Genomic DNA, 114,288 nt, shown 5'->3' with positions numbered 1-114,288 from the left:
AGTGGGTGTCGACGGTCTGCTGGTCGTAGGAGGAGAACAAGGTGGCCGGCTGGCCGTTGTTGAGGTTGCTGTAGTTGGTCCGGTAGCCCTTGGTGTAGTCGCGCATATCCGGCCAGCTGTGAATGCCCGTGTTGCCCGGCGACGGCGGCTGGGACATGTTGGCGGCCCAGTGCCACCAGCCGTTGATCGGGGCGCCGTCCCCCGCGCAGGCGAACCAGCCCTGATAGCCGACGGTGACCTTGCCGACGACGTCACCGGGCGGGCTGGCCGCGGCGGCGGTGCCCGTCGTCAGCTTGGCGGCGCCCAGGGCACCGAGCGCCGTCGCGCCGAGCGCGGAACCGATGAGATGGCGGCGTGAAATACCCATGAGGGCCTGCCTTTCCGGCAGTGAGCGGCTTGAGTGGGGGTGCTCGCTGCGGCGGATCGTAATCACGCATTCATGATTCCGCAATTTAATGGACGGTTTGCCGAATTCAGACGGAAACGCTTTTCGTCGTTTATGCGTCATTCCCTCATTCCGCGATCAAGGATCGAGGACCAGCGGTCGTCAGTGGCCGCGGGTCCGGACGCCGCCGTACTGCTCGTCCATGACCTTTCCAGCCAGGTGGTCGTCATGGGGCGGCGCATGGACGTCATCGCGTGGAATTCCCTCGCCACCGCACTCATCACCGACTTCGGGCAGGTTCCGGAAAGGCGCCGGAACTATGTCCGCATCCTCTTCACGGACCCCGCCACGCCCTGTCCGCGTCACCGGCCGACTGACCCGGCCGCACCGCCCCGCCGAGATGTGCATAGGCTGAGCTCCTGTCAGGACAACAGCGGCACGGGGGACACGATGCGGAAAGAGGCGGTTCGGTACCTTCGGTGTCCGCACTGCTGCGACGACGCCATGACGATGGCCGACGGCGCGCTGCGGTGTTCCCAGGGGCACAGCTTCGACGTGGCGAAGCAGGGATATGTGAATCTGCTGCGCGGGGCCGCCAAGTTCAGCGCGGACACCGCCGAGATGGTGGCGGCCCGCGCGGACTTCCTGGCCGCCGGTCACTTCGCACCGATCGCCGGGGCACTGGCCGCGCTGGCGCGCGAGACGGCACCGGCACCCACGGGCGGGGACCCCGGCTGCGTCGTGGACATCGGCGGCGGCACGGGCTACCACCTCGCCCGGGTGATGTCGGAGTTCCCGGGCTCCGAGGGTGTCCTGCTCGACATCTCCAAGTTCGCCGCCCGCCGGGCCGCGCGGGCGCATCCCCGTATCAGCGCGGTGGTGGCCGACGCCTGGGACGGGCTGCCGTTCGCCGACGGGGCCGCGTCGGTGGTCCTCAACGTCTTCGCGCCGCGCAATCCGGCCGAGCTGCGCCGGATGCTGCGCCCTGAGGGTGTGCTGCTGGTGGTGACGCCCCGGCCGGATCATCTACGGGAACTGGTGGAGGCCCTGGGACTGCTGCGGGTGGACGAGCAGAAGGACGAGCGGCTGGCGGACCGGTTCTCGGCGCATTTCACCGAGGTGGCCCGGGAGCGTTCGCGGAGCACCATGACGCTGGACCACCAAGCCGTGCCGCGGCTGGTGGGGATGGGGCCCAACGCCTGGCACCAGCACGGCGAGCGGCTGAGGGAGCGCGTCGCGCTGCTGCCCGAGCCCTGCGACGTGACGCTGTCCGTCACGCTCACCGCCTACCGTCCGCTGGTCTGACGCCACCGCGGAGACGCCCCGGCCCGCCGGGCCGCGCCCGGCGCCGGTCAGGTCCAGACGGTGTATCCGCCGTCCACGCGGATCGCCTCGATGCCGCTGATGTAGCGGGCGCCGCAGCGGTCCTGGGGCAGGACGAGCTGCGGGCCCGCGCGGTCGAGCGAGGTGCCGTCGATGGTGACCGCGAGCAGGACGGGGGCACGGCCGAAGTCCGGGTCGATCTCGGCCCAGGACAGCAGCGCGCGGTGGCCGTCCGCGCCGCGTACGGCGATCAGGAAGCGCAGCCGGTCCTTGCGCCGGGCGGCGTCGAAGGCGGGACCGGCGGAGACCAGGACGTCGTGCAGGTACGGTCCGGTGAAGCGGTGCTGCTGGATGCCGCTGGTGGCGCAGTCGAAGCTGACCTGTGCCCGGTGCTGGGGCCAGGAGAGCAGTTCGGACACCGTCAGCCGGGCCGGACGGGTCACATCGCCGGTGAGGGCGAGTTCCGCCACCGGACCGGCAGCCGTGCTGGCAGCTACGAGGGAGTCACTCACGGGCTACCACCTCCTGGAGGACCGTTACCCGACCCCGCGTCCCACGCAAACGCACATGCCATGCCGAGGGATCAAAGATCCGGCTGGTGCGAGGTGGAAGGAGTCTTTCTCCTCGCATCTGCGGCGTTGCGCCCGACTCACCCGAGGTCCGGGTTCCCGGTCCGCAGGCGCCAGTGCCGGCCACCGTGGACAAGCGTCGCGGCGCCCAGGAGGAGGAAGCCACCGCTCGCCACCGCCAGCAGTGTCCGGACGACCATCTCCCGGCCCGGCACGTCCGCCGCGTATATCCACCGCACCAGGAAGTTCGTGGTGGCGGCCACCGGAAAGCTGTAGATCCACAGCCCGGTGTGGAAGGACCGCTCGCGGAGGGTCGGAAGCATGAAGGCGACCAGGGCGAGGGTGAAGAACAGGATGCCGGAGAACCCGTAGCCGACCCCGTCCGGACGGCCCCCGTGGGCGGCGAGCCAGGCGTTGCTGCCGACGGCGGGCGGGATGACCAGGACGGTGAGGGTGGGCCGGGCCGGTGGCGGAAGCGGACTGCCGGCGACCAGGCTGCCGAGGATGACCGTGCCGAAGGCCAGCCAGTACAGAACCCCCACGGCGAAGGACGCTGCCGCGATCTCGGGCAGGTGCAGCGTCGACGCGGTGATGCTCGCGATGAACGGTGCGGACGAGACCGGCAGCAGATAGCCGGGGTGCAGGGTGGTCTCGCTGAGCCCGCCGGTGAACCAGTGGGCGAGCAGACGCGCGGCGACCAGCGCGGCCGCCACGACGAAGACGGCGTAGGCCCAGCGGGCGCCCTCCTCGCCGAAGCGCGAGAAGTGACCGGTGATCAGCATGCCGATGATGGGGACGTACGCGAGGGCGAACCCCTGGCCCGGGTGGCGCAGATCCTCGCGCAGGTTGTGCCACCGGGCTCCGCCGTGCCGCACGTATGCGGCCAGGAGCACGACCCAGACCAGTCCGCTGATCACGAACAGCACATCGCTGATCTGGATCCACGCCGAGGCGACGGAGGTCGCCGCCTGCCAGGCTCCGCCCAGCCCCGCGGAGCCCAGCGAGATCGCCAGCAGGCTGATGCGCGCGCTCCGCGAGCCATGGGAGGCGGGGGCCGCGTACGGCGCGGGTCCGGCCGAAGCGGCGGAACCGGACAGGATCGGCGGGCCCTGGCCCCGCTCCGGCCGGAGGTCCGAGCCGTTCTTGGCAGTCATGAGCTGTGTCCTCGAGGTTGATCCCGGAAGATGACCTTGTAATGGATGTTTAATTTTAGGCGCTTACTTATAGCATGCACGGCCACCGAAATGTAAGCCCCATTCACCAATAGACCATGTGCTAGGGTGGTTGGGTGGCCAGCGAAGAATCGGACTCAGCGCGACGGATTCCCGCGACCGCGGCGGCGATGGTGGACCTGCTCAACTCCCGGCCGCACGGTCCCGGTTTTCCGGACACGCTCCAGACCCCGGAGGCGGCGAGCGCCGTCCTGCGCCCGTTCGGCCAGCCCGCGGCGGAGGCGCCGTCACCGCAGCGCATCGCCAAGATCCGCGGGCTGCGCACGACCCTCATGGACATCGCGTCCGCGCCCGACACCGCCGGGGCGGCACCCGGCTGGGCACAGCTCGCCGAGCGGGCGTCCGCTGTCACGCTGCGGCAGGATTTCTCGGAGCCCGGGGCGGTGCGGCTGCGGCAGATCGGTGGCGACCCCGTGGTGGGTGGCATCACCCTGGCAGTGGCGGAGCTCGTCTCCGACGGCACCTGGCCCCGTCTCCGCATCTGCGCCAACGAGCTCTGCGGCCACGTGTTCTACGACACCACGCGCAGCCGCACCCAGCGCTGGCACTCGTACGAAGTCTGCGGCAACAAGAGCAATGTGGCCGCGTACCGGGCCCGGCAGAAGACCCGGCCCGGAAGCTGACACCGGAACCGGGTCTTGATCTCGCTCGTGTCCTCGTTCTCTCGCGATCCGTGGATGACCGGGCCGGTCAGGTCAGCGGGACGTCGAGGACCGCCTTGCGGTGGCTGAACGTCTCCAGCGAGTAGCGGCCGTGGTAGCTGCCCATGCCGCTCTCCCCGACGCCGCCGAACGGCAGGGTCGGCACGGTCAGATGGAAGATCGGGAAGCCGAAGTTGACGGCGCCCGAGGAGGTTTCGGCGATCAGCCGGGCCCGGGTGGTGTCGTTCTCGGTGAAGGCGTAGAGCGCGAGCGGCTTGTCGCGGTCGTTGATGAAGGCGATGGCCTCGGTGAGGTCGGCGACGGTCAGGATCGGCAGGATGGGGCCGAAGATCTCCTCCCGCATCACCGCCTCGTCGGGCTTCACGTCCACCAGCACGGTCGGGGCGATGTACTTCTCGGCGCGGTCGCTCTGTCCGCCGGTCACGGTGCGGCCGGAGCCGAGCAGCGCGGACAGGCGGTCGAAGTGGCGCTCGTTGACGATGCGTCCGTAGTGGTCGGCGGAGCGCGGGTCGGTGCCGTACAGCTGCTCGATCGCCTGGGTCAGGGCGACCGCCAGCGCCTCGGCGGTGTCCGGGTCGGTGAGGACGTAGTCGGGGGCGACGCAGGTCTGTCCGGCGTTGGAGAACTTGGTGGACGCGATGCGGGCGGCGACCGCGGCGAGGTCGGCGTCGCGGTCGACGAAGACCGGGGACTTGCCACCGAGTTCGAGGGTGACGGGGGTCAGATGCTCGGCGGCCGCGCGCATCACGATCCGGCCCACGGTGCCGTTGCCGGTGTAGAAGACGTGGTCGAAGCGCTGGGCCAGCAGCGATGTCGTCTGGGCGACGCCGCCCTCGACCACGGCGGTGGCCTCGTTGTCGAGGTAGGCCGGAAGGAGCCGGGCCAGCAGGGCGGAGGTCTGCTCGGCGAGCTCGGAGGGCTTGATGACCACCGCGTTGCCGGCCGCCAGCGCGGCGGCGACGGGGGTCAGCAGCAGATAGATCGGATAGTTCCAGGCCGAGAGGATCAGGGCGACACCGAGGGGGTCGAGCTCGGTGCGGGCGGTGGTCCCCTCCGGCAGGTGGGAGACGGTGACCTCCGCGGGCTGCGGGGCGAGCCACTCCTCCAGATGCTCGAGGTAGTCGTCGATCTCGCGGACCGTGATGTCGATCTCCGCGCGGTCGACCTCGGCGGGGTTCTTGCGCAGGTCGACCCAGAGGGCGTCGGCGATGACCGCGCGGTTGTCGGTCAGCAGCGCGCGCAGCCGGGTGAGCTGCTCGCGGCGCCAGGCGAGAGACTTGGTGCGGCCACTGCGGTGGGTCTCGCGCAACCGCGCCACGAGGGCGGCGGCGTCGGTCTCGGTCAAGGCGGGGTAGGTGGTGGTCATGGGGCATCCCGTTCTTCGGCAAGGAGCCCGGCCCGCGGGCAGGGTGTGCTGGACATCGACGTAATCGTCTTTGTGATTTAGACGCTTACGTAGCACACGCGATCCCAGGCGCGTAATTCCCTATTGCCAATAGACCATGTACAGAGCCCGCCCCGGCGAAGCGCACGATGGTCGAGTCGACCGGGATGTCCCAGTCGAGCTAATGACGGGGCGCGGGGAGCGGCCGTTCCGCGGCGGGGGCACCGCCGGCCCGGTCGATGGCGCGCAACTCGTCGAGGCTGTCGGCGAGCGTGCGGCCCGCCAATGCGCCGAGGACGGCCGCCTCGGTCTCATCGGTGAGCCTGACGAAGTACTCAGCGGAGTGGTTGGTGACCAGGCACTCCCGGGGCCCCTCCGTCCGGGGGGCCCACAGCGGCTTGTCGCCGATGGATGAGCGGTAGATCTCTCCCAGCGTGATCTGGTCTGCGGGCCGGCCGAGGCGGACACCCCCGCTGCGGCCCTTGATGGACGCGACGAGAGCGTCCCGCACCAGCGGGACCATCAGCTTGCGCACCAGGCTCGGGTTCGTGTCCAGACTCCTGGCGAGCTGGGTCGAGCTGAGGACGGGACTGCCCTCTTCCTCGGCATGGCCCAGCAGGAGCATGACCTTCAGCGCACTGGAGAACCTCACGTCCAGCATGCTCGCACCCCCTTCTTCCGCCGCTTGGTACGGGCGGCTCCCGACGCCCCCATATTAGCAACTCTTACAGTTGCATTTCCGTCGAAGGATATGCACTTTTCACACATGCAGATTGCGATGACCCAAGGTGACCACCTGCGGCACACAAGCGACCGGTCGCCCGTCTGCCGTACAAGCCCGGACACCGACAGGCACCACAGAGAGATCCGGAGAATGTCATGAGCACCGAGAACGAGATCAGAGAGATCGTTTCCCGATACACCCGGGCTGCGGACCGGCGCGACGGCGAGGCGCTGGCACAGCTCTACGAGGCCGACGCGGTCGTCGAGGTCCACTACCACCGCGGTCCCGATGGGATGGAGTTGCTGGGAACCCTCTCCGGAGGAGCGCAGATCGCAGCGGCCATGTCCACGGCCATGGCGCCGCACCCGCCCCTGGGCTGGAGCCACCACACCACCTACGACCATCTGGTCTCCGTCGACGGCGACGAGGCCGGCATCGATACCCAGTTCATCACCTACGACGTCGTCGGAACCAGGAAGCCCGAGGGCGGGTGGCCCGCCGGCACCTTCGGCGCCCAGGGCGCCATCAAGCCCATCGAGTCCGGGTACTACCGCTTCACCTTCCGCCGAACCGACGGCGTCTGGCGCATCCGTCACCAGGACGTCATACACGACATCCCCTACGTCTTCTGATCACCCTGCGGCCCGTCCCCGACGCCCGCACAGCGGGCTGCGCAGGGGAGCCGCCGAACCGGACACATCGGTAGCACGCTCGCCCGGCTGGCGGTCGACGCCGGCCTGGACGTCGTGCTCAGCAACTCGCGGGGGCCGCAGACGCTTTCCGGCCTCGTGGACGAACTGGGACCGCAGGCCCGTGCGGCCACTCCCACGCAGGCGGCGGCCGGGGACTGGGTCGTCGTGACGATCCCGGTCGGCGCTATTGGGACGGTTCCCCAGGAGCCCCTCGTCGGCGAGACGGTCATCGACACCGGTAACTTCTGCGCGCCCTACGCGGTGACCAAGGACGATCAGTACAGGAACCAGCCGGCCGCTCCCGCCTCTGCCGCCGAGGTCCGCGCGGCGCTGGCGTCGGCACGGCGCTGAGCCGAACGCCTGCCGGCTTCGGCTGCGGCTTCGGCTTCGGCTTCGGCTTCGGCTTCGGTGCACCGTGGCGTCGGCGGCGTCAGGACTCGACATGGCCCGCCCGCCCGCAACAACCGGCCAGCCGATGAGAAGGGGTACGGGCGGCTAGCCCGCTACGCGCTTCAGGCCGCGCACGGCCGGGATCGCCAGCAGCAGGGCGCAGGCGACGAGCGCCATCGACGCGGACACGCACAGCAGCGGCGCCGTCCCCGTGACGACCGCGAGCGGCCCCGCCACGGCCTGCCCGACTGGCTTCATCACCAGCGAGCCGGCCGCGTCGTACGCGTGCACCCTGCCGAGGACCTCCTGCGGGATGTGCGTCTGCACGCTCGTGTGGAACATGACGATCCAGAACGCCATGCCCACGCCGCTCACCCCGTAGCACCCGGCAATGAGCGGCGGGGGAAAGCCGAGAGCGACCCCCAACGGCATGAGCGCCCAAAGGATCATGGAGAGGGCGCCGGCCCGGAGCGGATACCGCGGGCGGAGCCTGATCGCGACGATCCCGCCCAGCACACTTCCCGCCCCGAGGGACGACATGACCAAGCCGAACGTCGATGCTCCGTAGTCGGTGACGAGCGTGCTGTTGCCGAGGGTCATGGTGGGGCCGGCGCCGGCCAGCTGCCAGAGCATGAAGACGACGATGACGCTCCACAGCCAGGTCCTGGCCCGGAACTCCCGCCATCCCTCGACGAGATCGGCCCGGAACGACGATTCGCCGTCCCGCGCGGCCGGGCCCATCGGGACCGAGCGGAGGAGGAGCAGGCAGGCGCCGCTGACCCCGTAGGTCAAGGCGTCGAGGGCGACCACCGTTGCCGGTGAGGAGACCGCCAGCAGCAGGCCGGCCAGCGACGGGCCGATCACGGCGGTGACGGACTCCGAGATGCGGAGGGTGGCGTTGGCCTTCTGTACGTCCTGAGCTATCCGCGGGGTGATGCTGGCGACTCCCGGCTGGAAGATTGCGCTGCCCGCCCCGATCAGGGCCAGCAGCACCAGGATCTGCCACAGCCGCGGCGTGCCCAGCAGGAACAGCAGCGCGAGCACCGCCTGAGAGCACAGCCGAGCTGTGTCCGAGACAACCATCAGCCGCCGGGCGCCGAAGCGGTCGGACAGCACCCCGCCAAAGATGATCAGTGCTGCGAACGGCGCTACGAGCGCGGCGAGCGCGTAGCCGACCCCACTCGCCCCGTATCCCGCCCGGATCACGGCGGCCGTGATCGCGACGGGGAGCATCGCGTCGCCCAGCAGAGAGGTGGTGCGGGCGGTGAAGAACAGCCGGAAGTCCGCTGTCCACAGCGGCCGATCAGACAAAGTCTCCTTGACTTGCAGGTCACGGGCCATGTCCGAGCCAGCCACCGCACACCGTCCCACGTATGCCGTTGATCCCGACCAGGGCGACAGTCTTGTGCCTCGGCCGTTCCTCGGTCAACGGAATATGTTCGACGAGCTCAGCACGTAAGTGCGTTTGAGGACCCCGGGCCCGTCCTAGGACCCGCTCGCCACCGTGGCCGGGCACAGCCGCCGCGGCGTGGTGTCGCCGCGGAGCCCCGCGTCCACACAGCCACCGGGCAGGCCCTTGTGGGGTGTGCTGCCGAAGTTGGCGGTCACGGTGAGGGTGCCGTCGCCGAAGACGGTGCGTTGCACGGTGCGATCGGCGGTCAGCGCCCGGAAATCGGTCAGCGGCTCGGTACCGGCCGCCTTGTGCAGGGGCGCGAAGTACTTCTGGAGGGTGGCGAGTTCGCGACCGTTCTTCTTCAGCGAGTCGCCGGTGAGCACGAAGTTGAGCGGGGTGTTGTACAGCATGCCGAGCAGCGCGCGGTCGGTCTTCTGCCGTGGCAGCTTGTCGTACGACAGCTCCCAGCGCTCGGTGTTCACCACGGAGTCATGGAGCGCGGTCTCGTACAGCGGCACGCGGTACACCGGGTCGTACATCGCCTTCGCCACATCGGCGGGCAGCTCCGCGGGCTTGAAGAAGACGCCCGGTGCGTCGGCGGGGGCGTAGCCGCCCCAGGTCTCCTTGTCGCGCTGCGCCGTCCACAGACCGCCCGCCACCGGCGTGCCCGAGCCATGGTCGAAGGCGAGGTCCCGGTTGGCCCAGGCCCCGGCGGACTCCGAGCCCAGGACCAGCCCACGGTCGGACAGCCGCTGCATCCGGGCCTGCCGGTTGGCGCGGTCCTGCGCCTTGGTCATGGGGTGAGCGGGGCTGTGGTCGCGGAACAGCTCACCGGCCGCGTCCACATCGAGGAAGTAGCTGTCGGCGCCCGCCTTGGTCATCTCGCGGGTGCGGTCGGCGAGGTAGTGGTGGCGCGGCTCGGCCTTCTCGAACGCCTCGGAGGAGAGGTAGCAGCCGCGGTCGTGGAAACCGGGGACGGGCTTGCCGTCGGCGTCCCGGACGCAGAAGTCCGGGTACACCGTGCCGGGCCAGGTGGACGTCGGCGCGTCGGAGGTGGCCGGGTCCTGGCCGTTGGCGAACGAGTCGTACGGGCCGACGAGATAGCCCGCCTTCTTCGCGGCCGCGGTGGCCGCGGCGTCCATCGGCCGGTCGTCGGCGTCGTAGCCGAGCCACATCCGGTCCACGCCGAGGCCGTGCAGCCTGCCCATGAAGTCGGCCTTGCGGGCGTCGCCCCACAGATAGGCGTGGAAGGCGCCGAGCAGCTTCCTGGTGGCCGGTGTCTCCCGGATCTTCTCCCGCAGGCTCTTCAGCTGCCCGTGCTCGCCGAGCCAGGCACGGTAGTCGCGGGCGGCGGCCACCGGGGAGCCGTCGGTGAGGGAGAAGGCCACGGTGTACCGCGTGGTGCCGTCGGCGCGCGAGAACCGGTGGGTGGCGGCAGTGCGCAGCTTGCCCGCGTCGGAGGTGACGCGCAGCGAGGTGCCGATGTCACTGGGCACGAGATAGCTCACACCCTGGCGGTCGCCAAGTGTGTAGCCCCACAGCGGCATCGACAGATCCGACTCCATGGCCATGTCGGTGTCGACCAGATCGCCCCGGGAGGAGTTCCAGAAGCGGTCGGCCACCGGCAGCGACAGCCCCTCGCCGCGCGGCAGCTGTACGGCGGTGGCGCGCCGGTCGGTGCCGGTGACCGGCCACGACAGGGTGCGGGCGGCCGTCCCGGTGGCTGTGCCAGTCGCCTCGCCCGTGGCCGTCACCGACAGCACCAGACGGCCGTTGTCACCGGCGCGGGCCGTGACATCCAGTCCGGTGTCCGGATAGCTCCAGCGGGCGGTGCCCGGGGAGGTGGTCACCGAGCCAGGCTTCCCGGGAGCGGTGGCGGCGGGCGCGGACAGTTCCATGGTCCCCTGCCACGTACGGGCCGTGACCCGCAGTGAGGTGGTGTCGACGGTGGCGGTGCCGCCCGACACCGGGACCTCCACACGGTGGCCACCGACCACGACCGGCCGGGGTGCGTCCTTCCCGGAGCGGGTGGTGCCGGAGTGGGTGGTGGAGGCGAGGGTGGTCGAGGCGAGGGCGAGGCAGGACACCGCGCCCGCGAGCGCCACGGCGGCGGTCACCCGCGGCGAGGTGAAGTGGTTGCGTTTCATGGGACGTTGATAGCGAGCCGATATAAGAGGGCTTCTAAGAGGTGGCGCGGAAAGGGGTGCGGTCATGGTCGGCGGTTCGGGTGTTCGTCCCAGCGGTGAGTCATCCATGCTCGCCGGATCAGGCTGCGCACGGTGATGATCGTGTCGGTGAGGTCGAAGAATGCGTTGACGACGGGGGCGCGCCGCTCGTAGCAGCGGGCGAGCCGGTGGAATGCCGTATCCGTCCATCATGCCCGAGCGTTTCAGGCCCTGTTTGCCGCGGTCGACCGGGGAACGCCCGGCCACCTCACCGCCTCCTGGAGCTTTGGTGATGGAGCCGTCTACGGCGATCTGGTCGAGGACGAGACCGACGATCCGGTCGTAGGCGTCGAGCGCGATCTGCTTGAGTCGGGCGAAGACGCCCAGTCGTATCCATTCGTTGCGGCGGCTGCGGATCGTGGTGGCCGAGCAGGTTGTGTCGGCGATCGCCTCGTAAGAACAGCCGAAGCGCAACAGTTGCAGCATCTTGTCGAAGATGATCCGGTCGCTGATGCGTCGGCGGTGGCAGCCAAGTGGATGGCCCGGGTGGTATTCCGGCCGCTCGGGCAGCAGGACCGCGAATGGGTCCCAGAGCGGCTCGGTCAGCCATGATGGAAGCGCAGGCACAGGTCTCCTCGGTGATCACAGAGCGTCAGCAACTCCATGATCAACGGGACCTGTGCCCGCTCGGCTACCTACCTTCCCAACCGCGCCTGTCCGCGCGGCCGAACAGCGTTGTCAAGCTTACGGCTTTGCGCCATCCACTCCCCTGCCCGCCGTTTCCGGCGCTTCAGCCGGTCGTGTTCCCGACAGGCCCGGCGAACCAGGGTGGTCGACCTGACCACTCGACAACGCGCGTGCCGGCAATGGCCTGAGGAACTCTTCCCACGGAGCCTCTGCGCACGGATGGCGAGAGCTTGGGCACTCAGATGCTGTTGGCGATGCGCTCGTGGTCCCGTTCGCCCTCGCGGGTCTGGATACCAGCGGCGAGCAGCTTGTGGGCGAGCTCGGTGACCTCATCGCCGAACGCCGCGAACAGGCCCTCGTTCTCAACGGCGTACGCCGCACGCGGAATCGGCTGCGCGACCGCGTCGACCGCAGCCTTCGTGATGGAGATCACCTCCGGCCGGAGGCCGGCGATCCGTCGGGCGAGGGTGTCGACGAAGGAATCGAGTTCTGCGGCGGGCAGGGCACGGTTGATCAGGCCATACCGTTCCGCGAGCTCCGCGCCCACGAGTTCGGCGCCGAGGATGAGCTCCAGCGCTCGGGCCCTTCCTGCCAGGCGCGTCATGTTCACCGTGCCTCCGCCTCCGGGGAGGATCCCCATCAAGGACTCCGGCTGCCCCTGCCCCGATTTGCCGATCGCCGCGAATCGCATGTCCAGGTACATGAAGAACTCGTTGCCCGCGCCGCGCGCGAAGCCCGCCAGCTTGCCGATGGTGACCTGCGGCAGCGAGCGGACCTCCTCGCTCATCGCCTGGAGGATGTTCAGGCCTTCCGGGACGGTCGAGCCCGGCGCGGCCGCGATCGCAGCGCGAGTGGCTGCAGGCAGCGCGTCAGGGTCGGTGAGGTAGGCCATGTCACCGTGCGCAACGAAGAACTCCGGGTCAGCGCTCTCGAAGACAATGACGCGGACGTCGGCGTCGTCCCGCACACGCGCGACGAATGCCCGGAGTGACGGCAGGAGGACCGCGTCCATCAGATTGAGCGGCGGGTGATCGATTGTCACCGTCGCGACCCCGTCCGAGACGTCGATCGTCAGGGCGGGAAGGTCTTCGTAGCTCATGAGGTGGCTCCATATCGCGGTAAGGGACGGCCCGTGACCGGGCCGCCGGCTGGGGACAGCGTCGCGAATCTCAGCATCGCGACTGACACTGAGTATCAGGTTAGAAACCTGTATCCGGGGAAGCAAACGAGTGTGTCGGAGTACACTCGTCCCCATGAGCGCAGCGCCAGTCGGTACCCGTGAGATCAGCCGCCACGCGGTGCGAGCAGAGCTGGCCCGCGTCGCGTTCAACCGGTTCTGCCTCACCGGCTTTGACCAGGTCACCTTCGCCGACCTCTCCGAAGCCGCCGGAGTGTCGCGGAGCACCTTCCTGCGCTACTTCGGCACCAAGGAAGACGTGGTCCTGTTCGTCTTCGACCCTGTCGGTGACGTCATCACTGACGCGCTCGATGCCGAGCGGGCCAACCAGGACGACTGGAGCAGGCTGCGCAACGCCCTGGAGTCAGCCATGAGGTTCCTCGTGCGCGACGTCCAGGAACTCGTGACGATCCTCGGCCTCATCGAGCAGACCCCAGCCCTGTGCGCACGCCTCCGCGAGAAGCAGGCTGAATGGCGACCAGAGATCGTCGCCCGACTGCAGAAGACAACCTCCCCGACCGACGGGCCATCGGTCATCGCCAACGTTCGCGTAGCGGCGGCGCTCGAAATCTTGTGGATCGTCCTCGGGCAATGGAGTGCGAGCGACGGCCAAGAGGACCTCGGCAAACTGCTGGACGCTGCGTTCGCCGCCTTCTCGACCCCGGCATGCCAGCAGACGGACGCTCCGTTGTAAAGGGCCGAGGCGGCGGCTTCCTCGGCGGTGCCGAAGCAGCTGAAAGGAGTGGTCGACCCGGCGGCGGTGATCGCGTCGTCGGAGTCCAGCCCCGGCCGCGAGTGCAGGAGTGGGGTGTCGATCCGGCCGAAGCGGACGGTGTCCACGCTCAGCCGTGCGGAGCCGCCGAGACCCCCACAGCGCCTATCTGCGCGACCTCTAAGAAGCGGCCCCGGAGGGCTTCCGGGAACAGCTTCTGGAAGCGCCCGTTCTCACGCCTCCGGAGCCGGACCGCCGGACCGGTGGCGCGGGATGCGCAGCCGGAAGAGCGCACCGCCGCCGTCGGCCGCCGCCGCGGTGAGCGCGGAGCCGTGCGCCCGGGCGATCTGCCGGGCCATGGCCAGCCCCAGCCCGGAACCGGGCAGCGCACGTGCCTGCCGGGAGCGGTAGAAGCGGTCGAAGACGTACGGCAGGTCCTCGGCGGCGATACCGGGCCCGTGGTCACGGACGGTGAGGTCGATGGCGTGTGCGCCAGAGGTCAACCGGACCTCCACCTCGGCGCCGGGCGGGCTGAACTTCGCGGCGTTGTCCAGCAGATTGGTCAGCAGCCGGGCCAGCCGCGCGGGCACCCCGTCCACCGTGACCTCGGCCAGCTCCGTGGTGAAGGCGGTGTGCGCCCAGTGCGAGCGGGCCTCCTCGACACAGCGCGCGGCCAGCAGGTCCAGTCGCACCGGCTCCACCAGCGGCAGCGGCTCCTCGTCCCGCGCCAGCTCGATCAGGTCGTTGACCAGGCCGGTCACCTCGCGCAACTGGCCGCCCAGCGCCGACGCGGCCCGGTCCCGCTGGGCGGGGGACAGCCGGTCGGCACGGGCCAGCAACTCGGCGTTGGTGCGCAGCGCGGTCAGCGGGGTGCGCAGCTCATGGGAGGCGTCGGCCACCAGACGGCGCTGGGCGGCCACCGACTCCTCCAGCTCGCCGAGCATGGTGTTGAAGCTCCCGGCCAGCCGGGAGATCTCGTCCCCGCGCCGCCGCCCCTCCTCCGGCGGCAGTTCGATGCGATGGGCCGGATCGCGGGTGGCGGCGATCCGTTCGGCGGTGGCGGTGAGCCGGGTGACGGGCGCCAACGCGCGACGGGAGGCGAGATAGCCGAGCCCGGCGGCGAGCAGCGCCCCCGCCGCGCCGATGGCGGCGAGCAGCCGCGCGGCCTGGCGTTCGCCCTGCTCGACGGTGTCGGAGCGCACGGCGAGCTGGAGCGCGCGAGGGCCGCGGAGTGGGGTGGTCAGCGTGCGCATCCGGTGTCCGCGCACGGTGACCTCGCTGTAGTACGCGCCGCGAGTGCCCGCGGCCACCTGGCGGGTGGCGTCGGTGACCGGGATCAGCAGATCCTTGCCCGCCGGATGCCCCGGTGTGCCCGTCCGCGGGGTGACGACCTGCGCGCAGGCCGGGGCGGCCAGCCACCGGCATTCGCCGTACAGCGTCCCGGTGCCCTCGTCACGCCGCTCCTGGGCGAGCAGGGTGGCCTGCTGAGTGAGCTGGAGGTCGAGCTGACGCACCAGTTCGTAGCGGATGACCACATACGCGGCGGCGCACACCCCGACCGTGACCAGCGCCACCGCGGCCGAGGTGATCAGCGCCATCCGGGTGCGCAGCGGCAGACGGCCCGTCAGGCGGCTCCCGGCTCGGCGCTCCCCGGATCGACGGTTGCCCGCTGGGCGGTCCCCGGCCCGGCGTTCTCCAGACCCACCTTCTCCAGACCGGCCGGCGGCGCTCATCGCTCGCCCAGTTCGTAACCGATGCCGTGCACCGTGTGGACCAGCCGCGAGGCGCCCTCCGCCTCCAGTTTGCGGCGCAGATAGCCGATGTAGACCGCCAGCGAGTTGGAGTCCGAGGCGAACTCGGTGCCCCACACCAGCTCCTGGATCAGCTCCCGCGGCAGCACCTGGCCCGGATGGCGCAGGAACACCTCCAGCAGCGCGAACTCGGTACGGGTGAACTCCATCCGCCGTCCGCCACGCATTCCGGTGCGGCTCTCCGGATCGACGGTCAGATCGGCGAAGGAGAGCACACCGGACACGTTCTCGTCGGGCGCCTCGACGGGCGCGGCACGTCGCAGCAGCGCCCGCAGCCGGGCCAGCAGCTCGTCCAGCGCGAACGGCTTGACCAGGTAGTCGTCGGCCCCCGCATCCAGCCCCGCCACCCGCTCGCTGATCTCGTCCCGGGCGGTGAGCACCAGGACCGGCGTACGGTCGCCGAGGCCGCGCAGCCGGCGGCACACCGCCAGCCCGTCCATCACCGGCATGGCCAGGTCCAGCACGATGGCGTCCGGCGGTTCGGCGGCGATCGCGCTGAGGGCCGCCAGCCCGTCCCCGGCCACCCGCACCTCGTACCCCTCCACGGCAAGACCGTCCACCAGGGCGGCGCGGACCTCCGGATCGTCGTCCACCACCAGCACGGCCGCCGTCCGGGGGTCGGTGGGCTTTCCCCGGCCGGACGGGGAGGACGCGGCAGCGGACATCACGGGCCTTTCGGATGGGCACAGGTCAGTCCCCACCCTGGCAGAACACGCTCTTAGAACACTCTTAACGGCATCGGCCACAATGGGCACGTGCGGATCCTGTCCTACCCCGAAGCCGAGACACCGGCCCCGCTCCGCGCCCAGGTGTGGGAGTTGCAGCAGGAGGCGTGGCCCGCGACGGCTCCCGGCACCACGGGCGAACCCGGACCCACTCATGACCCGGCGCTGCGCCCGGTGTCGATGCTGCTCGTGGACGACGGCCACGGCCACGGCACCGTGCTGGCCGCCCTGGACATCCTCACCACGACCCTCACCCACGCGGGCCGGTCCTACCGGGCCGGAGGACTGAGCACCGTGGTCACCCGGCGGGCGGTACGCGGCCGGGGGCACGGCGCGCGCCTCGTCGCCGCCGCCCACCGGGCGATGGCCGACTCCGGTCTCGACCTGGGCCTGTTCACCTGCGACCGGCCGCTGCGGGACTTCTACACGGGCGCCGGATGGCAGCCGCTGCCCGGCACGGTGCTCGTCGGAGGCACCCCGGACGCCCCCTTCCCGAGCGACCAGCCCTCCTTCGACAAGGTCACGATGGCGCATTTCTTCTCCGCCACGGCCCGGCGCCACCGCGCCGACTTCCTCGCCGCCCGGATCGGGCTGTACCCCGGCGAGATCGACCGGCTGTGGTGACCGGCACGCACCACGGCCCGTTGGGCGCCGACGGTACGGCCCGTTAGTCCAACACCCCCGCGCACTTGTCCATGGGCGCCCGCCCCGCCGCCGTCCCAAGGTGGAGCACCATTCTCACCAGCGAGGGAGGAGCCGGCGCGTTGACCTACGCAGAGGACGGGCGGCCGAAGGAGGGATGGCCCGGCCGCAGAGCGGTCGTGGTCACCACCACACTGGCCGGAATCGGAACGGCCATCGGCACGGGCGGTGGCACCGCGCACGCCCGTGACACCGCACCCGGCCGTGGAGCCGCACACGCCCGCGCCACCGAGCGCACGCTGCGGTCGAAGCGGCTGGAGGTCCGAGTGGACCCGGAGTTCCCGCGCATCGTCGCGTACATCGACCGCGAGACCGGCGCGGTGCTGCACGGCCAGCGGGAGCCGGTCCGTTCGGTGCTCATCGACGGCGTCGAACGCACCCCGCGCACCACCGCCGTCACCAGCGGCCCCGACCACATCACCTACACCCTCGCCTTCGGCACGACAACGGCCACCTCCGGCGCGGACACCGCCAACGCGTCCACCTCCAGCGCGGACGCCGAGATCGACATCCGGATCCGGGTCAGCGAATGGCAGGTCGACTGGCGGGTCACCCGGATCGCCGACACCGACGCGCTGCGCGTGGGCACCCTGCGCATCCCCCAACTGGCGTTCCTCAGCGTCCGCGCCGACCAGCCGGGCGCCACCCTGCTGGCCGCCCGGATCGACCTCGACCAGGCCAAGAGCGGTGACACCGCCGTCCGGTTCACGGCCGACACCCCCACCGACGGCGCGCCCATCGGCTGCGCCTACGCCGTCGTCAGCACCGACCGGCTCGGGGCCGCCGTCGAGACCAACACGGTCTGGGACAAGCCCTCCTCCGCCGCGGGCACCACCTGGGACAACGGACGGCTGTGGCGGCAGACGGTACGGGAGGACGGCCAGATCACCGCCCGGCTCACCTGCGGTGAGTGGACCCACCGGGCCGCCACCGCGGCCGTCGGCGCCACCGAACCGCTGCCCTGGGCCACCGTGGTCCTCACCCGGGACCGCAACGGCGACGGCATGGTCGACTGGCAGGACGCCGCCATCGCCTTCCGCGACATCATGGTGAACCCGCTCGGCGCCGACGAACAGCATCTGCGGGTCGTCCCGCACATCCCGTTCAACTTCGCCAGCCAGGCCACCAACCCCTTCCTCGACACCCTCGACAACGTCAAGCGGATCGCGCTGGCCACCGACGGACTGCGGCAGTACACCCTGCTCAAGGGCTACCAGTCGGAAGGCCATGACTCCGCCCACCCCGACTACGCGGGCAACTACAACACCCGCGCCGGTGGCCTGGCCGACCTCAACACCCTGCTGCGCTCCGGGCGCCACTGGAACAGCGACTTCGCGGTGCACGTCAACGCCACCGAGTCCTATCCGGTGGCCAACGCCTTCTCCGAGACGCTGGTCGACAAAAACGACAAGCAGTGGGACTGGCTGGACCAGTCCTACCGCATCGACCCCCGCCGCGACCTGGTCTCCGGCGATATCATCCGGCGCTTCCAGAACCTGCGGAACGACACCGACCCGGCCCTCGCCGCGCTCTATATCGACGTCTTCCGCGAGTCCGGCTGGAACTCCGACCGGCTCCAGCGGGCCCTGCGCGACCAGGGCTGGCGACTGACCACCGAATGGGGCCACGGGCTGGAGCGCTCCTCGCTGTGGTCGCACTGGGCCACGGAGACCGACTACGGCCCGGACACCTCGCGCGGTATCAACTCCCGGCTCATCCGCTTCATCCGCAACCACCAGAAGGACGTCTTCGCCGACAAGTGGCCGACCCTGCTGGGCATCCCCCGGATGGGCAACTTCGAGGGCTGGACCGGCAAAACCGACTGGACCGCCTTCTACCGGCTCATCTGGACCCACAGCCTGCCCGCCAAATACCTCCAGGCGTACCCCATCCGCACCTGGGACGACCACGAGATCACCTTCGAGGGGCCCGGCCACACCTCGGTCACCGACACCGGTGGCGTCCGCCGCATCACCACCGACGGACGGCTGGTCTACGACGGCGGCGGGTATCTGCTGCCGTGGGAGCCGCGCGAGGCCACCGACCCGGCCAAGCTCTACCACTACAACCCCGCGGGTGGCACCACCCGTTGGCGGCTGCCGCGCGGCTGGTCGGGGCAGCGGTCCGTGGTGCTGTACCGCCTCACCGACCAGGGGCGTGCCGAGCCGGTCACCCTGCCGGTGCGCGACGGCCACGTCAGCATCACGGCCGACCCTGACGTCCCGTACGTGGTGCTGCGCTCCCGGGCCCGTGCCCAGGCGGCCCCCGGCTGGGGCGAGGGCACCCCGCTGTACGACCCAGGCTTCCACTCCGGATCGCTGCGCGGCCGGCAGACCACCGGCCCGGCCACCGTCGAACGCAGCGCGCTGGGCGACTACGAACTGGTCATCGGTGAGGGCGCGGCCGCCACCGTCGGCCAGCGACTCGACCGGCTGGCCCCCGGCGGCTATATGGCCTCCGTCCAGGTGGAAGTGGGCGCGAAGGCCGGTGAGCGGCGGCGGGCCGCGCTGCGGGTGCACACCGCCGACGGCGTCACCGCGGAGAACTGGACGGAGACCTCGACCGCCGTCAACCACATGGCAGCCGACCGCAAACACGGCACCCGTTTCCAGCGGATGTTCACCTCCTTCACCGTCCCCGACGGCGGCGGCCCGGTCACCCTCACCCTGGCGGTGGCCGAGGGCAGCGCCCGCGTCCGCTTCGACCGGCTGCGAGTGGTGCGGGCCCAGCGCACGACGAAGCCCGGCACCCTGGTGTACGAGGACTTCGAGCGGGTGCCACAGGGCTGGGGCCCGTTCGTCAAGGGCGACGCGGGCGGGGTGACCGACCCCCGCACCCATATCGCCCAGCGGCACGCCCCGTTCACCCAGGCCGGATGGAACGGCAAGGTGATCGACGATGTGCTCGAAGGCGGCCAGTCCCTCAAGTCACGCGGCGAGAACGCGGGCCTCGTCTACCGCACGGTGCCGCACACCGCCCGCTTCCACCCGGGGCGGCGCTACCGCGTGAGCCTGACGTACGCCAACGAGGCGGCCGGTCAGTACGCCTGGATCACGGCCGTGGACGAACCCGAACCACGCGAGCTGGAGCGCACCCCCCTGCCCGCCGCCACAGGGCGGGCCACCCACAGCTACACCGTCACCGCGCCCGCGGGCGGCGAGATGTGGGTGGGGCTGCGCAAGACCGGTGACAGCGGTACCGCGGAGTTCACGCTCGACTCCTTCACGGTGGAGGAACTGGACTGACACGGCGGAGGGAGCGAGCGCGCGGACACACCTCCGCGACCCGGCTCCCTCCGCCAACCCCCACCTCCGGTAAGCCCCTCCCCCTCGCGCCAGGGCCACCCTTCCCTTGGCGGCCGGGCAGTCCGTGGACAAAGATCGGCGTGTGATGGGAGCAGCCGACCGGAGGGGACCGCGGATGTATCACACCTGGATGCGGTACTTCACGCCCAGCCCGGCCCATCACCGGCTCGGCCTGGTGTGTCTGGGTGTCGGCCTCCAGCACGGCGCCCTGCCCGTCGTCGGCCCGCGCATCCTGGACCACCATGTGGCGGTGGTCATCAGCGCGGGCCGCGGATGGTTCCGCGGCGCGGACGGCCGCCGCCGCACCGTCACGGCGCCCGCGCTGCTCTGGCTCACCCCGGGTGTCACCCACCACTACGCCCCGGACCCGGACACCGGATGGGACGAGGCGTTCGTCGACTTCACCGGACCGGCCACCGCCGCCTACGCCGACCTGGGCTATCTCGACGCGGACGGCCCCGTGGTCGCGCTCACCGACACCGCCACCGCCCGTAGCGCCATCGGCCGGATCGCCCGCGCCGCGCGCCAGGGCAATCCGTTCCTGGAGGTCGAGACCGCGGCCGCCGTCCATGAACTCCTCGTCGCCCTCCGCCGCGTCCGCGCCGACACCGGCGCCGACGGACATCCGGTGCTCCAGGCCCTGGCCCGGGACGCCTTCCAGCCGCTCTCGGTGACCGAACACGCCGCCCGGCACGGCATGACACCGGCCGAACTGCGCACCGCGGTACGCCGCGGCGCGGGGTGCAGCCCCAAGGACTACCTCCTCGGCATCCGGCTGGGCCGCGCCAAGGAACTCCTCGTCGGCACCGAACTGCCGGTGGCCGCCATCGCCCGCCGCGTCGGCTACGACGATCCCGCCTACTTCAGCAGACTGTTCGCCCGCCGAGTGGGCACCGCACCGGTCCACTTCCGCGAGCAGCAGTGCCGCTCGGTCCCCGGCGGCTTCACCGACCGCATCCCCGACCCCAGCCGTCCACCGACGATCCCGCTGTCCGCACCGGCGGACGACGGTCGGCGCGGCGGCGGATGACCGGACGCGGCCTTGGGCCGGCCGGACGGCTGCGAGGAGCGGCTTCCGCCATTGGGGGGACGGTAGGCCGCGATTGCCCTGCCAAAGGGGCACCATGCATGCGAAGCCGGTCATATCCGGCGGCAGATTCTCAGCAAGGAGTTCCCATGCGTATCCGGACCGCCCTGTCCACGCTCGCCCTCACCGCCGCGTCCCTCGCCGTCGGCGCGGGCGGCGCCATCGCGGACGACGCGCCCGATGTCACAGTCAACAACTCCAGCAGCACGGCCTTCCCCGGCGTGTGCGCCAGCAACCAGTTCTCCTTCGTCACCGTCCCGGTCAATCTGGCGGGCGGGTCGGACTCCGGCGCGTGCTGACCCCCTGAGCTCGCTGATGGACGGGGTGCGGCCGGTGCACGGCCCGGGCGGCACCGGTCGTACCCTCGGCCATCGCGTGTTCCAATTCACCATCCCGAATACCGGACCGCCCCCTGCACACCGCCGGACGGCCCCGTAGGCTGGCTGGTGCAGCTGGTTCGCCCCGTCCGCCAGGCGGGATGCGTCGTAAGAGGGAACCCGGTGGGAATCCGGGACTGCCCCGCAGCGGTGAGCGGGAACGACCGCCGTCATACGCACTGGGTCCGGTGAGAGGGCCTGGGAAGCGACGGCCACTAGGTGTCCTCCTCCAAGAGGACGCGCCCGTGAGTCCGAAGACCTGCCATCTGCCCGCGTACGGACGATTCGTGCGCGGACATCTCGGTGACCTCGAGGGCGGGTCGGCGTACATACCAGGCAGTTGGCCGCGCTTTTGCCGCGCGAGACCGAAAGCCCGGTGTGTCACCCTTCGCGCTCTCCTCCCGTCGCCGGGATCTCAGGGATTCATCTCGCGAAGGAGATCTCCGTGACACCGAAGTCCGCAGCCGCGGCAGCACGAGCCACCGTGTACGGCTACCCCCGCCAGGGCCCCAACCGGGAACTGAAGAGGGCGATCGAGGGCTACTGGAAGGGCCGCGTCACCGCCGACGCGCTCAGGGCCACCGCCGCCCAACTGCGCAGCACCACCTGGCGGCAGCTGGCCGGGGCGGGTATCGACGAAGTTCCCACGGGTGACTTCTCGTACTACGACCACGTGCTGGACACCACCGTCATGGTCGGGGCGATCCCCGACCGCCACCGGGACGCCGTCGCGGCCGATCCGCTCGACGGCTACTTCGCCATGGCGCGGGGCACGCAGGACGTCGCGCCGCTGGAGATGACCAAGTGGTTCGACACCAACTACCACTATCTGGTTCCGGAGCTGGGTCCGGACACGGTGTTCGCGGCCGACTCCGCCAAGCAGGTCGCGGAGCTGACGGAAGCCCTCGGCCTCGGCCTGGCGGCACGGCCGGTCCTGGTCGGGCCCGTCACCTATCTCCTGCTCGCCAAGCCCGCCCCCGGCGCGCCCGCGGACTTCGAGCCGCTCACCCTCCTGGACCGCCTGCTTCCGGTGTACGCCGAGGTCCTGGCCGATCTGCGGGCGGCGGGTGCCGAGTGGGTGCAGCTCGACGAGCCCGCCCTGGTCCAGGACCGCACGCCGGCCGAACTGAACTCCGCCGGCCGCGCCTACCGCGATCTCGGCGCCCTCACCGACCGCCCGAAGCTGCTGGTCGCGACGTACTTCGACCGCCTCGGCGAGGCCCTGCCCATGCTGGCCAAGGCCCCGGTCGAGGGGCTGGCGCTGGACTTCACGGAGGCCGCCGCCGCGAATCTGGACGCGCTGGCCGCCGTCGGCGGGCTGCCCCGCAAGCGGCTGATCGCCGGTGTCGTCAACGGCCGCAACATCTGGGTCAACGATCTGGAGAAGTCCCTGGCCAGGCTCGGCACCCTGCTGGGTCTTGCCGACCGGGTCGATGTGGCCGCCTCCTGCTCGCTGCTGCACGTCCCCCTCGACGCGGCGGCCGAGCGGGACATCGAACCGCAGATCCAGCGCTGGCTGGCCTTCGCCCGGCAGAAGACCACGGAGATCGTCACCCTCGCCAGGGGCCTGGCCCGCGGCACCGATGCGATCACCGCCGAACTGGCCGCGAACCGGGCCGCCCTCGCCTCCCGCGCCAACTCCCCCATCACCCGCGACCCGGCCGTCCGCGCCCGCACCGGCGCGGTCACCGAGGCCGACGCCCGCCGCTCCCAGCCGTACGCCGAACGCGCCGCGGCCCAGCGCGCCCACCTCCGCCTGCCGCTGCTGCCGACCACCACCATCGGCTCCTTCCCCCAGACCGGCGAACTGCGCACCGCCCGCGCCGACCTGCGCGGGGGCCGGATCGACACGGCCGGGTACGAGGAGCGCGTCAAGGCCGAGATCCAGGAGGTGATCTCCTTCCAGGAGAAGACCGGCCTGGATGTGCTGGTGCACGGCGAGGCCGAGCGCAACGACATGGTCCAGTACTTCGCCGAGCAGCTCACCGGCTATCTCGCCACGCAGCACGGCTGGGTGCAGTCCTACGGCACCCGCTACGTCCGCCCGCCGATCCTGGCCGGTGACATCTCGCGCCCCGAGCCGATGACGGTGCGCTGGACGGCCTATGCCCAGTCCCTCACCGACCGCCCGGTCAAGGGCATGCTCACCGGCCCGGTCACCATGCTCGCCTGGTCCTTCGTCCGCGACGACCAGCCCCTCGGCGACACCGCCCGCCAGGTCGCCCTCGCCCTGCGCGACGAGGTGGGCGACCTGGAGGCGGCCGGGACCTCGGTCATCCAGGTGGACGAACCCGCTCTGCGCGAGACCCTTCCGCTGCGCGCCGAGGACCGGCCCGGCTATCTGTCCTGGGCGACCGAAGCCTTCCGCCTCACCACCGGAGGCGTACGGCCCGGCACCCAGATCCACACCCATATGTGCTACGCCGAGTTCGGCGACATCGTCCAGGCGATCGACGACCTCGACGCCGATGTCATCAGCCTGGAGGCCGCCCGCTCCCATATGCAGGTGGCCCGCGAGCTCGCCGCCCATGGCTATCCGCGCGAGGCCGGGCCCGGTGTGTACGACATCCACTCCCCCCGCGTGCCCAGCGCGCTGGAGGCGGCGGAACTGCTGCGCACCGGCCTCAAGGCCATCCCCGCCGAGCGGCTGTGGGTCAACCCCGACTGCGGCCTGAAGACCCGCGGCTGGCCCGAGACCCGCTCCTCACTGCGGAACCTGGTCACGGCGGCCCGTACGGTCCGCGGTGAGCTGCCCGCGTCCTGACCCGGACGACCGGCCGGGGCCGGAGCGCCGCGCGCTCCGGCCCCGGTGCCGAACGCCGAACGCCGACGCCGGACGTGGTCAGGCGGCTGTCACACCGGACAGGGGACGCCGACGGTGGGCCTCGTCCTTCCGCCAGGCCCCGGGCGTGACGCCTTCCCTGGCCGAAAAGGCACGACTCAACGCGCTCCCGGTGTCGTAGCCGACCCTGACCGCGATCTCCTGGACACTCAGCGGCGTCTCCCGGAGCAGCACCTTCACCCGGTACATGCGCCATGAGGTGAGGTAGCCGAGCGGGGTATCCCCCGTTTTCTCCTTGAACGAGGCGGCGAACGCCGAGCGTGACATCCCCGCCTTGCGGGCGAGTTCGTCGACCGTCCACGGATGGGCCAGATCCGCGTGCAACTCCCGCATGGCGACGGCCAGCCGGGGGTCTCGCAGTGCGGCGATCCAGCCGACGGTGCCGCCCCCGACATCGGCGCAACAGGTCCGTAGTGCCTGGACGAAGAGCACGTCGGACAGCCGGCTCATGATGAAGCCACCGCCGAGCCCGCCTGCCGCGCTCTCCCTCGCGATGAGGTCGAACGTGGTGCGCAGGAGGTGGCTGGAGGCGTGGTCCAGGTTCAGCCGGAACAACGGCGGCAGCAGCGCGAAGAGCGGTTCGGCCGCCACGGCGTCGAAGGCGAACCGGCTGGACACGATCTGCGTCAGCTCACCGTCGCCCCCGACCCGCGCCGCGTTGCCGGGAGCCTGGGAGACCAGTCCGTCGCAGTCGACGACCTCGCTGCCCGTGGTGTCCTGAAGGGTGAATCTCATGCCCGCGCGGACCAGGAAGCAGTCGTTGGCCTCCAGCCATTGCGGCCCGGCGAGCGTGTCCGCGACGAGCCGGCAGGAACCACTGGAGATCAGCACCAGCCGGGCGAGGTCCCGGGGAGGGAACGAGATGCCCCACGGCGCATGGGCGTCCACCCGCACATACCGCGCGTCCTCGATCTTCATGGTGGCGAGAAGGTCGTCGACGGGATCCATCTCCACCCTCCTGGACGATCTGCGCTAAACCGCGGACGCCAGGATACATATCGTCCAGCCGGGCCGCCCTATCGTGGAGATGACCCGAGAACAAAGGAGGGGAAATGCGAACGTTTCAGATTGATACGGGCGGCGACCTGATCGCCCCGGCCACGCGTCCGGTGCCGACTCCGTCGGCGGGTGAAGTTCTGGTCCGCGTGAAAGCCAGCTCCATCAACGCGCGCGACCTGCTCATCGTCTCCGGCAGGTATCCCATCGAGGTTCCGCCGGGGCGTATCCCGCTCTCCGACGGCGCGGGCGTCGTGGAGGCGGTCGGGGACGGGGTTTCGCGGTTCCGGGTGGGGGATCGCGTCGTGAGCACCTTCCATCCGACCTGGCTGTACGGTCGGTTCCCCGAGTGGGGGGAGCTCCACGGGACGCAGCGCGATGGATGGCTCACCGAATACATCGCCCTCGACGAGCAGAGCCTGGTCGCCGTGCCGGACCAGCTCTCCTTCGAGGAAGCGGCCACGCTTCCGTGCGCCGCGCTCACCGCGTGGTCGGCGGTGAGCGGAGTCGGCCCGGGCGATGCGCTCCTGGTCCAGGGCTCGGGCGGGGTGTCGGTCTTCGCGCTGCAGTTCGCCCGTCTGGCCGGCGCGCGTGTGCTCGCCACGACCTCCAGCGATGAGAAGGCCCGACGGCTCGGCACGCTCGGCGCCTCCGATGTCGTCAACTACGTCAGCACACCGGAGTGGGGCGCACAGGTGCGGGCGCTCACCGGCGGCGGTGCCGACCGTGTCGTCGAGATCGGCGGCGCCGGAACGCTCGCTCAGTCCATCGAGGCCGTCGCCCACGGCGGGCAGATCGCCCTCGTCGGCAATCTCGCGTCGGGCAGCGGGATGGATGTGATGCGATTCTTCCGCCGCGCCGCCACGCTCAGGTCGATCAGCGTCGGCAGCCGGAGCGACTTCGAGCGGATGAACAAGGTCATCGGCCAGCACCGGCTGCGGCCCGTCATCGACCGTGTCGTCCCCTTCGACCAGGCGCCGGAGGCGTTCGCCCACTTCGAGAAGGGGCCACGCTTCGGCAAGGTCGTCATCAGCCACTGACCACGTACGGCCACAAAGGCACGGGTCATGGGCGCGGAGCGGCGGTGCGGGCGCCGGTGACGCGCAGGAGGTCGAGCTTGCCCGCATCGCTGCTTCCGGTCGCCGCCGTGTAGGTGACCATGCGCAGGTCCGCGCCGGGGACGACGAGGACATCGCAGTCCAGGTGGATGTCGCCGGCCTCCGGATGCCGGATCGTCTTCCGGTCGCTCGTGTGCTGGGCGGCGGTCGTCCTGGTGGCCCAGTAGTGCGCGAAAGCTTCGGACTCCGCCCGCAGTTCCCCCACCAGGCGCTGGAGCCGGCCGTCGGCGGGGTAGCGGGAGGTGGCGTCCTTGAGGTCGGCGACGATCGAGGCTTCGAAGGTGTCCTGCCCGCGCGCGGGCCGGATGTGAAGTGTCGCGGCGCGGGCGGCGCCGCTGCCGAACAGGGCGCGGGCCAGGTTGCGTTCGGCGGCCGGGAGGACGGCGGGGTCGCCGTGCAGGGCGCTCCACATGGCGTTCCACCACACCAGGGTCCAGTCGGCGGTGAACACCCCGATCGGGACGTCGCCCAGGCGCGCGGCGAGCCGTTGGATGCCCGGGGGCACATGGGCGTTGACCGTCCCGTCGCGCGGCGGCAGGAGCCCGGCGCTCCGGTAGAACTGGTCGCGCTCGGCGCGGGAGAGCTGGAGGGCGCGGGCGAGGGCGCCGACGACCTGGTCCGAGGGGTTCTTCGCGCGCCCCTGTTCCAGGCGCAGGATGTAGTCGACGGAGAGCCCGGCCAGCTGTGCGAGCTCCTCGCGGCGCAGCCCCGGGGCGCGGCGGCCGGCCGTCGGGGCGAAGCCGGCGTCGGCCGGGGAGAGGCGGTCGCGCCAGGCGCGCAGGAGCGCGGCGAAGTCGGAGCCGGAGGAAGCCATGGCTTCATTCTCGCCGCGCGGCGCCGGATGAGCCTGGGTACTGCCAGTCCTAGTGACGCGGACGGCACTGGCCGGCGGGCGCGGAGGCGGCGAGCGTGGAGCCGCCGCGCCCGAGCCGGGCGCCATCGGCCGACCAGTGAAGGACCCTTTCATGAAGCACACCCTGGTGATGACGGGCGCGAGCCGTGGGATCGGCCGTGTCGCCGCGGAGCACATCCTGCGCCAGTCGCCCCATGCGCACCTCGTCGTCGTGGCCCGCGCATCCTCCGGCGCCCGGCTCGCCGAGGAACTCGCCATGGGCGGGCACACGGTCTCGCACGTCTCGGCGGACCTCGCCTCGCTGCGGAGTGTCCGCTCCGCCGCCGTCGAGATCCGTGACCGGCTGGAGCGTGGTGATCTGCCACCGCTGCGCGGGTTCGTGGGCAACGCGGGCATGCAGTACACCAACGCGCTGACCGAGTCCCCCGAGGGGTTCGAGGCCACCTTCGCCATCAACGTACTCGCCAACCACCTCTTCGTCCGCCTGCTCCAGGACCACTTCGCCGCCCCTGCCCGGATCGTGATCACCGTCAGCGACACCCACTTCGGCGACGTCAAGCACAACCTGGGCATGGTGCCGGGCCCGGTCTGGAACTCCCCCGACGTCCTCGCCCGCCCGGGCGCCTTCCCCAAGCCGGGCAGCACGGCCGGTGGCCGCACCGCGTACTCGACGAGCAAGCTGGCCGCGATCTACCTCGTGCACGAGTACGCGCGCCGGCTTCCGGCCGGGATCGACGCCATCGCCTACAACCCGGGCTTCGTCCCCGGCACCGGTCTCGCCCGCAACGCGGGTCCCGTCTCCCGGTTCGCCATGCGGCGCGTCCTGCCGGTGATGACCCTCACGCCGTTCGCCATCGGCCGCGGCACCGCGGGCCGCCACCTCGCCGATGCCGTCCTGGGCACGACCGCCGCACCGACCGGCTCCTACGTCGACCGCGCCCGGGTGGCGCGCTCGTCGCAGGAGTCCTACGACCCGCTGCGCGAGCGCGAACTCTGGGACGCCGTCGAACGGTTCACCGTGGCGCACGCGGCCTGACCTCTGGAGGTATGGCCATTCCGCGGAAACCGGGTCCCGACCGGATCAGCCCAACTCCGCGATGAGATCCGTCACTTGGCCCGGCATGGACAAGAACGGCGAGTGGGAGGAGTGGAGCGCCGCGACCGCGGTCGGGTTGTCCGGGAAGGCCACCGTGGCGTCGCTGATGAACTTCTTCTGGAGGGCCGGGCGCACCGCCATGTCCCGTGCGCAGGTGATGTAGGTACGGGGAACCGAGCCCCAGCCATGGCGGGTGAGGGTGGTGGTGCCGCGCACGATGCCGATCGGAGCGTCGGGCGTCAGCAGTCCGAAGGCGGCCTGGGCCACGGCCCGGTCGACGTCGCCGTAGAGCGCGTCCAGCAACTGCCTGCGGTACGCCGCGTCGCCCGAGGCGAGGTCCAGCCGCAGCGCCCCGATCGCGGCGGGATCGGCGCGGAGGCAGGACTGGACGAGGGCGCCCGCGTTCTCGGGCATCCGGAGGTAGGCGAGGGCGGGAACGTCCGACGCGGGCATGAGCCCGCTCAGATACACCGCGTGGGCCACCGACTCGGGTGCCTGCTCCGCGGCTCGCGTCAGGACGGTGCCGCCCATGCTGTGGGCGATCACCGTGACCGGGCCGCCCCGGCCGACCCGCTTGATCTGCGAAACGAGGAGGTCACCCGCCTGGTCGAGATCCACGTCCGCCACCGGCGAGACCTCGGTGGCCAGTGCCTCGGTATCGAACGGGCGGCTGGTGAGGCAGGCGGGCCGGCGTGCGCGCAGCCCGTGCCCCGCCATGTCCACAGCGACAGCCGAGCGGCCGGACCCCGCCAGAGCGGCGATCACCTCGGTCCAGCACCAGGCCCCATGCCAATTGCCGTGCAGAAGCAGCAACGGGGTGGCTCGAGCGGACAGCTACTGAACGTCCGCTCGACATAGGGGTTCGCGTCGAATCCGGTATACGGCTCGAGGTCGAAGTCTGGAGCGTCGCACACCACATCGAGCATACCGATGGCCGGTGCGGACAGGGCAGGCCGGCGTTCCGTCCCTCAGGCGTCCAGGGAGGGGTAGTCGATGTATCCCTCGTCGGTGCCGCCGTAGTAGGTGGTCGTATCGGGTGCGTTGTACGGTCCGCCCACTCGCAGCCGGGCCGGCAGGTCGGGGTTGGCCAGGAAGAGCGCGCCGAAGGACAGCATGTCGGCCGTGCCGTCCTCGATGAGCGCCAGGTCCGCCGCGCTGGTGAACCCGTCTGTCGCGGGGTTGAGGATGAAGGTTCCGGAGAACTCCTTGCGGAGGAGGTTGGTCAGATCGCGGGAGCTTTCGACGACGTGCAGATAGGCGGGGCCGGTCTCGTTCAGCCGCCGGACGAGGTGGGCGTACGTGGGCTCGAGGTCGGGCTCCTCGATTCCGTTGTAGCGAATGCCGGGCGAGACGCGTATCCCCGTGCGCTGTGCCCCGATGACCGCTGACACGGCCGCGACCACCTCCGCCGCGAACCGGACCCGGCCTTCGGCCGAGCCGCCCCACTCATCGGTGCGCAGATTGGAGCTGGGAGCCAGGAACTGGTGGACCAAGTAGCCGTACGCGGCGTGCACTTCGACCCCGTCGAACCCTGCCTCCATGGCGTTGCGCGCGGCCCGGGCGAAATCGGCGATCGTCTCCCGCACCTCCTGGGAGGTCAGCGCGCGGGGGGTGCTGAAGTCCTTCATTCCGTGGACGGTGAACAACTGGCCGGGTGCGGCGATGGCCGACGGGGCGACGTGGACCAGCCCCTCGGGCAGAAGATCGGGGTCGCCGATCCTGCCGACGTGCGCGAGCTGGGCGAAGACCGTGCCGCCCGCGGCGTGCACCGCGTCGGTGACGCGGCGCCAGGCGGCAATCTGCTCGGCGCTGTGCAGCCCCGGGGTATTGGGGAAGCCCTGGCCAACCAGTGAGGGCTGCGACCCCTCCGTGATGATCAGGCCGGCGGTGGCCCGCTGCGCGTAGTACGTGGCCATCGAGTCGGTGGCCGTACCGCCGGGCCCGAAGGCACGGGCACGCCCCATGGCGGGCATGACCAGGCGATTGCGGAGGCGCAGTCCGGCAAGGTCGATCGGATCGAAGGGTGTGGTCACAACGGCTCCCGCGGGTTGCTGGACATGACGGCGGACAACGAGATCATTGGTCGGCCAACGATCTCGCCGGAGAGCCACCATAACTCATTCATTGGGGCGACCAATGATTGGGCGGCCACGATAGTCTTGCCACCATGACCACAGAGCTCCCGCACACCGACGCGACGGAGGGCGGATACGGCGGCGCCGTCAGCCAGACCCTGGCGCGCGTTTCCCGCCTGCACCGCCTCGCCGGCAGCAGGCTGCTGCGCCCGACCGGTCTCTGTTCCGGCCAGGAATTCCTGATGATGACCCTGTGGGATGCCGGACCGGTCCGGCAGTCGGAGCTGGCGAGGTCGCTCGACCTGGACCCGTCGACCGTGACCCTGATGCTGCGGCGACTGGAGCAGGGCGGGTATGTCACCCGCGCACGCGATCCGCACGACCGGCGCGTCATGCTCGTCCGGGCCTCGGAGGAGAGCTACGCCCTGCGGCCCAAGGTCGCGGAAGTCTGGGGACAGTTGGAGGAGCACATCCTGGACGGGCTGGACGACGCGGAGCGCGAAGCCTTCGCCAGGATCCTCTCCAAGGTCGAGAAGAACCTCGCCCCCGGCGAGGAGGGCTCCGCCGACGCCTAGTACTGCAGCAGCGTTTCGCTATCTGGCCTGGTCAGGGGTGTCGTCCGGAGTGTAGTGGGCTGGTGGTGTGTCAGGGGCGGTCTTGCCGGAGTGCCCCTCCAACGAGTGGAGTCGTCGCCGGTAGTGGCAGTGGCGGGCGACGAGCTGGCGCCTGCGGCGCCAGCGTGACCAGTTCAGCATGTGCGCGCGAAGCGACCGGTCGGGTCGGCGGTTCCCGGTGAGGCGAGGCGCCAGGAGCCGCCGGACTTCTGCCACGGTGAGCGGAGCCAGGGGGCCGGAAGCGTTTCTGCACCCCGCTTTGCTCCCGCGTCGGCCGCCATGACCGCGAGGTAGGCATGGGCAAGCATGGCCAGGGTGATGTGCCGGTACCAGCCGATGTAACGGCGGACCTCGTACTGGTCCAGGCCGCACTCGTTCTTCGCGGCCTGGAAGCACTCCTCGATCTGCCAGCGCATCCCGGCGATCCGCACCAGGTCGGCCACCGCGGCCTCCCGTGGGGCGTAGGCGAGGAAATACGCGATCTCCTCGGGCTTGCTGGGACTGCGGCGGGCCAGTGCCCACCGCCGACGGACGGGAACATCGCCCTGGTAGTCGAACTCGGCCACCGTGGGCAATTCCAGTGCCGCCCAGTGGTAGAGCCGCGGCCCCTTGGCCCCGTCGCCGCACGAGATCGGCTCCCATGCCTCCACGGGAGCCTGAGCGAAGAGGTGGTCGATGCGCGGGCCGAAGACCTGCTGTGACTTGGGCACTGCGAGCACATAGCCGAGACCGGACTGCTCCAGCAGACGGCGGAAGCGTCCCTCTTGCCCGTAGGCGGCGTCCGCGGCCACCCAGGCGAGGGGGAGATCGGAGGCCAGGGCACGCAGTACGAGGCGCTTGGCCAGCTCTCCCTTGGTGGCGAAGCCGCGTTCGTCGGGGACTTTCGCCGCCCGGCAGCGCTCGCGGTCGTCCGTCCACGACCTGGGCAAGTACAGCTCCCGGTCCACCAACGCCCGTCCGGTGCTGGTGGCGTAGGCGGCGAAGACACCGATCTGGCAGTTCTCGGTGCGGCCGGCGGTGCCGGAGTATTGGCGCCGCACTCCGGCCGAGGTGGTGCCCTTCTTGATGAAGCCGGTGTCATCGATGACGAGCACCCCGCCGTCATCGCCGAGGTGCCTGGCGACATATGACTGCAGGTCGTCGCGGACGTCGGCGGCGTTCCAGGTTGCTCCATTCAGCAACCGCTGGAGGCCATCGGGGGTGCGATGCCCGGCGAACTCGGCCAGTTGCCAGCCGTTCTTGCGGCCGACAGGGGCGAGCAGGCCCCGCACATAGTCCCGCATCCGGCGCCGCAGGTCGGCACGGCCAAACCGGTGGCCGATGCAGAGGAAGAGGTCGTCGAGTTCTCGTTCCCAGGCCGCGTCCGCATGTTCGTCGATCACGTTGGGAGGCTGTCCGTATCACAGCCCGGCCATTTCCCCGATCCACTCGTTGGAGGGGCACTCCGGCAAGACCGCCCCTGACACACCACCAGCCCACTACACTCCGGACGACACTCCTGACCAGGCCAGATAGCGAAACGCTGCTGCAGTACTAGTGCCGGATGATGGCCTCACCTCGGCGGCGGGCGGCGCCGTCACGACGCCGCCCGCCCCGGGCCGTGCACTGCCGGGGGGTCAGGAGCCCGCCACCGCCGTCGTCTTCTCCGGCCGCGGCCCGGGCGTGGCGGGGACATCGCGCGTCCACAGCGGCCGCAGCCGGTAGGTCAGCAGATAGAGCACCGCGGCGGCGGCCGCCGCGACGAACATGCTCAGATCGCCCGCATGCGGATACGCCGAGGCGAACGCCCCGGTGTAGAGGTCGGATTGCCAGAACGGCACCGAGGCCACCACACCTCCGGCCCAGGCGACGAAGCCCCAGGAGAGCACCCGTCCGCGGTCGTACAGCTCCGCGATCCGGCCGGGGTCGGAGCGGCCGCCCAGGTGGTAGTCGAGCAGCAGCACGGTGGCGAACGGCGCGATGAAGTACGCGGTGAGGTTGAGGAACACCGAGAACTTGTTCTCGATCCCCGAGTGTCCCCACAGGCTGATCCCGTACGCCAGGGCGCAGATGAGGGTCACGGCCTGGGTCCGGGTGACCGGCACCTTCAGCGTCTGGACGGAGATCGCGCCGCCGTAGACGTTGAGGAAGTTCTGCGCCAGCGCCGAGAGTCCGATGGCGATCAGGGCGGGGATGGCGAACGGCCCGGTCAACTGGTGCAGGGCGGTGATGGAGTCGGTGCTGGTGGCGTTGGAGCCGAGGAGCACGCCGAGGATGCCGAGCCAGCAGATGGTGACGAAGTTGCCGAGCCCGGTGTACCAGGCGGTGCGGCTCACCACGCGTGGCGAGTCGGGCAGATAGCGCGAGTAGTCCGAGGCGAACGGCGCCCAGGCGACCAGGAAGGAGAGGAACCAGCCGCCGAAGGTGATCCAGCCGCCGGTGGAGCCCACGTAGTCCGGTGCCTTCGGATCGGCGCCGAAGGTGCCCGCGCCCCGGACCAGGGCCACCACCGTGATCATGACGAACAGCGGGGTGAGCACATAGGTCAGCACCCGCTGCAGGAAATTGATCATGTTGTAGCCGTAGATGGACACCACCAGCTCGACCAGGGTGAGCGCCAATCCACAGACCCAGAAGGGCAGATGGGTCAGCTCGGCGATGGCCTTGCCGCCGAGGATCACGGTCACGGCGGCCCAGCCGACCCCGGCGAACACATTGATGTACGCCACCGGCAGGAAGTTGCCGAAGAAGCCGAGCGGACCACGCGCCTGGATCTGCTGGGGCACCCCCAGCCGTACGCCCATCCGGGACATCACGGCCATCAGCAGCGAGCCGAGACCCGCGCCGGCCACGATCGCGGCGACGGCCGCGCCGAAGCTGAGACCGAGCCCGACCGCGCTGAACCCGAGCAGGATGATGGGGAAGTTGAGACCGGCGGCGAACCAGACGAAGAACTGCGAACTGGGCTTGCCGTGCCGCTCGTTGTCGGGGATGTGGTCGACCCCGAAGGGCTCCACCTTGGTGACCGCGCTGCCGTACACCGGCGCCGTGTCGTCGTGGGTCATGGGCGTGCTCCTGGGACGGGAGGAGTGGACGTCAGGGGGGACCGGTGGGCGTACGGATCCGGGCGGCGGCCTCTCACCACGGCAGCGGCGCGGTCTGCGAGATGTCGAAGAAACCGCCGCCGCTGTAGACGAGCGGGGCCAGCTCCGCATGGCGGGCGGAGACCACCCGGCCGGTGAAGACGGTGTGGCTGCCGGCCTCCAGCCGCTCGCCGATCTCCACCTCGAGCTGGGCGCAGGACCCGTCGATCAGCGGGGCGCCGAATTCGCCGGGGGTCCAGGCCAGCCCGGCGAACTTGTCGTCCGCCTTGGAGGCGAAGGTCTTGGCCACATCGAGCTGGCCGGCGGCGAGGATATTGATCCCCAGATGGGTGGCCCGGTGCAGCGCGGGGTGGGTGGTGGAGGTGCGCTGCACGCAGACCAGCACCATCGGCGGATCCAGCGAGATGCTGGCGAACGCGTTCACCGCGAGACCCCGCGGCCTGCCGTCGTCCTGGCAGGTCACGACGGTGACACCGGTGATGAACTTACGGTGCACCCCACGGACCAGATCGGCGTCGACGGCCGCTCGCCGGGTGGTGGTGATGATCCCGAGCGCCTCCAGCAACTGGCGGGGATCCCAGGTCACCCACTCCTCGCTGACCACACCGTGGTCGAAGCGGGTGAAGGTGGCGCCGGAGACTTCCACCGGCCTGCCGGTGGCCGGCACGCCGAGGAAGTCGCCGGTGTGACTGCCGGTGCTGCGCCAGCGGATCGCCAGCGATTCGCCCTCCTCGACGATCTCCTCGATCTCGGTATGGAGATCGGGAAAGGCCCGGCGGATGGCGCGGACTGACTCCTTGAACTGCTCTCGGTCCTGGGGGGCCGCGGCGGGACCGCGTCGGCGTACATAGCCGGGGCTGAGCAACTGGTCGAGCGCGTCGACCTGGCCCCGGTCCCAGACGGCCTGCCAGGTGGAGCGGATGCGGGCGGTGCGGTCAAGAGTGTGCGTCATGACGTCTTCCCTCACTCAGCTCTTGTATGGCAGAGGACCGTAGGAAGGGGTATCAGTCGCTGTCAACACCTAGGGATGAATGAAGTGGAAAAGGGCCAGCGAGGCCCGGCCGAACAGCAAAGACACAGGTCAATAGTAGTTACCTCGACCGCAGCCCTTGACGGAGCCAGAATCGGACTCCTAGCCTCCCTGCCATGGCACAGCGTGAGCCGGAAGAACAGGACGGACGCTGCATGCGCTTTTCGATATTCCACAATCTCGGTGCCCCGGGCCGCCTCGGCGAGTACGCCGACGTCATGGCGGAGGCCCGGGAGTTCGCGGTCACCGCGGACCGGGCGGGCTTCTGGTCCACCTGGTACACCGAGCACCACTTCGGGCACGAGGCGATCGAGATCACCCCGAACCCGGTGCTGATGGGGGCGGACATCGCCGCCCGTACGACAGATATCCGGATCGGCCAGGCGGCCTCCATCGCCACGTTCTGGCATCCGCTGCGGCTCGCCGAGGACATCGCGATGCTCGACCAGCTCTCGGGGGCCGGGTCGAGGTCGGTCTCGGCCGGGGGCTGTACGGCCGCGAGGCGCTCAACCTCAACGCCCTGGCCGATCCGCGCGACCAGGAGCAGAACCGCGCGCTGTACGACGAGACCGTGGAGGTCCTGCGCAAGGCGTGGAGCGGCGAGTTCTTCTCCCACCAGGGCCGGTTCTACGAGTTCCCCGCCCCCGGGGTGAGGTGGAACCACCCCCTCTCCCCCGCCACCCCGGAGTACACCGAGGCCGGTGTCATCACGAAGATGCAGGTCACGCCGTTTCCGCTGCAACGGCCACATCCTCCGCTATGGCAGGTCATCGACAGCCCCCGCTCGATCAAGGCCGCGGCGGCGGACGGCGTCCAGGGGCTCTTCTGGCTGCCGCCGGTCTCCGCGCTCAAGGAGCGGTTCGAGCTCTACCGGGACACCGCGAGCCAGGCGGCGGGGCGCGAGTACGCGCTGGGCGAGGGCATCGGTCTGGTGCGCGATGTGTATGTCGCCGACACCATGGAGCAGGCGCGCGCCGAATTCGAAGAGGCGCTGATGACCACCTACCGGTGGATCATGCACTGGCGGGGGCTGGGCAACCTCATGGAGACGGGCGAAGAGCTCACCGACGCCCATGAGCTGTCCTTCGACTTCCTCCAGCGGCGCAATCTGCTGGTCGGCACCCCCGAGTACGTCTCGGAGAAGATCGCCGAGCTGCGCGACGAGGTGGGCCTGGAGCATCTGCTGCTGTGGACCACCCACCCCGGTCTGCCGCACCGCAACGCGATGCGCAGCCTGGAGCTGTTCGCGGAGAAGGTCATGCCGCAGTTCACCACCGGTGGCGGTCATGGCTGAGGCGCGGCTGCGCAAGGTCGTCACCGTCGCCGATGAGCTGCTGCTGGAGCTCGGCCGCCCGGTCGCGGTGCCGGTCCGCCGGGTCGCGGCGGCCGCGGTGATCCACAACCCCTGGGCCGGCGGCGGTGTCGTCGCCGATCTGGGGCCCGAGGTCGAGCGGATCGCACCGGGGCTGGCCCGGCTGCTCACCGGCCGGATCAGCGAGGCGCTGGGCGGGGTCGACCGGATCGAGTCCTTCGGCAAGGCCGCGATCGTGGGGCTCGACGGGGAGATCGAGCACGGCGGCGCGCTGATCCACACCCCCTTCTTCGGCAATGTCTTCCGCGAGCTGACCGAGGGCACCTCGATCATCGTCTTCAGCGACGACCGGCTTCCGGCCGGTGAGCCGCTGACCGTGCCGCTGTGGCACAAGACCGCGGCCGCGACCCGCTCGCACTACCAGACCTGCCAGATCCGCATCCCCGACGCGCCCCGCCCGGACGAGATCGTCGTCATCGCGGCCGGGGCGTCCGGCCCCCGCCCGAACGCCCGGATCGGGGACCGCGCCACCGACCCCCTCATCCGCCTCGCCGATCTGGACGACGACGTCGACCTGGAGACTGTGACGTGAACATCCGCAAGATCATCACCTTCACCGAGGACATCCACAGCGAGGGCGGCCGCCCGGTGGACCCGCCGGCCCGTACGGCGGTGGTGCTCGCCGTCATCGAGAACCCCTGGGCCGGTCAGGGCTTTGTGGCGGATCTGCTGCCCGGGATCGACGAGGCGGCGCCGAAGCTGGGCGAGTTGCTGGCGCCCCGCGTGGTCGAGGCGCTGGACGCGCCGGTGGAGGCGTACGGCAAGGCCGCGATCGTGGGTCTTGACGGGGAGATCGAGCACGGCTCCGCGCTGATCCACACCCTGAAGTTCGGCGACCACTTCCGCCGGGCGGCGAGCGCGACCACCCTGCTGCCGGCCGTGGAGAAGCGGGCCGCCGCGGGGACGGTCTTCGACATTCCGCTCAAGCACATCACCGACGCCACCATCCGCTCGCACCACCAGAGCATCGAGGTCCGGGTGGCGGACGGACCGCGCGCCGACGAGATCGTCATCGGGCTCGCGGCGGCCGCCCAGGGCCGCCCACAGGCCCGGCTGGCCCCGCTGTCGACGGAGCGGTGAGCGGCATGGACGCGGTGCGGGCTCCCGACGGGGCGCCGGGGGCGGGCGCTCCCGGCCGTCCCGACCCGGCGGGGGCCCGGCCGCCGGTGGCGCTCGCCCATGAGTCCCATGGCACGGGAGCGCCCATGGTGCTGCTGCACGGCGTGGGCCTCGACCGCCGCATGTGGGACCGCTGTCTGCCCGCGCTGGCCGCCCGGCACCGTGTGACGCTGGTCGATCTGCGCGGCCACGGCGCCTCCCCGGCCGCGGCGGCCGGGGTGTCCCTCGCCGAACTGGCCGCGGATGTCGGGGCGCTGCTGAGCGGCCCCACGCATGTCGTCGGCTTCTCGCTCGGGGCCCTGGTCGCCCAGCGGCTGGGGCTGGACCGGCCGGACCTCACCGCCTCGCTCGCCCTGGTCAGCTCGGTCGCGGGCCGGTCGGAGGAGGAGCGGGCGGCGGTGGCCCGCCGCCAGGAGCTGGCCGCCGAGGACTTCGGGGCGTCCGCGTGGGCGGCGGTCGACCGCTGGTTCTCGCCCGCCTGGCGGGCCCAGGACCCCGGTCTGGCGCAGCGGGTGCTCGACACGCTGCTGGCCAACGACCGGGCCTCCTACCTCGCGTGTTACCGGGTCTTCGCGACGGCCGACACCGGGCTGTGGCGGTGGCTGCCCCGGATCGCCGCCCCCACCGTGGCGGTGACCGGCGAGCGGGACCCCGGCTCGACCCCGGCCATGTCGCACCGGCTGGCGGGGCGGATCCCCGGCGGCCGGGCGGTGATCGTGCCGGGCGCCCGCCATCTGCTGCCGCTGGAGTGCCCCCAGGAACTCGCCGACGTGATCCTCACCCACACCGGAGCCCACCCCGGAAGCCATACCGGAACCGACACCGGAGCCCACCCCGGAACCGGCACCGGAGCCCACACCGGACAGGAGTCCCACCGCTCATGAACCCTCTGCCGCGCCATGACCACTACATCGCGGGCGAGTGGACCGCCCCCGCCGACGGCGGCTACTTCACCAGCGTCAACCCGGCCACCGCCGAGCCCTGGTACGAGGCGGCGCGCGGCACCGCCGCCGATGTGGACCGTGCGGTGGGCGCCGCCCGTACCGCCTTCGAGGATCCGCGCTGGCGCGATCTGAGCCAGACCCGGCGCGGGCGGCTGCTGCGGAATCTGGGCGATCTGATCGGTGAGCACGCGGAGCGGCTGGCCCGTACCGAGACCCTCGACAACGGCAAGCTGTTGCGGGAGATGCGGGCCCAACTCGCCGGGCTGCCCGAGTACTTCTACTACTACGCGGGACTCGCCGACAAGATCCAGGGCGAGGTGATCCCCGGGGCGAGCCGGGAGCTGCTCAACTACACCCTGCGCGAACCGGTGGGCGTGGTCGGCGCCATCACCCCCTGGAACTCCCCGCTGCTGCTCACCGCCACCAAGCTGGCCCCGGCCCTGGCCGCGGGGAACACGGTGGTGGTCAAGCCCTCGGAACACACCTCGGCCTCGCTGCTGGCGCTCGCACCGCTCTTCGAAGAGGCGGGGTTCCCGCCGGGCGTGGTCAATGTGGTCACAGGGTACGGCGCAGAGGCGGGCGCGCCGCTGACCGAGCACGAGACCGTGGCCAAGGTGACCTTCACCGGCTCCAGCGGGACCGGCCGCCGGATCGCCCGTACCTGTGCCGACCGGCTGATCGGCTGCACGCTGGAGCTGGGCGGGAAGTCGCCCAACATCATCTTCCCGGACGCCGATCTGGGGTCGGCCGCCATGGGGGTGATCGCGGGCATCTTCGCGGCCGCGGGCCAGACCTGTGTGGCGGGGAGCCGGGTGCTGGTGCACCGGGAGGCATACGACGAGGTCCTGGAGCGGGTGACGGCGCGGGCGGCCACGATCCGCGTCGGCGATCCGCTGGAGGAGACCACCGAGCTCGGCCCGCTCGCCCTCGCCGAGCAACTGGCGAAGGTCGAGTCGTATGTCGAGCTGGGGCAGGCCGAGGGCGGAAAGGTGGTCTGCGGCGGCAGGCGGCCGGAAACGGGCCTCGACGGGTACTTCTACTCCCCCACCGTCTTCACCGGCACCGACAACGGGATGCGGATCTGCCAGGAGGAGATCTTCGGGCCGGTCGCGACCGTCATGCCCTTCGGCTCCGAGGAGGAGGCCCTGGCGATCGCCAACGACTCCGCGTACGGCCTGGCGGCGGGTGTGTGGACCCGGGATGTGAACCGGGTGCACCGGATGGCCGCCCGGCTGGAGGCCGGGACGGTGTGGGCCAACACCTATCGCTCGATGTCACCGATGTCGCCACGGGCCGGGTTCAAGACCAGTGGGATGGGGACCGAGCACGGCACGGAGGTGATCCGGGAGTACACCCGGCTGAAGAGCGTCTGGATCAACACCAGTGAGGAGCCCGCCGGGGATCCCTTCATCCTGAGGTCCTGAGCCGGGCTTGGGCCGAGGGAAGGGTTCTTGTATGGCACAACGCCCGAGTGCGCCCCCGGCTGGCCCCTCAGTTGACGGAAGGCGACGGCCACCCCTAGGGTCACGTGCCATGCAACAACCCACCGGTAAGCGGCTTCAGCAGACCAGCATGCAGGCGAGGGTCGCCGAAGAGCTGCGGCAGATGATCATCAGTGGTGAACTGCCGCCCCGCTCCAGCCTCTCCGAGATGGCGCTGTCCGAGACCTTCGGCGTCAGCCGGACACCCATCCGCGAGGCCCTCAAGCAGCTCCAGATCGAGGGGCTGGTCGAGGTGCGGCCACGGGTCGGAACGTTTGTCGCCGTACCGTCCCGGCGGGAGCTGACCGAGCTGTTCCAGATGAAGGAGCTGCTGGAGGGCGCCGCCGCCCGGCTGCTCGCCTTCCGCGGGAACGTACCGGAAGTGGAGCGGCTGGAGGCCAATATGAAGGCGGCCGACGCGGCAGTGCGGGACGGTGACGCCGAGCAATACGCGGCGCTGGTCCACGAGTTCCACGATCTGATCGTGGTGGGCGCGGACAACAGCAAGCTGGAGGCGCACTACCGCACCCTGATGAACCAGCTCGCCTACGCCCGGCTGGTGCGCACCTCGCTGTCCCGGCCCGGCCGGCTGGACGAGTCCGACGATGAGCACCATCGCGTCCTCAACCTGATCCAGGCCAAGGACGGCGACGGCGCGGAGCGGGTGATGCGGGAGCATGTGCGGATGAGCCACCAGGCCCTGATGGCGGGCATGGACGAGCGCCGGGCCTGACGCGGGCCGCGGCGCCCTTGGCCGACACGGTGGCGATGCCCCTCCGGGGACGGGCGGTTCATTCCTGGTCGGCCGCCGCGCGTGCGGAGCACAGCGCGGCGCGGAGCCGGTTCCTGGCGCCGAGGAGGTGTTCGCGCAGGGTGGTGGCGGCGTGCTCGACGTCACCGGCGCGCACGGTCGCCAGCAGGTCGACATGGGCCTCGGCGGAGGGGCGCAGATCGACGTCCCGGGCGTTGGTGACGTCGAGGATGACACCGAAGGTGGGGCTGTACTGCTCCCAGACCGCCAGCAGCCTGCGGTGTCCGGAGAGCATATAGAACTGGGAGTGGAACTCCAGGTCGGCGAGGGCGAAGTCACCGGCGGCGGAGCGGTCCGCGGCGTCGCGCATGTCCCGCACGAAGCGCTCGGCGGGCTCCCAGTCACCGGGCCCCGCCCGGCCGATGGCGAGGGTGAGGGCGAGCGTCTCCAGGGACTCCCGCAGGGTGTAGAGCTCGTCGACGTCGTCCTCGGTGAGCCCGGTGACGAAGACCCCGCGGCGGCGCGCCTCGACCAGCCCCTCGGCCCCCAGCAGACGCAGCGCGTCCCGCACCGGGCCGCGGCTGACGTCGTACTGCTCGGCGAGGGCACCTTCGACAAGATGCGTGCCGGTGCGCAGCCGTCCTGAAATGATGAGGACACGCAGCTCATGCGCGACCAGATCGCCGAGGGACTGCCGCTGCAGCGAGGTGATGGGCACCGGCGGGCTCCTTCTGGCGAGTGGATCGGCACTGGTCAACGGTTAACCGTTGACCTCATTGTCGCCCTCCGGCGCCTCGCCCGGAACAGTCCCGGAGACAGTGCGGACGGCAGGGCGCCCGCGCGCACGGCCCCGGACGCACCGGGAGCCCGGACGCCGATCCTGTCGTACGTTGGCAGAAGACCCACGGCAAAGGTGGCGGCCCGCATCCCGCACAGGGTCGTGACCAGCATGGTCTTGAGGAACTCGGACTCGGGGACAACAGATCGCCGAAGGCCAGGACGAAGACCATGAATGATGTGCGCAGACGTACGGTGCTCGCCGCGGCCGGAGGGACGGCCATCGCGGGCAAGGCCGCGACCGCCCGTGCCCAGGCCCCGCCCGCCCCCTCCTCCGACGCGCCCCGGCCGGGTCCGGAATCCGGCCCGTACGAGACCAGGATCCGGGCCCTGATGGCGCGGATGACCATCGACGAGAAGCTCGGCCAGCTCCAGCAGTTCGCCTGGACCGGCGACACCGGACCCGGCGGCGGGCAGACCGCCGCCGCGGAGAAGGCCGCCCGCAGGGGCAGGCTCGGCTCCGTGCTCAACATCTACGGGGCCCGCACCACCAACACCCTGCAGCGGATGGCCGTCGAGAAGTCCCGGCTGGGCATTCCGCTGATCTTCGGCCTCGATGTCATCCATGGCATGTGGACCACCTTCCCCATCCCCCTCGGCCAGGCCGCCGCCTTCGACCCCGCGGTGGCCGAGTGGGATGCGGAGGTGTCGGCGAGGGAGGCCCGCTCCAACGGTGTGCACTGGGCGTTCTCCCCGATGATGGACGTCACCCATGAACCGCGCTGGGGGCGGATCGCCGAGGGCGACGGCGAGGACCCGTATCTGGCGGCGGCGCTCGCGGCCGCCAAGACCCGCGGCTACCAGGGCGACGACCTCCGCTCCCGGCACCGCCTCGCGGCCTGCGCCAAGCACATGATCGCCTACGGGGGCGTCGAGGGCGGCCGCGACTACAACACGGTGGACGTCTCCGAGGCCCGGCTGCGCAACTTCTACCTGCCCCCGTTCAGGGCGGCCCTGGACGCCGGGGTGGCCACCGTCATGGCGAGTTTCAACACTGTCAGCGGGGTCCCCGCGCATGGCTACCGGCATGCGCTGACCGAGATCCTCAAGGAGGAGTGGGCCTTCCGCGGCTTCGTCGTCAGCGACTACAACGGCGTCCAGGAAATGATCGTCCACGGCTATGCCGCCGACCGCTCCGACGCGGCCCGGCTGGCCTTCAACGCCGGGATCGACATGGAGATGGCCAGCACCACCATCAACGAGTACGGCAAGCGGCTGCTGCGCAGCGGGCAGATCACCACCGACCGGCTGGACGACGCGGTGGCCCGCATCCTGCGCCTGAAGTTCCGGCTCGGGCTCTTCGAGCACCCCTACGCGGACGAGGAGACGGCGATCGCCGGGCCCACGAAGGCATCCCGGGCGGCGGCGCGCGAGGCGGCCGGGCGCACCATGGTGCTGCTCAAGAACGAGAAGTCCACGCTCCCCCTGGACCGATCGGGCTCCATCGCCGTCGTCGGGCCCTTCGCCGACTCCACCGACCTGCGCGGCTCCTGGGCCGGGACGTGGGCCGACGCGTTCCGCCCGGTCACCGTCCTGGACGCGGTCAAGGACGCGGCGCCGAAGGCCAGTGTCAGCCATGTCGAAGGCGTGGACGCGTCCGGCCGGAGCACGCGGGGCATCGCCCGGGCGGCCTCGGCGGCCAGGGCGACCGATGTGACCGTGGTGGTGGTCGGGGAGGCGGCGACGCTCAGCGGGGAGGCGGCGGTACGCAGCGACCTCGGACTGCCCGGCCGGCAGGAGCGGCTGATCACCGCGATCGCGGACACCGGTGCGCCGTTCGTGGTGGTGCTGCTCAGCGGACGTCCGCTGACGATGGGCGGCTGGCTGGACCGCACCCCCGCCGTGCTGCAGGCATGGCATCCGGGGCTCGAGGGCGGCAACGCCATCGCGGACGTGCTCTTCGGCACCGTGAACCCCGGTGGCAAGCTCCCGGTGACCTTCCCGCGCGCGGTCGGGCAGATCCCCATCTACTACAACCACGAGAACACCGGACGGCCCTACGACCGGGCCAACCACTACACCTCCAAGTATCTGGACCTGGCCTACGGGCCCCAGTTCCCCTTCGGCCACGGCCTCAGCTACACCACCTTCGACATCGGCGAACCCCGGCTCAGCGTCAGCCGCGTCCGGGCCGAGGCACTGCGCAAGGGCGACACCGTCGAGGTCGCGGTCGCGGTGCGCAACACCGGGCGCCGCAAGGGCGATGAGGTGGTGCAGTTGTACATCCGCGATCCGGTGGCGAGCATCGTGCAACCGGTGCGCAGGCTCAGCGGTTTCCGCCGGGTCAGCCTCGGCGCCGGGAAGGCCACCACCGTCCGCTTCCGGCTGAGCGCCGAGGAGCTGGGCTTCTGGACCCAGGACCCGCACGGCAGGTTCCTGCTGCAGAAGGGCGAGATCCGGGTCTTCGCGGGCAACAGCTCCCTGGCGAAGCGGGGACGCACGCTCACCATCACCTGACCCCTGACCAGCGGCCTGTAACCGACTTCACCAGCGCCGCGGCCGAATTACTTGTAGGGTGCATGCTGACCGCCACGCACCCGGAAGACGCCCTTGATGACCGCCCCGCCCTGGCCCTCGACCACCACGACGAGCGGACGAGACCCCGCGGCACACCGCGCGGGCCATGGTGGGGTGGAGGCCCAGTGGGCGGTGTGATCACCGGCTTCGGTGTCATCGCGGCCATCATCGTCACCGGCTATGTCATCGGGCTCCGCCGCTCTCTCGGCGACCACGGCCGGGAGGTGCTCACCAAGCTCTCGTTCGATATCGCCTCCCCCGCGCTGCTGTTCACCACGCTCTCCAAGGCCGACCTCTCCGCCATCATCTCCACCCCGCTGCTGGTGACCGCCCTGAGCACCTTCGTCGTGGCGGGCACGTTCGTCGCCGTCGGCGCCGTACGGCGGTGGAGCGTGGGCCGGACGACGATCGGCGCGCTGTGCGCGAGCTATGTGAACGCGGGCAACCTCGGCATCCCCATCGCGATGTACGTCCTCGGCGACGCGAGCCTGATCGCCCCGGTGCTGCTCTTCCAGCAGCTCGTCATGACCCCGATCGCCCTGACGGTCATCGATCTCAGCCGTCCCGACCGGCGGCCCTCGCTGATCCGCAGGCTGACCTCGCCCTTCCGCAACCCCATCGTGATCGGCTCACTGTCCGGCGTCCTCGTGTCCGCGGCGGGCTGGCGGATCCCCGGGCCCGTCACCGAACCGCTCTCGCTGCTGGGCGGCATGGCCGTTCCCGCCGTCCTGCTGGCGTTCGGCATCTCGCTGCCGGGCACTCAACTCCCCGGGCGCGGCGCGGAACGCGGGCCGGTGCTGCTGTCGGTGGCGCTGAAGTCCTTCGCCCAGCCGGTGGTGGCCTGGGCCATCGCGGCGGGCGTGTTCGGGCTGAGCGGCCCGGCGCTCTTCGCCGCCGTCGTCACCTCCGCGCTGCCGGCGGCTCAGAACCTGTTCACCTACGCATCGCGCTACGAGACCGCCACCATCCTGGCCCGTGAGTCGATCCTGCTGTCCACGCTGCTCGCACCACCGGTGCTGATGACGGTCGCCGCGCTGCTGGGCTGAGCCCGGCCCCACGCCGGCCGCTCGGGGCAGGTGTTCGCCTCGCTGTGCCGCCGCGCGGATCCGTCCGGAAGAACTTTGTTTGCCCCTCGGGGCCCAGGGCAGGCGGATACTCGTGCTTCGGACCGTAGGCACGCACCGCGGGAGCAGTCTGCATTGCTCCACACCGCGGCGGCGCGCCGGTCAGCACGTCCCCGTGAACCTCCCGCGATGCACCCCCGGTCCCAGGTGACCCGTCAGCCCATCGCAGGAGGTGTGTTCCGTGACGACCGCGACGCAGGACATGGCACGGCCCCAGACCGGCCCCACGAAGCACCCGCATGACGACGCGCCCGACACCAGCGCCGAGTTCGCGGAAATGGCCCGTCTCCCCGACGGGCCGGAGAAGGAGGCATTGCGCCGTCGGGTGGTGGAGGCGTGGATGCCGATGGCCGAGCGGCTGGCCCGGCAGTACCGCAACCGCGGCGAATCCCTGGAGGACCTGCAGCAGGTGGCCGCGCTCGGTCTGGTGAAGGCCGTCAAGCGGTACGACCCGGAACACGGCACCGCCTTCGCCGGGTTCGCGGTGCCCACCATCGTCGGCGAGATCAAGCGCCACTTCAGGGACCATCTGTGGGTGCTGCACGTCCCCCGCCGGGTCCAGGACCTGCGCAACCGGGTGCGGGCCGCCCACCGGGAGCTGTCCCATTCAGCGGACGACCGGCCGCCGCGGACCCAGGACATCGCCGAGCGCACCGGGCTGACCGAGAAGGAAGTGCGGGCCGGTATGGAGGCCATGGGCAGCTTCACCCCGCTCTCCCTGGACGCCCAGCTGGCCGGCTCCGACGACGGCTACTCCCTGGCCGACACGCTCGGCACCCAGGAGACCGCGTACGACCGGGTGGTGGACCGCGAGGCCGTGCGGCCCGGTCTCAGCCGGCTCCCCGACCGGGAGCGGCAGATCCTCTACATGCGCTTCTTCTGCGATATGACACAGAGCCGGATCGCCGAGCAGCTCGGCATATCGCAGATGCACGTCTCGCGGCTCATCAACCGCACCTGCTCGGCACTGCGCGACCAGGCGCTGGCCGAGGTCCACTGAGCGGGCGCCGGCCGGGCCGGGCGCGCGTTGCGCCGCTGGAACGATGTGCATCGCCTTAGTGGGTGACCGTGGCGCCGTGGGGAGCGGCGGCTCCCCCCACGGACTGCGAGGGTCGGTGCGGCGGGTGACGGACGCCCAAGCGAAGGAGACGAAAGCCAGTGAACACCAATCCCGAGCGTCCTCCTCCGGTGCATGTCCCGGAACTCCTCAAAGGGCAGAAGGCGCTGGTGACCGGGGCGAACTCGGGGATCGGCAAGGCGACCGCGATCGCCCTGGGACGGGCCGGCGCGGATGTGGTGGTCAACTACGCCAGTGACCGGCCGGCCGCCGAGGCCGTCGTCACCGAGATCCAGAGCCACGGTGTGCACTCCTACGCCCATCAGGCGGATGTGTCCCAGGAGGACCAGGTCATCGACCTGGTGTCCACGGTGGTCGACCGCCTGGGCACGATCGACATCCTCGTCGCCAACGCGGGGCTCCAGCGCGACGCCCCCACGGTCGAGATGACACTCGAGCAGTGGGAGAAGGTCATCTCCGTCAACCTCACCGGCCAGTTCCTGTGCGCCAGGGAGGCGATCAAGGAGTTCCTGCGGCGCGGTGTGGTCCCGGAGGTGTCGCGGGCGGCCGGGAAAATCATCTGCATGAGCTCGGTCCACCAGATCATCCCGTGGGCGGGCCATGTGAACTACGCGTCGTCCAAGGGCGGCGTGGCGATGCTGACGCAGACCCTGGCCCAGGAGTTCGCGCCCCAGAAGATCAGGGTGAACGCGATCGCGCCGGGCGCCATCAAGACCCCGATCAACCGCAGTGCCTGGCAGACCCCCGAGGCGCGGGCCGCCCTCCTGGAGCTCATCCCGTACGGCCGGATCGGCGACCCCCTGGACATCGCCAACGCCGCCGTGGTCCTGGCCTCCGACCTGTGCGACTACGTGGTGGGCACCACCATCTACGTCGACGGCGGCATGACCCTCTTCCCGGGTTTCGCCACCGGCGGCTGACCAGGAGCCACGGCGCGGCGGGCGGATTTCGGGAAGACTGGCGCACATGTCCGAGGCCCTTGTTTCCCTCACCCATCCCGTCCCCTACTACGCCCAGTGGGAGTCGGCCGCCCTGGTGCCCGACATCATCGCGGGCACCCTGTCGGCGGCCGACGACCCGCTGTGGCAGAAGTCCGGGGCGGCGAGCCGGGAGGAGTACGCGTTCTGGTCGTGGCGGCTGTGCGGGATGGCGTGTCTGCGCATGGCCCTGGACCACTGGCGTGGCACCGCGCCACCCGCGGTGACGCTCGCCGAGGAGTGTGTCGAGGCGGGGGCCTATGTGCGCCACCCGGACCGGGTGGACGGGCTCGTCTACGCTCCGTTCGCCGCCTACGCGCGACGGCGCTGGGGGCTGTTCGCCGAGTCCCGGCCGCGGCTGCCGGCCGAGGAGCTGCCGGAACATCTCGCGGCCGGGCGGCTCGCGATGCTGTCCGTCCATCCCTCGCTGCGCACCCTTGACCCGCGGCCGCCGCACCAGGGCGGCCATCTGGTGCTGGCCGTCGGCGCCACCCCGGACCATCTCCTCGTACACAACCCGTCGGGCTTCCCGGACGGCTCGCAGCGCTTCGCCGAGGTCCCCTGGGCCGACCTCGGGCGGTTCTACGCGGAGCGGGGTGTCCTGCTCGGCCCGGGTGAGCGCCGGTCGTAGGGCCGAGGGCTCGCGCCGGTCGCAAGGCACTCGCCGTCCCGGGGTCCTGGCCGCGGGCACACCGTGTCACTCGTGCGCACCGTTGTGGTTTCCGCCGGGCCGGGTACCCATGTGGTTCCCGTAGATCATCGACGCACCTTCCCAGGGAGCCGCAGTGAAAATCGGCGTATCCACGTTCGTCACCGACCAGGGCATCCGGCCCGCCCCGCTGGGGCGGGCCCTGGAGGAGCGCGGTTTCGACTCGCTCTTCATCGCGGAGCACAGCCATATCCCGGTGGACCGCCGGACCCCCTATCCGGGTGGCGGAGATCTGCCAGAGGTGTACTACCGCACTCTCGACCCCTTCGTGACGCTGGCCGCGATCGCCGCGGTCACCCAGCGTCTGCTGCTGGGCACCGGGATCCTCCTGGTGGTGCAACGGGACCCGATCACCACCGCCAAGGAAGTGGCCTCTCTCGACCTGGTCTCCGACGGAAGAGCCGTCTTCGGGGTCGGCGCCGGATGGAACCGTGAGGAGATGGAGAACCACGGGACGGATCCGTCCACCCGGGGCCGGCTGATGAACGAGCGGCTGCGGGCCATCCTTGAGCTGTGGACAAAGGAGAAGGCCGAATTCCACGGGGAGTTCGTGAACTTCGACCCCGTCTTCCAGTGGCCCAAGCCCGTCCAGCGGCCGCATCCGCCGATCTATGTGGGTGGTGGCGGCGACGCCGCGTTCCGGCGGATCGCGGACCTCGGCGACGCCTGGCTGGCCAACAGCGGATCCCCGAGGAGCTGCGCCCGCAGATCGAGCGGATGCGCGAGGTGGTCGGCCGCGAGGTGCCGGTGACGGTGTACGCGATGCCGGAGGACGCCGACGCGGTCGAGGGGTATCAGCGCATCGGGGTGGAGCGGGTGCTGTTCTATCTGCCGCCGATGCCGGAGGCGGAGACGCTCACACGGCTGGACGCGATGTCCCAGGTCGCCGCCCGGTTCCGGTGAGCCGCCGGGGGCCGCGATGCCGGAGCTGACGAGCGCGCAGGCGCGCGAGCGTTTCGCGCGGGCCAGGCTGGCCCGGCTGGCGACCGTCGGCGCCGAGGACCGCCCGCATCTGGTGCCGGTGGTCTTCGCGCTGACCGGCGACACGGTGGTGACGGCCGTCGACCACAAGCCGAAGCGGACAATGCGGCTGAGGCGCCTGGACAACATCCGCGCCCACCCCGCCGTATGCCTCCTGGTGGACGACTACGACGAGAACTGGGACCACCTGTGGTGGGCGCGGGGCGACGGCACGGCCCGCGTCCTGCCCCCGGCCGACGAATCGGCGCTGTCCTCGGACTACGTCCGGCTGCTCGTGGACACCTACCCGGTCCAGTACGAGGACCGGCCGCCGCGCGGGCCGGTCGTGGAGATCACCGTCGGGCGGTGGAGCGGCTGGCGGGCCGGATGAGCCGCGGCGCCCGTGGGCGGGTCAGCGCGCGGATTCCGCCATCCTCGCGAACTCGCTGCCCAGCTGGGACATGGCGTGGTCGTACTCCTCGGCGGAGACGGCCTCCCGGAGGGTGGCGAGGACCGCCCGGACGCCTCGGTCGGCCTCCGGCTCGGACAGCCCGGTGCGCTCATGCACCCTGCGGATCGACTCGTCGGGGTCGAAGATCTCCATGTCCCCCTCCCCGCGCTGAAGGGACTCCCGGAGGTGTTCGGGCAGCTCCAGGGCGAGATCACGGGCCTCGCCCGCGCTGAGGCGGGCCGCCACGGTCTCGAGCGTGGCACGGGTGACATCGGCCGCTTCCTGCCGCGAGAGCTGGGTGCGGTCCGCCACTATCCGGAAGAACTCCCTGTCGTCCATGCGGGCCTCCCTATGACGCGCCCAGGACACGGCTCCATCAACCACCTTGCCATGCGTGACCGCCGCCCGCGAGGCACTACCCGGTCTCATCAGGCGCGGGGACGGGTGCGGGGGGACGATGGTTGTGTGGGGCTACGGCCATCCTGTTCCCCCAGGAGGTGGACGATCATGACCTACTCCTCCGACAGTCCGCATGGTGCCGAGCAGCCGAGAGGGGAACCCTCCGGCCGGCCGGGAGAGCGGCCCGGCGAGGGCACCCCGTACACCACGTTGCAGAACATGCTGTCCGACACCGCATGGCAGGTCCTGGTGGCCGCGGGTGTGGTGGCGATCGCGCTGGGCATCATGGTGCTGGTGTGGCCGGGAGCCACGCTGGTGGTGGTCGGCGCCCTGTTCGGCGCCTATCTGCTGATCAGCGGGATCTTCCAGCTTGTCGGGGCCTTCGGCGCGCATATACCGAGGCATCTGCGGGTGCTGAGCTTCGTCACCGGGGCGCTGAGCGTGCTGCTCGGACTGCTCTGCTTCCGGGGTCCGGCCCAGTCGATCCTGCTGCTCGCGCTGTGGATCGGCTTCGCGTGGCTGCTCCGGGGCGTGATGCAGACCGCCACGGCGATCTCCGCCGAGGGCATGCCCGCCCGCGGCTGGCAGCTGTTCCTCGGTGTGCTCACCATCCTGGGCGGGATCATCCTGATCGTGGCGCCCTTCGGCTCGATCACGGCGCTCACCGTGGTGGCCGGCATCTGGCTGCTCGCCCTGGGCATCATCGAGATCATGCACGGCATCCAGATGCGCACCCATCTCGGCGGCGGTGCCCCCGCGCGGAGCACCGGGGTCTGCACTTCCCCCGCTTCCGCTCACAGCCGCATCCTCAGGCGTAGCCGGGCCGTCGCGATGGCCGCTCACGGCCGCCGCGACGGTGCGGGACGGTCAGGGGCTCCGGCTCGGGACGGGGTGGCGGGGCGGGTCAGCGGGTCTGCACCCACCACGCCATCAGGCCGATGGCCGCGGTGCCGCAGGCGTACGACGCGCCGCGGACGAAGTTGGCGGCCGCGAGTCGGCCGTATCGACGCCATCTGCTGGTGGAACGGCTGGGTACCGGTGGGCGAACCTCCATGGTGTGCATATGGAGCCCCTTTCGTGAACGTACGGACAGTGACTGTCCGACACGGGGGAACGACGCGCTGGAGAAAGCATACAAAAGTGTGAACTTGCTCCATGCATCGGACTCGCCGAAAAAATTCCTTTCGACACGATTTCAGGACGGGGCCGATCAGCGGGATTTGGCCGCCGCGGGGACGGTGCGGGTGGCGGTGTTCCAGCCCGAGATCCGGACCGAGGGGGCCGAACCGCCCAGATCCGCCGTGCGATAGGTGGCGGTGAGCGTCACCGACTCCCCCGGCCACAGGCTCACCTCGTTGTCCGACCAGCGCACAGGCAGGACGGGCGTGTCCGAGCCGTTCACCAGATGGGCGTCCACGAGCAGCGCCGGTGTGCCGCGGCTCGCGGTGTTGCGCAGGGTGACGGTCGTGGTGGCGGTGGAGTCCGGCCCGCCGGTCGTGGTGGCGGTGGCGGACACGGGTGCCTCGGCCATGTCGTCGAGCCCGGTCAGATCCGCGTACGAGGTGGTGGGGGTGTAGTACCAGTCGGTGTTGTCCCAGTCGAGCACGTCCCGCTCCGTGGAGAGCCAGTACACATTGCGGCCGATCTCCTTGCCCGCGCCATCGGTGAGCTGGAGCTTGGCCAGATAGGTGCCGGACACTCCGCTCACATTGGCCGGGACGGTGAGCGCGGTGGCCTTGCCGCTGTCGCCCGGCACCCGAAGACCGGTGGCGCTCTTGTCGAACTTCCGGGTGCCGTCGGGGGTGTAGAGGCTGACCCGGGCGGTGAGACCGGTGGCGGCGGTGTGCCGGTTGTTGACCACGACCACCGAACGGGAGTCGTACGAATACTGGATGTGCAGCGGCTCATTGGCCTTCTTGGCGCCGTAGTAGGCCCCGCCCTGGTCCAGATAACGGTCGAAGAGCTGCCAGTGGAGCGAGGTCCAGCCGCTGTTCAGCATCCAGTGGACGACACCGGTGGCGGGCCGGGAGGCGTCGGAGAAGTTGCGCGCGTACGCCTCGAACTGGGCGCGCACCGCCTCGTAGCGTGCGAGCCGCGCCTTGCGCACATAGTCCGTCAGCCCGGTCGGCGGTCCATAGCGGCCGATCAGCGCGTTGTCGAAGAGCTTGAGGTCACCGAAGGTGTCCGACGGGGACCGGTGGTACTGCTTGGCCGACGGATCCCGCCACAGGGTCTCCAGCTCGCTGGGGGACATCATGCGCCGGAGCGTGTCCAGGGTGGGGATGTCGGGTCCGGCGCTGGTCTCGGAGTTGAAGCCGGTGGCCCCGCCCTCGCGTTTGGCGTACCAGTAGTCCGGCGGGACCCAGTCGTAGGGGCCGGTCATCTTCATGCCGGACTTGCCGAGCTTCGGGGAGGACTTGGCGGAGGCGGCGGGGATCACCGGGTTCGGCCAGTCCGCCGCCTCGAGGGCGTCGAGGTAGTTCTTCTCGATGGTGGCGTCGGGGGCGAAGTCGCTGCCGATGAGGAAGGAGATGACGCTGGGGTGGTCGCGCAGCCGCGCGGCCTCGGCGGCCATCGAGTCCTTGGCGACCGGGTAGTCGGCGGCGCTCCACTTCTCCCCCGTCTCATCGCCGTTGACCTGGCCCTCCCACTTGTCGCAGCACTCCCAGCCGGGGAGGGTCAGAATGCCGTAGCGGTCAGTGAGGTCGAAGAACTCGTCCGGCTCGATATGGCCTTCGAGGCGGACGGTGTTCAGCCCCAGGTCGAGGGTGTACTTCAGCCGGTCCTCCACCGAGCGGGCGTCCCAGCGCAGAAACACATCGGGCGACCAGCCACCGGCCTTGATCAGCAGCGGGCGTCCGTTGATGCGGTACTGGCGGGCGCCGTCGGCGTTCAGCGGCGCCTTGACGTCGCGGATGCCGAAGCTGTGGTGAGCGGTGTCGGAGGGAGTGCCCGAGACCGTGGCGGTCAGGTCGAGGTCGTACAGCGGCTGATCGCCCATCCCGGCGGGCCACCAGACCTTGGGCCGGTCCAGTCGCAGCTCCGGAACGTCGTCGGGGGTGAAGGTGACGGCCTTGGTCTCGTGCGGGGCGAGCGAAACCGTGCGGCTGATGGCCGCGGGGCCGGCCGTACCGGAGACCGTGGCGGTGACCGTGGAGCCGGAGTCGTTGCGGACCTGGGCCTTGACGGTGAGTTCGGCGGAGGCGAGCGAGTCGGTGTCCAGCCGGGTCGTCACATGCGCGTCGCGCAGGGCCACCGGGCCGCCGCGGCGGATCAGCACATCGCGGACGATGCCCATGTTCTCGTCCGGTGGGGGCTGCAGCCAGTCGATCCAGCCCATCGTGAGGTTCTTGCGCGGATCGTTGGGCTGGACGCGGAACGCCACGGCGTTGGTGCCCGCCTTGACCAGGTCGGTGACGTCCAGCTCATGGTGGGTGTACGCGCCGGCGATCTGATCCTTGGTGGCGGCCTGGACGCCGTTGACGTACACATCGGCGGCGGACACCACACCGCTGACGTCCAGATAGGTGCGGCGGGAGGGGTCGGCCACGGTGAAGTCGCTTCGGTACCACCACGGGACGGCGAAGTCGGCGGCCGGGATCTTCTTGAGGTTGGTCGAGTAGAACGGATCCGGGTAGGTGCCGGCGTTGAGCAGCCCGGCGAGCACCGTCGACCGAGGCCCCACGGGGTGCCAGCCGGACGTGGGGTAACCGGGCGTGGAGATGGCCGCGGGGCTGTCCGACACCTTGGCCGAGGACTGCGTGGCGAAGCCCGCGAGCGGAGTCGCGGTGCCCGGCGCCCCGCCCACCCGGGTCACCGGGGCCGGGGCGCCCGCCGCCGTCCCGGGGCGCGGGGGCGCGGCGCCCGTGGTCAGGGAGACGGTGAGGAGGAGGCCGCCGACGGCGAGCGAGGCGGTCAGGGCGCGTCGGACGCGGGCTCGCGCCCGCCGCCGGGATGGTGCCGGACGGAGGACCACGGATGTCTCCCTGAAGGCAGGCAGAGCATTGGTTAAGTAGGTTTCCTAACAATCTAGGGACGGTAGAGAGCTGAGGGAGGCATGTCAACCGGCCCCGCCGAGAAATGGCCCTTCCGGCGGATAGCGCGGTGGGGTGCGGAGCCGCGGTGATGCGCGGCGGTCACGCGCGGCACGGTGATGCGCGACGCGGTCAGCGCCCGGCACGGCCAGACCGCCAGACGCGGAGTAGCCGGCGCGGCGCGGTCGTCACGGTCACCACGGCACGGCCATCGGGGTGTGACCCGGCCAGGCGCAGAGCAGCCGACACGGCGTGGCCGAGCGCGGCGCGATCGTCCGTCACGGCCAGCGCGGAGCAGCCAGCCCGGAGCAGCCAGCCCGGAGCGCTGACGCTCCGTGTCTGGCCCCCGCGCCCTCGTTCAGGCGTGCCAGCGCAGCACCGCGCCCAGGCCCCCCGCCGGTCCCTGGAGTCCCTCGGGCACCACCAGCACCTCGGTGTCGGCCACCGCCGCGGACCGCATCAGCGCGTCGTCCGCGCGGGCGGCCTCGGGTGTTCTGACGCCCATGGCACGCGCCTGGGAGCGCTGCACGGCCACCTGATCGGCGTCGGGGCCGATCCACACCTCATGGCGCATATCGCCCCCCGCGGTCCCCAGCAGCAGCGTGGCCGCCTGATGGCTGCGCATGGCGTCCACGACCGCGGGCACCCCCTCCGCGGCCCCGCTGCTCGACGGTCCGTTGCCGTCGTGCCCGCCCGGGCCCGGCCCGCCGGGGCGGCCCCGACCGGCGCGGAAGAGATCGAGGACCGACTCCAGATGGGCGCGGGCGTACTCCGCCCGGGCATGGTCGATCTCCGCGTTCAGCAGCTCGGAGCAACGGGAGGCCCTGCTGCCGTGGCGCATTTCCTCCGTCGTGGCCCGTAGCGGCTCGGGCAGCCGGTCGCGTACGGCCCGGCGCTCGCGCGGATCACCGGCCAGGATCAGCAGCTCGGCGTCGCCGTCCGACCACTGCCGCACCAGCTCGTCGGCCACGCGATCGGCGGTCAGCTCCCAGGTGTTCCCGACCCGGTTGCGGTAGTGCCACTCGTGGCGGTCGGCGGGCACCGAGCGGTGGCCCCGGCCATGCGCTCTCCTCCCCGCGGCGCGGCCCGCCGGGCGGCTCCCGGTGTCGTCCCGCAGCTCCAGATCGGCGCCCGCCTGGTCGACGATGGCCACCAGACAGGCCGGCCACTCGCCACGGAACGCGGCCAGTGGCGCCACCCGCGGCAGCATCGACCAGGACGTCACCACATCGATCGGGGAAGTGGCGAGCGGCAGGTCGAGCACCACCTCGCCATCCGCCGCGAACAGCGCCCGCCCCGCGGACGCCCTGGCCACCTGCTCACCGGCCAGCCGCTCGATCACCGCGTCACAGGTGGCGCGGTCGGCGCCCTGCTCGGCGAGCTGATCCGCCACGAACCGCTCCCGCAGCATGCGCCGTCTGGGCGCGTCCTCCGTACTGCGGGAGGTGTCCATGTACACACCGGCCCATGGACCGGGACGGTCGAACAACGGCTTCAGGAATCCAACGTCCATGACCTCCCCCAAACCCGGGGACACGCAGGGCAGGAACCGGCCGACCCGAATTCCGCGGATCGCCGTTTGCTCCTGACACCAGGATCCCTCGACCTCACCGGGTTCGCCAGAGACGGCTAGAATCGCTGGCATGGCTCGCTCCAATGAGGAGGTCGAAGCCCTCCTGCGCGAGTACGCCGATCTCCTCCTGATCACGGGCGGGGACGCGTACCGGGCGCGTGCGTACGAGAAGGCCGCCCGGGCGATCGGTGGCCATGCGGCCGACATCTCGCAGTTCGACGCGAAGGCGCTGCGGGACATCCCCAATGTGGGCCGGTCGATCGCCGACAAGGTGGTCGAGTATCTGCGCACCGGGACCATGCCCGCCGTCGAGGAGGCGCGCGCCGCGATCCCGGCCGGGGTGCGGGAGCTGACCGCCATCCCGGCGCTCGGGCCGAAGAAGGCCATGATCCTCTACGAGGAGTTGCAGATCTCCTCGGTCGACCAGCTGGCCCAGGCGATCGAGGAGCACCGGCTGCGCGACCTCAAGGGCTTCGGGCCGAAGTCGGAGGAGAACATCCTCCACGGCATCGCGCTGATGCGCGCCGCGGGCGACCGCATCCCGCTCGACGAGGCCATGGACGTGGCCGATGACATCGTCTCCGCCCTGTCCAAGGTGCGCGGCTGCCGGCGGTGTGCCTACGCCGGATCGCTGCGCCGGATGAAGGAGACCGTGGGCGATGTGGACATCCTGGTCGCGGCGGAGGAATCCGGCCCGTTCATGGAGGCGTTCACCGGGCTTCCGCTCACCTCCGAGGTGATCGCACACGGCCAGAAGAAGACATCGATCCGCACCACGAAGGGGCTGCAGGTGGATCTGCGGGTCCTGCCCCTGGACTCATGGGGCGCGGGGCTGCTCTACTTCACCGGCTCGAAGGCGCACAACATCCGCGTCCGCGCGATCGCGGTGCGCCATGGCCTCAAACTCTCCGAGTACGGCCTCTTCGAGACCAAGAGTGGCAAGACCATCGCCTCACGCAGCGAGGAGGACGTCTACGCCCGGCTCGGCATGGATTGGATCCCGCCGACGCTGCGCGAGGACCGGGGCGAGGTCAAGGCCGCCCTCGAAGGCCAACTCCCCAAGCTGGTCACGGAGTCCGACCTACGGGGCGATCTGCACACCCACACCAACCTCACCGATGGGCTGGAACCGCTGGAGGACATGATCACCAAGGCGGAGCGGCGCGGATACGCGTACTACGCCATCACCGATCACGCGCCCAAGCTGTACATGCAGCAGATGACCGAGGAGAAGATGCTGGCCCAGCGGGAGCGGGTGCGCGAGCTCGACCGGGGGCGCGGACGCGGGCACACCCGGCTGCTGCACGGTGTGGAGCTGAACATCGACACCGAGGGAGACGTGGACTGGCCGCCGGAGTTCCTCGAGGGCTTCGACGTGTGCGTGGCCTCGGTGCACACCCAGTTCGGCCTGGACCGCAAGGCCATGACCCGGCGGCTGGTGAGGGCCTGCGAGAATCCGTACGTCCATGTCATCGGCCATCCGACGACCCGGCTGATCGGCAAACGGCCCGGTATCGACGCCGACTTGGACGAGGTGTTCGCCGCCTGCGCCCGCACCGGCACCGCGCTGGAGATCAACGCACATCCGGACCGGCTCGATCTGTCGGACGACAACATCCTGCGGGCGAAGTCGTACGGGGTGGTGTTCGCCCTGGACAGCGACGCCCACTCGACCCGGGATCTGGACAACATGCGATACGGGGTGGGCGTGGCGCAGCGGGGCTGGCTCACCCCGGACGACATCATCAACACCTGGCCGCTGAGCCGATTGCGGCGTTTTCTGCGCAAGGACAAGGGGCAGCAGCCTTCCACATGACCACTTCCGAACCCGCGCCCTCCTACCCCGCCCATCGGGCCCCCGGCGCCGAAACCCTCGCCGAGCTGGACGAACGGCTCATCGACTGCCGTGCCTGCCCACGGCTGGTCGAGTGGCGCGAGGAGACCGCGCGCATCAAGCGCCGGGCCTACGCCGACTGGGACTACTGGGGGCGGCCGGTGCCCGGCTTCGGGCCACCGGACGCCTCGGTGGCGATCGTGGGCCTCGCACCGGCCGCCCACGGTGGAAATCGCACCGGCCGGATGTTCACCGGCGACCGCGCCGGCGACTTCCTGTACTCGGCGCTGTACGACCTGGGGCTGGCCAACCGGCGCACCGCCACCCATCGCGGCGACGGGCTGGAGCTGCGCGGGGTCAGGATCACCTCACCGGTGCACTGCGCCCCGCCCGCCAACCGCCCCACCCCCGGGGAGCGGGACACCTGCCGCCCGTGGCTGGCCCGGGAGCTGCGGCTGCTGCGGCCGACCGTACGGTCCGCCGTGGTGCTCGGCGCGTTCGGCTGGCAGGCCGTGCTGCCCGCGCTGGAGGCGGCCGGATGGTCCGTGCCCCGGCCGCGGCCCGTGTTCGGGCACGGCGCGCGGAGCACACTGCGGGCGGCCGACGGCGGGGCGCCGCTCACGCTCTTCGGCTGCTACCACGTGAGCCAGCAGAACACCTTCACCGGACGGCTCACCCCGGCCATGCTGCGCGAGGTGCTCGGCGCCGCGGCGGCGGCGGCCGGGCTTCCGGTCTCCGGCCCGGATCCGTCCTGACCACCGCGGGATTCCGTCGGGCGGGATTCCATCAGGGGCCATCAGCGGGCGGAGGGAAGGGGAGGCCCCGGGCACTGGGGCAGGAGGGCGCCCGGGGCCTCCGATCATGGGGTGGGCCGGATCAGTTGAGACCCTGGCCCGCATCGCTGCCGGTGTCACCGGCCCCGGCGGCGGCACCGGCACCCGCATTGCCCGCGTCACCCGCGTCACCCGCTCCGGCGTTGCCCGCACCGGCGGCGTCACCGGCGCCACCGGCCGCATCACCGGCACCACCAGCCGCGTCGCCAGCGCCGCCCGCCGCGTCGCCAGCACCACCGGCCGCGTCGCCAGCGCCGCCCGCCGCGTCGCCGCCACCGGCGCCGCCGTCGCCTGCGCCGATGACCGCGCCGGTGGCTTCCAGCGCGCCGGTCACCGGCTGGAAGAACGTCTCGCCGCCCTGGGTGCAGTCGCCGCTGCCGCCGGACGTCAGCCCGACCGCCGCGTCCTCGGCGAACATCGCACCGCCGCTGTCGCCGGGCTCGGCGCACACATCGGTCTGGATGAGGCCGTTGACGATGTCGCCGTTGCCGTAGTTCACCGTGGCGTTGAGGCCGGTGACCGTACCGTCGGTGACCCCGGTCGTGGAGCCGGAGCGCTGCACCTTCAGGCCCACGCTCGCCTCGACGGCACGCCCGATCTCCTGGGTGCTGCCGTCCTGGAGGTCGACCGTGCTGGACGCCTGGGTGGTGGCGTCGTCGTACATCACCAGCGCGAAGTCGCTCGCGGGGAACTGGGAGTCCTGCACGGTGCCCACCTGCTGGGCGCCGGCCTCGTCCGAGGTCCAGGTCTGGGATGCGTTGCCACAGTGGCCGGCGGTCAGGAAACCCGGCGCGCCGTCGACGCTGACGTTGAAGCCCAGCGAACAGCGGGCGCCACCGCCGAAGATGGCATCGCCGCCGTCGAGCCCTCCGGCCGCGGCGTCACCGCCGCCACCGGCGTCACCCGCACCACCGGCGTCACCGGCGCCACCCGCGCCCTGCTCCCCGCCGGCGGCGCCTCCGGCACCGGCATCACCGGCACCGCCCGCGCCCGCGTCGCCCGCACCGCCCGCCGCACCCGCGTCACCCGCGGCATCCCCGGCCCCCGCGTCGCCCGCGGCATCCCCGGCCCCCGCGTCGCCCGCGGCGTCCCCCGCGCCCGCGCCGCCGTTGTCGCCGGGCTGGGCCGCCTCCTCGCCGTCGAACTTCTTGAACTCGCCCTGGCTGCGCTTGACGCTGACCGTGCCCTCCATCTGGTCCGTGGCCTTGGTCAGCGTGGCCCACTTGGCGCCGGTCACCGTCCGGTCGGCGGTCACCTGGACCTTGTTGGTGACCGGGTCGATGGACCAGGCGGTGCCGGGCACCGACGCGTCGCTGCTCAGCGTCTTGGTGGCGGCCTTCAGGTCTTCCATGCTGTTGGTCACGATCTTCGCCACGGCGCCCTTGGCCCGGACGCCCTCGGCGGAGTCCTCGTCCACCACGTTCATGACCAGCTGGCGGTTGGCGTTGTCGTAGTACCAGCCCGCGCCGTTGTCACCGAGGTCCGCGGCGAGGCTCCTCGCGAGCTTCACCGCGACCGGGGACGAGAAGGTCTTGGCGCCCGACGTCTCGTCCGGGTTCGCATTCGCGTTGGGCAGCAGAATGGCCGCTGCTCCGAGCGCGGCGACGGCGGCTCCGGAAATGGCGAGGGTCCGCTTGTTCACACGTCGGTGGCTCAACTCACTGACCTCCAGTCGGGGATGCGCGGCAGGCGCGTACGGAGCGCTTGTCGCGTTCCGCCACGCCCCCGCGCGGGGCCACCACGTCGTACGCGGACGCGTTCGCCCCGTTCTCACCCGTACTCAAGGTCTGATGAATAGCTGCGCCGAACGATCCGGATGGGTAGGCTCCGCCGGTTCGGCCGGTCGTCTCGACGCCTGCGGCGGGCTGTTCCCCTCCCCGCAGCCGGGGACACCCCCTTATCCGCGCTCGGCGGCCTCGGCCTGGGCGCTCAGCTCCCATACCTCGCCGAGCGTCATCCGCTCCGGCTCGGCGGGGGAACCGCCGGTGTCCTCGAAGTGGTCGACATAGGCGCCGATGAACTCCTGCCAGCGCTGGTTGGCCGGATCCTTGTCCAGCGCCGCCATCGCGGCCGCGAAGTCCTCGCAGTCCACGAGGTGGAAGAGGTGGCGGCCGCTGCGCCAGATCCGCCAATTGGTGATCCCGGCCCGTCGCAGTGCCTCCAGCAGGTCCTCCGGGACCGTGGCGTGCGCCTGCTCATAACCGGACTCCTGGCCCTCCTTGAGAACCGAGTGCAACGCCACCCGCATGGACGCTCCTCCTTCTTCCGCTGCCGCTTCCGTTGCCGGGCGGCCACGGTGGCCGCCCGTCAACGTCCCATAATGCAGCGCTCAGCCCTTCTGTTCGACGCGCACCCAGTCCACCTCCGCCTGCACTCCGCCCGCCGCGATCCGGTCGACGCTGGATTGCGGCAGGCCCCAGTAGGGGGTGGTGACCTTGTTCCACCCCGCCGGATACGCCCCGCCCAGGGCGAGGTTGAGGATGACGTACTGGTTGTGGCCGAAGACCCATTGGCCACGGGTGGATTCGAGCTTGTTGCGCGTCGTCTCCTGGACCACCCGGGCGTCGACGTAGAAGCGCATCACGGTGGGTGTCCACTCCACCGCGTAGGTGTGCCACTGGTCGGCGCGGCCGCCGCCCTCGTAGATCTGGCGGGCGCCGATGTTGCCGTCCGCCGAATAGCCGGGGCCGTGCAGGGCGGTGCTGGTCCAGTCCGCGTAGCCGATGTTCTCCATGATGTCGGTCTCGCCGGAGGACGGCCAGGACACCGACGGATCATCCACATCGCTGCCCAGCAGCCAGAACGCGGGCCAGAACCCATCGCCGACCGGCAGCTTCATCCGGGCGCTGACCCGCCCGTAGGTGAAGTCCATTTTGGTGTGAGTGTCGATGCGCCCGGAGGTGAAGTCGTAGGTGCCGCCGCCCGCCTGAGTGCAGCCCTTGCAGTACTTCGCCCTGATGACGAGACTGCCGTTCTCGGTGCGGATGGTGTCGGAGGAGTCGACATACGCCTGCGACTCGCCGTTGACCGACCCCATCTCCTGGCCGGTCCGCACCACACGCCACTTGGAGCGGTCGAGGGTGCCACCGGTGAAGTCATCGAGGAACGTCGTCCGGTACGCACCGGACTGTTCACCCGGGAGGGCGGGGTAGGCGGCGGAGGCGCTCCCGCCGGTGCCCCAGACCTGGAACTCGTAGAGGGAGTAGCCGAACTGGGCCGTGGCCGGGGCCGGGTTGTAGAAGGAGCGGCGCTCCTTGCCGAGCATCCGCACATAGCGGCCGGTGGCGGGCTGCGACAACTTCACGGTGTCACGGCGGCCCACCGCGTCGGCGGGCGACTTGACGTCCGCGCGACGGGCGGCCACCTCGGCGGCGGAGGGCTGGTACACCGTGCGCCAGGTGCGGTTGTCGTCGGACACTTGCAGCTGGTAGTCGACGGCGTAGGCCGCCTCCCAGTAGAGGTCGACGGTGTCGATCGTGGAGGTGGCGCCGAGGTCCACCGAGACCCAGCGGTCGGCGTTCCAGTCGCTGGACCAGCGGGTCTGGTCGTCCTTGAGGTTGGCGGGCCAGCCGCCGTCGGTGAGGAAGGCGGGTGAGTTGCCCGCGTGCTGGTAGTAGTTGGAGTAGGCGGGGTGGTTCAGGGCGAGGTTGGTGCGGGTCGTGGACGCCGGGGCGGGCTCTCCGCCGTAGACCTTGAACGAGTACAGCGAATAGCCGTAGGGCGTGCCACGCTCGATGCCACGCATCCGTACGTAGCGGCCGGTGACGTCCTGCGGATAGGTGTGGGCGGTGAGGGATCCTCCGGTGCCGGCGTTCTCGGTGTAGAAGGGGGTCCAGTCGGTGCCGTTCTTCGACACCTCCAGGACGTACTTCTTGCCGTAGGCGGCCTCCCAGTCCAGGACGACCCGGTCGATCCGGATGGTGGCGCCGAGGTCGACACGTATCCACGCGTCGTCGCTGAACGGGCTGGCCCAGCGGGTCGACCCGTTGCCGTCGAAGGCCAGGCCCGGCGCGGTGCCGTCGTTCTCGCTGCCGGAGGCGGTGACGGCGTCGTGATTGGCGGCGTACGAGGCCGCCGCGCGGTCGGTGTCCCACGTCGCCTCGGCGGCGGCCTTGGCGGAGTGGGACGCGGGCGTGGCGAGGGCCGGGCCCGTGGACAGCAGCGCCACGGTGGCGAGGGTGGCGAGGGCGCTCAGCAGTGTGCGGTGGCGTTGGCGTTGGGTACGGGATGGCATGCGACTCTCCTCGAGGAGGTCGTGGGGGTACACGTGTGGTGCCGAAGTGCGGTGGTGCCTTCGTGCCGTGTGCCGATGTGCCGTGTGCCGTAATACCGATGTGCCGATGTGCCGATGTGCCTGCGTGCCGTGGTGCGTGTGGTGCCGTCTGTGCGGTGTGCGTCGGGTGGCGACGGGCCCTGGGGGTGTCCGGCGGGTCTTTCCCCTCCCCGCCCCTTCCCGATACCAGGGGCTCCGCCCCTGGACCCCGAGGTCGACCACTTGGTCGTCCTCGGGACGCGGGCCGGGGCCGGAGATCCGGGGCGGAGCCCTGCCACGCGGCGGAGCCGCATATCGATGCCGCAGGGCGGGGCGGGGAGGCGAACAGCCTGCCCGGCCCTTCCCCTTACCGGGGCTCCGCCCCCGGACCCCGAGGTCTGGGGCGAAGCCCCACCGCGCGGCGGAGCCGCACATCGATGCCGCGGGAAGGGAGCGGCCCGCCGCAGGCGTCAAGAGCCGTCGGACACCTCCTACGCCGCGCGGCGGGCTCGGCCCCGGTGGTCGCGGATGATCTCCGCGTAGCGGTGGCCGGAGCCCTTGATGGTGCGGGTCTGCGTGCGGTAGTCGACGTGGACGAGGCCGAAGCGCTTGTCGTATCCGTAGGCCCACTCGAAGTTGTCGAGCAGCGACCATGCGAAGTAGCCGGCCAGCGGGGCGCCCTTGCGGGCCGCCGAGGCGCAGGCCGCGAGGTGCTGGACGAGGTAGTCCTGGCGCTCGGGGTCGTCGATGGTCCCGTCCGGGCGTACGACGTCGGGGTAGGCGCAGCCGTTCTCGGTGACGTACAGCTTGCGGGCGCCGTATTCGCCGGTCAGGCGCAGCAGGAGGGTTTCGATGCCGGTGGCGTCGATCTCCCAGTCCATGCCCGTGCGGGGTACGTCCGGGCGGCGGACGGCGTGGGCGTGGGGGGCCGGGCCGGTGGGGTCGTCGGTGACGGTGGCCGGGAAGTAGTAGTTCAGGCCCAGCCAGTCCAGGGGTGCGGCGATGGTCTCCAGGTCGCCGGGGCGCTCCGGCAGCTCGACGCCGTACACCTCGCGCATGTCCGCGGGGAAGCCGCGGCCGTGGACCGGGTCCAGCCACCAGCGGTTGGTGTGGCCGTCCATGCGCCGGGCGGCTGCCAGGTCCTGCGGCCGGTCGCTCGCGGCCTCGACGGTGTTGAGGTTGTTGACGATGCCGATCTCGGCGCCCGGTGCGGCGGCCCGGATCGCCTGGGCGGCCAGGCCGTGGCCGAGCAGCAGATGGTACGAGGCGCGGACCGCCGCGGTCAGATCCGTGAGCCCGGGCGCCATCACGCCCTCGAGGTGGCCGATCCAGGCCGAGCACAGCGGCTCGTTGAGGGTGGTCCAGTGGTGCACCCGGTCGCCGAGGCGGTCGGCCACCACCGAGGCGTACGCGGCGAAGTGTTCCGCGGTGTCGCGCACGGGCCAGCCGCCCCGGTCCTGGAGCACCTGCGGCAGGTCCCAGTGGTACAGGGTGACGGACGGGGTGATACCCGCCTCCAGCAGACCGTCGATCAGCTCGTCGTAGAAGGCCAGGCCCTTGGCGTTGACCGGCCCGTCGCCGCCCGGCATCACCCGTGGCCACGCGATGGAGAGCCGGTAGGCGTTGGTGCCCAGCCGCTTCATCAGCCCGATGTCCGCGCGCCAGCGGTGGTAGTGGTCACAGGCCACGTCGCCGTGGTCGTCGCCCGCGACTCTGCCGGGGGTGTGCGAGAAGGTGTCCCAGATCGAGGGCGACCGTCCGTCCTCGGCAACGGCTCCCTCGATCTGGTAGGCCGAGGTGGCCGTGCCCCACAGGAAGTCGTGCGGGAAGGCTGTGAGGTCCAGGAGTTCGGACACGTACGTCCTTTCAGAGGTGGGAAGGCCGGTCACTTCACGGCTCCGGCGGTGAGTCCGGCGACGAGGTAGCGCTGGAGGAGCAGGAAACCCGCGACCACGGGGACACTGACGACGAGCGAGGCGGCCATGACCTGGTTCCAGTACACCTCGGTCTGGGTGGCGTACCCCTGGAGGCCGACGGCGAGGGTGCGGGTGGTGTCGTTGGTCATCACGGACGCGAAGAGCACCTCGCCCCAGGCGGTCATGAACGCGTATACGGCGACGGCGACGATGCCGGGGATCGCGGCCGGGACGACGACCCGGAACAGCGCGCCGAGCGGTCCGCAGCCGTCCACCAGCGCCGCCTCGTCCAGATCGCGCGGCACCGAGTCGAAGTACCCGATGAGCATCCAGATCGAGAACGGCAGCGAGAAGGTGAGATAGGTGAGGATGAGGCCGCCGCGGGAGCCGAAGAGGGCGATGCCGGTGGCGTTGCCGATGTTGACGTAGATGAGGAACAGCGGCAGCAGGAAGAGGATCCCGGGGAACATCTGGGTGGACAGCACGGTGACCGTGAACACCCGCTTGCCCCGGAAGCGGTACCGGCTGACCGCGTACGCGGCGAAGACGGCGATCACCACCGAGCAGACGGTCGCGGCGCCCGCCACGATGACCGAGTTCACGAAGTAGTCGGCGAGCGGGACCGTCGACCAGATGTCGATGTAGGGGCGGATGGTCAGTCCGCTCGGCAGCCAGCGGAACGTCCCGGAGACGTCCTGCAGTGGCTTAAGGGAGCTGGAGACCATGACGTACACCGGCAGCAGGACGAAGCCGGTGAGCAGGGTGAGGAAGATCCGGCGGGCCCAGAGGAAGGACCGGGGGGCAGCCATCGGTGAGCGGGGAGCGGCCATCGGTGAGCGGGGCGGCGCCGGAGCGGTGCTAGACATCGGCCGTCTTCCTTCGTCGGGAGGTCAGCAGGAGGTACAGGCCCGTCACCACGAGCAGGAAGAGCAGCAGCAGCACGGACATGGCGGAGCCGGTGCCGAAGTTCCAGGTGGCGAATGTCGTCTGGTAGACGTGGATGGAGATGAGGTCCGCGGCCTCCGGCGCCGCCTTGCCGAACAGCACGTACGGGGTGTTGAAGTCGTTGAACGTCCACAGGAACAGCACCAGCACCAGCACCTGGTTGACCGGGCGCAGCGAGGGCAGGGTGATGCGGCGGATCTGCTGCCACATCCCGGCGCCGTCGAGGGCGGCCGCCTCGTAGAGCTCCTTGGGGATGTTCTGCAGACCGGCCATGACGACGAGGAACGCGAACGGCCAGCCCTTCCACACCGACACGGTCAGCAGCGCGATGAAGCTGTTGTCGCCGATCAGCCAGAACGAGGGCTTGTCGGTGAGGCCCAGCTGGTCGTGGAGGACGTGGTTCACCAGCCCGTTGTCATGCTGGAACATGAACGCCCAGGTGATGACGGCCGTGTAGACGGGCAGCGCGTACGGGACCAGGAACAGGGTGCGCAGCAGCCCCCGTCCGCGGAAGGTGTCCTGCAGGAAGATGGCGGCGGCGGTGCCCAGCAGCCAGCACAGCCCGACCGACAGCACGGTGAAGCCGCAGGTGACCCAGAACGAGTGGAGCAGCGCCTCCCCGGCCGGGGCGTTGATGTCCACCGAGATCTTGTAGTTGTCCAATCCGGACCAGGGCGCGGCGCCCCAGTCCCGGATGGAGAACCGGGTGAGCGCCTTGAAGCTCATCAGGATGCCGATCACCATCGGCACCAGATGGACCAGGAGCTCGAGGACGAGGGCGGGCAGGAGCAGCAGGTACGGCAGTCCGATGCGGCGGATCCGCCCGGGGCGGCGCGGGCCTCGCGCCGCCCCGGGGGTGCTCCCCGACACCGTCCGCCGGTCTTTCTCAGCGGTCGCGGTCGTGGTGGTCATCAGGTGTCCGCACTCACTTCGCCGGCATCTGCTGCTGGGCCTTCTCCAGCTTGGCCTTCACCGACTCGGTGGTCACCGGGCGTCCGCCGGCGGCTTCGGCGAGCAGCTCCTTGACGGCCGTGCCGACGCCAGTTTCGAACTGCGACTCGTCGGCCACCTGCGGCAGCGCCGCGGCGCTCTTGGCGAGGGTGTCCCGCAGGGCGGCCGTCGCCTTGGTGTTGAAGGCGGGGTCGGACTGGGCGGCCTTGACCGGCGGAATGGAACCGTACGCCTTGTTGAGGATCTTCTGCTCGGCGTCGCTGGTCATGAACTTCACGAACTTAAGGGCGCCGTCCTGGTTGTCGGTGTTCTTGAAGACGGCCAGGTTGATGCCGGCGACCATCGAGTTGACGGAGGTGCCGGAGCCGGGGGTGCCGGAGCGGACGGGCGCCGGCGCCACACCCCACTCGTCGTCCTTCATGCCCAGCGAGGTGAGGGTGGCGGAGGCGGTCTGCCACAGGACCATCGCCGTCTTCCCCTTGGCGAAGTCGCTGAGGGACTGGTTCTGCGCGTACTCGGCGTTGCCCGGGGCGATGATCTTGTCCTTGGCCATCAGGTCGACGTACTGCTTGATGGCGGTGACCGCGCCGTCGGAGGTGAAGTCGGGCTTGCCGTCGGCGGTGAAGAAGTCCGCGCCGTGCTGCTTGGCGAAGACGAAGACCTGGTGGATGTTCTCCGAGAGGTTCGCGCCCTCGGCGCCGAGGCCCCACTTGCCGTCCTTGGAGAGCTTCTTGCCGTCGGCGACCAGTTCGTCCCAGGTGGCGGGCGGCTTGGAGATGCCCGCGTCGGCGAACATCTTCTTGTTGTAGTAGAGCGCGTACGCCATCGAGTACAGCGGCACCGCGGCCGGGTCCTCGCCCCGCGCACCGGTCGAGCCGAGGGCGGAGGCCACGAAGCGGTCCTTGTCGCCGATGCTGCCGAAGTTCTTGGTGTCCCACGGCAGCAGCGCCCCGGACGCCTGCAGCGAGGCGCTCCAGGTGTTGCCGATGTTCAGGACGTCGGGGCCCTGGCCGGAGGTGGTCGCGGTGAGGATCCGGTTCAGCAGCTCGGACCAGGGAATGACCTCCAGCTTCATTCTGATCCCGGTCTGCTTCTCGAACTTGTCGAGTTCGGGCTTCAGGACCTTCTTGTCCACCGTGATGCTGGCGCCCTGGTTGGAGGCCCAGTACGTGAGCGTCTTCGGCGAGTCGTTGGAACCGCCGCCGTCCGTCGAGGAACCACCTCCGCACGCCGAGGCGGCAAGGGCGAGTGACAAGGTGACGGCGCCTATGGCCGCGGCTCGGATCCTGCGCATGGCTCCAGGTGTCCCTTCCGGGAGGGGTGAATGCCAAGAAGGGCCCGGGCACGCCAACCGCGTTCAACTCCCGAAGCCGCTCACGGCTTAATTTAGGACGTGAGTTAAACCTCAAGAGAAGGTCGCGTCAAGAGATCCGGCGGAGGTATCTTGCGGCGCGGAGCCGGGACTTGAGGAGGCCAGGTGGCAGCGCACAACGGACGTAACGTTCGTGACCTGCGGCGGGAGAACCGCGCCGCCGTCCTGCGTCGGTTGTATTTCGACGGGCCGATGAGCCGCTTCTCGCTGGCCCCCGCGACCGGGCTGAGTTCAGGTTCCATCAGCAATGTGGTCGCCGAACTGCTCACCGAAAAGCTGGTGGAGGAGGCCGGAAGCATCGACTCCGACGGCGGCCGTCCCCGCACCCTGTTGCGGATCACGCCGCACAGCGGCCACATGATCGGGGTGGATGTCGGCGAGACCCGGGTCCGCGTTGAGCTGTTCGACCTCTCGCTGGCCGAACGGGCGCGCGCCGACCGGCCGTTGCCCACCCGCGGGGCCGGGCGCCGGGTGCGCTACGACAGCGAACTGATCGCGGGCCACATCCGCGACGGCATCGCCGAAGTCCTGGAGGCGGCCGGGCGCGACCCCGCGCGGCTCCTCGGCGTCGGCATCGGCGTCCCCGGCATCGTCGAACACTCCGAGGAGGACGGTGCGGTGGTGCACGGCCAGCCGATCGGCTGGGAGGCGGTGCCGCTGGAACGGATGCTGCGCGGATCGGGCCATCTCCCCAACGAGGTCCCGTACTTCATCGAGAACGGCGCCAAGACGCTGGGGCAGGCCGAGATGTGGTTCGGCGCCGGGCGCGGTGCGCGCAACGCGGTGGTCGTGCTCTTCGGGTCGGGCGTCGGCGCCTGCGTCGTCACCGACGAGGTCGAGCACGGCCGGGCGGTGGAGTGGGGCCATCTCACCGTGCGGGTGCGGGGCCGCCGGTGCCGCTGCGGGGCACTGGGCTGTCTGGAGGCGTACGCGGGCGCGGAGGCGCTGCTGGAACGCTGGCAGGAGGCGGGCGGGCAGCCGCCGCCCGACACCGACGAGGAGACCGCCCTGACGGCGATGCTGGCCGCCGCCTACCCCGCGGACGGCGACGCCCCGGACCCGGTGGCGGCCGCCGTCCTCGCCGAGACCGCGGAGTACCTGGGCGCCGGGCTGTCCGACCTGATCAACCTCTTCCAGCCCGAGCGCATCCTCGTCGGCGGCTGGGCCGGGCTCCAGCTCGGCGCGCGTTTCCTGGACTCGGTGCGCGGCCACGCGGTGTCCTACGCGCTGCCGTACCCCTCCGGGCGGGTCGGCATCGACCTGGGCGCGCTGGGACCGGACGCGGTCACGGTGGGCGCCGCGATCCTGCCGCTCGCCGCGTTCTTCGCCCGCGGCGGGCGCCGTCTGCCGCCCACTCCCGCACCGGAGCCGTCCCCCGCGTGGCGCACCACCCTGGGCACACGGCTGGCGTAGGGGGTACGGGCGCGGCCGGCGTAGGGCTACGGGCAACCTCGGACGCGGGGTTACGCGCACGTTCCGCGCAGGGTTACGGGCGCGTCCCGCGCAGGGGCCACACGCACGTCCGGACGCGGGGACTCCACGCCCGCCCCGCGCAGGGCTACGGGCACGTCCGAGCGCGGGGGTTACGGGCACGTCCGGCGCAAGGCTACGGGCACATCCGGGCGCGAGGGCCACACCCACGTCCCCCGCACGGCGACGGGCACGTCCCGCACAGGCGCCACACACACCGTACGGGCGCGAGGGCTACGCCGACTCCCGTACCACCAGCTCCGGTTCGAAGAGTACCGAGGCCGGCTCGGTGCGCAGGCCCCGGACGTGCTCGTCGAGCAGCCGGGCCATCGCCGCCGCCATGTCCTCCACCGGCTGGCGCACCGAGGTCAGCGGCGGCCGGCAAGTGGCGGCCACGCTGGAGTCGTCGAAGCCGACGACCGCGACATCGCCGGGCACCCGCCGGCCACGCTCCCGCAGCACCTGGCAGGCCCCCTGGGCCATCAGGTCGTTGGCGGCGAACACGCCCTCCACGTCGGGATGTTCGGCCAGCAGCGCGGTCATCGCCGCCACCCCCCTGTCCAGCGTGAAGCCCCCCTCGGCCACCGGCACATACGGATGGCCGCCGCGAGCCATCGTGTCGCGGAACCCGGCGAGCCGCTCCTGGCTCGCCGCCACGGCCCACGGCCCCGACACGGTGGCCACCTTCCGGCACCCCCGGGCCAGCAGACGCTCGGCCGCGAGGCGGCCACCGTCCCAGTGCGCCAGGTCGACATGGCTCAGCGCGACCGGCCGCACGGGACGGGCGAACAGCACGGCGGGCAGTCCGGCCTCGGCCAGCAGCGCGGGCAGCGGATCGTCGGGGTGGGTGGACACCACGAGCGCCCCGTCCGCGTTTCCCTGCCGCAGATACCTCAGCACCTCCTGCCTGGCCTCGGGGGACTCGGCGAACATCAGCACCGGGTGCGTCGAGCGCGGCCGCAGGAATCCCACCACTCCGCCGACCACCCGGCCGAAGAACGGATCGGCGAACACCCGCGCGGCAAAGGCGTTCTGCTCCTCCTCCGAGGTGTCCCCGGTCCCGTCCCCGGCCCCGGAGACGACGAGCGCCACGGTGCCCGTGCGCCGGGTCACCAGCGATCTGGCCGCCCGGTTGGGCACGTAGCCGGTCCTCCCGATCGCGACGCGGACCAGGTCCTGGATGGCCGGATCCACGTTGCGGACGCCGTTGACGACCCGGGACACCGTCGCCCGGGAGACACCGGCCTCCCGGGCGACATCCTCCAAGGTCGGGGCGTGTCGGTTCATGTCCGCACCCTAGTGGCAGCGCGCCCCGAGGGCATAGAGCGCTCTCCCGCCACCGCCGGGAGACGCATCACCACCAGCCATGGATCAGTGGTAGACGCCGAACTCGTAGAGCGAGTAGCCGTATCCGGTGCCGCGGGCCGTGCCGTGGACGCGGACGTAGCGGCCGGTGCCGGAGACGTCGAAGTCGTCGACGCCGCCGTTGCCGTCGGTCACCTCACGGATGGTGCGCCAGCTCTGGCCGTCGTCGGAGGTCTGGAGGGTGTACGCCTTGGCGTAGGCGGCCTCCCAGACCAGCTGGACGTGGGTGAGGGGGGTGGACGCGCCGAGGTCCACCTGGAGCCACTGCGGATCGCTCCAGTCGGCCGCCCAGCGGGTGTCCGCCTTGCCGTCCACGGCGTTGGCGGCGGGGCAAGGGCAGTCGCCACTGCCCGTCTGGTACGAGGAGGCGGTGGCCGGCTTGCCGAGTGCCACATTGGTGCCGTTCACGGCGGGCGGGACGACCCGTACGGAACGGGTCTCGATGCCCACGTTGCCCTTGCCGTCGGTGGCCTTGACGTAGATCTTCCACACGCCGGGGCGGTCCGGCGCGGTGACCCTCAGCCGGCCGCCGCCGAGGTCGGTGGCGGGCAGCGGGGTGAGCTTCTTGTCCTGGTCGAGGTACATGCTGCTGCCCAGCACCTGGTAGGAGAGGGCGTCACCGTCGGGGTCGGTGGCCTTGACCATGAGCGTCAGGTCGCGGCCCGCCTCCACCTTGGCGGGGTCGCCGTCCACGGCCAGTGAGGAGATGACCGGCGGGGTGTTGTCGTGCGAGGTGTCCGCGCCGTACGCCTTCTTCACCGCGTAGTACGACAGCCGCTTCTGGCCGGCGGGCAGCAGGTTGAACCAGACGCCGCCGAAGTCGTCCTCGGTGCCGTAGTGGAACATCGTGGCGCCGAGCGCGACGCCCTGGTGCCCGGTGACGCAGTTCCACGCCTTGGTGTAACCGGCGGCCTTGGCCTGGTCGGTGGGCTCCTCCGGCACGCCGTTGGCGTCGTCGGGCACCTCCCACTCCCCCGGCGGGCCGGTCTCGGTGACGATGTACGGCTTGGTGTAACCGCCCTGCTCCCAGGTGGCCTTGATGTCGCAGACGGCGTTGTAGGAGTTGACGGCGTACAGGTCCAGGTCGGGGGCGTTCCGCTGGTAGTACGGCCAGGCGCCGGTCCACGCGTCGGTGGAGGTGACCGGGTGGTCGGGGTCGACACCATGGATCTTCTTGGCGATGTCGTTGACGAACGTGGTGTAGGCATCGCGCTGCCGCTCCAGCTCATCGCCGCTGTAGCAGTTCTGCAGGCCGAGCACCGACTCGTTGCCGACGTTCCACATCAGCACGCCCGGGTGGTCCTTGTATGTGGCGACCCACTTGGGGAACTCGGCGAGCATCTGGTCCTTGTAGGCGGTGTCCGTCCGGTAGTTCACACAGCCACCGCTGCCCGGGCCGCCACCGGGCTGCAGCCAGAAACCGGCGATCACCTTGATGCCGTGAGCGGCCGCGGCGTCGAAGAGGGGTTTGCTGGTGGCGTCGGTGCCCCAGGTGCGGAGGGTGTTGACGCCCATCGACCGCAGATCGGGCAGATAGCGGTCGGCGTCCGCGATGGCGGGGCCCCAGGTCAGGCCCTTGATCTGATACGGCTGGCCGTCCACGGTCAGCCGCCAGTCGCCCTGGGTGCCGGTGACCTTGACGACGCTTCCGGCGGCGTGTGCCGGCTGGCCGGGCAGCGCGAGGGCGCCGGTGGCCAGCAGACCGGCGATGAGGGGCGCCGCGATACGGCGTGGGGCGGTACGGGTCCGGGTCATGGTGGTGTCTTTCGGTGTGTCGGGGGAAGTGGCGTGCGAACGGCCCGGCCGCGGTGGTGTGCGCACCGGCGGCCGGGCCGTGGTTCACGGCAGCTCGTAGTTCTCGTCCAGGGTCGCTCCGGCCTCGGGGTGGGTCTGGTCGTAGCCGCGGGCGTCGCACTGCAGCGCCCCGACGACGCAGTGGTCGACGAGCGCCTTCAGCGTGGGCGCGTCCCAGGCGTTGAAGAAGTCGTAGTGGAACGACCGGCTCGGGCCGCTGGCCAGCCTCGCGTGCGAGAGGTCACCGTTGACCGGGAAAGCCATCTTGAACTCGACCATCGGCAGCGCAACCGGGTGGTCGGCCGGGCACACGTTGTTGTTCGTGCCGGGGTTCACCACGGGGTAGGCCATATGGCTGCGGTGGTCGGGCGTGTCCAGATACCTGCCGTCCCAGCAACTGGGCGCCTGGAAACGGATGTTGAGCTGGACATCGGGCCGGCTCGGGCAGTCCTTGGGGAACTCGACGTTGAAGAAGCTGTCGCCGCACTCCCACCCCTCCACGAAGCCGGGGTGGCGGCGGAACTCCTCGGCGGTCTGCATCGGGTCGCCCACCACGAAGCGCAGCCCCTTGGGGAACGGCCGCACACTGGTGTAGTCGGTCACGCCCGCCTTGTAGTAGATGGTCTGCGGGCCGATGGGCAGCACCGGCCGGTCGTCGTTGAACAGCGTGGGCATCCAGTAGCCCGACTTGTCCCCCGGCGCCTTGCAGGTGGTGCGGCCGGCGTCGAGGGAAGCCGTGGTGCTGGCCGCGTCGGTCGTGGTGTTGCCCATGAAGGTGTGGTCATGGGACGCGCCCGGCTGCTGCGGGTACACGATGGGGTCGTCCGCCTTGGTGTGGCTCACCGAGCAGTTGGCCTGGAACTCGTGGAAGTAGCGGTGCGGCGGCTCCTTCGTGGACGGTGTGACGCCGGTGACCGGCGGGTTCGCGGGAATGTAGCCGTCGCCGTCCGGGTCCTCGGGCGAGGAGGACGACGGCGCCGCCATGACATGTCCCGCGTGGGCGGCCGTGACGCCGCCGCCCGCGGGGGCCGTGACGCCGCCGCTCGTGGGCTTCGCCGGTGGCGCTTCGGCGCTCATCGCGATGCCACCGAGCCCGAGCGAGGTCAGCAGTAACGCGCCTGCGATCAGGGTTCCTGAAACGATCTTCGATCTCCGTGCCATGGAGACTCCTGCCACGTGGAGAGAGGGTGAAGGTGGCCGGGCGGCCGTACACGGCGAGGACTCGCGACGCCGTGGGTGCGGGCCGGGCCGCCCGCATGACGGGCCGTCATGGGCCCGCGACAACAGTGGGAGAGCGCTCTCCAAGACCGGAGTGTCCGGGCGAGGAGGCAAAGGTGTCAAGGCGTCGAGCGGAAAGGATCAGACGCCGACTCCGCTTACCTCTTGAACACAACATCCATGGACTCGAGCGGACGCGAATCCGACTCAAGTGCGTCCGAACTACCTGAATTTCCAGGCCAGTTGATGTTCAAAAGGCAACAACACGCACAGACTGCGGTCACAACTCTTGACGAGTCGTTCACATGGCTGAAGCATGCGACGGCAAGAGAGCGCTCCCTCACCCCCATCCCGTTCATTTACTGAACCAGGAGAGACGCCCCCATGACGCCTTCCCCCACGCCTCCTGCCACGCCTTCTTCCTCCGGCCGCTCCCCGGTCGGCCGCCGGGCGGTGCTCGGCGCCGCGGCCGCCGTCGCATCGGCCCCCGCCCTCGCCGGCCTGGCCACCCCCGCGTCCGCCGCCCCCTCGGGCCGGAGAAGGAGCCCGCGGGCCCTGCCGGGCGGCGGCGACCTCGGCCCGAACGTCATCGTTTTCGACCCGTCCACGCCCGGCATCCAGGCCAAGCTGGACGAGGTGTTCAAGAAGCAGGAGTCGGCGCAGTTCGGCACCGGGCGCTACGCCCTGCTGTTCAAGCCCGGCTCCTACAGCGGGCTCAACGCCCAGATCGGCTTCTACACCTCCATCGCCGGGCTGGGGCTGTCCCCCGACAACACGACCATCAACGGCGACATCACGGTGGACGCCGGGTGGTTCAACGGCAATGCCACCCAGAACTTCTGGCGTTCGGCGGAGAACCTCGCGGTCGTCCCTGTCAACGGCACCAACCGCTGGGCGGTGGCGCAGGCGGCGCCCTTCCGCCGGATGCACGTCCGCGGCGGGCTCAACCTCTCCCCCGACGGCTACGGCTGGGCGAGCGGCGGCTACATCGCGGACAGCCGCATCGACGGCCAGGTCGGACCGTACTCCCAGCAGCAGTGGTACACCCGCGACAGCGCGATCGGCAGCTGGCTCAACGGCGTGTGGAACATGGTGTTCTCCGGTGTGGAGGGCGCCCCCGGGCAGAGCTTCCCGAACCCGCCGTACACCACGCTCGACACCACCCCCGTCTCCCGGGAGAAGCCCTTCCTGTACCTCGACGGCAGCGAGTACCGGGTCTTCCTGCCCGAGAAGCGGACCAACGCCCGCGGGGTCACCTGGGGCAACGGCACCCCCCGAGGCACCTCGCTGCCGCTGTCGCAGTTCTACGTGGCCAAGCCCGGCGTCACCGCGGCCACCCTCAACGAGGCGCTCACCCAGGGGCTGCAACTGCTGCTCACCCCGGGGATCTACCACCTCGACCAGCCGATCCAGGTGAACCGGGCGAACACCGTCGTCCTCGGGCTCGGCTACGCCACGCTCATCCCCGACAACGGCGCCACCGCGGTCAAGGTCGCCGATGTGGACGGGGTGCGGCTGGCCGGTTTCCTCATCGACGCCGGACCGGTCAACTCGACCACCCTGCTGGAGGTCGGCCCGCAGGGAGCCTCGGCCGACCACTCCGCCAACCCCACCACCGTCCAGGACGTGTTCATCCGCATCGGCGGCGCGGGCCCCGGCAAGGCCACCACCAGCATGGTGATCAACAGCCGTCACACCATCGTCGACCACACCTGGGTCTGGCGCGCCGACCACGGTGACGGGGTCGGCTGGGACACCAACCGCGCCGACTACGGAGTCCGGGTCAACGGCGACGACGTCCTCGCCACGGGGCTGTTCGTGGAGCACTTCAACAAGTACGACGTGCAGTGGTACGGGCAGCGGGGCCGCACCATCTTCTTCCAGAACGAGAAGGCGTACGACGCCCCGAACCAGGCGGCCATCCAGAACGGCTCCATCAAGGGCTACGCGGCCTACAAGGTGGCCGATTCGGTGACCACGCACGAGGGATGGGGGCTCGGCAGCTACTGCTACTACAACGTCGACCCGAGCATCGTGCAGCACCACGGCTTCGCCGCCCCGAACACGTCGGGGGTGAAGTTCCACAATCTGCTGGTCGTCTCGCTCGGCGGCCAGGGCCAGTACGAACGCGTCATCAATGACATCGGATCTCCCACGTCGGGCACCACCACCGTGCCGTCGACCGTGGTGTCATATCCCTGATCTACGATGCGTCGCGGGCCGGTGTCCCCGGTGAACCGCCCTCGATGTACCGACCGCCCAGGAAGGACCACCACGCCATGGCGACCACCCCCGTGCGCGACCGTTCCACGATCATGGTCCTGAACGGGCCCAATCTGAATCTCCTGGGCCGTCGGCAACCCGAGATCTACGGAACGGACACCCTGGCCGACATCGAGAAGCTGGTCGCCGTGACAGCCGCGCCGCACGGTCTGACGACCGACTGCCGGCAGAGCAACCACGAGGGGCAGCTGATCGACTGGGTCCATGAGGCGCGTGAGCACCACGCGGCGGTCATCATCAACCCCGCGGGCTACTCCCACACCTCCGTCGCGCTGCGCGACGCCCTGGCGACCTGCGACGGTCTGCCGATCGTGGAGGTGCACATCTCCAACATCCACCAGCGGGAGGCGTTCCGGCACCACTCCTACGTCTCCGCGCTGGCCAACGGGGTGATCGCCGGATGCGGTGTCCAGGGCTACGCGTTCGCCGTCGAGCGGGTGGCCGCCCTGCTGGCCGCCGCCAAGGCGTAGGCGTCCGGCACTCCGGGCCCGTCCGGCGCGTCAGGCCCTGATCACGCGGACACCGGCCTCGGTGTACGGAGCGACCAGCTCCGCATCGGCGCCGGTGTCCGTGATCAGCACATCGATCTCCTCCAGTGCGCAGATCCGGGCGAACGCCCGGCGGCCCAGCTTGGAGCTGTCGGCCACGACCACCACCCGGGCCGCCCGGCCGGCCATGAGGTGGTTGATGCTGGCCTCCCCCTCATGGTGGGCGGTCGCGCCCTGGACCGTGTCCAGCGCGTCCACGCCGAGGATCGCCAGATCCAGCGACACCTGGCCCAGCACTCCGGTGGCCAGCGGCCCCATCAGCTCGAAGGACTGCGGACGGGCCACCCCGCCGGTGAGCACGATCTTGACTTGGGGGCGTACCGCCAGCTCGCTGGCGATGTTCAGGGCGTTGGTGACGACCGTGACGGCCGGGCCGCCGCCCGGGGCGGACAGATCGCCGCGCAGGGAGATGGCGCGGGCGACCTCGGTGGTGGTCGTCCCGCCGTTGAGACCCACGATCGAGCCCGGTTCGGCCATCCGGGCCGCCGCGGCGGCGATCCGCTGCTTCTCCGAGGCGCGCCGGGCGGTCTTGTAGCGCAGCGGAAGGTCGTACGAGAGGTTCTGCGCGACCGCGCCGCCCCGGGTACGGGTCAGCATCTGCTGCTGTGCGAGCTCATCCAGGTCGCGGCGGATGGTCGCGGCGGACACCGCCAGTTCGGCGGCCGCCTCCTCCACATCGATCCTGCCGTCCCTGGTCAGCAGATCCAGCAGGGCGTTCCAGCGCTCGGGCCGTTTCACGTCGATCACCCTACCCCGCGCACATCGGCTCTGGACTTTCATGCGTGATCCTGCGCATTATCTGCTCGTACGAAACAACTCCGCGCATGAATAGTGCTCGGGTCAGCCGTGCGACGAGGGGAGTCCCATGAGCCACACCGAGGTCGAGATCGCGAGCCAGCCCGACTGCTGGCGGCGCGCCATCGCCCTGGCCCGGGATCCGGAGGGACCCGTACGGGCGGCGCTGCCCCGGCCGGGTGAGCGGGTCGCCGTCGTCGGCTGCGGCACCTCGTGGTTCATCGCCCAGTCGTACGCGGCGCTGCGCGAGGCGGCCGGCCAGGGCGAGACGGACGCCTTCGCGGCGTCGGAGATGCCTCCCGGCCGCGCCTACGACCGGGTGGTGGCACTGTCCCGGTCCGGCACCACGACCGAGGTGCTGGAGCTGCTCGGCGCGGTGCGCGGCCGGGTGCCCACCACCGTCATCACGGCGGTCCCCGACTCCCCGGTCGTGGGCGCCGCGGACGCCGCGGTAGTGCTCGATTTCGCCGATGAGCGGTCGGTGGTGCAGACCCGCTGGGCCACCAGCGAACTCGCCCTGTTCCGCGCCCACTTGGGCGCGCCGCTGGAGCACCTGGAGGCGGACGGCGAGGCGGCGCTCGCCGAGCCGCTGCCCGGGGCGCTCGTGGACGCCGGGCAGTTCACCTTCCTCGGGCGGGGCTGGACCTACGGGGTCGCCCAGGAAGCCGCGCTCAAGATGCGCGAGGCGGCGGGGGCGTGGACCGAGGCATATCCGGCCAAGGAGTACCGGCACGGCCCGATCAGCGTGACCGGCCCGCGGAGCGTGGTGTGGTGGCTGGGCGAGGGGGCGTCGGATGTGGCGGACCAGGAGATCACCCGCACCGGCGGCCGGGTCGCCGGCTTCGGCCGCGACCCGCTGGCCGAACTGGTGGTGGTGCAGCGGCTCGCGGTCGCGATCGCGGCGACGCGCGGGCTGAACCCCGACGAGCCGCGCCATCTCACCCGCTCGGTGATCCTCGGCTGAGCCGGGGCCGACGAAACACGGGAACCGAACGAACACGGAAACGGCCAGAACATGGAAACGGGCGGAAGGAGCCGGTAGATGCCGCTGGTGGCCACCGGGGAGATCGTCGGGACGGCCGCACGCGCCGGGCTCGGCGCGGGTGCGTTCAATGTCATCCAGATCGAGCATGCCCAGGCGATCGTGGCCGGGGCGGAGGCGGCGGGCGCGCCGGTGATCCTGCAGATCAGCGAGAACGCGGTGCGGTATCACGGCGCCCTGGCCGCCATCGGCCGGGCGACCGTGGAGGTGGCCCGCGCGGCGCGGGTGCCGGTGGCCGTGCATCTGGACCACGCCACCAGGCCGGAGCTGGTGCGGGAGGCGGTGGACCTCGGCTTCGGCTCGGTGATGTTCGACGCCTCGGCCCTGGAGTACGACGGCAATGTGGCGGCGACCGCCGAGGTGGCGGCCGACTGCCATGCCCACGGGGTGTGGGTGGAGGCCGAGTTGGGCGAGGTGGGGGGCAAGGACGGCGTCCACGCACCGGGGGCGAGGACCGATCCGGCCGAGGCCGCCGCCTATGTGGCGGCGACGGGTGTGGACGCGCTCGCGGTCGCGGTGGGCACCTCGCACGCCATGGTCGTCAAGGCCGCGGTGGTGGATCTGCCGCTGGTCGCGGCGCTGCGCGCGGCCGTGCCCGTACCGCTGGTGCTGCACGGCTCCTCCGGGGTGCCCGAGGCGGATCTGACCCGGGCCGTGGAGGCGGGGCTGACGAAGGTGAACATCGCCACCCATCTGAACGTGGCCTTCACCCGGGCGATCCGCGACCATCTCGCGGGCCACCCCGAGGTGGTCGACCCCCGCCGCTATGTCGCGGCCGCGCGTGACGCGGTGGCGCGCGAGGTGACCCGGCTGCTGAAGCTGGTGCGGGCCACGCACTGAGGGCGCCTGCCGGTAAATGTTCCGAACGCCGCCGATTCACGCGGTATCACGCATCGACTTTCCCCCGGCGGGTGTATTGACATGAGCCTATCAACTCGCCAGGATGCCCGACGAGGTTAGGAAAGGTTCCTAACAAAGGGGTGTCCTATGCGCAAGCGTTTCGCTTTCGTACTCGCCGCGGCCGGACTGCTGGCCGGCTCCGTCACCGCCGGCGCCCATGCCACCACCCGGGGCCCCGCGCCGGCCCCCGCGTCCACCAAGGAGGGCACGGTCACCGCGGCGCAGCTGCTCGCCAAGGTGCAGGGCTGTTCACAGATATCCAGTGGCAAGTACCGCACCGACGACGAGACATCGGCCAACATCCCGGTCTGCGGTGCCAATGGGGCGGTCTTCTGGAAGGCCGACATGGACATCGACTGCGATGGCCAGGTGACCTCCCGGTGCAACGGGGACACCGACCCGTGGTTCCAGGACGACACCGCCTTCCACCAGTCGGACGGCAAGCCCCTCATCGCCGACAAGCTGCCGTATGTCGTGGTGCCGAGCCCGAGTTCCACCTGGGACTACACCAAGTCCGGCATCAAGGGCGGCGGTGTGGTCGCGGTCATCTACAACAGCAAGGTGCAGTACGCGGTGGTGGGCGACACCGGGCCGACGAACATCATCGGTGAGGCGTCCTACGCCACGGCCAACGCCCTCGGCATCGACCCCGACCCGGAGACCGGCGGCACCGAATCGGGGGTGACGTACATCGTCTTCAAGAACTCCTCCGTCTCCCCCATCGAGAACCACGACAAGGCCGTGTCGGTCGGCGACGGCCTGGCGAAGCAGTTCATCCAGAACAACTGACCCCGCCACCCCGGCGGCGAACGGACTGTGGTGCACGGCCCCTGACGGCCGTGCACCACAGTTGTGCGTCCGCCGGGCGGCGGCATCGCGGGGCGCGGCCGGAGGGACGCGGCCGATGACTTTTCCCCGGCCGGGCGGTCTTCACCGGTGAACACCACGACAGGAGGTGGACGTTGGCCCGTCCCGAGCCCGAGAAGCCGCCCACGCCGTCCCCGGCCGTGCCGTCCCCGGCCGTGCTGGTCCTGGGGCGGCCGGTCACCCGCGCCGAGGTGGAGCGGCTGTGCGAACGGCTGTCCGCGCTGGCGCGCCGGGCCGGTCCTGGACCGGTCACCGTGGACGTGGGCGGGGTGGGCCGGCCGGACCTGGCCGTGGTCGAGGCCCTGGCCCGGCTGCGGCTGACCGCCGGCCGGCTGGGGCGCGGGATCCAGCTCCGCAACGCCTGCGGCGAACTGCGGCGGCTGCTCGCCTGGACGGGGCTGGACGAGGCCCTGACGACCCCCGCGGCGTCAGGGCCCGCCCTGGCGTCAGGCCACGCCCTGGGGCTCGAGCTGGGCGGGGAGGCCGAACAGCGGGAAGAGGCGCTCGGTGTCCAGGAAGGAGTTGAGCCCGGTGATCCGGCCCCCTGATATCTCGAGGACCTGAAGCGCCCAGGCCTCATGACCGCCGTCGGCGCCGCTCGGACGGTACTGGCCGAAGGCGGGCAGGCCGTTGGCCACGGTCGGGACCAGACGGGAGCCGCGGCAGCCGATGCCATGGCCCAGCAGCCACTGGCGGATGTCCTCGTGGCCGCGCAGCCACAGCTCGTACGGCGGCATGGAGAGCGTGGCGTCCTCGTGCAGCAGGGCGGTGAGGGAGTCCAGGTCATAGCGCTCGAAGGCGTCCACATAGCGGGCCAGCAGGGCGCGCTGCTCCTCGTCCAGCGGCTTGACCGGGTCGGAGTCGCTGAGCTCGCTCGCGGCGAGGGTGGCCCGGGCGCGCTGCAACGCGCTGTTGACGGACGCGACGGTGGTGCCCAGCAGCTCGGCGACCTCGCTCGCCTTCCACGCCAGCACCTCGCGCAGGATCAGCACCGCCCGCTGGCGGGGCGCCAGATGCTGCAGCGCGGCGATGAACGCCAGCCGCACCGCGTCCCGCTGGGCCGCCACCTCGGCGGGGTCTCCCCCGGCCGGCAGCACCTGGCCGTCCGGGACCGGCCCGATCCAGGTGGCCTCCGGCTGCTCGGCGAGCGCGGCCGGGAACGGGGTGGCCGCGGAGGTCAGATCCATGGGCCGGGCCCGGCGCTTGCTCCCGTTGAGCATGTCCAGGCAGACATTGGTGGCGATGCGGTAGAGCCAGGACCGCAGCGCGGAGCGGCCCTCGAAGCGGTCCAGGCCCCGCCAGGCGCGCACCATGGTCTCCTGGACGGCGTCCTCGGCCTCGAAGGCCGAGCCCAGCATCCGATAGCAGTAACCGGTCAGCTGCGTGCGGTACGGCTCCAACTGGAGCTCGACACCGGTCGCGCCGTCCACCGCCGCCACATCACTCATCGCCGCACCTCATCGCTCTTCGGACTCCCATGGGGCAAACGTAGCGGGCACCACTGACAATGGCGCCGACCTGCGGAGACGACAGACGCATCGGGCATCGGACGGGTGATTCAGGCCACCGGGCGGGCGCTGACCGCGGCGGCGTGCACCTGTTGGCCGCCACTGGCGATCATCCGCACCTCCGCACGGTCGCTGATCTCCGCCCGCACGATGCCGGTGTCGTCCGCGTACACGGGGTGCCCGCCCGGACCGCTGCTGTCCGTACGGTGCACCACCACGACGTCCTCGGCCCCCGGGACGGCCGCATCCGCGAAGATCAGCTCATACCTCTCCGGGCTCCGCATCACGCCCTCCTCAGCACCGACCCGCCCTCGTCATCTCAAACCGGGACATTCAACACTATCGCTCGGGCCGGGTAGCGCAAGAGGTTCGGTGGTCACCGCGATGGGGCGGCGACCTCCGCCCCGTCGGCGGCGTCCGCGCTCTCCGCCGAGCCCTCCGCCTGATCCGTTTCATGGGGCGTGTTATCGAGGCGCAGCAGCGGCGCCAGGATGGGGCCGAAGAGGGTGGCCGCGGTGATGGACCCCAGGGTGATGGCCCAGGCGACCGGGCCGAGCGGGGTACAGTCGAAGAACTGGCTGACGCCCGGGGTCTGGATGATGGCGGCGAGCACCGCGGCGGAGCCAAGGCCCGCGACCAGGACGTGCCGGTCCAGGCCGCCCGTGGTCAGGGTCTGCGCGAGCTGGGTGCCGACCAGGGCGGCGAGCGCCACCGTACCGGCCCGGCGGCTTCTGCCGGTGACCCGGGCGCCGGTCCACGCCAGTCCGGCCCCGGCGGCCGTGATGACGCCCCGCAGCAGCATCTCCTTGGTCAGCGCCGCGCCCAGGGAGCGGCTCGGGCCCTCCTTGAGCAGCCGTTCGCCGGTGTGCCCGGTCGGCTCACGCACCGCGATGGCGAGCGCGGGCGCGAGGTCGGTCAGCAGGTTGACCAGCATGATCTGACGGGCGCTCAGGGGTGTGGTGCCGGTCAGGGCGGAGGTGGCCACGCTGAAGGTGACCTCGCCGAAGTTGCCGCCGATGAGGATGGCGAGGGCCGCCCGGACCGAGGCCCACATGGCGCGCCCCTCCATCAGGGCCGAGACGATCGTCTCCAGACGGTCGTCGGTGACGACCAGGTCCGCCGCGGCGGTCGCGGCGGGGGTGCCGCGCCGCCCCAGGGCGATCCCGACGTCCGCGAGCCGGATCGCGGGGGCGTCGTTGGCGCCGTCCCCGGTCATCGCCACCACCCGGCCGAGGCGCTGATACGCCTGGACGATGCGGACCTTGTGGTGCGGGCTGCACCGGGCGATCACGTCCACCGTCGGCAGCAGCTCGTCCAGCTCCGCGTCGTCCATCTCGTCCAGCTCCGGACCGGTGCACACCTTCGGCTCGGGGAGATCCATGATGGGGGCGGCGATGGCGTCCGCGGTGGCGGGGTGGTCGCCGGTGAGCATCATGGTCTGCACACCCGACTCGCGCAGCCGCGCGAGGGCGGGGGCGGCGCTGGTGCGCACGGGGTCGGCGATGGCGATGAAGCCGAGGAAGTCCAGGTCCCGTACGGCCTCGTCGGACAGCTCCTCGCCCTCCCGCATCCGCCGCTCGGCCACCGCCAGCACCCGGCGCCCGGCGCCGGCCAGCTCCTCCGCGGTCTCGCCCAGCTTCCTGATGCCCTCCGCGTCCAGTTCGGTGGCCTGGCCGGTGCCCGGGGTGCGCCGCCGTGCGACCCGGTCCAGGACGCCCTCGGGCGCGCCCTTCACGCTGAGCAGCGGACCGTGCACGGTGCGCCCGGTGGTGGCGTGGTAGGCGCGGGAGGGTTCGAAGGGCAGCGCGTCGGTACGGCGCCAGCGGGGCGCTCCGCGCCGCACCCCGACCCCGGCCCGGCGGGCCCCGACGCTCACCGCGCGGTCGGTCTGGTGCGCCATGGGCTCGGACTGGCGGGCCGGCGGGGTCGCGCGCAGGGCGGCGGCGAGCACTGCCTTACGGGGCGCGTCGAGCCGGTCGGCGGGGAGCGGGCCGCCGCTGTCGCTGACGGCCGCGAGCTGGAGGTTGCCCTCGGTGAGGGTTCCGGTCTTGTCGAAGCACAGCACGTCGGCGCGGCCGAGCGCCTCGATGGTGCGGGGGTTGCGGACCAGGGCGCCGAGGTCGGCCAGCCGGCGGGCGGCGGCCAGCTGGGCCGCGTTGACCAGGAACGGGAGCCCTTCGGGGACGGACGCGACGGCCAGGTTGACGGCGGAGGCGAGGTTCTCGGTGAGCGGGAGGCCGTGCAGCAGCCCGGCGCCGGCGACCGCGGCGGCGGACCCGAGCGCGATGGGCACGCTGGACCGGGTGAGCGAGGTCAGCCGCGCCTCGACACCGGTGACGGGGGCGGCCTGGCGGGCGGTGGCCAGGCTCCGGCCGACCTCGGTGGCCGGTCCGGTGGCCACGACGACGGCCACGGCGCGCCCCGCGGAGACGGTGGTGCCCTCGTAGAGCATCGACCGGCGCTGGGTGATGTGCGCGCCGACGACCGGCGCCGGATCCTTGCTCACGGGCAGCGATTCGCCGGTCAGCGAGGACTCGTCGACCTCGAGCCCCTCGCCCTCCAGCAGGCGGCAGTCGGCGGGCACCACGTCCTCGGGGCCCAGCATGACGATGTCGCCGGGGACGAGGTCCCCGGCGGTCACGAGGCGTTCTGTACCGCCCCGGCGGACCCGGGCGCCGATCGCCGAGCGGGCGAACAGCTCGGCCAGGGCCCGCTCGGTCCTGACCCGCTGGAATCCGCCGACCAGGGCGGAGATGCCGGTGATGGCGGCCACCAGTGCGGCGTCGGTGCGTGAGCCCACGGCGGCGGCCAGGGCGGCCCCGGCGGCGAGGACCGGGGTCAGGGGGTTGGCCAGCTCCTCGATGAACGCGGCGGGCAGGGTGGTGCGGGTGGGCTCGCCGCGGCGCGGCCCCAGCGCGGTGCGGGCGGTCGCCTCCTCCGGCGTGAGGCCGTCGTGGTCGGCCTCCAGGCGCTCCAGCACCCGGGGGACGGGCATCAGATGCCAGGGGGTGGTGGTCACCGGCGGGTCCATGGGGCGGGCGAGGAGCTGGCGCGCCCGCCAGTGGCCCAGGGCGAAGGCCAGGGTCCCCGCGGTGGTGCCCGCCGCCGCGGCGCGGGCGGTGGCCTGGTTCGGGGCTGCCTGGAGGGCGGCCACCGCGCCGACGGCGCTGCCGCCCCCGGACAGCAGGGCGCTCTCCCGGTCGACCCGCGCGGCCACGCCCACGGCGTCCACGATGAGCCCGGCCGACTCCAGGTCGGCGCCGACGAGCAGATGGGCGCCCCAGGCCGGGGGCTCGCCGTCCCGGTGCACGCCGACGCCGCAGTCGGCGGCTCCCAGGGCCCGGCGGTTGCCGGAGAGCAGCAGCACCACGGCACCGTCGGCCTGCAGGGACCGTACGGAGGCCACGAGGCGGCGGCCGGAGGGCACCACCGCGTCGGCGAAGGTGAAGCCCGTGGGATGGGGCCGGTCGGTGGCCAGGACGATGCGGGATCCTGCCCGGCGGGCGGCGGCCGCCACGGCCTCGGCGCCCGGCACGGTCTGCGGGGCGAGGCCCACCACCGCCTGGAGCGTGCTTCCCCGGGCCAGACCGAGCACCCGCTCGCTGCCCCTGCGGCGGAGCCGCGCCGCGGTCTGCTGCCCGGTGCGGCCCGTCAGCTCCAGCCGGTCCAGGGAGCCGAGTACCCATCCGTCGTCGTGGCGGGTCTCCAGGGGCTCATCGGGGTCGAAGAGGTCGAAGAGCCGCTCGGCGGTCGACTCGGGGTCGGCGCCGCCGAGGAGTTCCAGGTCGATGGGCTCGTAGCGGTCGCCGCGCAGCGCCGCCTCGTCCAGCACCACGGTGTCGACCTGGCCCAGCCGCCGCAGACTGCTGCGGTCCATGGCGAGGACGCCGCGCAGGGCGAGAAACTGGCCGAGGCTGGTCGCGAACCCCTCCCGGCCGGCCCCCGGCGCCCTGGGCACGGACGAGAATGCGACCGCGAATCCGCGACGCGGACCGGCGAACGGGGCCGCGAGGACGCCGGCCGCGGCCCCGGCGGCCATGGAGCGCTCCGCGAAGCGCTCCATGGTGTCCTTGGGAGGCTTTCCGGGCCGCTCGACCACGATCGGCTCGGCCACCACGTCCTGAGGGCCGTGCACCAGCTGTGGCTCCATCGCCGCCCAGGCCCGGCCCTCCGCCTCCGCCTCCCGCCACAGGGCCGCCCGCTGGACGAGGTCGAGCGCGAGCCCGCCGCCCCGGGTGGCCACGCCCTGGGTCAGCGCGGTCAGCACCGGCAATGCCGCCTCGGTGGGCTGCCCGCGGGTGATGGCCAGGGCCAGCCGCCGCAGGCGGGGGTGGTGCTGGATGATGGACAGGGCCGCGGCCACCTCGTTCGGCAGTTTGAGCCACGGGGTGAGACGCAGGGCGGTGGCCACGCCCAGCCCCACGACGTCCGCCGCCACGACGGCCAGCGACTGGGCGTCCTTCGCACCGCCGGAGGGATGGCGCGGCTCCGGGGCCCACTCGTCGAACTCCTCGGTGGGCGCGACGGGCTCCTGGACCTCCGCGCGCTCGATCCGTGCGATCAGGTCCTGCTCGGACGGGGGCGGCTTGCCCACGGCCACCACGACCCGCTCGGAGGGCGCGTTGACCCGTGCCCATTGCACCCGCGGATGCTCCTCGAGGGCCCGTTCCACCCGCCGGGCCACCTGCTCGCCCCCGATCCCGTGCACCCCGCGGACCTCGATGTAGTACCGCCCCGGGTAGGACCAGATCCCGCGTTGGGAGGGCCGGACCAGCCGCCCGACGGCTCCGGCGGCATCCCGCACACCCGCGGCCACACCGGCCTTGACGGGCGCGAGGAGCTGCAGGGGTGGCAAGGGCAGCAGCTTCAGCGTCGCCAGGGACAGATGCAGCGGTGACAGCGGTGACATCGAGGGAACCTCCGCTCCCCGGGCGGCCTGCCCGGTTCATCCCTATTACCCTTAAATAGGAAGAAGATTCAATTCGTCATCACCGTGTGGACGTGAGACCAGTGACCACTCCCGCTACTTCACGCAAGCGCAGCTCCTCGACAGCCGCGAAGAAGACGGCACCGGGGCGCGGCGGCAAGTCGACGAAGTCCCAGGCCGCGGCAGCCACGTCGGCCACGTCGAAGTCTTCGCAGCCGAAGAAGGCGACGAAGACCACCAGGCCATCGAAGACCACGCAGCGACAGCGGACGGCGAAGGCCGCCAAGGGCACCAAGGGCGCCATGGAGACGTCGCGCAGTGACGGCAGGCGCAGCCTGACCCTCACGATGCCCACGTTCGACACCATGGGCCACGCCACGAAGGAAACCCTCGGCACCGTCGGCCACGCCACCAGGGGCACCCTCGACACCGTCGGTCAGGCCACCAGGGGCACCCTCGACACCGTCGGTCACGCCACGAAGGAGACCTTCGACACAGTCGGCCACGCCACCACCCGTGCGACCGGGGGCGCGGCGAGGGCGGCCCTGAAGCCGGTCGAGATGGCCCGCCGGGTACTGCCCGCCAAGGGCGGACTCCCGCTGTACGTGGGGCTCGGCGCGCTGGGTGCCGTGGAGGTCATCGAATGGCCGGTGGCCGTCGGCATCGGGGTAGGTTATGCGGTGCTGCGCAAGGGCGGCATCATGGCCCCGCCGGCCGAGAAGGGCACCGAAGGCCGCAGCAAGGGCCGCTCGAAGAGCAGCCGCTCGGGGAGTCGCGCCAATTCGAAGAGCAGCCGCTCGGGGAGTCGCGCCAAGACGCGCAAGTCGGCCAAGGCCGCGGCGTAGCGCTCCCACCAGCGGCTCCCGCCTCCCGCCGGTTCCATCAGCAAAGCGGGCAGAAAGCGGGCACGACTCTGTTGAAAACGGGCACCCCACAGTCACTGTAGCGTTGGTATACACCAGGAAGCGGATCTAACACCCGTCACTGAATTCCCCCTGGGGTACGGCGCATTGCGTGGCCCGCTGTGCGCCGACCCTCCGTCACCTGGGGGTTGACCCGAGACGGACTGACCACTCCGTCACGAACCGACTGAAAGCGGTGACTCCTCTTGGCCCTCCCCCACAGCGCTCAGAGTGCCCCTCGGGTGCCCGGACAGGCAGTGCCCGCCGCCGCCTCGCGGCACGCCACCGGAATGGCCACACTCGCCCCCGACCTCCATGTGGTGGCCGGGGACGAGGACTTCTGCCGACATTTCGGCGCATCCTCCGCTGAGTTGTGCGGCCGCAGCCTGTTCGACCTGCTGCACCCCAGCACCTCCTCCGTCCTGCGGGAACACTTCTCGCGGCTGCACGACGGACGGCGCACCCGCTTCACCGAGCGCGTCCTCGGCTGCCACTCACGCGGCCAGGTGTTCTCGGGCAAGCTGACCGGCACAGCCATCCAGGGCCGGTCCGACCGGCTCTCGGCCATCGTCGTCATGGTCAAACCGGATGACGAACGACCCGAGGAGGCACCCGCCCCCACCAGCCAGAAGCTGCTCTCGCCGCTGGAGGCCCGGATACTCGAGGGAGTGGCCACCGGCGCGTCGACCGTGCAGATGGCCGCCAAGCTCTACCTGAGCAGACAGGGCGTCGAATACCACGTGGGATCGATGCTGCGGAAGATGAAGGCACCCAACCGGGCCGCCTTGGTCTCGCGCGCCTACGCGGCAGGCATGCTGACCGTGGGCACCTGGCCGGCCCGGGTGCGGCCGGAATTCGTCAAATAAGGCCGGTCATGTGACACCACGTCACTCCGAACAGGCCCGGGGCGGCATGCCCCGGGCCTGTCGCCTTCGGCCGCCCCCACCCCTACCGGCCGGTACTCCACGGGCCCGGCGTGAAACGCGTCCGCCGCTCAGTAGTCTGGGACGGCCATGCGTTCACTCCCCCACGCGTCGCGCACCGCGCGACGACGCCCCCGCCCTCGGCTGCCACGCGGCCTTCTGTCCGCCGTGGCGGCCGCGTGCGCCATCGTGACCGCCGCGGGGTGCGCGGCCCAGTCCGGGGCGCGGGACGACGGCGCGGCGCCCACACTGTCGGCGCCGGAGAGCGCGGTTCCGCTGTGGCCCCAGTACACTCCCTCGGCCACGTCGTCGCCCCGTCAGAAGCCGGACTTCGACCGCTATCTGCCGGTGAGCAGACTCCGGCTGCCCTCGGGCGGACTGACCGCCGTCTCGGCGCAGGACCTGCTGGTCAACGACCCCAATGTGCCATCGCTGGTGCAAAAAGAGATCTCCGTGTGCCCGGGCAGTGGCGACTGCCCGCTGCGGGGCCCCGTCCACCGCGATCTGACCGGCGACGGCAAGGACGAACTGGTGGTGGCGGTCGATCTGCCGAGACTCGAGCGGACGCTGCTTCAGGTCTACACGGCCTCGGGCCGCACGGTCCGCCCCGTGCTGATCTACTGGGGCCCGCCGGGGCTCACCGGCGAAACCTTCGGCCGCGATCTGCTGATCAGCGCGACCGGCCAGGACGGGCGGGTCACCACGCGCTTCCGCTGGAACGGCCGCGTCATGGCGGCCGTGACGCCCGAGGGTGACGCGGACCCCCGGGCGAACGAGCCGGGGGCCGACCCGGCTGTCGTACCGGAACCAACGCCGGACAGCAGCAGCACGGCGGCCCCGGGCCCCCGTACGGAGACGAGGGCGACGCGATGACCACCGGCTTCCTCCCGCCCGGTCCCGTCCCGGGCACCGGCTCCCCGACCGAGGCACATCTGCTGCTCGTCGAGGACGACGAGGTGATCCGCAATACGGTGCGGATGGCCCTGGAGCGGTACGGCTTCACGGTGTTCACCGCGGGCGACGGTCTCACCGGCCTGGAGATCTTCCGTGAGAAGCAGCCCGATCTGCTCCTCCTGGATGTGATGCTGCCCGAGCTGGACGGCATCGGACTGTGCCGCAGGGTCCGCGAGTTCAGCCTGGCGCCGATCCTGATGATGTCCGCCCGCGGGGACGCCCTGGACGTCGTCTCCGGTCTCGAAGCGGGTGCCGACGACTATGTGATCAAGCCGTGCGAGAGCGCGGTCCTGGTGGCCCGTATCCGCTCGCTGCTGCGCCGCGCCTCCTTCACCCCCGCGGCCCGCGCCCCGCACGCCGAGACGCGGAACGGGGCCGCGGAGCCGGACGGCGCGGCCGGGCCGGACACCCTCGTCTTCGGCGATCTGACCATCGACACCCTCGGCATGGAGGTGCGCCGCGCGGGAGAGCCGCTCGCCCTGACCCCCACCGAACTACGGATGCTGCTGGAGTTCGCCGGCTCACCCGGTGTGGTGCTGGAGCGCCGTACGCTGCTCAGCCGGGTCTGGGACCACGCCTGGCAGGGCGACACCCGGGTGGTCGACCTCCATGTGCAGCGGCTGCGGGCGAAGATAGGCGCCGAACGGATCGAGACGGTCCGCGGCTTCGGATACAAGCTGCGGCGCTGATATGACGCTGAGATGGCGGATCGTGGCCCTGGTGGCGGCGGCGACCTGTGCCGCCGCGGCCGCGGTGGGGGTGCTGGTGCACCATGCCTCACGCGACCGCGAACTGTCCCAGGCGCGCGAAGGGGCACGGACCACGCTCGACCGTGCCGCGCTCAGCTACGCCCGCACCGGCGGCGTCCAGGGCTCCGGTGCGGTGATGGACGCACCCGGGCTGCCGCAGGGTCTGCGGCGGCTGGTGAAGAAGGGGCATCAGGGCACCGAGTTCACCACCGGCCCGGACGGGCCCGCGATGTGGGCGGCCCGGCCCGCCGATGGCCAGGTCCTGTCCGTACGCGTCGACATGAGCACCGCGATGCGCAACATCGGCGCGCTGGACACCAACATCATCCTGGCCGGACTGATGACCACCGCCGTGGTGCTGCCGCTGGGCGTACTGACCGCCGAGCGGATGAGCCGGCGGCTGCGGCTCGCGGCGGCCACCGCGCGGCGGATCGCGGCCGGGGACCTGGACGCCCGGATCTCCGCCGCCGCCCGCCCGCACGACGAGATCGCCGAGATCTCCGGGGCCGTGGACTCGATGGCCGCCGCGCTGCAGGAGCGGCTGCTCGACGAGCAGCGGTTCACCGCCGATGTGGCGCATGAGCTGCGCACTCCGCTGATGGGCCTGGTCACCGCCGCCGAGCTGCTCCCGCCGGGGGAGGCGGCCGGTTATGTGCGCGACCGGGTGCGGGTGTTGAGCACACTGGTCGAGGATCTGCTGGAGATCTCCCGGCTGGACGCGGGGGCCGAGGAGGCCGATCTGTCGCCCTGCCCGCTGGGACCCGTGCTCGACGATGCCATCGCCGGCACCGGGCTGTCGGCATGCCTGCGCACCGCCGACGCGGAGGACAGCGAGCCTCAGGCCCCCGAGGACGGCCCGAAGGTGTGGACGGATCCCCGCCGGCTGACCCGCATCGTCACCAATCTCGTGGTCAACGCCCATCGCCACGGCCGTGAACCGGTCGAGGTGACGGTGGCGGCGGACGGCCGGACCGTGACCGTCCGCGACCATGGAACCGGCTATCCGGACGATCTGCTGGAGAAGGGTCCGCAGCGGTTCCGCACCGGGGTCCGGGAGCGGGGCCGGGGCCACGGTCTCGGACTGACCATCGCGGCGGGACAGGCTCAGGTCCTCGGCGCCACGCTCACGTTCGGCAACGCACCGGACGGCGGCGCGGTCGCCACGCTGCACCTGCCGGAGCGGCCCGAGCCCGGACCGATACACGGCTGATACACCGTCGAGCGGAAGTCGAGAAGCGGTCGAGCCCCGCCCGAGATCGCCCGTTGCCGTTCCGAAGATCTTCGCTGAGGAGGATGGCGCCGACCCCCGCGAATCCTCGCGGCCGGGATCGATGGAGGAGCAATCGGCATGGCAGGTCCCCTCACGGCACTACGCGAACGGTTCACCCCGGACTCGGAGCAGACGCCGCGGGACACCAGACCCCCGAGCCGACAGCGCGGTGCGAAGAGACACGGAAGGCCGAAGCGGACCGGCATCCGGCGGTTCTTCACCTGGCAGAAGCTGATCGCCTATGTGGCCTGCCTGTGCGCCCTGCTGATCGGGGCGTTCACCGTGCTCTACTACTCCATCGACGTTCCCAAGGCCAACGCCCAGGCGAAGGCGCAGAGCAACGTCTACAAGTACAGCGACGGCACGATCCTCGCCCGCACCGGCGAGATCAACCGCGAGATGGTCACCCTCGACCGGATACCCACGGGCGTGCAGCACGCGTTCGTCGCGGCGGAGAACAAGTCCTTCTACAAGGACCGGGGCGTGGACCCGATGGGCCTTCTGCGGGGATTGGTCAACACCGTGGCCGGCAAGGGCACTCAGGGCGGCTCGACCATCACCCAGCAGTACGTCAAGAACTACTACCTGAGCCAGGAACAGACCGCCAGCCGCAAGATCAAGGAGCTGGTGATCTCCCTCAAGGTCGACCAGCGCAACTCCAAGGAGGACATCCTCGCGGGGTATCTGAACACCAGCTTCTTCGGCCGCGTGGCCTACGGCATCCAGGCCGCCGCCCGCGCGTACTACGACAAGGACGTCGACGACCTCACGGTCGAGGAGGGCGCGTATCTGGCGGCGCTGGTGCAGGCCCCCAGCCAGTACGACTGGGCCGTCGCGAGCCCCAAGGCGAAGCGTCTGGTCACCCGGCGCTGGAACTATGTGCTGGACAACATGGTCGACGTGCACTGGCTGGACCCCGCGCAGCGGAAGCACATGCGCTTCCCCGTGCCGGTCGACCCCAAGCCCGCCCCCGGTCTCGACGGCCAGACCGGCTATCTCGTGGACGCGGCCCGCAATGAGCTGATCGCCTCGGGCGTCAGCGAACAGGAACTCGCCGCGGGCGGCTGGACCATCACCCTCAACGTCGACCCGGCCAAACAGCGGGCGCTGGAGAAGACGATGCGGCAGGGCCTCGACGGCTCCGCCAAGGGGAAGCCCCGGGCGGACGGTTCCGCCGAGAAGAAGCAGGCTCGTGCGGACGCCGCCGCCACCCAGGGCGGCGCGGTCTCGCTGGACCCGAAGAACGGTCGGATCCTCGCGCTCTACGGCGGCCGGGACTACACCCGGCACTATCTGTCCAACGCGACGCGCGGCGACTACCAGGTGGGCTCCGCCTTCCAGCCGGTCACCGAAGCCGCCTCCATGGACGCCAAGATGCGCAACGGGCCCGACGCCGGCGGACTGCCGGAGATCAAGCGCACCGCCCGGGCCCTCGGCATGGACACCGACCGCGGCTTCGGCACCAAGGAGTCGGTCGGGCTGGGTCTGATGGGCTCCAGCCCGCTGAAGATGGCCGGTGTCTACGCCTCGTTCAACCACCAGGGCAAGCGGGTCACCCCGAGCATCGTGAAGTCCGCACGGCGCGGCGACGAAACGGCCGGGCCGCCGAAGGCCGTGGGCGATCAGGCGATCGCCCCCGCGGCGGCCGAGCTGGTCACCCGGAGTCTCATCACGGACGGCGGTAAGGACGCGGTACGCGCCGTCAAACGGCCCGCGGCGGGCAAGGGCGGGGTCTCCGACGACAAGAGGGCGGCCTGGTACGTCGGTTACACCCCGGACCTGGTCACCGCGGTCGCCCTCTTCGGCGAGGATGCCGAGAAGCGCAAGCAGATCCCGCTCAAGAACGCCAGTGCCCAGCGGGTCGCCGACCTCTGGACCGACTACACCGACCAGGCGCTGCGCAATGTGCCCGCGGTCTGGTTCGACTCCGGCTCCGGGACCGGGGCGATTCCGAACCCGACCCAGATGGCGCCTACCGGACGGTGAGGGCGGCGGCGAAGCCGCCGGCCAGGGCCGCGGCCCCGAGGAGGCAGACCAGGAGCAGCCGGCGGCGCAGCGTGCGGTAGACCTCCTGGTACTCCGCCCGCAGCTCCTCACAGCGCCGCACCACCTTGCGCAGGGTCTGCTCGGTGACGGCCAGCTGGTCCTGGATGTAGAGCCGCTCGACCTCCGCCCGCTGGCCGGAGGTCAGCCAGTCGAGCCGGGCGGTGAGGCGGCGGGCCCGCTCCCGGGCCGCGTCCCGCTCCGTCTGCAGCAGCAGATAGCCCTCGATCTGGTTGATTCCGGCGGCGATACCGGGGGGCTCGGCGGCTCTGGCCATACTCACGCCACACTCTCCTTCTGGCCGACATCGGGATGGTGCAGGTCGAACGCGGGGGATTCGGAACGGATCTTCGGCAGGCTGACGAAGTTATGGCGCGGCGGCGGGCAGGAGGTCGCCCATTCCAGGGAACGGCCATATCCCCAGGGGTCGTCGGTGACGACCTTCTCGCCGTACTTGGCAGTCTTCCAGACGTTGTAGAGGAACGGCAGGAACGACAGGCCGAGGACGAAGGAGCTGATGGTCGAGATGGTGTTCAAGGTGGTGAAGCCATCGGCCGCCAGGTAGTCGGGAATTCTGCGGAGCATTCCCTCGGCGCCCAGCCAGTGCTGCACCAGGAACGTGCCGTGGAAGCCGAGGAAGAGGGTCCAGAAGGTGATCTTTCCCAGCCGCTCGTCGAGCATCTTGCCGGTGAACTTGGGCCACCAGAAGTGGAATCCGGCGAACATCGCGAAGACCACGGTGCCGAAGATGACGTAGTGGAAGTGGGCCACCACGAAGTAGGTCTCCGAGACATGGAAGTCCACCGGCGGCGAGGCCAGGAGCACACCGGTCAGACCGCCGAAGACGAAGGTGATGAGGAATCCGATCGCCCAGAGCATCGGGGTCTCGAAGCTCAGCGACCCCTTCCACATCGTGCCGATCCAGTTGAAGAACTTGATACCGGTCGGCACCGCGATCAGGAACGTCATGAAGGAGAAGAACGGCAGCAGCACACCGCCGGTGACATACATATGGTGCGCCCAGACGGTGACCGAAAGGCCCGCGATGGAAACCGTCGCCGCGATGAGCGAGATATAGCCGAACATCGGCTTCCGGGAGAAGACCGGAATGACCTCGGAGATGATGCCGAAGAACGGCAGCGCGATGATATAGACCTCCGGATGACCGAAGAACCAGAAGAGATGCTGCCAGAGCAGCGCACCGCCATTGGCCGCGTCGAAGACCTGCGCGCCGAATTGGCGGTCCGCCTCCAGGGCGAACAGCGCGGCGGCCAGCACCGGGAAGGCCAGCAGCACCAGCACACCGGTCAGCAGCACATTCCAGGTGAAAATCGGCATGCGGAACATCGTCATGCCCGGAGCGCGCATGCAGATGATCGTGGTGATGAAGTTGACCGAGCCGAGGATGGTGCCGAAGCCCGAAAGGGCCAGACCCATGATCCACATGTCCGCGCCCGCCCCGGGGGAACGCACCGCGTCCGACAGCGGGGAGTAGGCGAACCAGCCGAAGTCGGCCGCGCCCTGCGGGGTCAGGAACCCGCCCACCGCTATCAGCGAGCCGAAGAGATACAGCCAGTACGCGAACATGTTCAGCCGCGGGAACGCCACATCGGGCGCACCGATCTGCAGCGGCATGATCCAGTTGGCGAACCCCGCGAACAGCGGGGTGGCGAACATCAGCAGCATGATCGTGCCATGCATGGTGAACGCCTGGTTGAACTGCTCGTTCGACATGATCTGCGTGCCCGGCCGGGCCAGCTCGGCGCGCATCAGCAGCGCCATCACCCCGCCGATGCAGAAGAAGGCGAACGACGTGATCAGGTAGAGCGTCCCGATCGTCTTGTGATCGGTGGTGGTCAGCCATCTGACGGCCGTGGACCCTGGGCCGGGACGGCGCGACGGCGGGGCGGCCGGTCCCGCCGCGACAACGGTGTTGTTCCTCATGACCGCTAGGTGTCCGGCGCCCCTCGAACCGTCACTCCGACAGCTGTTGCCTATTTCTCGCTCCGGGGTGTGATGATCCGAGGTGTGCCGGACACCTTCGGATCATGAGCACCGACGACGCCTTCGACGCCGCCTACCGTGAGCATTACTGGGCGGTCAGCCGTTTTGTGGCACGGCGGCTGGACGACCAGGCATGGGAGGTCGAGGAAGTCGTCGCCGAGGTCTTCGCGGTGGCCTGGCGGCGCCGGGCCGAACTGCCCGAGTCACCACTGCCTTGGCTGTACGGGGTGGCCCGGCACTGTCTGGCCAACACCGTGCGCGGCAAGGGCCGTTACCGCAGGCTGCTGGCCAAGCTGGGCCACCACGAGGTGACGCGCGGCGGGCGCACCGTGGCGAGCCCGGACGCGGAACGGCCGGGCTCCTGGGTGCTGGAGGCGCTGTCCCGGCTCGCCGAGGCCGACCAGGAGGTGCTGCGGCTGACGGCGTGGGAGGAGCTGACCGTCGAGGAGCTCGCCATCGTGCTGGGGTGCGGCCGGTCCGCCGCGGCGATGCGGCTGCACCGGGCACGGCGGCGGCTGCGGGAGCAGATAGAGACCCCGCGCCGGGACGACCGGGTCTCGCTGGGGTGCACGAGCGGCAAGGGCGACATGGCCGGCTGGGCTGACAGGGCCGACAAGGCCCACAAGGATGGACACGCATGACCGACGAACTGGATCTGCTCCGCGAGGCCAACCCCGTGTCCGCCGACACCGGCCCCTGGCGGGACCGGCCGCTGGACGCGCGCGCCGAGCTGCTGCTGCGGCGGCTGCCGTCCCGGGACCGGGGGCGCCGTACCGTCCGGCGCGCGGTCTGGAGCCTGGAGGCCGTGGCGGCCGCGACGATCCTCGCCCTCGCGCTGACCGTCTCGGGCACCGGCTCCCCCTCCGCCGTGGCCGCGTCCAGGCCGCTGCCGCTGGTGGCGCATGCCTCCCGGGCGGACGTATCGCTGACCGAGATCGTCCGGCGGGCGCGGGCCGCGGCCGAGAGCTCCGCCGAGAAGAGCAGGAGGGGCAGCCATCTGCGGACCTGGTCGCTGAGCATGAAGTCGGGGAAGGACGCGGTGACTTTTCCGCAGGAGTCCCTGACCCGCTGGAACGCCGACGGCAGCGGTTCGCTCCTGGAAGTGGCCGTCGATCCGCGCCACCCGGACCGCCCGGTGATCGCCGACGGTACGCCGCCACGTGCGGTCCACGACGGCAAGGTGCTGCGCGAGGCGAAGTATCCGGCCGGTATCAACGGGGCCAACGAGAGCTACTTCGAGGATCCTCCGGCCGGGGCCTCGGCACTGCGCGCCTATCTCGCCGCCTGGTCCCCGGGCGCGGACGACGACTCGGCGGAGCTGATCTCGGCCATCGAGGCGTTTCTCGAGGTGTGGACTCCCGGTCCGCGCCAGCGGGCGGACATCGTGGCCCTGCTGTCCCGGATCGAGGGGCTGCGCCCGGCGGGCAAGGTCACCGACCGGCTCGGCCGGGTGGGGCAGGCGTTCCGGTTCACCCCCGCTTCCTCCGGGATGCGGTACCTGATCGTCCTCGATCCGGACGACGGCAACGTGCTGGACGTCGAGGAGACCGTCACCCGGGACGATCCGGAGTACAAGCTGAAGGCGGGCGACGTGATGTCGTACAAGGCGTGGGTGTCCTGATCGATCGGGCGCGAGGGCGCCGAGCGGGCCGCGGGTCGCCCCGGGCGGGCGTCAGCCGCCGTCCCGCTGGCAGTGGGGGCACCACAGGCTGGTCCGCCCCGCGATCCGGCCGCGCCGCAGCGGATGGCCACAGCGGGGGCAGTGCGGGTCCGGGTCGTCGCGCTGTCCGGTGAGCCAGTCCGGGTCGTCCGGCACCCGCCCCGCCCGCACCGAGGCGCGCAGGACCTCGCGTATCGCGGTGTGGAGCCGTTCGTGCTCGTCGTCGGTCAGCGCGTTGGCCGGCCGCTGCGGATGGATCCGGGCCCGCCACAGGATCTCGTCGCCGAGCAGGTTGCCGAGCCCGGCGATCACGGTCTGGTCGGTCAGCGTGGTCTTGACGCGTCCGCGCCGCCCCGCCAGCAGCCGGTCGAGATCGGCCCGGCTCAGGGAGAGCGCGTCCGGGCCCTGATCGCCGAGGATCCGGTCGACGTCGGCGTCGGTGGCGGCGAGCCAGATGCCCTGGAGTTTGCGCTGGTCCTCGTAGCCGAGGCGGTGGCCGTCGTCGAGGTCGAAGGCGACGCGCTCGAACCGGCCGCCCGGTTCGGAGTCCGCCCCGCAGACCAGCCGCCCGGTCATGCCGAAGTGCACCACGACCGTGGGCCCGTCGGTGGGGGCGATCAGCCACTTGCCGTGGCGGCGCGGCGCGGCGAAGCGGCGGCCCTTGAGATCGCGCTTCAGCCGCTGCGCGGTCACCCCGTGCAGCACGCCCGCGTCGGCGACCTCCGCCCGCTCGACGCGGTGGCCCTGGGCGCAGGAGGCCAGCGTTCGCCGGAACCCCTCGACATCCGGTAGCTCGGGCATAGCGTCAGGCTACGCCCGGGGCCTCCGTCGCGCGTTACGGAGAACCACCCCCTTAGCGGCTTTCATCAGATAAGGTCCAAGTTATGCGATTCATGCGCTTCGCCCCGGGGGCGAGCGGTCGCAGCCATACGCTGTTCGCGGTCACACGGTGTCTGCCGTTCCTGGTCCTGGCGGCGGTGCTCAGCATTGAGCTCTCCCCCGTGCACACCCTCTACACCGGCCCCCTGCTCTCCCCGGCGCCGGCGCTGGCGGCGGTGACCATGGGGCCGTTCGGCACCGGCGGGGTGGCGCTGCTGGCCACCGCGGTGAGCGCGATCACCGCCACCCACAACAATGTCTGGGGCAGCGAGATGGTGTACGCGAATCTGCTGGCCCTGCTGGTGGTGGCGCTCGCGAGCGTGGCGACCAGCGCGGTGCGGGTGCGCCGGGACCGCGAGCTGGCCCAAATCCGCCGGATCGCCCAGGTGTCCCAGAACGTGGTGCTGCGGCCGCTGCCCGCCCGGATCGGTGTCGTGAACACCGCCAGCGTCTATTTGGCGGCCGAGCGCGACGCGCAGATCGGCGGGGACCTCTACGAGGCGATGTGCACCCGCTACGGAGTGCGGCTGATCGTCGGCGATGTGCGGGGAAAGGGGCTGGCCGCGGTACGGTCCGCCGCGGCCGTGGTGGGCGCCTTCCGGGAGGCGGTGCACTACGAGCAGGACCTGGCCGAGGTGATGCACCGCTGTGCGGCCGCGCTGGCGCGCGAGTACGAGCTGCTGGACCGCTCCCAGCTCCAGGACCCGCAGGAGTTGGCGGAGCAGTTCGTCACCGTGCTCCTCGCCCAGGTGTCGGACGAGTCGCTGGTCGAGCTGATCAACCGCGGGCATCCGCCGCCCCTGGTGATGCGCGAGCGCAAGGTGCGCTCCCTGGACCCGGCGCGCCCGCTGCCGCCGCTCGGCCTCGAGGAGTTCCTCAGCCCTCCCCCGATCTGCGTCGAGACCTTTCCGTTCCTGCCCGGTGACCGGCTGTTGCTGCACACCGACGGCGTGGTCGAGGCCCGCAACCACTACAACGAGTTCTTTCCGCTGCACCGGACCATGGAGACGCTGGACGGCGCCACCCCGGGCGAGTACCTGGACCGGCTGCGCCACGCCCTGGTCCGGCATGCCGAGGGACGGCTGGCGGACGACGCGGCCATGGTCCTCATCGAGCGGGCCACCGGCGGCGCGCGGCGGCCGTTCCGCTGAGCGGACATCCACCGTGCCATCGGCCCGCGTTGGCCATCCCGGCATGGGTTGACGCCGTCGCGGAGCGCGACGACACTGTCAGGGACGGTCACGATTGTCAGTGCCCACCGTGCGGAATCCCCGCTCAGGTGGGTCATCGGCCCCGGCTCGCTGACAGGCAACCCTTCTCCCGCGACGGGGTGCCCCCGGGTGACGACCAGGTTCCGTCGGTGTGGACGGGACAAGCGCGGTCTCGCTGCCTCGCGAGCCCCCGATGATGGGATCGGTGAGATGCCCAGGACCGACAGCGACGAGGACTGCGCCCGTCGGCGTCCCCGGCCGTGGTCCCCGCTACGCCGTCGCCACCTCCTGACCAGGCGTCTGCACATCGATCTGCTGCGCATCTGCAGCGCCGCCAGTCCAGCCGGCTGAATCGACGCGGTCACCGAGCGCGGCCCACCGCGCCGGGATCGGGTGTGTCCCGGCACCGTCCCGGCGAACGCCCCGCGCGGGCTTCCCTTCCGTTGCGCCATCGGCGCCGCCCAGACCGGCGGGCCGGGGCTCCGTCCTTGCCTTGGAGAGCCATGTCCGAGACGTTTCCGGTCAGTTCAGGTCCTGCCGCTCTTCTCGACCCCCACCCCTGCTCGCCCCGCCCCCGGATCGCCCCGCCCACTCCGCCGCACCGCTTCCGCAGCCGCATCGGCGTCGACCTCGCCGGTGGTTTCTATCCGGTGCCGCATCGCTATCGGCTCTATCTCTCCGCGAGCTGTCCGCTCTCGCTGCGCGTCTCCATCACCCTCGATCTGCTCGGGCTGCGGGACACCGTCGCCACCACCCTCGTCGGGCTCCCGGACGACACCCCCGAAGCGTTCGCCGCACTGCGCGGGGCCTACGAGGCCACCTGGCACCGCTACGGCGGACCGGTGGACGCGCCCGCGCTGTGCGACGGCTGGACCGGACGTGTCGTCAGCAACCACACGCCCGACATCCTGCGCGACCTCGCCGGCCACCTGAGCGACCACGGCGGACCGGGACGTCCCCGGTTGCGCCCGGCGCCCCGCGCCGCGGACATCGACGCCCTCCGTGAACTCCTCGACGAGGATGTCACCCACGCGGCGCGGCAGGCCGGGACGGCGCGCGAGGCGGAGTGCCGGGACGCCGCGCTGGAGCGGCTGCTGACCGCCCTCGGCCGACTCGACCGCAGGCTCGCGACCGCGCCGTACGCACTGGGGGACGAGCTGACCGCCGCCGATGTGGACCTGTGGGTGGCCCTCGTCCAGCTCGACACCGAGCACCGGCTCCGCCCGGACGCCGACGCCGCCCAGCGGGTCTCCCGCCATGGGCGGCTGCGCGCCTATGTGCGGCGGCTGCACGCCCATCCGGCCTTTCACACCACGATTCCGGAGGCCCTCCAGGACGACGTGTCCTGAGTTCGCGCCCAGGACCAGGCGCCCTGCCCGGCGGCTCCGCTCAGGGCAGGGCGGGCCGGGCGTCGCCGAACTCGTCCATCGCCCCGGCCACAATGGCCTCCAGCCGGGCGTGGTGGGCGCCACGCCAGTAGACCCGCTCGCAGACCGTGCAGCGGGCGAAGACCTCGTACGTGCGCCGGGTGCCGTGCTGGAGCAGCTCCCGGACCGACTCCTTGTCGGCGTCCTCCAGCGGGCCGTTGCAGGCGGTGCAGCGGGTCCAGGGCGCGAGGCTCGGGGTGAACCGGCCGAGGACGTCCCCCAGTTGCTCATCGGGGCGGTCGCTGTAGACATACGCCCCGGCCCACAGCTCACGGCGGCGCAACAGCCCCCGGTCGCGGGAGAGCAGCACCCGGCGCTGGGCGGCGGAGCGCGCGGCGAGCTCGGGGTCGCCGATGTCCTCGCTCTCGTACGCGGCGTCCACACCCAGCAGCCGCAGCCGGCGCGCGAGCGTGCCCAGGTGCACATCGAGCAGAAAGCGCAGCGGGGCGCCCGGCACCCGCTGCGGGCGGACGACCGGATGGACCTCCACGGTCTCCCCCGCGCTCGGCACATGCGAGACGGCGGTCTCCTCGCCGTTCACCACCAGCCGGCCGACCTCGGTGAGCGGGACCCCGAGCGACTCGACGACATGGCCGAGGGTGGAGGCGCCGTCGGTGACCACGGCCGTCCAGGGCCGGCGCCGCTCCTGGACGGCGAAGAATCGCAGTTCAGGAGCGAGACTGAGATGGATCTCGGGTCCGTTCACACCGCCAGCATGCCAGGCGCGCCCGGCCCGGGGCGACGGCGTTTCGGGTCCGGCCCCGGGCTTGACGATCATGGAAGCGACCACCGGCGGGAGGCGTCGCGCCAGGGTTCGCGGGCCACTCCCGCGTGATCGTCGGCCAGGGCGTCAGTCCGCCGGTGGCGCCGCTTTGGCCCGGTCGCGCCGCCGCTTGCGGCGCCATGCCACCATCCGCAGATACTCCTCGTACAGCACCCGGCCCAGCAGCGCACCGCCGAAGACCACGAATCCGACTCCGACCAGCCAGGACTGGACGACCAGGACGGTGCCGACCGGGCCGTAGGAGACGGCGTTGGAGGCGATCAGCGGGGAGAACACCAGCTGGGAGAAGACCCGCAGCCCCAGCAGCCCGACGCCGGTGGCCAGCGCGCCGGGCAGCAGGGCGCCCCAGCTGATCCGCCCACCGAGCAGCAGCCGCTGCGACCACCAGAAGAACAGCACTGTGCCCAGCACCGCCACCAGCACCCGCGAGATGCCGGGCTCCAGATGTGCGGAGAGCAGCAGATAGCAGATCAGCCCCACGAACCACACCAGATGGCGCCAGGCGGTGTGCCAGCGGCCGGCCGGAAGCTCCCACACCTTCTCGTAGCCGACCTGGAGCACCGTGCCGAAGCGCAGGCTGAAGACGGCCAGCGTGGCCAGACCGAAGGCGGTGGTGGACTCCAGCGCCTGCTTGGGCGGGGCGAACAGATGCTGCACCTCGTCCCGCGAGGTCGAGGAGAGCCCGAGGCCCTCGGCCAGCCACTGGGCGAAACCGAGCCGGTTCACCGGATCGGCCGCCGCGACCACGATCAGCAGGGGCACCAGGGTGAGAAAGCCCAGGGCGGCGAAGCCCATCGCGCGGTGCAGCAGCTCGAAATCGCTGCCCCGCCGCCATCCGCGTCCGATCGCGGACCGGTGGAACGCGTCCTCCATCCGCCGCCACCATCTGGGCCCCCGGGAGCCGGACGCGGACCGATGCTCGGACATACACCCACTCCCCTACCGGCGCCACCGGCTCAGCCCCCGGCAGGCGGGAACGCGCGCCGGGCGGCGCGCGCGCCGCGGGCCCCCCTCGGCAGGGGTGTCGGTCAGTACGGGTACGGGTGTCGGCCGGGCTTGTCCATCCATGCCTGGTACGCCTCGGCACCCATCTGCGCTGGACGCCCCGCGGTTCGATCGTTTTGTCCAGGAAATTTTCGTTTGATCCAGATTACCCGCCGAGCGCCGGCCTCTCACGCCGTGGCCATGACCGGGGCCCCGCTGTCCGCGTCGATGACGCTGACCCGGACGGCGGGCTCGCGCACCGTGTCCAGGCTGGCCGCGGCGTCCACAGCGAAGAGCACCAGAACGGGCCTGGCGGCCGTGCCGCCACCGTGCACCCCGGCGAACTGGAGGATGCGCCAGCCGCCGTCGTCCCAGTGGTCCAGCAGCGCGGAGCGCACCACGCGGGAGGCGCTCTGCCAGGCGCGCGAGCGCTCCAGCAGTTCGACGGTCGCGGCGACCGGGACCGCCGCCGGGGCACCGGTCGCGGCGAGCGGATGTCCGGCGATCCGCAGCCGCAGTCGGCGCAACGGCATTCGCCAGCGGCGGTCCGGATCGGCGGAGAGGGCCGTCAGGGCCGCCGCCGCGGCCAGGACCAGCCACAGCGCCGCGGCCGGACGGCGGGCCGCCGCGGTCCACCAGGGCTGCTGGGCCAGGGCCGCCGCGACCCCGCCCGCGAGAACCGCGGCGGCGCGGACGAAGGCGCGCCAGGTGAGGGGGGCGTCCTGCCGTGCCGTACAGCCGCAGGAGGAGCCGGGCGCGGCGGCGTGGGCATAGCCGAGATAGCCGAGGAAGCCCGCGCCGAGGAGGGCTGCCGCCGCTCCCGGGAGCGGAGTGGCGGGCGGCGCCAGCAGCGCGGCGGCGAGGAGGAGTTCGACCGCGCCGAGGGCGCGCAGGACGAGCGCGGCCCGGCCGCCGTCGCGCAGCAGCCGTGCGAGCGCGGTACGGGGCGCCTGCCGGGCGGTGCCCCGGCCGAACAGCTTGCCCGCCCCGGCCGGTCCGAGCACCCCGGCGAGCACCAGCGGGGCGAGGGCGCAGACCAGGGCGCTCACCGCCGCCTCCCCGCACCGGGCGCGACCGCGACCCGGACGAGGTCCACAGAGCCGTCGGACGGCCGCCACGCGCCCAGGACCTGGGCGCTCTGTCCGATGGTGAGCCGGGACAGATCGGCGGTGGGCGAGGCGTCGCCGTACGCGGCGCTGGTGGTCCGCGCCATGAGGTTGCCGACGATCTCGTGCTGCCCGTGAGCGAGATGCAGCCGGGTCTTCTCGATACCGCGGATGGTGGCGTGGAGGTTCACGATGTTGACCCACACGGCGTCGGCGGCGAGGGTGCCGTCGGGCAGGGGGAGGCCGCGGGCGTAGAGCCCGTCGCCGGTCTCGATGTCGGCCGCGGTGGTGGCCCGGGCCTTCCAGACGCTGGTGGCGTTCGTGACCCGCACGCGGGAGTGGTCGCCGTAGGAGCCCGCGACCTCCAGGACGTCGTGGTTGATCGCGGTGATCCGCCCCTCGGCGAAGGCGCTCTCGGCGACCGCGGGGTCCAGGGGGCGGATGGGTGCGGCGAAGGCGGCGTCGGCGTCCACGGCGCCCAGGGCGGTCGCCCCGATGACTCCGGTGCCGAGGGCTCCTGTGCTCAGGGCTCCCGTGCTCAGGGCTCCCGTGCCGATGACGGTGGCGCCGCGGAGGGCGGCGGCGGTGAGGAAGCGACGGCGGCCGAGGGGGTCGCCGGTTCGGTACGCGCTCATGGCCGTGCCCGCCTCATTCGAAAATGGAGACCGGCAGGGTGCCGGAGCTCAGGCTGCCGATGGCGGAGAAGGCGGCGGGGGTGAGGTCGATGACGCGGTTGGTGCGGCAGACCCCGTCGCAGCAGGTGGACTCGGAGCAGAAGCTGCGGGTGCGCGGGCCGCAGTCGCTGACGGTGACACAGACGCTCGCGCCCGAGCAGTCATGGCGCACCTTCATCACGGAGCCGCAGCCGCGCCGGGGTATGTCCTCGCCGCACAGGTCCGGCCGGGTGAGGTCCCAGCACGCCTTGGAGGCGTTGGGCCAGGCCGCCTGCAGGGCGCTGGAGCGGCAGGTGCCGCACGCTCCACCGCCCGCCGAGGCGCACGGACCCCAGGCGTTGCCACAACAGAACCAGGTGGCCTCGCCGTTCCAGAGCTTGGTCGATCCGCACGCCATGCCACTGTCCTCCCGGCTTCGGTCCGGCCCTCGCAGCAGCACCATCATCCGTGGGGCCGGGAACGGCCGCCACGGGAAGGCGTCCGGTCGGAGTCCGCGTCAGCGGCGGGGGGGCTCCACAACCGCTCGACGGTCGTGACGTGCTCTCCGTCGATCTGCCGTGCCCGCGTTCTCGCGCCCTGACCGGTCTTGATCCATGCTGTACCGACCATCAGTGAGCACACAGCGAGGTATGCGCGGATGCACCGTCCCCGGCCCACCCTGGAGAGCGTGGCGCGGCGCGCGGGTGTCTCGCGCGCCACCGTCTCCCGTGTCGTCAACGGCTCCACCAAGGTCGCCGAGGAGAGCCGGGAAGCGGTGCTGGACGCGATCCAGGAGCTGGGCTACGTCCCCAACCAGGCGGCCCGCAGCCTGGTCACCCAGCGCACCGACTCCTACGCGCTGGTCCTCCCCGAGGAGCCGGGCCGGGTCTTCTCCGACGACCGGTTCTTCCCGGGCGTGGTGCGCGGGGTGAGCCAGGAGCTGGAGTCCGCGGACAAGCAGCTCGTGCTGATGATGGCCCGCTCCCCCGCCAGCCGTGACCGCATCGAGCGGTTCGCCCTGGCCCGCCATGTCGACGGGGTCATGGTCGCCTCGATGCACGGCGCCGATCCGCTGCCGGCCGCGCTGGCCCGGATGGGCATCCCGGTGGTCTGCAACGAGCGGGTGCTGAGCCCGGCCTCACCGCCGTACGTAGGGGTGGACAACGCGGCGGGCGCGGCGCTGGCCGTGGAGCACCTGATCCGCTCCGGGCACACCCGTATCGCCACGGTCGCCGGCCCCCAGGACATGGTCGCCGGGATCGACCGGCTCTCGGGCTACCGGACGGCGCTGTCCGGGGCGCGGCTGGAGGCGTACGTCGCGGTCGGGGACTTCACTCAGGAGTCCGGGGCGGTCGCGATACGGGAGCTGCTGGACCGGGAGCCCCGGCTGGACGGGGTGTTCGTGGCCTCCGACCTGATGGCGATCGGGGTGCTGCGGGCGCTGCGCCGGACCGGCCGACGGGTGCCGGACGACGTGGCGGTGGTCGGCTTCGACGACATCGAGCCCGCGCGCTACACCGAACCCCCGCTGACCACCGTGCGCCAGCCCATCGGCGGGATCGGCCGCCGGCTGGCCCGCCAACTGCTGCGGCTGACGGCCGGGGAGACGATCGAACCGGCGCTGGTGTTGCCCACCGAGTTGGTGATTCGCGAGTCGGCGTAGCCGAGGGCATGACGGGGTGCCCCGCACCGCATCATGCCACCCCTCGGCGGAGGCGCCGCCACGGCTCAGCCGCCACCCGCATACCGCGGCAGCCACGCGCGAAAGTCCCGTTCGAACCCGTCGTAGCGGCGCCGCAGCTCGGCACCGGGCCAGTCCCGCGGCAGCAGCCGAGCGGGGAGGACGGGGTCGGCAAGGAGGTGCCGGAGGGCCGCGGCCGCGACAGTGAACCGTTCGGCCGGTTCCTCCGCGTCGTCCAGCGCCGCGCCGAGCAGCCTGGCCTGGCGGGCCCAGCCGTCCAGGTCCCACAGGCGCGCGGCGAGCTCGGCCGGATCGCCCTCCGGCGCGCCGGTGAACCAGCCGCACTGCTCGGCGGCGACATCCGGGCGCGGGTGGACGAGATTGGCGGGGCGCATCCAGGTGCCCTCGCGCAGTTCGGCCAGGCGCAGGGCCGCCATGGCCTGGCGGAGGGCGGCGCGCTCGGCCGCCTCGCGGCGGTCGGAGGTGACGATCGCGATCTCCCAGCCGCCGTCCCAGCGCCGGGTGCGGGGGGCGCGGCTGTCGTCCTGCCGTGCCTGGCGGGCCAGCAGGCGGTCGCTGAGCCGGTAGGTGCCGTCGTTCTGCTCCAGGTCACCGGCCGCGACCATACGGGTGAGCGCGACCCGGACGGTGCCCTCGGCGGTGCCGAAGAGCGCGCCGACGCGCACCAGCGCGCGGGCGGGAAGCTGGGGCGGGTGATGGCCCAGCAGGGTGCTGAGCACGATCGAGCGCGCGGTCAGCGGCCGCAGGGTGAGCGTTCCGGTGTCGGTGTCGGTGTCGTCCATGGCTACGCGAAACCCTATCCATTACAGTTCCGAATCGCGCATGATGGAAGTGTAAGACTCCCGCCTGCCCGCCCGCCCCACCGGCCGCCCGGTCCCGGGAGACCGCCGCGAACGAGGAGATGTCTGCCATGAGCGCTACGCACGAGGTCCTCAACCAGGCCCCGCCGCTCGTCGGCTTCAGCACGGCGGACGACCCCGCCCTACTGGAGGCCCTGCGGCGGGACGGCGGCGGCTGGGGCGAGCCGGAGGTGCGGGACCTGGGCGCGCGGGCCGGTTCCGCGGAGGTCCAGGACTGGGCGCGGATGGCCGAGGAGCACTCCCCGGTGCTGCAGACCCATGACCGTTACGGCCATCGCATCGACGAGGTCGAGTACCACCCCGCCTACCACCGGCTGATGGACGTCGCCGTGGAGAGCGGCCAGCACGCGGCGGCGTGGAGCGAGACCCGCCCGGGCGCCCATCTGGTGCGCGCGGCCAAGTTCTACGCCTTCGCGCAGGCCGAGCCCGGCCATGGCTGCCCGATCTCCATGACGTACGCCGCGGTCCCGGCGCTGCGCGCCGAACCGGAGCTCGCCGCCGTGTACGAACCGCTGCTGGCCGCCCGCACGTACGACTTCGGGCTGCGGCCGCCGCTCGCCAAGCGGGGCCTGATCGCGGGCATGTCGATGACAGAGAAGCAGGGCGGCTCGGACGTCCGCGCCAACACCACCCAGGCCGTACCGGACGGTGTCGGCGGGTACGTCCTCACCGGCCACAAGTGGTTCACCTCCGCTCCGATGAGCGATGTCTTCCTGACGCTGGCCCAGACGGAGGAGGGGCTCACCTGCTTCCTGGTGCCCCGGGTGCTGCCGGACGGCAGCCGCAACCCGCTGCGGCTGATGCGGCTCAAGAACAAGCTGGGCAACCGCTCGAACGCGTCGGCCGAGATCGAGTACGAGTCCGCCATGGCCTGGCGGGTCGGCGAACCGGGCCGCGGGGTGCGGACCATCGTGGAGATGGTCAACGTCACCCGGCTGGACTGTGTCATCGGCTCGGCGGCGGGCATGCGGGCCGGGCTGCGTCAGGCGCTGCACCACGCCGAGCACCGCCGGGCGTTCGGGGCCGAGCTGGTCGATCAGCCGCTGATGCGCAATGTGCTCGCCGATCTGGCGGTGGAGTCGGAGGCGGCCACGACGCTCGCGATGCGGCTCGCGACCGCCCTGGACCGCGCGGAGGCGGGGGACGAGGGCGAGGCGGCGCTGCGCAGGCTGGGGCTCGCGGTGAGCAAGTACTGGGTGTGCAAGCGCGGCTCCACCCACGCCGCCGAGGCCCTGGAGTGCCTGGGCGGCAACGGCTATGTGGAGGAGTCCGGCATGCCGCGCCTGTATCGCGAGGCGCCGCTGCTGTCGATCTGGGAGGGCTCGGGGAATGTCGCGGCGCTCGATGTGCTGCGCGCGCTGGGCCGGGAGTCGGGTGCGCTGGAGGCGTTCCTGGCCGAGGTCGACACCGCGGCCGGGGCCGACGCCCGGCTGGACGCGGCCGTGGACCGGCTGCGCGGACTGCTGCCGCGGCTCGCCGACCCCGAGCGGGCGCAGCTGATGGCGCGCCGCCTGGCCGAGCAGATGACGCTGGTGCTGCAGGGCAGCCTGCTGGTGCGGTACAGCCATCCGGCGGTCGCCGACGCGTTCTGCGCCTCGCGGCTGGACGGGGACTGGGGGCATGCCTTCGGCACCCTGCCGCCCGGTACGGACACCGGCCCGATCCTGGAGCGCGCCCGCCCGAAGGACGCGCGGTGACGCCCACGGAGGACGCGGGGAAAGCCGTGGACGCGGCCGGTGCGCCCCTTACGGTTCGCACGGAGCGGGAGGGCCCGGTCACCACGGTCGTGCTCTCCCGCCCCGAGGTGCGCAACGCCGTCGACGGCGCGACCGCCACGGCGCTGGCCGACGCCTTCCGCGCCTTCGACGCCGACCCGGCGGCGCGGGTCGCGGTGCTGTGGGGCGAGGGCGGCACCTTCTGCTCCGGCGCCGATCTGAAGGCGGTCGGCACAGCGCGCGGCAATCGGGTGGCCGAGGACGGCGACGGCCCGATGGGACCCACCCGGCTGCGGCTGTCCAAGCCGGTGATCGCGGCGGTCAGCGGCCACGCCGTGGCGGGCGGGCTGGAGTTGGCGCTCTGGTGCGATCTGCGCGTCGCCGAGGAGGACGCGGTCTTCGGGGTGTTCTGCCGCCGCTGGGGCGTCCCGCTGATCGACGGCGGAACGGTACGGCTGCCAGGGCTGATCGGCGCGAGCCGGGCGATGGACCTGGTGCTGACGGGCCGGCCGGTGCCGGCCGACGAGGCGTACGCCATCGGGCTCGCCAACCGCCTCGTACCACCGGGACGGGCGCGCGCGGAGGCGGAACGGCTGGCGGCCCGGATCGCCGGCTTTCCGCAGACGTGTCTGCGCTCGGACCGGGCCTCGCTGCTGGAACAGGAGGGGCTGCCGGAGGACGAGGCCATGGCGCGGGAGCTGCGCCACGGTCAGGCCACGCTGGCCGAGGGGCTGGACGGCGCGGCGCGGTTCGCGGCGGGCGCGGGTCGGCATGGGAGCTTCGGCGCGCCGTGACCAGGGGCGGGGCCGCCGCGGGGCGAGCCGAACGCCATGAGGTAAATGTCCTCCGGTAAACCTCGAAGCGCCAATATCCGGGTCCATTCCCCTATTCGGGGGAATCCCGGTGTTCACACGGCTGGCGGGCGCCTGTTCGGCGGAACATCTCCTCGTGAAGCGATGGCAGCGCGTATGGCGTGCGGGGGTCCTGACCACTGCCCTTGTCCTCGCCTCGGCGGGGGCGACAGCCCTGGCCGACCAGGACGGTGACGGTCCGGCGGCCGCGTCCGCCTCCCCACGGCCGACGGCCGGTGCCCGGCCCGGGACCGGGGGCCCGGACCACGGACCGCACGTCTGGGTGAAGATCCGGATCGGTCCGGGCCTGTGCGTCTGCGTCGCCGCCTCGGCGGGCCCGGTCGGCTTCTTCGCCCACTACGGCTGGTGCCCCAAGCCGAAGCCCACGCCGACGCCTACGCCTACCCCAACACCCACGCCCACCCCGACGCCGACACCGACCCCGACGCCCACCCCCAGCCCGTCCGCCACACCGACCCCTACGCCCACGCCCACGCGGACCCCGAGCCCCACTCCCACACCCACCCGGACGCCGCGGGTCCCTTCCCTCACGCCCTCTCCGCGGCTTCCCACGCCGGGGCCCACACCCGAGCCCGCGCTTCCGCTGCCGTCCCCGCCCCTGCGCACCAAGCCTCCGGCCTCACCCCCCACGCCGGTTCCCACACCGACCAGGACCCGTGCCGTCGAGGTGCACGCGTATCAGAAGCCCACGCACCAAAAACCCGACAACGGCACCTCCCTGGTCACCTTCACCCTGCTGCTCACCGCGCCCGCGGTCCTCGCGGCCGCCGCTCTCCGTCCCCGTTCGCGCTCCGCCGGGCGCGGCGGGCGGCGCGGCTGAGGGCTCACTGTCGAACCGCTTGGGAGGTTATGCATGCCCGAATGGCTGATTATGGTCCTGGTGATGGCCGGGACCTGCGCGGTCGTGGTCACCGGGGCGGTCCTCAACGCCCGCCGGCTCGGGGACGAGGACGATCCGGACGAGACCCCCGATGTCCTCGACTACATGATCATGATGATCGGCGTGGTCTACGCGATCGTGCTGGGCCTGGCGATCGCCGGTGTCTGGGAGGGCCGTTCCGCCGCGCAGGACGGGGTCCGTACGGAGGCGCAGGCGCTGCATGAGGTGGTCGAGCGGTCGAGCGTCTACCCCGGCCCGGTGCGCGACCGCATCCGCGACGACGTGGACGCGTATGTGGACCATGTGGTGCACACGGAGTGGAAGGTGATGATCGACAAGGGCGAGCTCACCGACCGCGGCGGCGAGCTGCTGGCCACCCTGCGCCGCGACGTCACCCTCGCGACACCGCACAGCGATCTCCAGTCGCAGGCGTATCAGCCGCTGGTGGATCAGGTGGCCGCCGTGGACGACGCGCGGAACGCCCGGCAGCAGAGCGCGGGGCCCACGATGCCCCATCTGGTCTGGTTCGGCCTGGTGCTGGGCGCGGCGCTGGTGGTCGGGCTGGTCTTCACCCTGCAGATCCGCCGCTCGCCCCGGGAGCTGATGCTCGCGGTGATGTTCACCGCGCTCATCGTCTTCCTGCTCTTCCTGGTGTGGGACTTCGACGCGCCTTTCGGCCGGTCGGTCGGCGATTCGACCACGGCCTTCACCGACTTGTTCCCCAGCGCACGGGGAGGGTCTTGAGCCCGTTCTGGAAGTTGGAGGTGAGCCGCACCGGCTCACCTGCCCGGCGTAGCCCCGGCAGCCGGTCCAGGGTGGCGCGCAGCATGGCCCGCATCTGGACGCGGGCCAGATGCGCGCCCAGGCAGACATGCGGTCCGAAGCCGAAGCTCAGATGGTCGTTGGGGGTGCGGGTGATGTCGAACCGGTCGGGGTCGGTGAAGACCGTCTCGTCGCGGTTGGCCGAGGCGTGGAAGACGACGACCTTCTCACCGCGCCGGATGAGCTGTCCGCCCAGTTCCACATCGCGGGTGGCGGTGCGCCGGAAGTCGATGACGGGTGGCCAGAAGCGCAGCATCTCCTCCACTGCCGGGCCGGTCAGCTCGGGCCGGTCGCGCAGCAGCCGCAGGCTCTCGGGGTGGTCGAGCAGGGTGAGCAGCCCGCCGGGGATGCCGTTGCGCAGCGTCTCGTTGCCCGCCACGGCGAAGAGGAAGAACATGTTCTCGAACTCGTCCCGGCTCAGCCCGCCCTCGCGCATCCGCGCCATCACACTGCCCGGACGGGGCCGCTCGGCGAGCGCGTGGGCGTAGGCGAACATGTCGGCCAGGGCCTCGCGGGAGCGCGGGTTCATCGGCCGGCCGTCGGGGCGTCGGGCCGCCGGGGCCGGTCTGCGGGCGAGGGCGGCGCGCCCCATGGGGCTCAGCTCCTCGATGGCCACGGTGGACGATCCGGCGTAGTCGGCGTCCTGGTAGCCGATGACCCTGCCGGCCCAGTCGAACAGCAACCGCCGGTCGCCCTCTGGGATACCCATCACATGGGCGAGGGTCCAGACCGGCAGATCGGCGGCGAGCTCGACGAAGTCGGTCTCGCCGCGCCCGGCCACGGAGTCCACGAGCGCCACCGCGCGCTCCTCGATGACCTCCTCCAGCTCCCGTACGGCGCGCGGGGTGAAGGCCGCGGCGACGATACGGCGGGTGCGGGAGTGGTCGGGCGGGTCCTGGTTGAGCATCATCGCCCGCACGAACTCCAGATCGGCGGGGGTGTCGGGGTCGCGGATCTGAGTGGCCCCGAGGTGGGAGGAGAAGACCTCGGGGGTGCGCAGGACGTGTTTGACGTCGGCGTGCCGGAACACCGTCCAGAAGCCGGGGCCGGCCGGCCAGGCCCCGACCGCGGGCTCCTCGATCCGGCAGACCGGGCGGGTGGTGCGCAGTTCGGCGAAGAGCGCGTAGGGGACACCGGCGGTGTAGGTCTCGGGAAGGAACGCCTCGACAGGGTTCACAGCCGAGACCGTACGGCGCCACCCTCCGGGCCCGTCAAGACGCCCGGAGCCCACCGGCCCCCTGAGCCCACCAGAGACCCCCTGAGCCCATCAGACGCCTCGACCCCACCGGACCCCGTGGGCCCACCGGACCCCGCGACCCCACCGGACGCCCCGGGCCCGCCGGAGACCGTGAGCCCGTCGGACGCCGTGCGGCCCCTACGGCACCGGCACCGGGAGGATCCGGCGCAGCGGATCCTCCGGCAGCCGGCCGTGGGCCTTCCACTCCCGGGGGTATCCGACCGAGACCTCCTGGAACTTCACCCCGTCCTCCACCGTGGTCCGGGGGATGTGCAGATGGCCGTAGACGACGGTCTCGGCCCGGAACCGCACATGCCAGTCGGCGGTCAGCTCGGTGCCGCACCACAGCGCGAAGTCGGGGTAGCGCAGCACCCGGGTGGGCAGCCGGGTCATCGGCCAGTGGTTGATGAGCACGGTCCGCAGCCCCGGGTCGACGGCCGACAGCCGGGCCTCGGTCTCGGCCACCCGGGCCCGGCACCACGCGTCGCGGGTGGGGTACGGGTCGGGGTGCAGGAAGTGCTCGTCGGTGCAGACCACGCCCACCTCATGGGCGTGAGCCAGCGCGGCCTCCTTGGTGGCCATGCCGTCGAGGCGGAAGGTGTAGTCGTAGAGCAGGAACAGCGGGGCGATGACCAGCGGTCCGCCGATGCCTTCCCAGAGGGGGTAGGGGTCCTCGGGGGTGACGATGCCCTTGGCCCGGCACATCTCCACCAGCGCCTCGTAGCGCGCCACCCCCCGGACTTCCAAGGGGTCCTTGGGATGGGTCCACAGCTCGTGGTTTCCCGGTGACCAGATGACTTTGGCGAAGCGCTCGCTCAGCAGGCCGAGGACCTCCTCGATCTCGGAGAAGACCTCGCCGACGTCCCCCGCGACGATCAGCCAGTCGTCGTCGGAGCCGGGCCGCAGCCGCTCCACGATCGCCCGGTTCTCCGAATAGGCCACATGCAGGTCGCTGATTGCGAGGAGTTCGCCCCCGTGGGTGCCACCCATTGTCTCTCCTGTCGTACGGTGGCGGTCATGACGCGGTCGCGGTGCTCACGCGCCGCGGGACGGGCCGGGTGATCACCGGACCGTCCCTGGCGCTAGCCTCGCAGATGTGGTGGACAAACTCCCTCCGTCTTTTGAACGGGGAACCGACGGACCCAAGGTCATCGTCGCCGGACTGGACGGTTCCGAATCTTCCTGGCGTGCCACGGCCTACGCCGCCGGACTGGCCAGACGCCAGAAGGCGCTGCTCGTCGTGGTCTATATCCAGCCGGTGCTGGCCGCCGGGGCGGCGCTGGGTGCCTCGGTGGCCGACACCACGGGCGAGGTGGCCGAGGAGCTGATGACGGAGATGCGGGAGGCCACCGAGCGGCTGCGCGGGGTCTTCGACGTGCGCTGGGAGTTCCACACCTTCCGGGGCGATCCGTACAACGGCCTGGCCCAGGCGGCCGATGAGCTGAAGGCCGACGCCGTGGTGGTGGGCGCGTCCGAGCAGGCCGGGCACCGCTTCATCGGCTCGGTGGCCGTACGGCTGGTCAAGGCGGGCCGCTGGCCGGTCACGGTGGTGCCGTAGGGCCCCTGCCGGCTCGCGGAGCCCGGCGCGGTGAGGCACGGTGGGAGAAACGAACGGACCACCCCAGGGACCGGGGAGACTGCCATGGCCCACACCTACCGGGTGAGCGAGATCGTCGGCTCGTCCACCGAGAGCGTCGACGACGCGATCCGCACCGCCATCGGCCGTGCCTCCAAGACGTTGCGCAATCTTGACTGGTTCGAGGTCGGTCAAGTGCGCGGGCATATCGAGGACGGCCGGATCGCGCACTACCAGGTGGGGCTGAAGGTCGGATTCCGGCTCGAGGACCCCGACTGACCCCGGCCGGGCCCGCGGCACAGCGGGCACGGCCTCGGCGGTCGCGTGCTCAGCCACGGGGCACGACGGTGGAGAGCACGGACGGCAGCGGATACCAGTCGGCGGTCGCGAAGCTGGCGTGCCGGGCGGCGAGTTCGGACACCCGCGTGCGCGCCTGGTCCTCGGTGGGGCTGGTGCCGTCGATCGCGGGCGCCACGTTGTGCGCGTCCGTCATGATCAGCAGGTAGTGGCGGTCGTCGTACCAGGCGGTGTCCACACCGCTGGTGACATACGTCGACGCGTCCCCGTCGAAGACCACGAACCACGGCCGGAGGGTGGCGTCGGTGTAGCGGGTGCGCGGGTCGCCCGAGGCGGCGCCGTGGACGGCGGGGAAGGCTGCGGCCTGACCGAGCTTCCCGGCGGCGGACAGGTCCCGCAGATGGGTGGCGTACTCACGGTCGG

The 114,288-nt window shown here is 71.4% G+C and carries 99 protein-coding genes, 6 pseudogenes and 2 riboswitches (2 of these 107 running past the window's edge); of the genes and pseudogenes, 55 read left to right on the top strand and 50 right to left on the bottom strand.

Going from position 1 to position 114,288, the window contains the following annotated elements; translation table 11 throughout:
- A pseudogene (locus tag CGL27_RS43230) lies at positions 1–367 on the bottom strand (glycoside hydrolase family 71/99-like protein) (its annotated part extends 863 nt beyond the left edge of the window); the annotation flags it as partial.
- 228 nt (positions 368–595) lie between these two features.
- On the opposite strand from CGL27_RS43230, the pseudogene CGL27_RS51180 reads away from it, so the two are divergent.
- Both CGL27_RS51180 and CGL27_RS43225 read left to right on the top strand, forming a co-directional pair.
- A pseudogene (locus tag CGL27_RS51180) lies at positions 596–730 on the top strand (transcriptional regulator); the annotation flags it as partial.
- A gap of 105 nt (positions 731–835) precedes the next feature.
- Positions 836–1,690, top strand: a complete 855-nt coding sequence (locus tag CGL27_RS43225) for a putative RNA methyltransferase (protein WP_078647800.1) — start codon at positions 836–838, stop codon at positions 1,688–1,690.
- A gap of 47 nt (positions 1,691–1,737) precedes the next feature.
- Here the strand turns inward: CGL27_RS43225 and CGL27_RS43220 are convergent, their stop codons facing one another.
- Complete coding sequence (locus CGL27_RS43220) at positions 1,738–2,220, bottom strand: molybdopterin-dependent oxidoreductase (RefSeq protein ID WP_119993032.1); 483 nt, start codon at positions 2,218–2,220, stop codon at positions 1,738–1,740.
- A 137-nt stretch (positions 2,221–2,357) separates the two neighbouring features.
- Entirely contained in the window at positions 2,358–3,431 is a 1,074-nt protein-coding gene (locus CGL27_RS43215) for a hypothetical protein (protein ID WP_119993031.1), read from the bottom strand.
- A 134-nt stretch (positions 3,432–3,565) separates the two neighbouring features.
- On the opposite strand from CGL27_RS43215, the gene CGL27_RS43210 reads away from it, so the two are divergent.
- Positions 3,566–4,132: a CGNR zinc finger domain-containing protein gene (locus tag CGL27_RS43210; RefSeq protein WP_162953200.1), complete on the top strand. Its 567-nt coding sequence runs from the start codon at positions 3,566–3,568 to the stop codon at positions 4,130–4,132.
- 67 nt (positions 4,133–4,199) lie between these two features.
- On the opposite strand, the gene CGL27_RS43205 is transcribed toward CGL27_RS43210, so the two are convergent.
- Together CGL27_RS43205 and CGL27_RS43200 are read right to left on the bottom strand one after the other, a co-directional pair.
- Complete coding sequence (locus CGL27_RS43205; protein ID WP_119993027.1) at positions 4,200–5,537, bottom strand: aldehyde dehydrogenase family protein; 1,338 nt, start codon at positions 5,535–5,537, stop codon at positions 4,200–4,202.
- A gap of 199 nt (positions 5,538–5,736) precedes the next feature.
- Positions 5,737–6,216 carry an Rrf2 family transcriptional regulator gene (locus CGL27_RS43200; RefSeq protein ID WP_119993026.1) on the bottom strand — a complete coding sequence of 160 codons (480 nt, stop codon included), beginning with the start codon at positions 6,214–6,216 and terminating at the stop codon, positions 5,737–5,739.
- A gap of 218 nt (positions 6,217–6,434) precedes the next feature.
- Here CGL27_RS43200 and CGL27_RS43195 point away from each other — a divergent pair, with 218 nt between their 5' ends.
- Together CGL27_RS43195 and CGL27_RS43190 are read left to right on the top strand one after the other, a co-directional pair.
- Positions 6,435–6,911: a nuclear transport factor 2 family protein gene (locus CGL27_RS43195; protein ID WP_119993024.1), complete on the top strand. Its 477-nt coding sequence runs from the start codon at positions 6,435–6,437 to the stop codon at positions 6,909–6,911.
- 66 nt (positions 6,912–6,977) lie between these two features.
- Complete coding sequence (locus CGL27_RS43190) at positions 6,978–7,322, top strand: NAD(P)-binding domain-containing protein (protein WP_119993022.1); 345 nt, start codon at positions 6,978–6,980, stop codon at positions 7,320–7,322.
- A gap of 144 nt (positions 7,323–7,466) precedes the next feature.
- On the opposite strand, the gene CGL27_RS43180 is transcribed toward CGL27_RS43190, so the two are convergent.
- From CGL27_RS43180 to CGL27_RS43165, 4 genes and pseudogenes are all read right to left on the bottom strand, one after another.
- A complete protein-coding gene (locus CGL27_RS43180; protein ID WP_240450835.1) occupies positions 7,467–8,672 on the bottom strand; it encodes an MFS transporter in 1,206 nt (401 codons plus the stop codon).
- 174 nt (positions 8,673–8,846) lie between these two features.
- Positions 8,847–10,901, bottom strand: a complete 2,055-nt coding sequence (locus CGL27_RS43175; protein ID WP_119993021.1) for a glycoside hydrolase — start codon at positions 10,899–10,901, stop codon at positions 8,847–8,849.
- Positions 10,902–10,963: 62 nt separating this feature from the next.
- A pseudogene (locus tag CGL27_RS43170) lies at positions 10,964–11,546 on the bottom strand (transposase).
- 298 nt (positions 11,547–11,844) lie between these two features.
- Entirely contained in the window at positions 11,845–12,705 is an 861-nt protein-coding gene (locus tag CGL27_RS43165) for an enoyl-CoA hydratase/isomerase family protein (protein WP_078641296.1), read from the bottom strand.
- A 154-nt stretch (positions 12,706–12,859) separates the two neighbouring features.
- Between CGL27_RS43165 and CGL27_RS43160 the strand changes: the two genes are divergently transcribed.
- Positions 12,860–13,477, top strand: coding sequence for a TetR family transcriptional regulator (locus CGL27_RS43160; RefSeq protein ID WP_119993019.1), 618 nt, complete (start codon positions 12,860–12,862; stop codon positions 13,475–13,477).
- Between the two features lie 251 nt (positions 13,478–13,728).
- On the opposite strand, the gene CGL27_RS43155 is transcribed toward CGL27_RS43160, so the two are convergent.
- Positions 13,729–15,093: a HAMP domain-containing sensor histidine kinase gene (locus CGL27_RS43155; protein ID WP_162953199.1), complete on the bottom strand. Its 1,365-nt coding sequence runs from the start codon at positions 15,091–15,093 to the stop codon at positions 13,729–13,731.
- A gap of 131 nt (positions 15,094–15,224) precedes the next feature.
- On the bottom strand, positions 15,225–15,971 hold the full coding sequence (locus tag CGL27_RS43150; protein ID WP_119993016.1) for a response regulator transcription factor: 747 nt from the start codon (positions 15,969–15,971) through the stop codon (positions 15,225–15,227).
- 90 nt (positions 15,972–16,061) lie between these two features.
- On the opposite strand from CGL27_RS43150, the gene CGL27_RS43145 reads away from it, so the two are divergent.
- The 5 genes from CGL27_RS43145 to metE all read left to right on the top strand — a co-directional run bounded on the left by CGL27_RS43145 (position 16,062) and on the right by metE (position 24,266).
- Positions 16,062–16,655, top strand: a complete 594-nt coding sequence (locus CGL27_RS43145; RefSeq protein ID WP_119993014.1) for a GNAT family N-acetyltransferase — start codon at positions 16,062–16,064, stop codon at positions 16,653–16,655.
- A 140-nt stretch (positions 16,656–16,795) separates the two neighbouring features.
- Positions 16,796–19,978 carry an endo-alpha-N-acetylgalactosaminidase family protein gene (locus tag CGL27_RS43140; protein WP_240450834.1) on the top strand — a complete coding sequence of 1,061 codons (3,183 nt, stop codon included), beginning with the start codon at positions 16,796–16,798 and terminating at the stop codon, positions 19,976–19,978.
- Between the two features lie 175 nt (positions 19,979–20,153).
- Positions 20,154–21,068 carry an AraC family transcriptional regulator gene (locus tag CGL27_RS43135; protein ID WP_119993011.1) on the top strand — a complete coding sequence of 305 codons (915 nt, stop codon included), beginning with the start codon at positions 20,154–20,156 and terminating at the stop codon, positions 21,066–21,068.
- Positions 21,069–21,214: 146 nt separating this feature from the next.
- Entirely contained in the window at positions 21,215–21,424 is a 210-nt protein-coding gene (locus CGL27_RS43130; RefSeq protein WP_014058984.1) for a hypothetical protein, read from the top strand.
- A gap of 137 nt (positions 21,425–21,561) precedes the next feature.
- Positions 21,562–21,784, top strand: a riboswitch (cobalamin riboswitch).
- Between the two features lie 163 nt (positions 21,785–21,947).
- Positions 21,948–24,266: a 5-methyltetrahydropteroyltriglutamate--homocysteine S-methyltransferase gene (metE, locus tag CGL27_RS43125; protein ID WP_119993009.1), complete on the top strand. Its 2,319-nt coding sequence runs from the start codon at positions 21,948–21,950 to the stop codon at positions 24,264–24,266.
- Positions 24,267–24,344: 78 nt separating this feature from the next.
- Here the strand turns inward: metE and CGL27_RS43120 are convergent, their stop codons facing one another.
- Complete coding sequence (locus tag CGL27_RS43120) at positions 24,345–25,292, bottom strand: AraC family transcriptional regulator (RefSeq protein ID WP_119993007.1); 948 nt, start codon at positions 25,290–25,292, stop codon at positions 24,345–24,347.
- Between the two features lie 104 nt (positions 25,293–25,396).
- Here CGL27_RS43120 and CGL27_RS43115 point away from each other — a divergent pair, with 104 nt between their 5' ends.
- Positions 25,397–26,380, top strand: coding sequence for an NAD(P)-dependent alcohol dehydrogenase (locus CGL27_RS43115; protein ID WP_119993005.1), 984 nt, complete (start codon positions 25,397–25,399; stop codon positions 26,378–26,380).
- A 25-nt stretch (positions 26,381–26,405) separates the two neighbouring features.
- Here the strand turns inward: CGL27_RS43115 and CGL27_RS43110 are convergent, their stop codons facing one another.
- Complete coding sequence (locus CGL27_RS43110; protein ID WP_119993004.1) at positions 26,406–27,272, bottom strand: helix-turn-helix transcriptional regulator; 867 nt, start codon at positions 27,270–27,272, stop codon at positions 26,406–26,408.
- 151 nt (positions 27,273–27,423) lie between these two features.
- On the opposite strand from CGL27_RS43110, the gene CGL27_RS43105 reads away from it, so the two are divergent.
- A complete protein-coding gene (locus CGL27_RS43105) occupies positions 27,424–28,347 on the top strand; it encodes an SDR family NAD(P)-dependent oxidoreductase (protein ID WP_119993002.1) in 924 nt (307 codons plus the stop codon).
- 45 nt (positions 28,348–28,392) lie between these two features.
- Here CGL27_RS43105 and CGL27_RS43100 read toward each other — a convergent pair whose 3' ends face one another.
- Entirely contained in the window at positions 28,393–29,220 is an 828-nt protein-coding gene (locus tag CGL27_RS43100) for an alpha/beta fold hydrolase (RefSeq protein WP_240450833.1), read from the bottom strand.
- Between the two features lie 155 nt (positions 29,221–29,375).
- Positions 29,376–30,440 (bottom strand): alkene reductase, encoded by a 1,065-nt coding sequence (locus CGL27_RS43090; RefSeq protein WP_119992998.1) that lies wholly within the window; start codon positions 30,438–30,440, stop codon positions 29,376–29,378.
- A gap of 134 nt (positions 30,441–30,574) precedes the next feature.
- On the opposite strand from CGL27_RS43090, the gene CGL27_RS43085 reads away from it, so the two are divergent.
- Positions 30,575–31,057 carry a MarR family transcriptional regulator gene (locus CGL27_RS43085; RefSeq protein WP_119992996.1) on the top strand — a complete coding sequence of 161 codons (483 nt, stop codon included), beginning with the start codon at positions 30,575–30,577 and terminating at the stop codon, positions 31,055–31,057.
- 173 nt (positions 31,058–31,230) lie between these two features.
- Here CGL27_RS43085 and CGL27_RS43080 read toward each other — a convergent pair whose 3' ends face one another.
- From CGL27_RS43080 to CGL27_RS43070, 3 genes are all read right to left on the bottom strand, one after another.
- Positions 31,231–32,418 carry an IS701 family transposase gene (locus CGL27_RS43080; RefSeq protein WP_119994832.1) on the bottom strand — a complete coding sequence of 396 codons (1,188 nt, stop codon included), beginning with the start codon at positions 32,416–32,418 and terminating at the stop codon, positions 31,231–31,233.
- A 294-nt stretch (positions 32,419–32,712) separates the two neighbouring features.
- The gene (locus CGL27_RS43075) at positions 32,713–34,140 is read right to left on the bottom strand and encodes a cytosine permease (RefSeq protein ID WP_119992995.1); all 1,428 of its coding nucleotides are present in this window, start codon (positions 34,138–34,140) and stop codon (positions 32,713–32,715) included.
- Between the two features lie 73 nt (positions 34,141–34,213).
- Positions 34,214–35,131 carry a flavin reductase gene (locus CGL27_RS43070; RefSeq protein ID WP_119992993.1) on the bottom strand — a complete coding sequence of 306 codons (918 nt, stop codon included), beginning with the start codon at positions 35,129–35,131 and terminating at the stop codon, positions 34,214–34,216.
- Between the two features lie 194 nt (positions 35,132–35,325).
- On the opposite strand from CGL27_RS43070, the pseudogene CGL27_RS52635 reads away from it, so the two are divergent.
- The 7 genes and pseudogenes from CGL27_RS52635 to CGL27_RS43040 all read left to right on the top strand — a co-directional run.
- Positions 35,326–35,607, top strand: a pseudogene (locus CGL27_RS52635) (LLM class flavin-dependent oxidoreductase); the annotation flags it as partial.
- Positions 35,608–35,612: 5 nt separating this feature from the next.
- On the top strand, positions 35,613–36,503 hold the full coding sequence (locus tag CGL27_RS43065) for an LLM class flavin-dependent oxidoreductase (protein ID WP_346345788.1): 891 nt from the start codon (positions 35,613–35,615) through the stop codon (positions 36,501–36,503).
- Positions 36,496–37,113 (top strand): amino acid synthesis family protein, encoded by a 618-nt coding sequence (locus tag CGL27_RS43060; RefSeq protein ID WP_078647106.1) that lies wholly within the window; start codon positions 36,496–36,498, stop codon positions 37,111–37,113. The genes CGL27_RS43065 and CGL27_RS43060 overlap by 8 nt, the downstream gene beginning before the upstream one ends.
- Complete coding sequence (locus CGL27_RS43055; protein ID WP_119992991.1) at positions 37,110–37,661, top strand: amino acid synthesis family protein; 552 nt, start codon at positions 37,110–37,112, stop codon at positions 37,659–37,661. The genes CGL27_RS43060 and CGL27_RS43055 overlap by 4 nt, the downstream gene beginning before the upstream one ends.
- A 5-nt stretch (positions 37,662–37,666) precedes the next feature.
- The gene (locus CGL27_RS43050; RefSeq protein ID WP_240451051.1) at positions 37,667–38,584 is read left to right on the top strand and encodes an alpha/beta fold hydrolase; all 918 of its coding nucleotides are present in this window, start codon (positions 37,667–37,669) and stop codon (positions 38,582–38,584) included.
- On the top strand, positions 38,581–40,068 hold the full coding sequence (locus tag CGL27_RS43045; protein ID WP_119992990.1) for an aldehyde dehydrogenase: 1,488 nt from the start codon (positions 38,581–38,583) through the stop codon (positions 40,066–40,068). The genes CGL27_RS43050 and CGL27_RS43045 overlap by 4 nt, the downstream gene beginning before the upstream one ends.
- Before the next feature lie 109 nt (positions 40,069–40,177).
- The gene (locus CGL27_RS43040) at positions 40,178–40,858 is read left to right on the top strand and encodes a GntR family transcriptional regulator (protein ID WP_078638992.1); all 681 of its coding nucleotides are present in this window, start codon (positions 40,178–40,180) and stop codon (positions 40,856–40,858) included.
- Between the two features lie 58 nt (positions 40,859–40,916).
- Here the strand turns inward: CGL27_RS43040 and CGL27_RS43035 are convergent, their stop codons facing one another.
- Positions 40,917–41,594: a GntR family transcriptional regulator gene (locus CGL27_RS43035; protein ID WP_119992988.1), complete on the bottom strand. Its 678-nt coding sequence runs from the start codon at positions 41,592–41,594 to the stop codon at positions 40,917–40,919.
- A gap of 290 nt (positions 41,595–41,884) precedes the next feature.
- Here CGL27_RS43035 and CGL27_RS43030 point away from each other — a divergent pair, with 290 nt between their 5' ends.
- From CGL27_RS43030 to CGL27_RS43000, 7 genes and pseudogenes are all read left to right on the top strand, one after another.
- Complete coding sequence (locus CGL27_RS43030; RefSeq protein ID WP_119992987.1) at positions 41,885–44,170, top strand: glycoside hydrolase family 3 N-terminal domain-containing protein; 2,286 nt, start codon at positions 41,885–41,887, stop codon at positions 44,168–44,170.
- Positions 44,171–44,355: 185 nt separating this feature from the next.
- The gene (locus CGL27_RS43025) at positions 44,356–45,276 is read left to right on the top strand and encodes an AEC family transporter (RefSeq protein WP_078638994.1); all 921 of its coding nucleotides are present in this window, start codon (positions 44,356–44,358) and stop codon (positions 45,274–45,276) included.
- 280 nt (positions 45,277–45,556) lie between these two features.
- Positions 45,557–46,354: a SigB/SigF/SigG family RNA polymerase sigma factor gene (locus tag CGL27_RS43020; RefSeq protein ID WP_119994830.1), complete on the top strand. Its 798-nt coding sequence runs from the start codon at positions 45,557–45,559 to the stop codon at positions 46,352–46,354.
- Between the two features lie 158 nt (positions 46,355–46,512).
- The gene (locus CGL27_RS43015; RefSeq protein WP_119992985.1) at positions 46,513–47,352 is read left to right on the top strand and encodes an SDR family oxidoreductase; all 840 of its coding nucleotides are present in this window, start codon (positions 46,513–46,515) and stop codon (positions 47,350–47,352) included.
- Positions 47,353–47,398: 46 nt separating this feature from the next.
- Positions 47,399–48,040, top strand: coding sequence for a C39 family peptidase (locus tag CGL27_RS43010; protein ID WP_119992983.1), 642 nt, complete (start codon positions 47,399–47,401; stop codon positions 48,038–48,040).
- Between the two features lie 154 nt (positions 48,041–48,194).
- A pseudogene (locus tag CGL27_RS43005) lies at positions 48,195–49,021 on the top strand (LLM class F420-dependent oxidoreductase).
- A gap of 16 nt (positions 49,022–49,037) precedes the next feature.
- Positions 49,038–49,469 carry a TIGR03668 family PPOX class F420-dependent oxidoreductase gene (locus CGL27_RS43000; protein ID WP_078638998.1) on the top strand — a complete coding sequence of 144 codons (432 nt, stop codon included), beginning with the start codon at positions 49,038–49,040 and terminating at the stop codon, positions 49,467–49,469.
- 21 nt (positions 49,470–49,490) lie between these two features.
- Here the strand turns inward: CGL27_RS43000 and CGL27_RS42995 are convergent, their stop codons facing one another.
- Positions 49,491–49,868, bottom strand: a complete 378-nt coding sequence (locus CGL27_RS42995) for a DUF2267 domain-containing protein (RefSeq protein ID WP_078638999.1) — start codon at positions 49,866–49,868, stop codon at positions 49,491–49,493.
- 168 nt (positions 49,869–50,036) lie between these two features.
- Between CGL27_RS42995 and CGL27_RS42990 the strand changes: the two are divergent.
- A pseudogene (locus tag CGL27_RS42990) lies at positions 50,037–50,746 on the top strand (HdeD family acid-resistance protein).
- Positions 50,747–50,832: 86 nt separating this feature from the next.
- On the opposite strand, the gene CGL27_RS50505 reads toward CGL27_RS42990, so the two are convergent.
- The 3 genes from CGL27_RS50505 to CGL27_RS42980 form a co-directional block, all read right to left on the bottom strand.
- The gene (locus tag CGL27_RS50505) at positions 50,833–50,991 is read right to left on the bottom strand and encodes a hypothetical protein (protein ID WP_014057037.1); all 159 of its coding nucleotides are present in this window, start codon (positions 50,989–50,991) and stop codon (positions 50,833–50,835) included.
- Between the two features lie 147 nt (positions 50,992–51,138).
- On the bottom strand, positions 51,139–53,904 hold the full coding sequence (locus CGL27_RS42985; RefSeq protein WP_119992981.1) for an exo-beta-D-glucosaminidase: 2,766 nt from the start codon (positions 53,902–53,904) through the stop codon (positions 51,139–51,141).
- A gap of 416 nt (positions 53,905–54,320) precedes the next feature.
- Positions 54,321–55,475, bottom strand: coding sequence for a hypothetical protein (locus CGL27_RS42980; protein WP_119992979.1), 1,155 nt, complete (start codon positions 55,473–55,475; stop codon positions 54,321–54,323).
- Between the two features lie 130 nt (positions 55,476–55,605).
- Between CGL27_RS42980 and polX the strand changes: the two genes are divergently transcribed.
- Complete coding sequence (gene polX / locus CGL27_RS42975; protein ID WP_119992977.1) at positions 55,606–57,351, top strand: DNA polymerase/3'-5' exonuclease PolX; 1,746 nt, start codon at positions 55,606–55,608, stop codon at positions 57,349–57,351.
- The gene (locus CGL27_RS42970) at positions 57,348–58,124 is read left to right on the top strand and encodes a uracil-DNA glycosylase (protein WP_078639004.1); all 777 of its coding nucleotides are present in this window, start codon (positions 57,348–57,350) and stop codon (positions 58,122–58,124) included. The genes polX and CGL27_RS42970 overlap by 4 nt, the downstream gene beginning before the upstream one ends.
- Before the next feature lie 121 nt (positions 58,125–58,245).
- Here the strand turns inward: CGL27_RS42970 and CGL27_RS42965 are convergent, their stop codons facing one another.
- The 7 genes from CGL27_RS42965 to CGL27_RS42930 form a co-directional block, all read right to left on the bottom strand.
- Entirely contained in the window at positions 58,246–59,844 is a 1,599-nt protein-coding gene (locus CGL27_RS42965) for a S1 family peptidase (protein WP_240450832.1), read from the bottom strand.
- 255 nt (positions 59,845–60,099) lie between these two features.
- Complete coding sequence (locus CGL27_RS42960) at positions 60,100–60,450, bottom strand: L-rhamnose mutarotase (protein ID WP_119992973.1); 351 nt, start codon at positions 60,448–60,450, stop codon at positions 60,100–60,102.
- A gap of 81 nt (positions 60,451–60,531) precedes the next feature.
- On the bottom strand, positions 60,532–62,436 hold the full coding sequence (locus tag CGL27_RS42955; RefSeq protein ID WP_119992971.1) for a discoidin domain-containing protein: 1,905 nt from the start codon (positions 62,434–62,436) through the stop codon (positions 60,532–60,534).
- Between the two features lie 509 nt (positions 62,437–62,945).
- Entirely contained in the window at positions 62,946–64,310 is a 1,365-nt protein-coding gene (locus CGL27_RS42945) for a GH1 family beta-glucosidase (RefSeq protein WP_205587841.1), read from the bottom strand.
- A gap of 29 nt (positions 64,311–64,339) precedes the next feature.
- Positions 64,340–65,200, bottom strand: coding sequence for a carbohydrate ABC transporter permease (locus CGL27_RS42940; RefSeq protein ID WP_078639008.1), 861 nt, complete (start codon positions 65,198–65,200; stop codon positions 64,340–64,342).
- Between the two features lie 28 nt (positions 65,201–65,228).
- Positions 65,229–66,227: a sugar ABC transporter permease gene (locus CGL27_RS42935; RefSeq protein WP_119992965.1), complete on the bottom strand. Its 999-nt coding sequence runs from the start codon at positions 66,225–66,227 to the stop codon at positions 65,229–65,231.
- A gap of 13 nt (positions 66,228–66,240) precedes the next feature.
- Positions 66,241–67,560 (bottom strand): sugar ABC transporter substrate-binding protein, encoded by a 1,320-nt coding sequence (locus CGL27_RS42930; RefSeq protein ID WP_119992963.1) that lies wholly within the window; start codon positions 67,558–67,560, stop codon positions 66,241–66,243.
- 183 nt (positions 67,561–67,743) lie between these two features.
- Between CGL27_RS42930 and CGL27_RS42925 the strand changes: the two genes are divergently transcribed.
- The gene (locus tag CGL27_RS42925) at positions 67,744–69,051 is read left to right on the top strand and encodes an ROK family transcriptional regulator (protein WP_119992961.1); all 1,308 of its coding nucleotides are present in this window, start codon (positions 67,744–67,746) and stop codon (positions 69,049–69,051) included.
- Positions 69,052–69,342: 291 nt separating this feature from the next.
- Here the strand turns inward: CGL27_RS42925 and CGL27_RS42920 are convergent, their stop codons facing one another.
- The 3 genes from CGL27_RS42920 to CGL27_RS42910 form a co-directional block, all read right to left on the bottom strand.
- A complete protein-coding gene (locus CGL27_RS42920) occupies positions 69,343–70,395 on the bottom strand; it encodes a LacI family DNA-binding transcriptional regulator (RefSeq protein WP_119992958.1) in 1,053 nt (350 codons plus the stop codon).
- An 84-nt stretch (positions 70,396–70,479) separates the two neighbouring features.
- The gene (locus tag CGL27_RS42915) at positions 70,480–72,228 is read right to left on the bottom strand and encodes a discoidin domain-containing protein (protein ID WP_119992956.1); all 1,749 of its coding nucleotides are present in this window, start codon (positions 72,226–72,228) and stop codon (positions 70,480–70,482) included.
- Between the two features lie 84 nt (positions 72,229–72,312).
- A complete protein-coding gene (locus CGL27_RS42910) occupies positions 72,313–73,428 on the bottom strand; it encodes a DUF1996 domain-containing protein (RefSeq protein ID WP_119992954.1) in 1,116 nt (371 codons plus the stop codon).
- A 441-nt stretch (positions 73,429–73,869) separates the two neighbouring features.
- On the opposite strand from CGL27_RS42910, the gene CGL27_RS42905 reads away from it, so the two are divergent.
- Together CGL27_RS42905 and aroQ are read left to right on the top strand one after the other, a co-directional pair.
- Positions 73,870–75,687: a coagulation factor 5/8 type domain-containing protein gene (locus CGL27_RS42905; RefSeq protein ID WP_119992952.1), complete on the top strand. Its 1,818-nt coding sequence runs from the start codon at positions 73,870–73,872 to the stop codon at positions 75,685–75,687.
- 77 nt (positions 75,688–75,764) lie between these two features.
- The gene (gene aroQ / locus CGL27_RS42900) at positions 75,765–76,238 is read left to right on the top strand and encodes a type II 3-dehydroquinate dehydratase (protein ID WP_078639016.1); all 474 of its coding nucleotides are present in this window, start codon (positions 75,765–75,767) and stop codon (positions 76,236–76,238) included.
- Positions 76,239–76,268: 30 nt separating this feature from the next.
- Here aroQ and CGL27_RS42895 read toward each other — a convergent pair whose 3' ends face one another.
- Positions 76,269–77,054 (bottom strand): DeoR/GlpR family DNA-binding transcription regulator, encoded by a 786-nt coding sequence (locus CGL27_RS42895; RefSeq protein WP_078647110.1) that lies wholly within the window; start codon positions 77,052–77,054, stop codon positions 76,269–76,271.
- A 127-nt stretch (positions 77,055–77,181) separates the two neighbouring features.
- On the opposite strand from CGL27_RS42895, the gene CGL27_RS42890 reads away from it, so the two are divergent.
- The 4 genes from CGL27_RS42890 to CGL27_RS42875 all read left to right on the top strand — a co-directional run bounded on the left by CGL27_RS42890 (position 77,182) and on the right by CGL27_RS42875 (position 80,468).
- The gene (locus CGL27_RS42890; protein ID WP_119992949.1) at positions 77,182–78,075 is read left to right on the top strand and encodes an SIS domain-containing protein; all 894 of its coding nucleotides are present in this window, start codon (positions 77,182–77,184) and stop codon (positions 78,073–78,075) included.
- 78 nt (positions 78,076–78,153) lie between these two features.
- The gene (locus tag CGL27_RS42885; protein WP_119992947.1) at positions 78,154–78,993 is read left to right on the top strand and encodes a class II fructose-bisphosphate aldolase; all 840 of its coding nucleotides are present in this window, start codon (positions 78,154–78,156) and stop codon (positions 78,991–78,993) included.
- Positions 78,994–79,140: 147 nt separating this feature from the next.
- Positions 79,141–79,842, top strand: a complete 702-nt coding sequence (locus CGL27_RS42880) for a glycoside hydrolase family 75 protein (protein ID WP_119992944.1) — start codon at positions 79,141–79,143, stop codon at positions 79,840–79,842.
- Positions 79,843–80,015: 173 nt separating this feature from the next.
- Positions 80,016–80,468 carry an STAS domain-containing protein gene (locus tag CGL27_RS42875; protein WP_119992943.1) on the top strand — a complete coding sequence of 151 codons (453 nt, stop codon included), beginning with the start codon at positions 80,016–80,018 and terminating at the stop codon, positions 80,466–80,468.
- Here the strand turns inward: CGL27_RS42875 and CGL27_RS42870 are convergent.
- The 4 genes from CGL27_RS42870 to CGL27_RS42855 form a co-directional block, all read right to left on the bottom strand.
- Entirely contained in the window at positions 80,367–81,368 is a 1,002-nt protein-coding gene (locus CGL27_RS42870; protein ID WP_119992941.1) for a sigma-70 family RNA polymerase sigma factor, read from the bottom strand. The two genes, CGL27_RS42875 and CGL27_RS42870, sit on opposite strands and share 102 nt — an antisense overlap.
- A 110-nt stretch (positions 81,369–81,478) precedes the next feature.
- Positions 81,479–81,712, bottom strand: a complete 234-nt coding sequence (locus CGL27_RS42865) for a DUF6296 family protein (protein ID WP_078639022.1) — start codon at positions 81,710–81,712, stop codon at positions 81,479–81,481.
- Between the two features lie 92 nt (positions 81,713–81,804).
- A complete protein-coding gene (locus tag CGL27_RS53320; protein WP_119992939.1) occupies positions 81,805–86,337 on the bottom strand; it encodes an HAD-IC family P-type ATPase in 4,533 nt (1,510 codons plus the stop codon).
- A 79-nt stretch (positions 86,338–86,416) separates the two neighbouring features.
- Positions 86,417–86,710 (bottom strand): hypothetical protein, encoded by a 294-nt coding sequence (locus CGL27_RS42855; protein ID WP_078639024.1) that lies wholly within the window; start codon positions 86,708–86,710, stop codon positions 86,417–86,419.
- Here CGL27_RS42855 and CGL27_RS51175 point away from each other — a divergent pair.
- From CGL27_RS51175 to CGL27_RS42825, 6 genes are all read left to right on the top strand, one after another.
- The gene (locus CGL27_RS51175) at positions 86,703–87,200 is read left to right on the top strand and encodes a hypothetical protein (protein WP_205587840.1); all 498 of its coding nucleotides are present in this window, start codon (positions 86,703–86,705) and stop codon (positions 87,198–87,200) included. The genes CGL27_RS42855 and CGL27_RS51175 overlap by 8 nt on opposite strands.
- Before the next feature lie 299 nt (positions 87,201–87,499).
- Positions 87,500–88,123: a LuxR C-terminal-related transcriptional regulator gene (locus CGL27_RS42845; protein ID WP_237298491.1), complete on the top strand. Its 624-nt coding sequence runs from the start codon at positions 87,500–87,502 to the stop codon at positions 88,121–88,123.
- A 147-nt stretch (positions 88,124–88,270) separates the two neighbouring features.
- Entirely contained in the window at positions 88,271–89,053 is a 783-nt protein-coding gene (locus tag CGL27_RS42840; protein ID WP_119992935.1) for a hypothetical protein, read from the top strand.
- Positions 89,050–89,823 carry a two-component system response regulator CseB gene (gene cseB, locus CGL27_RS42835; RefSeq protein ID WP_078639027.1) on the top strand — a complete coding sequence of 258 codons (774 nt, stop codon included), beginning with the start codon at positions 89,050–89,052 and terminating at the stop codon, positions 89,821–89,823. The genes CGL27_RS42840 and cseB overlap by 4 nt, the downstream gene beginning before the upstream one ends.
- Position 89,824: 1 nt before the next feature.
- A complete protein-coding gene (locus tag CGL27_RS42830) occupies positions 89,825–91,093 on the top strand; it encodes a HAMP domain-containing sensor histidine kinase (protein WP_119992933.1) in 1,269 nt (422 codons plus the stop codon).
- A 138-nt stretch (positions 91,094–91,231) separates the two neighbouring features.
- Complete coding sequence (locus CGL27_RS42825) at positions 91,232–93,139, top strand: transglycosylase domain-containing protein (protein ID WP_119992931.1); 1,908 nt, start codon at positions 91,232–91,234, stop codon at positions 93,137–93,139.
- On the opposite strand, the gene CGL27_RS42820 is transcribed toward CGL27_RS42825, so the two are convergent.
- Positions 93,126–93,473, bottom strand: coding sequence for a hypothetical protein (locus CGL27_RS42820; protein ID WP_237299782.1), 348 nt, complete (start codon positions 93,471–93,473; stop codon positions 93,126–93,128). The two genes, CGL27_RS42825 and CGL27_RS42820, sit on opposite strands and share 14 nt — an antisense overlap.
- A gap of 2 nt (positions 93,474–93,475) precedes the next feature.
- Positions 93,476–95,140: a cytochrome c oxidase subunit I gene (ctaD, locus tag CGL27_RS42815; protein WP_119992930.1), complete on the bottom strand. Its 1,665-nt coding sequence runs from the start codon at positions 95,138–95,140 to the stop codon at positions 93,476–93,478.
- 104 nt (positions 95,141–95,244) lie between these two features.
- Here ctaD and CGL27_RS42810 point away from each other — a divergent pair, with 104 nt between their 5' ends.
- Together CGL27_RS42810 and CGL27_RS42805 are read left to right on the top strand one after the other, a co-directional pair.
- Positions 95,245–95,841: a sigma-70 family RNA polymerase sigma factor gene (locus tag CGL27_RS42810; protein ID WP_119992928.1), complete on the top strand. Its 597-nt coding sequence runs from the start codon at positions 95,245–95,247 to the stop codon at positions 95,839–95,841.
- Complete coding sequence (locus CGL27_RS42805; RefSeq protein WP_119992926.1) at positions 95,838–96,821, top strand: CU044_5270 family protein; 984 nt, start codon at positions 95,838–95,840, stop codon at positions 96,819–96,821. Before CGL27_RS42810 ends, CGL27_RS42805 begins: the two co-directional genes overlap by 4 nt.
- Before the next feature lie 51 nt (positions 96,822–96,872).
- Here CGL27_RS42805 and CGL27_RS42800 read toward each other — a convergent pair whose 3' ends face one another.
- Positions 96,873–97,661 (bottom strand): DNA-formamidopyrimidine glycosylase family protein, encoded by a 789-nt coding sequence (locus tag CGL27_RS42800; RefSeq protein ID WP_119992924.1) that lies wholly within the window; start codon positions 97,659–97,661, stop codon positions 96,873–96,875.
- An 83-nt stretch (positions 97,662–97,744) separates the two neighbouring features.
- Here CGL27_RS42800 and CGL27_RS42795 point away from each other — a divergent pair, with 83 nt between their 5' ends.
- Positions 97,745–98,890 carry a PP2C family protein-serine/threonine phosphatase gene (locus CGL27_RS42795; protein ID WP_119992922.1) on the top strand — a complete coding sequence of 382 codons (1,146 nt, stop codon included), beginning with the start codon at positions 97,745–97,747 and terminating at the stop codon, positions 98,888–98,890.
- A gap of 86 nt (positions 98,891–98,976) precedes the next feature.
- Positions 98,977–99,123: riboswitch (SAM riboswitch) on the top strand.
- A 330-nt stretch (positions 99,124–99,453) separates the two neighbouring features.
- On the top strand, positions 99,454–100,299 hold the full coding sequence (locus CGL27_RS42790) for a glutathione S-transferase C-terminal domain-containing protein (RefSeq protein ID WP_119992920.1): 846 nt from the start codon (positions 99,454–99,456) through the stop codon (positions 100,297–100,299).
- 40 nt (positions 100,300–100,339) lie between these two features.
- Here the strand turns inward: CGL27_RS42790 and CGL27_RS42785 are convergent, their stop codons facing one another.
- The 5 genes from CGL27_RS42785 to CGL27_RS42765 form a co-directional block, all read right to left on the bottom strand.
- Complete coding sequence (locus CGL27_RS42785) at positions 100,340–101,083, bottom strand: Mut7-C RNAse domain-containing protein (RefSeq protein WP_119994829.1); 744 nt, start codon at positions 101,081–101,083, stop codon at positions 100,340–100,342.
- A gap of 144 nt (positions 101,084–101,227) precedes the next feature.
- Positions 101,228–102,034 (bottom strand): ribonuclease BN, encoded by an 807-nt coding sequence (locus tag CGL27_RS42780; RefSeq protein WP_240451049.1) that lies wholly within the window; start codon positions 102,032–102,034, stop codon positions 101,228–101,230.
- A 299-nt stretch (positions 102,035–102,333) separates the two neighbouring features.
- On the bottom strand, positions 102,334–103,194 hold the full coding sequence (locus CGL27_RS42775) for a MauE/DoxX family redox-associated membrane protein (RefSeq protein WP_119992916.1): 861 nt from the start codon (positions 103,192–103,194) through the stop codon (positions 102,334–102,336).
- Positions 103,191–103,886, bottom strand: coding sequence for a cell wall protein (locus tag CGL27_RS42770; RefSeq protein ID WP_078639039.1), 696 nt, complete (start codon positions 103,884–103,886; stop codon positions 103,191–103,193). Before CGL27_RS42770 ends, CGL27_RS42775 begins: the two co-directional genes overlap by 4 nt.
- A 13-nt stretch (positions 103,887–103,899) precedes the next feature.
- Positions 103,900–104,322, bottom strand: coding sequence for a septal ring lytic transglycosylase RlpA family protein (locus CGL27_RS42765; RefSeq protein ID WP_078639040.1), 423 nt, complete (start codon positions 104,320–104,322; stop codon positions 103,900–103,902).
- 240 nt (positions 104,323–104,562) lie between these two features.
- On the opposite strand from CGL27_RS42765, the gene CGL27_RS42760 reads away from it, so the two are divergent.
- Entirely contained in the window at positions 104,563–105,567 is a 1,005-nt protein-coding gene (locus tag CGL27_RS42760; protein ID WP_119992915.1) for a LacI family DNA-binding transcriptional regulator, read from the top strand.
- A 65-nt stretch (positions 105,568–105,632) separates the two neighbouring features.
- Here CGL27_RS42760 and CGL27_RS42755 read toward each other — a convergent pair whose 3' ends face one another.
- Positions 105,633–106,388 (bottom strand): PaaX family transcriptional regulator C-terminal domain-containing protein, encoded by a 756-nt coding sequence (locus CGL27_RS42755; RefSeq protein WP_119992913.1) that lies wholly within the window; start codon positions 106,386–106,388, stop codon positions 105,633–105,635.
- A gap of 128 nt (positions 106,389–106,516) precedes the next feature.
- Between CGL27_RS42755 and CGL27_RS42750 the strand changes: the two genes are divergently transcribed.
- From CGL27_RS42750 to CGL27_RS42735, 4 genes are all read left to right on the top strand, one after another.
- Positions 106,517–108,163 (top strand): acyl-CoA dehydrogenase family protein, encoded by a 1,647-nt coding sequence (locus CGL27_RS42750; RefSeq protein WP_119992911.1) that lies wholly within the window; start codon positions 106,517–106,519, stop codon positions 108,161–108,163.
- Positions 108,160–108,975 (top strand): crotonase/enoyl-CoA hydratase family protein, encoded by an 816-nt coding sequence (locus CGL27_RS42745; RefSeq protein ID WP_240450831.1) that lies wholly within the window; start codon positions 108,160–108,162, stop codon positions 108,973–108,975. Before CGL27_RS42750 ends, CGL27_RS42745 begins: the two co-directional genes overlap by 4 nt.
- 154 nt (positions 108,976–109,129) lie before the next feature.
- A complete protein-coding gene (locus tag CGL27_RS52620; RefSeq protein WP_240451086.1) occupies positions 109,130–109,873 on the top strand; it encodes a hypothetical protein in 744 nt (247 codons plus the stop codon).
- Between the two features lie 33 nt (positions 109,874–109,906).
- Positions 109,907–110,677 (top strand): DUF4239 domain-containing protein, encoded by a 771-nt coding sequence (locus CGL27_RS42735; protein ID WP_119992909.1) that lies wholly within the window; start codon positions 109,907–109,909, stop codon positions 110,675–110,677.
- On the opposite strand, the gene CGL27_RS42730 is transcribed toward CGL27_RS42735, so the two are convergent.
- Together CGL27_RS42730 and CGL27_RS42725 are read right to left on the bottom strand one after the other, a co-directional pair.
- On the bottom strand, positions 110,640–111,932 hold the full coding sequence (locus CGL27_RS42730) for a cytochrome P450 (RefSeq protein WP_119992907.1): 1,293 nt from the start codon (positions 111,930–111,932) through the stop codon (positions 110,640–110,642). The genes CGL27_RS42735 and CGL27_RS42730 overlap by 38 nt on opposite strands.
- Before the next feature lie 198 nt (positions 111,933–112,130).
- Positions 112,131–112,982 (bottom strand): metallophosphoesterase, encoded by an 852-nt coding sequence (locus CGL27_RS42725; RefSeq protein WP_078639046.1) that lies wholly within the window; start codon positions 112,980–112,982, stop codon positions 112,131–112,133.
- 106 nt (positions 112,983–113,088) lie between these two features.
- Between CGL27_RS42725 and CGL27_RS42720 the strand changes: the two genes are divergently transcribed.
- Positions 113,089–113,550, top strand: coding sequence for a universal stress protein (locus CGL27_RS42720; RefSeq protein ID WP_078639047.1), 462 nt, complete (start codon positions 113,089–113,091; stop codon positions 113,548–113,550).
- 84 nt (positions 113,551–113,634) lie between these two features.
- Entirely contained in the window at positions 113,635–113,847 is a 213-nt protein-coding gene (locus tag CGL27_RS42715) for a dodecin (RefSeq protein ID WP_078639048.1), read from the top strand.
- 49 nt (positions 113,848–113,896) lie between these two features.
- On the opposite strand, the gene CGL27_RS42710 is transcribed toward CGL27_RS42715, so the two are convergent.
- A protein-coding gene (locus CGL27_RS42710; RefSeq protein ID WP_119992905.1) for a phosphatidylinositol-specific phospholipase C domain-containing protein crosses the window boundary here: on the bottom strand, positions 113,897–114,288 show its end. It continues 676 nt past the right edge of the window; only the last 392 of its 1,068 coding nucleotides appear in the window; the start codon falls outside the window, past its right edge; its stop codon occupies positions 113,897–113,899.

Source organism: Streptomyces sp. 11-1-2 (assembly GCF_003595545.1).
GTDB classification, from domain to species: domain Bacteria; phylum Actinomycetota; class Actinomycetes; order Streptomycetales; family Streptomycetaceae; genus Streptomyces; species Streptomyces hygroscopicus_B.
Note: the sequence above shows the minus strand (reverse complement) of the source record. Positions and strands in the feature narration are given on the sequence as shown.

Excerpts from the sequence above, each read along its gene's own strand:
- CGL27_RS43040 (WP_078638992.1), top strand. The coding sequence starts at position 40,178 with ATGCAACAACCCACCGGTAAGCGGCTTCAGCAGACCAGCATGCAGGCG.
- CGL27_RS42735 (WP_119992909.1), top strand. The coding sequence starts at position 109,907 with ATGCCCGAATGGCTGATTATGGTCCTGGTGATGGCCGGGACCTGCGCG.
- CGL27_RS42840 (WP_119992935.1), top strand. The coding sequence starts at position 88,271 with ATGCGTTCACTCCCCCACGCGTCGCGCACCGCGCGACGACGCCCCCGC.
- CGL27_RS42800 (WP_119992924.1), bottom strand. The coding sequence starts at position 97,661 with ATGCCCGAGCTACCGGATGTCGAGGGGTTCCGGCGAACGCTGGCCTCC.
- CGL27_RS43110 (WP_119993004.1), bottom strand. The coding sequence starts at position 27,272 with ATGGCTTCCTCCGGCTCCGACTTCGCCGCGCTCCTGCGCGCCTGGCGC.
- CGL27_RS42715 (WP_078639048.1), top strand. The coding sequence starts at position 113,635 with ATGGCCCACACCTACCGGGTGAGCGAGATCGTCGGCTCGTCCACCGAG.
- CGL27_RS43160 (WP_119993019.1), top strand. The coding sequence starts at position 12,860 with ATGAGCGCAGCGCCAGTCGGTACCCGTGAGATCAGCCGCCACGCGGTG.
- CGL27_RS42885 (WP_119992947.1), top strand. The coding sequence starts at position 78,154 with ATGCCGCTGGTGGCCACCGGGGAGATCGTCGGGACGGCCGCACGCGCC.
- CGL27_RS43070 (WP_119992993.1), bottom strand. The coding sequence starts at position 35,131 with ATGACGCACACTCTTGACCGCACCGCCCGCATCCGCTCCACCTGGCAG.
- CGL27_RS43215 (WP_119993031.1), bottom strand. The coding sequence starts at position 3,431 with ATGACTGCCAAGAACGGCTCGGACCTCCGGCCGGAGCGGGGCCAGGGC.
- CGL27_RS42940 (WP_078639008.1), bottom strand. The coding sequence starts at position 65,200 with ATGGCCGCTCCCCGCTCACCGATGGCTGCCCCCCGGTCCTTCCTCTGG.
- CGL27_RS43000 (WP_078638998.1), top strand. The coding sequence starts at position 49,038 with ATGCCGGAGCTGACGAGCGCGCAGGCGCGCGAGCGTTTCGCGCGGGCC.
- CGL27_RS42760 (WP_119992915.1), top strand. The coding sequence starts at position 104,563 with ATGCACCGTCCCCGGCCCACCCTGGAGAGCGTGGCGCGGCGCGCGGGT.
- cseB (WP_078639027.1), top strand. The coding sequence starts at position 89,050 with ATGACCACCGGCTTCCTCCCGCCCGGTCCCGTCCCGGGCACCGGCTCC.
- CGL27_RS43115 (WP_119993005.1), top strand. The coding sequence starts at position 25,397 with ATGCGAACGTTTCAGATTGATACGGGCGGCGACCTGATCGCCCCGGCC.
- CGL27_RS42890 (WP_119992949.1), top strand. The coding sequence starts at position 77,182 with ATGAGCCACACCGAGGTCGAGATCGCGAGCCAGCCCGACTGCTGGCGG.
- CGL27_RS42725 (WP_078639046.1), bottom strand. The coding sequence starts at position 112,982 with ATGGGTGGCACCCACGGGGGCGAACTCCTCGCAATCAGCGACCTGCAT.
- CGL27_RS43085 (WP_119992996.1), top strand. The coding sequence starts at position 30,575 with ATGACCACAGAGCTCCCGCACACCGACGCGACGGAGGGCGGATACGGC.
- CGL27_RS42790 (WP_119992920.1), top strand. The coding sequence starts at position 99,454 with ATGTCCGAGACGTTTCCGGTCAGTTCAGGTCCTGCCGCTCTTCTCGAC.
- CGL27_RS42870 (WP_119992941.1), bottom strand. The coding sequence starts at position 81,368 with ATGAGTGATGTGGCGGCGGTGGACGGCGCGACCGGTGTCGAGCTCCAG.
- CGL27_RS42910 (WP_119992954.1), bottom strand. The coding sequence starts at position 73,428 with ATGGCACGGAGATCGAAGATCGTTTCAGGAACCCTGATCGCAGGCGCG.
- CGL27_RS42780 (WP_240451049.1), bottom strand. The coding sequence starts at position 102,034 with ATGGAGGACGCGTTCCACCGGTCCGCGATCGGACGCGGATGGCGGCGG.
- CGL27_RS43050 (WP_240451051.1), top strand. The coding sequence starts at position 37,667 with ATGGACGCGGTGCGGGCTCCCGACGGGGCGCCGGGGGCGGGCGCTCCC.
- CGL27_RS43155 (WP_162953199.1), bottom strand. The coding sequence starts at position 15,093 with ATGGCGCTGATCACCTCGGCCGCGGTGGCGCTGGTCACGGTCGGGGTG.
- CGL27_RS53320 (WP_119992939.1), bottom strand. The coding sequence starts at position 86,337 with ATGTCACCGCTGTCACCGCTGCATCTGTCCCTGGCGACGCTGAAGCTG.
- CGL27_RS51175 (WP_205587840.1), top strand. The coding sequence starts at position 86,703 with ATGCCCACGTTCGACACCATGGGCCACGCCACGAAGGAAACCCTCGGC.
- CGL27_RS42825 (WP_119992931.1), top strand. The coding sequence starts at position 91,232 with ATGGCAGGTCCCCTCACGGCACTACGCGAACGGTTCACCCCGGACTCG.
- CGL27_RS42920 (WP_119992958.1), bottom strand. The coding sequence starts at position 70,395 with ATGAACCGACACGCCCCGACCTTGGAGGATGTCGCCCGGGAGGCCGGT.
- CGL27_RS42770 (WP_078639039.1), bottom strand. The coding sequence starts at position 103,886 with ATGAGCGCGTACCGAACCGGCGACCCCCTCGGCCGCCGTCGCTTCCTC.
- CGL27_RS43060 (WP_078647106.1), top strand. The coding sequence starts at position 36,496 with ATGGCTGAGGCGCGGCTGCGCAAGGTCGTCACCGTCGCCGATGAGCTG.
- CGL27_RS42805 (WP_119992926.1), top strand. The coding sequence starts at position 95,838 with ATGACCGACGAACTGGATCTGCTCCGCGAGGCCAACCCCGTGTCCGCC.
- CGL27_RS43020 (WP_119994830.1), top strand. The coding sequence starts at position 45,557 with ATGGCACGGCCCCAGACCGGCCCCACGAAGCACCCGCATGACGACGCG.
- CGL27_RS43135 (WP_119993011.1), top strand. The coding sequence starts at position 20,154 with ATGTATCACACCTGGATGCGGTACTTCACGCCCAGCCCGGCCCATCAC.
- CGL27_RS43045 (WP_119992990.1), top strand. The coding sequence starts at position 38,581 with ATGAACCCTCTGCCGCGCCATGACCACTACATCGCGGGCGAGTGGACC.
- CGL27_RS43075 (WP_119992995.1), bottom strand. The coding sequence starts at position 34,140 with ATGACCCACGACGACACGGCGCCGGTGTACGGCAGCGCGGTCACCAAG.
- CGL27_RS43150 (WP_119993016.1), bottom strand. The coding sequence starts at position 15,971 with ATGTCCGCTGCCGCGTCCTCCCCGTCCGGCCGGGGAAAGCCCACCGAC.
- CGL27_RS42830 (WP_119992933.1), top strand. The coding sequence starts at position 89,825 with ATGACGCTGAGATGGCGGATCGTGGCCCTGGTGGCGGCGGCGACCTGT.
- CGL27_RS43225 (WP_078647800.1), top strand. The coding sequence starts at position 836 with ATGCGGAAAGAGGCGGTTCGGTACCTTCGGTGTCCGCACTGCTGCGAC.
- ctaD (WP_119992930.1), bottom strand. The coding sequence starts at position 95,140 with ATGAGGAACAACACCGTTGTCGCGGCGGGACCGGCCGCCCCGCCGTCG.
- CGL27_RS43175 (WP_119993021.1), bottom strand. The coding sequence starts at position 10,901 with ATGAAACGCAACCACTTCACCTCGCCGCGGGTGACCGCCGCCGTGGCG.
- CGL27_RS42750 (WP_119992911.1), top strand. The coding sequence starts at position 106,517 with ATGAGCGCTACGCACGAGGTCCTCAACCAGGCCCCGCCGCTCGTCGGC.
- aroQ (WP_078639016.1), top strand. The coding sequence starts at position 75,765 with ATGGCGACCACCCCCGTGCGCGACCGTTCCACGATCATGGTCCTGAAC.
- CGL27_RS42765 (WP_078639040.1), bottom strand. The coding sequence starts at position 104,322 with ATGGCGTGCGGATCGACCAAGCTCTGGAACGGCGAGGCCACCTGGTTC.
- CGL27_RS42970 (WP_078639004.1), top strand. The coding sequence starts at position 57,348 with ATGACCACTTCCGAACCCGCGCCCTCCTACCCCGCCCATCGGGCCCCC.
- CGL27_RS42955 (WP_119992971.1), bottom strand. The coding sequence starts at position 62,436 with ATGCCATCCCGTACCCAACGCCAACGCCACCGCACACTGCTGAGCGCC.
- CGL27_RS42865 (WP_078639022.1), bottom strand. The coding sequence starts at position 81,712 with ATGCGGAGCCCGGAGAGGTATGAGCTGATCTTCGCGGATGCGGCCGTC.
- CGL27_RS50505 (WP_014057037.1), bottom strand. The coding sequence starts at position 50,991 with ATGCACACCATGGAGGTTCGCCCACCGGTACCCAGCCGTTCCACCAGC.
- CGL27_RS43120 (WP_119993007.1), bottom strand. The coding sequence starts at position 25,292 with ATGGATCCCGTCGACGACCTTCTCGCCACCATGAAGATCGAGGACGCG.
- CGL27_RS43030 (WP_119992987.1), top strand. The coding sequence starts at position 41,885 with ATGAATGATGTGCGCAGACGTACGGTGCTCGCCGCGGCCGGAGGGACG.
- CGL27_RS42915 (WP_119992956.1), bottom strand. The coding sequence starts at position 72,228 with ATGACCCGGACCCGTACCGCCCCACGCCGTATCGCGGCGCCCCTCATC.
- CGL27_RS43130 (WP_014058984.1), top strand. The coding sequence starts at position 21,215 with ATGCGTATCCGGACCGCCCTGTCCACGCTCGCCCTCACCGCCGCGTCC.
- CGL27_RS43205 (WP_119993027.1), bottom strand. The coding sequence starts at position 5,537 with ATGACCACCACCTACCCCGCCTTGACCGAGACCGACGCCGCCGCCCTC.
- CGL27_RS43105 (WP_119993002.1), top strand. The coding sequence starts at position 27,424 with ATGAAGCACACCCTGGTGATGACGGGCGCGAGCCGTGGGATCGGCCGT.
- CGL27_RS43195 (WP_119993024.1), top strand. The coding sequence starts at position 6,435 with ATGAGCACCGAGAACGAGATCAGAGAGATCGTTTCCCGATACACCCGG.
- CGL27_RS42960 (WP_119992973.1), bottom strand. The coding sequence starts at position 60,450 with ATGCGGGTGGCGTTGCACTCGGTTCTCAAGGAGGGCCAGGAGTCCGGT.
- CGL27_RS42820 (WP_237299782.1), bottom strand. The coding sequence starts at position 93,473 with ATGGCCAGAGCCGCCGAGCCCCCCGGTATCGCCGCCGGAATCAACCAG.
- CGL27_RS42810 (WP_119992928.1), top strand. The coding sequence starts at position 95,245 with ATGAGCACCGACGACGCCTTCGACGCCGCCTACCGTGAGCATTACTGG.
- CGL27_RS42795 (WP_119992922.1), top strand. The coding sequence starts at position 97,745 with ATGCGATTCATGCGCTTCGCCCCGGGGGCGAGCGGTCGCAGCCATACG.
- CGL27_RS43165 (WP_078641296.1), bottom strand. The coding sequence starts at position 12,705 with ATGAGCTACGAAGACCTTCCCGCCCTGACGATCGACGTCTCGGACGGG.
- CGL27_RS42905 (WP_119992952.1), top strand. The coding sequence starts at position 73,870 with ATGACGCCTTCCCCCACGCCTCCTGCCACGCCTTCTTCCTCCGGCCGC.
- CGL27_RS43200 (WP_119993026.1), bottom strand. The coding sequence starts at position 6,216 with ATGCTGGACGTGAGGTTCTCCAGTGCGCTGAAGGTCATGCTCCTGCTG.
- CGL27_RS42755 (WP_119992913.1), bottom strand. The coding sequence starts at position 106,388 with ATGGACGACACCGACACCGACACCGGAACGCTCACCCTGCGGCCGCTG.
- CGL27_RS42880 (WP_119992944.1), top strand. The coding sequence starts at position 79,141 with ATGCGCAAGCGTTTCGCTTTCGTACTCGCCGCGGCCGGACTGCTGGCC.
- CGL27_RS42980 (WP_119992979.1), bottom strand. The coding sequence starts at position 55,475 with ATGGACGTTGGATTCCTGAAGCCGTTGTTCGACCGTCCCGGTCCATGG.
- CGL27_RS42930 (WP_119992963.1), bottom strand. The coding sequence starts at position 67,560 with ATGCGCAGGATCCGAGCCGCGGCCATAGGCGCCGTCACCTTGTCACTC.
- CGL27_RS42935 (WP_119992965.1), bottom strand. The coding sequence starts at position 66,227 with ATGACCACCACGACCGCGACCGCTGAGAAAGACCGGCGGACGGTGTCG.
- CGL27_RS42995 (WP_078638999.1), bottom strand. The coding sequence starts at position 49,868 with ATGGACGACAGGGAGTTCTTCCGGATAGTGGCGGACCGCACCCAGCTC.
- polX (WP_119992977.1), top strand. The coding sequence starts at position 55,606 with ATGGCTCGCTCCAATGAGGAGGTCGAAGCCCTCCTGCGCGAGTACGCC.
- CGL27_RS43010 (WP_119992983.1), top strand. The coding sequence starts at position 47,399 with ATGTCCGAGGCCCTTGTTTCCCTCACCCATCCCGTCCCCTACTACGCC.